This window comes from Mesorhizobium norvegicum (genome assembly GCF_004919685.1).
GTDB classification, from domain to species: domain Bacteria; phylum Pseudomonadota; class Alphaproteobacteria; order Rhizobiales; family Rhizobiaceae; genus Mesorhizobium; species Mesorhizobium norvegicum.
On record NZ_SMYZ01000012.1, the window covers coordinates 230,687 to 316,779 of the forward strand.

At 62.5% G+C, this 86,093-nt stretch carries 64 protein-coding genes, 1 tRNA gene and 1 pseudogene (1 of these 66 cut by a window edge); 37 read left to right on the forward strand and 29 right to left on the reverse strand.

What is annotated here, in order from left to right; translation table 11 throughout:
• Positions 1–42 carry the 3' end of a M20 family metallopeptidase gene (locus FCU66_RS05610; RefSeq protein ID WP_136617181.1) on the forward strand. 1,275 nt of this gene lie to the left of the window's left edge, so 42 of the gene's 1,317 nt are visible here — the last part of the coding sequence; its start codon lies off the left edge, out of view; the stop codon is at positions 40–42.
• A 342-nt stretch (positions 43–384) separates the two neighbouring features.
• Here the strand turns inward: FCU66_RS05610 and FCU66_RS05615 are convergent, their stop codons facing one another.
• From FCU66_RS05615 to FCU66_RS05635, 5 genes are read right to left on the reverse strand one after another with little or no spacing between them, the layout of a single operon-like run.
• Positions 385–1,419 (reverse strand): branched-chain amino acid ABC transporter permease, encoded by a 1,035-nt coding sequence (locus FCU66_RS05615; protein WP_136617182.1) that lies wholly within the window; start codon positions 1,417–1,419, stop codon positions 385–387.
• Positions 1,416–2,291, reverse strand: coding sequence for a branched-chain amino acid ABC transporter permease (locus tag FCU66_RS05620; protein WP_126067682.1), 876 nt, complete (start codon positions 2,289–2,291; stop codon positions 1,416–1,418). The genes FCU66_RS05615 and FCU66_RS05620 overlap by 4 nt, the downstream gene beginning before the upstream one ends.
• 10 nt (positions 2,292–2,301) lie before the next feature.
• On the reverse strand, positions 2,302–3,015 hold the full coding sequence (locus FCU66_RS05625) for an ABC transporter ATP-binding protein (RefSeq protein WP_136617183.1): 714 nt from the start codon (positions 3,013–3,015) through the stop codon (positions 2,302–2,304).
• On the reverse strand, positions 3,012–3,749 hold the full coding sequence (locus FCU66_RS05630) for an ABC transporter ATP-binding protein (RefSeq protein WP_136617184.1): 738 nt from the start codon (positions 3,747–3,749) through the stop codon (positions 3,012–3,014). Before FCU66_RS05630 ends, FCU66_RS05625 begins: the two co-directional genes overlap by 4 nt.
• Before the next feature lie 3 nt (positions 3,750–3,752).
• Positions 3,753–5,006, reverse strand: a complete 1,254-nt coding sequence (locus FCU66_RS05635) for an ABC transporter substrate-binding protein (RefSeq protein ID WP_136617185.1) — start codon at positions 5,004–5,006, stop codon at positions 3,753–3,755.
• Positions 5,007–5,197: 191 nt separating this feature from the next.
• Here FCU66_RS05635 and FCU66_RS05640 point away from each other — a divergent pair, with 191 nt between their 5' ends.
• The 3 genes from FCU66_RS05640 (at position 5,198) to metH (ending at position 13,981) form a co-directional block, all read left to right on the forward strand.
• Complete coding sequence (locus FCU66_RS05640) at positions 5,198–6,016, forward strand: alpha/beta fold hydrolase (protein WP_136617186.1); 819 nt, start codon at positions 5,198–5,200, stop codon at positions 6,014–6,016.
• Positions 6,017–6,205: 189 nt separating this feature from the next.
• Positions 6,206–10,048, forward strand: a complete 3,843-nt coding sequence (locus FCU66_RS05645; RefSeq protein ID WP_168991813.1) for a caspase family protein — start codon at positions 6,206–6,208, stop codon at positions 10,046–10,048.
• A 123-nt stretch (positions 10,049–10,171) separates the two neighbouring features.
• Positions 10,172–13,981: a methionine synthase gene (gene metH, locus FCU66_RS05650; protein ID WP_136617188.1), complete on the forward strand. Its 3,810-nt coding sequence runs from the start codon at positions 10,172–10,174 to the stop codon at positions 13,979–13,981.
• 90 nt (positions 13,982–14,071) lie between these two features.
• Here metH and FCU66_RS05655 read toward each other — a convergent pair whose 3' ends face one another.
• Positions 14,072–14,476, reverse strand: a complete 405-nt coding sequence (locus FCU66_RS05655) for a VOC family protein (protein ID WP_136617189.1) — start codon at positions 14,474–14,476, stop codon at positions 14,072–14,074.
• Between the two features lie 102 nt (positions 14,477–14,578).
• On the opposite strand from FCU66_RS05655, the gene FCU66_RS05660 reads away from it, so the two are divergent.
• Together FCU66_RS05660 and FCU66_RS05665 are read left to right on the forward strand one after the other, a co-directional pair.
• Positions 14,579–15,211 carry a TetR/AcrR family transcriptional regulator gene (locus tag FCU66_RS05660; RefSeq protein ID WP_136617190.1) on the forward strand — a complete coding sequence of 211 codons (633 nt, stop codon included), beginning with the start codon at positions 14,579–14,581 and terminating at the stop codon, positions 15,209–15,211.
• 221 nt (positions 15,212–15,432) lie between these two features.
• Entirely contained in the window at positions 15,433–16,827 is a 1,395-nt protein-coding gene (locus FCU66_RS05665) for a multicopper oxidase family protein (RefSeq protein WP_136617191.1), read from the forward strand.
• A 45-nt stretch (positions 16,828–16,872) separates the two neighbouring features.
• Here FCU66_RS05665 and FCU66_RS05670 read toward each other — a convergent pair whose 3' ends face one another.
• From FCU66_RS05670 to FCU66_RS05680, 3 genes are all read right to left on the reverse strand, one after another.
• On the reverse strand, positions 16,873–17,160 hold the full coding sequence (locus FCU66_RS05670; protein WP_056583361.1) for a PTS sugar transporter subunit IIB: 288 nt from the start codon (positions 17,158–17,160) through the stop codon (positions 16,873–16,875).
• 17 nt (positions 17,161–17,177) lie between these two features.
• The gene (locus FCU66_RS05675) at positions 17,178–17,639 is read right to left on the reverse strand and encodes a PTS sugar transporter subunit IIA (RefSeq protein ID WP_136617192.1); all 462 of its coding nucleotides are present in this window, start codon (positions 17,637–17,639) and stop codon (positions 17,178–17,180) included.
• Positions 17,640–17,713: 74 nt separating this feature from the next.
• The gene (locus tag FCU66_RS05680; protein ID WP_136617193.1) at positions 17,714–19,120 is read right to left on the reverse strand and encodes a PTS galactitol transporter subunit IIC; all 1,407 of its coding nucleotides are present in this window, start codon (positions 19,118–19,120) and stop codon (positions 17,714–17,716) included.
• Positions 19,121–19,464: 344 nt separating this feature from the next.
• Between FCU66_RS05680 and FCU66_RS05685 the strand changes: the two genes are divergently transcribed.
• Both FCU66_RS05685 and FCU66_RS05690 read left to right on the forward strand, forming a co-directional pair.
• Positions 19,465–20,778 carry an NAD(P)H-dependent oxidoreductase gene (locus tag FCU66_RS05685; protein WP_136617194.1) on the forward strand — a complete coding sequence of 438 codons (1,314 nt, stop codon included), beginning with the start codon at positions 19,465–19,467 and terminating at the stop codon, positions 20,776–20,778.
• A 70-nt stretch (positions 20,779–20,848) separates the two neighbouring features.
• Positions 20,849–21,103, forward strand: coding sequence for a type II toxin-antitoxin system VapB family antitoxin (locus FCU66_RS05690; protein WP_136617195.1), 255 nt, complete (start codon positions 20,849–20,851; stop codon positions 21,101–21,103).
• 389 nt (positions 21,104–21,492) lie between these two features.
• Here the strand turns inward: FCU66_RS05690 and proC are convergent, their stop codons facing one another.
• The 3 genes from proC to FCU66_RS05705 all read right to left on the reverse strand — a co-directional run bounded on the left by proC (position 21,493) and on the right by FCU66_RS05705 (position 24,704).
• A complete protein-coding gene (gene proC / locus FCU66_RS05695; RefSeq protein ID WP_136622195.1) occupies positions 21,493–22,308 on the reverse strand; it encodes a pyrroline-5-carboxylate reductase in 816 nt (271 codons plus the stop codon).
• Between the two features lie 61 nt (positions 22,309–22,369).
• The gene (locus tag FCU66_RS05700) at positions 22,370–23,737 is read right to left on the reverse strand and encodes an O-antigen ligase family protein (RefSeq protein WP_136622194.1); all 1,368 of its coding nucleotides are present in this window, start codon (positions 23,735–23,737) and stop codon (positions 22,370–22,372) included.
• Positions 23,706–24,704: a glycosyltransferase family 2 protein gene (locus tag FCU66_RS05705; RefSeq protein WP_136622193.1), complete on the reverse strand. Its 999-nt coding sequence runs from the start codon at positions 24,702–24,704 to the stop codon at positions 23,706–23,708. Before FCU66_RS05705 ends, FCU66_RS05700 begins: the two co-directional genes overlap by 32 nt.
• Before the next feature lie 171 nt (positions 24,705–24,875).
• Here FCU66_RS05705 and FCU66_RS05710 point away from each other — a divergent pair, with 171 nt between their 5' ends.
• From FCU66_RS05710 to FCU66_RS05720, 3 genes are read left to right on the forward strand one after another with little or no spacing between them, the layout of a single operon-like run.
• Positions 24,876–26,048 (forward strand): glycosyltransferase family 4 protein, encoded by a 1,173-nt coding sequence (locus FCU66_RS05710; protein ID WP_136622192.1) that lies wholly within the window; start codon positions 24,876–24,878, stop codon positions 26,046–26,048.
• Complete coding sequence (locus FCU66_RS05715) at positions 26,045–26,839, forward strand: WecB/TagA/CpsF family glycosyltransferase (RefSeq protein WP_136622191.1); 795 nt, start codon at positions 26,045–26,047, stop codon at positions 26,837–26,839. The genes FCU66_RS05710 and FCU66_RS05715 overlap by 4 nt, the downstream gene beginning before the upstream one ends.
• A complete protein-coding gene (locus tag FCU66_RS05720) occupies positions 26,836–27,759 on the forward strand; it encodes a DUF6492 family protein (RefSeq protein WP_136622190.1) in 924 nt (307 codons plus the stop codon). Before FCU66_RS05715 ends, FCU66_RS05720 begins: the two co-directional genes overlap by 4 nt.
• On the opposite strand, the gene FCU66_RS05725 is transcribed toward FCU66_RS05720, so the two are convergent.
• A complete protein-coding gene (locus FCU66_RS05725; protein WP_136622189.1) occupies positions 27,756–29,051 on the reverse strand; it encodes a lipopolysaccharide biosynthesis protein in 1,296 nt (431 codons plus the stop codon). The genes FCU66_RS05720 and FCU66_RS05725 overlap by 4 nt on opposite strands.
• A 198-nt stretch (positions 29,052–29,249) precedes the next feature.
• On the opposite strand from FCU66_RS05725, the gene FCU66_RS05730 reads away from it, so the two are divergent.
• The 4 genes from FCU66_RS05730 (at position 29,250) to FCU66_RS05745 (ending at position 35,680) form a co-directional block, all read left to right on the forward strand.
• Positions 29,250–31,796 carry a GumC family protein gene (locus FCU66_RS05730; protein ID WP_136622188.1) on the forward strand — a complete coding sequence of 849 codons (2,547 nt, stop codon included), beginning with the start codon at positions 29,250–29,252 and terminating at the stop codon, positions 31,794–31,796.
• Positions 31,797–31,976: 180 nt separating this feature from the next.
• Positions 31,977–32,876, forward strand: coding sequence for a bifunctional methylenetetrahydrofolate dehydrogenase/methenyltetrahydrofolate cyclohydrolase FolD (gene folD / locus FCU66_RS05735; RefSeq protein WP_136622187.1), 900 nt, complete (start codon positions 31,977–31,979; stop codon positions 32,874–32,876).
• Between the two features lie 56 nt (positions 32,877–32,932).
• On the forward strand, positions 32,933–33,895 hold the full coding sequence (locus FCU66_RS05740; protein ID WP_013530232.1) for a GlxA family transcriptional regulator: 963 nt from the start codon (positions 32,933–32,935) through the stop codon (positions 33,893–33,895).
• A gap of 126 nt (positions 33,896–34,021) precedes the next feature.
• Positions 34,022–35,680, forward strand: coding sequence for a vWA domain-containing protein (locus tag FCU66_RS05745; protein WP_136622186.1), 1,659 nt, complete (start codon positions 34,022–34,024; stop codon positions 35,678–35,680).
• Positions 35,681–35,747: 67 nt separating this feature from the next.
• Here the strand turns inward: FCU66_RS05745 and edd are convergent, their stop codons facing one another.
• The 3 genes from edd to zwf form a co-directional block, all read right to left on the reverse strand.
• Positions 35,748–37,571, reverse strand: coding sequence for a phosphogluconate dehydratase (edd, locus tag FCU66_RS05750; protein WP_136622185.1), 1,824 nt, complete (start codon positions 37,569–37,571; stop codon positions 35,748–35,750).
• Positions 37,572–37,642: 71 nt separating this feature from the next.
• Positions 37,643–38,359, reverse strand: coding sequence for a 6-phosphogluconolactonase (gene pgl, locus FCU66_RS05755; protein WP_136622184.1), 717 nt, complete (start codon positions 38,357–38,359; stop codon positions 37,643–37,645).
• Positions 38,341–39,810, reverse strand: a complete 1,470-nt coding sequence (zwf, locus tag FCU66_RS05760) for a glucose-6-phosphate dehydrogenase (protein WP_136622183.1) — start codon at positions 39,808–39,810, stop codon at positions 38,341–38,343. The genes pgl and zwf overlap by 19 nt, the downstream gene beginning before the upstream one ends.
• Positions 39,811–40,125: 315 nt before the next feature.
• On the opposite strand from zwf, the gene FCU66_RS05765 reads away from it, so the two are divergent.
• On the forward strand, positions 40,126–40,872 hold the full coding sequence (locus tag FCU66_RS05765; protein WP_136622182.1) for an SDR family oxidoreductase: 747 nt from the start codon (positions 40,126–40,128) through the stop codon (positions 40,870–40,872).
• A gap of 111 nt (positions 40,873–40,983) precedes the next feature.
• Here the strand turns inward: FCU66_RS05765 and FCU66_RS05770 are convergent, their stop codons facing one another.
• From FCU66_RS05770 to FCU66_RS05780, 3 genes are all read right to left on the reverse strand, one after another.
• Positions 40,984–41,847, reverse strand: a complete 864-nt coding sequence (locus tag FCU66_RS05770; protein WP_168992191.1) for an SH3 domain-containing protein — start codon at positions 41,845–41,847, stop codon at positions 40,984–40,986.
• Positions 41,848–42,189: 342 nt separating this feature from the next.
• Positions 42,190–43,476 (reverse strand): NAD(P)/FAD-dependent oxidoreductase, encoded by a 1,287-nt coding sequence (locus FCU66_RS05775; RefSeq protein ID WP_136622181.1) that lies wholly within the window; start codon positions 43,474–43,476, stop codon positions 42,190–42,192.
• A gap of 125 nt (positions 43,477–43,601) precedes the next feature.
• On the reverse strand, positions 43,602–45,038 hold the full coding sequence (locus tag FCU66_RS05780) for a glutamine synthetase family protein (RefSeq protein WP_168992190.1): 1,437 nt from the start codon (positions 45,036–45,038) through the stop codon (positions 43,602–43,604).
• 144 nt (positions 45,039–45,182) lie between these two features.
• On the opposite strand from FCU66_RS05780, the gene FCU66_RS05785 reads away from it, so the two are divergent.
• Positions 45,183–45,899, forward strand: a complete 717-nt coding sequence (locus FCU66_RS05785) for an HAD family hydrolase (RefSeq protein ID WP_136622179.1) — start codon at positions 45,183–45,185, stop codon at positions 45,897–45,899.
• Positions 45,900–45,967: 68 nt separating this feature from the next.
• Here FCU66_RS05785 and FCU66_RS05790 read toward each other — a convergent pair whose 3' ends face one another.
• From FCU66_RS05790 to aceA, 3 genes are all read right to left on the reverse strand, one after another.
• Entirely contained in the window at positions 45,968–46,372 is a 405-nt protein-coding gene (locus FCU66_RS05790) for a response regulator (RefSeq protein ID WP_425462838.1), read from the reverse strand.
• Positions 46,373–46,651: 279 nt separating this feature from the next.
• The gene (locus FCU66_RS05795; protein WP_006202762.1) at positions 46,652–46,894 is read right to left on the reverse strand and encodes an SMc00767 family acetate metabolism repressor; all 243 of its coding nucleotides are present in this window, start codon (positions 46,892–46,894) and stop codon (positions 46,652–46,654) included.
• A gap of 57 nt (positions 46,895–46,951) precedes the next feature.
• On the reverse strand, positions 46,952–48,241 hold the full coding sequence (aceA, locus tag FCU66_RS05800; RefSeq protein WP_136622177.1) for an isocitrate lyase: 1,290 nt from the start codon (positions 48,239–48,241) through the stop codon (positions 46,952–46,954).
• Between the two features lie 236 nt (positions 48,242–48,477).
• On the opposite strand from aceA, the gene FCU66_RS05805 reads away from it, so the two are divergent.
• The 6 genes from FCU66_RS05805 to FCU66_RS05830 all read left to right on the forward strand — a co-directional run bounded on the left by FCU66_RS05805 (position 48,478) and on the right by FCU66_RS05830 (position 55,493).
• Complete coding sequence (locus FCU66_RS05805; protein WP_136622176.1) at positions 48,478–49,926, forward strand: helix-turn-helix domain-containing protein; 1,449 nt, start codon at positions 48,478–48,480, stop codon at positions 49,924–49,926.
• Between the two features lie 135 nt (positions 49,927–50,061).
• Complete coding sequence (locus tag FCU66_RS05810) at positions 50,062–51,015, forward strand: DMT family transporter (RefSeq protein ID WP_136622175.1); 954 nt, start codon at positions 50,062–50,064, stop codon at positions 51,013–51,015.
• Positions 51,016–51,365: 350 nt separating this feature from the next.
• Entirely contained in the window at positions 51,366–52,463 is a 1,098-nt protein-coding gene (locus FCU66_RS05815; protein ID WP_136622174.1) for a polyamine ABC transporter substrate-binding protein, read from the forward strand.
• 83 nt (positions 52,464–52,546) lie between these two features.
• Complete coding sequence (locus tag FCU66_RS05820; RefSeq protein ID WP_136622173.1) at positions 52,547–53,686, forward strand: ABC transporter ATP-binding protein; 1,140 nt, start codon at positions 52,547–52,549, stop codon at positions 53,684–53,686.
• Between the two features lie 9 nt (positions 53,687–53,695).
• The gene (locus FCU66_RS05825) at positions 53,696–54,670 is read left to right on the forward strand and encodes an ABC transporter permease subunit (RefSeq protein WP_126067715.1); all 975 of its coding nucleotides are present in this window, start codon (positions 53,696–53,698) and stop codon (positions 54,668–54,670) included.
• A gap of 4 nt (positions 54,671–54,674) precedes the next feature.
• Entirely contained in the window at positions 54,675–55,493 is an 819-nt protein-coding gene (locus tag FCU66_RS05830) for an ABC transporter permease (protein ID WP_127254695.1), read from the forward strand.
• Positions 55,494–55,513: 20 nt separating this feature from the next.
• Here FCU66_RS05830 and FCU66_RS05835 read toward each other — a convergent pair whose 3' ends face one another.
• On the reverse strand, positions 55,514–57,367 hold the full coding sequence (locus FCU66_RS05835) for an AsmA family protein (RefSeq protein WP_136622172.1): 1,854 nt from the start codon (positions 57,365–57,367) through the stop codon (positions 55,514–55,516).
• A gap of 236 nt (positions 57,368–57,603) precedes the next feature.
• On the opposite strand from FCU66_RS05835, the gene FCU66_RS05840 reads away from it, so the two are divergent.
• Positions 57,604–59,574, forward strand: a complete 1,971-nt coding sequence (locus FCU66_RS05840; RefSeq protein ID WP_136622171.1) for an acetoacetate--CoA ligase — start codon at positions 57,604–57,606, stop codon at positions 59,572–59,574.
• Between the two features lie 259 nt (positions 59,575–59,833).
• Here FCU66_RS05840 and FCU66_RS05845 read toward each other — a convergent pair whose 3' ends face one another.
• On the reverse strand, positions 59,834–63,754 hold the full coding sequence (locus FCU66_RS05845; protein ID WP_136622170.1) for a PAS domain S-box protein: 3,921 nt from the start codon (positions 63,752–63,754) through the stop codon (positions 59,834–59,836).
• Positions 63,755–64,003: 249 nt separating this feature from the next.
• On the opposite strand from FCU66_RS05845, the gene FCU66_RS05850 reads away from it, so the two are divergent.
• The 5 genes from FCU66_RS05850 to FCU66_RS05870 all read left to right on the forward strand — a co-directional run bounded on the left by FCU66_RS05850 (position 64,004) and on the right by FCU66_RS05870 (position 68,966).
• Positions 64,004–64,462, forward strand: coding sequence for a phasin (locus FCU66_RS05850; RefSeq protein ID WP_136622169.1), 459 nt, complete (start codon positions 64,004–64,006; stop codon positions 64,460–64,462).
• Positions 64,463–64,839: 377 nt separating this feature from the next.
• Positions 64,840–64,916, forward strand: a tRNA-His gene (locus FCU66_RS05855).
• Between the two features lie 117 nt (positions 64,917–65,033).
• Positions 65,034–66,395 carry a site-specific integrase gene (locus FCU66_RS05860; protein WP_136622168.1) on the forward strand — a complete coding sequence of 454 codons (1,362 nt, stop codon included), beginning with the start codon at positions 65,034–65,036 and terminating at the stop codon, positions 66,393–66,395.
• A 377-nt stretch (positions 66,396–66,772) separates the two neighbouring features.
• The gene (locus FCU66_RS05865; protein WP_136622167.1) at positions 66,773–68,116 is read left to right on the forward strand and encodes a calcium-binding protein; all 1,344 of its coding nucleotides are present in this window, start codon (positions 66,773–66,775) and stop codon (positions 68,114–68,116) included.
• Positions 68,117–68,534: 418 nt separating this feature from the next.
• Positions 68,535–68,966: a hypothetical protein gene (locus FCU66_RS05870; protein WP_136622166.1), complete on the forward strand. Its 432-nt coding sequence runs from the start codon at positions 68,535–68,537 to the stop codon at positions 68,964–68,966.
• 62 nt (positions 68,967–69,028) lie between these two features.
• Here the strand turns inward: FCU66_RS05870 and FCU66_RS41820 are convergent.
• Positions 69,029–69,160 (reverse strand): annotated as a pseudogene (locus tag FCU66_RS41820) (3'(2'),5'-bisphosphate nucleotidase CysQ); the annotation flags it as partial.
• Positions 69,144–71,057, reverse strand: a complete 1,914-nt coding sequence (gene cysN, locus FCU66_RS05880; RefSeq protein WP_168992189.1) for a sulfate adenylyltransferase subunit CysN — start codon at positions 71,055–71,057, stop codon at positions 69,144–69,146. The pseudogene FCU66_RS41820 and the gene cysN, both read right to left, overlap by 17 nt.
• 1,453 nt (positions 71,058–72,510) lie before the next feature.
• On the opposite strand from cysN, the gene FCU66_RS05885 reads away from it, so the two are divergent.
• Positions 72,511–73,140, forward strand: a complete 630-nt coding sequence (locus FCU66_RS05885) for a LuxR C-terminal-related transcriptional regulator (RefSeq protein WP_246093801.1) — start codon at positions 72,511–72,513, stop codon at positions 73,138–73,140.
• A 152-nt stretch (positions 73,141–73,292) separates the two neighbouring features.
• On the opposite strand, the gene FCU66_RS05890 is transcribed toward FCU66_RS05885, so the two are convergent.
• Complete coding sequence (locus FCU66_RS05890) at positions 73,293–74,198, reverse strand: hypothetical protein (protein ID WP_136622163.1); 906 nt, start codon at positions 74,196–74,198, stop codon at positions 73,293–73,295.
• 657 nt (positions 74,199–74,855) lie between these two features.
• Here FCU66_RS05890 and FCU66_RS05895 point away from each other — a divergent pair.
• Positions 74,856–75,536, forward strand: a complete 681-nt coding sequence (locus FCU66_RS05895; protein ID WP_168992188.1) for a sugar transferase — start codon at positions 74,856–74,858, stop codon at positions 75,534–75,536.
• 119 nt (positions 75,537–75,655) lie between these two features.
• Here FCU66_RS05895 and FCU66_RS05900 read toward each other — a convergent pair whose 3' ends face one another.
• Positions 75,656–75,898 carry a hypothetical protein gene (locus FCU66_RS05900; RefSeq protein WP_136622162.1) on the reverse strand — a complete coding sequence of 81 codons (243 nt, stop codon included), beginning with the start codon at positions 75,896–75,898 and terminating at the stop codon, positions 75,656–75,658.
• A 410-nt stretch (positions 75,899–76,308) separates the two neighbouring features.
• Here FCU66_RS05900 and FCU66_RS05905 point away from each other — a divergent pair, with 410 nt between their 5' ends.
• The 6 genes from FCU66_RS05905 to FCU66_RS41825 all read left to right on the forward strand — a co-directional run bounded on the left by FCU66_RS05905 (position 76,309) and on the right by FCU66_RS41825 (position 82,058).
• Positions 76,309–77,586: an O-antigen ligase family protein gene (locus tag FCU66_RS05905; protein ID WP_136622161.1), complete on the forward strand. Its 1,278-nt coding sequence runs from the start codon at positions 76,309–76,311 to the stop codon at positions 77,584–77,586.
• Positions 77,583–78,467 (forward strand): hypothetical protein, encoded by an 885-nt coding sequence (locus FCU66_RS05910; protein WP_136622160.1) that lies wholly within the window; start codon positions 77,583–77,585, stop codon positions 78,465–78,467. The genes FCU66_RS05905 and FCU66_RS05910 overlap by 4 nt, the downstream gene beginning before the upstream one ends.
• Before the next feature lie 8 nt (positions 78,468–78,475).
• Positions 78,476–79,480 carry a hypothetical protein gene (locus FCU66_RS05915; protein WP_136622159.1) on the forward strand — a complete coding sequence of 335 codons (1,005 nt, stop codon included), beginning with the start codon at positions 78,476–78,478 and terminating at the stop codon, positions 79,478–79,480.
• A 108-nt stretch (positions 79,481–79,588) separates the two neighbouring features.
• Positions 79,589–80,749, forward strand: a complete 1,161-nt coding sequence (locus FCU66_RS05920; RefSeq protein ID WP_136622158.1) for a PqqD family peptide modification chaperone — start codon at positions 79,589–79,591, stop codon at positions 80,747–80,749.
• Positions 80,746–81,741, forward strand: a complete 996-nt coding sequence (locus FCU66_RS05925; protein WP_136622157.1) for a nucleotidyltransferase family protein — start codon at positions 80,746–80,748, stop codon at positions 81,739–81,741. The genes FCU66_RS05920 and FCU66_RS05925 overlap by 4 nt, the downstream gene beginning before the upstream one ends.
• 83 nt (positions 81,742–81,824) lie before the next feature.
• Entirely contained in the window at positions 81,825–82,058 is a 234-nt protein-coding gene (locus FCU66_RS41825; RefSeq protein ID WP_425462839.1) for a hypothetical protein, read from the forward strand.
• Positions 82,059–82,290: 232 nt separating this feature from the next.
• Here the strand turns inward: FCU66_RS41825 and FCU66_RS05935 are convergent.
• The coding region (locus tag FCU66_RS05935; protein ID WP_342778131.1) for a putative Ig domain-containing protein at positions 82,291–86,093 on the reverse strand (3,803 nt) is incomplete at its 5' end.

The window sequence follows — 86,093 nt, forward strand, 5'->3', positions numbered from 1 at the left end:
GTGATCGCCGCGTCGGTCATCGACTGGTGCGGCATCCGCTGAGGCGGCAGCGCGATCTGGGCAATCGCTTCACGTTTGCGCTGCCCAATCAGGCTGAAGCATTGCCTTGATGGAAGGTCGACCCCCACTCCGTCGAGCTTCGCTCGCCACCTCTCCCCCGATCGACGGGGGAGAGGAAAGGCGCGTGTTCGCCGACCTTGGCTCCATTCCTCTCCCTCCGGAGGGGGGAGAGGTGGCGCTGCGAAGCAGCGACGGAGTGGGGGAAGGCGTTCGCGAAAACGCGCAGCCGCCGCAAGGCAGGCACAACCCTGCGGAGAGGGAAATGCTCGGCAGGGCAATGAGGGGCCGCGCCGACTTCGGTAGATTGATCCTGCCCCGAGCCGATCAGCCCGGGCGTTTGATCCGTCCCGCGACAGCGCCCCATGAAGCCTTGATCATACCGACCAGCCCGCTCGGGTAGGCCAGCATCACGCCGATGATCAGCACCGCCGTGATCATCGGCCGCCATGCGCCGAAATCGGCCATCCATTCGGCGAAGATCGTCAGCACGAAGGAGGCGATGATGGCGCCGTAAATGGTGCTGGTGCCGCCAAGCAGCACCATCGACAGGATAATGGTCGCCAGACTCATGCCGAACACGTCGATCGAGGCATTGCGCTGGTAGGCGGCGTAGAAAGCGCCGGCGATGCCGGTGAAGAAGGCGCTCGCGGCAAGCGTCAGCATGCGCTGGCGCACGATCGAGACACCGCGGCTGATGGCGTATTCCTCATTGTCGCGCAAGGCGACGATGCTGGCCCCGGCGCGTGAGCGCACGAACACGCGCAGGAACAGGGTGCTCGCCACCAGCAATGCCAGCGCGATGTAGAAATAGGCTGACTTGCCGTCGCGGACCATGTTGTGGTCGAACACGTAAAGCCCGGGAATGCGGACCAACCCTTGCGTGCCGCCGGTGATGGCGGACTGGCTGATGATCACCTGCATGACCAGCTGCGCGAAGCCGAAAGTGACCAGGATGATGTAGATACCCTTCAGCCGCAGGATCGGGATGGTCACCAGGATCGCCGCCAGCGTGGCGATGACACCGCTGGCAAACAGCGCGACCCACGGGTCGAATGCGGCCAGCTTGGTCAGCAGGCTGTAGGCATAGACGCCGATGCCGAACAGCGCCAGATGGCCGAAATTGAAGACGCCGCCATAACCGAGGCTGAGATCCCAGTTCGAGGCGACGATCGCATAGATGAAGGCCATGATCAGGATGTGGCGGGCATAGGTGTCGCCGAAGATCAGCGGCAGCAGCGCCAGCAGCGCGAAGCCGAGCACGAAGCCGATGGCCTCGTGCTTCCACGGCGTGCGGCCGGGAGCGATCGGGGCTGCCGCCTCCGCGTGGCTAAGGGTGATCGGCGATGTCGTGTCGGTCATGCTAGGCCTCGGGAGCGGCTGGCGAAAATGCCCTCGGGGCGCACCATCAGGGTCAGGATGAGCACGCCGAACAGCAGCGCCGGCGTCCAGTACAAGCCGAAATAATAGCTGCAGGCGGCCTCGAAGAAGCCGATCAGATAGGCGGCGAAGATCGGTCCCGAAATGCTCGATATGCCGCCGAAGACGACAACGATCAGCGCCTTGAGCAGCGGGTCGCTGCCCATCACCGGCGACATGAAGCGATAGCCGCCCATGAAGATGCCGGCCAGCCCAGCCAGCGAAGCGGCGATGGCGAAGGCCAGCCCATAGAGGGCCGTGACGTTCAGACCGACCAGGTGGCTGGCATCTTCGTTCTGCGCCACGGCGCGCAGCGCCAGCCCGAGCCGCGTGCGGTTGAGAAACATCCACAGTGCGGCCAGGATCAGCGGCGTGATGACGATAATGGCGATCTGGTGCAGGGAGACGCCGACGCCGCCGATGGTGGTGTTGCCGGCGATCAAGGCGGGGATCTGTTTCGAGCGCGGCCCCCAGATGGTCAAGGCGCCATTCTCGATCAGCGATCCGGCCGCCAGCGTGGTGATGACGACGACCAGCACGATGTTGGGCCGACCAATCAGCGGCCGCACGACGCTCGCCTGCAGGATCCAGCCGACGCCGGCCATGACGACAACGGCGATCGGAAAGGCGACCGCCGCCGGCAGGCCGAGCTCGACCAGCTGCCAGGCGATGTAGGCGCCCAGCATCATGAACACGCCATGGCTGAAATTGAACACGCCGATCGTCGTCCAGACGAGCGCGAGTCCGACCGCCATCATGGCGTAGAGCGAGCCCTGGAACAGGCCGCCGAACAGGATTTCCGCCAATGCGCTCATTCCCAAGTTCCTAATGGCCAAAATACATCGACATGATCTCGCCGTGGTCGAGGCTTTCGCCCGGCTTGATCTCGGTCGCCACCGCGCCATGGTTGACGAGGTAGAGTTGCTGCGTCAGCTCCAGCAGGAATTCGATGTCCTGCTCGACGACGATGAGCGGTACGCCGCCGCGCGAAATGTCCATGACGGAGGCGCAGAGCTCGTCCTTGATCTTGGGCGCCAGCCCAAGGGTCGGTTCGTCGAGGATCAGCAGGCGCGGATGGCTCATCAGTGCCGTGCCGATCGACACCATCTGGCGCTCGCCGCCCGACAGCGTGCGCACGCGCTGGCGCCAGCGTTCCGCCAGTTTCGGGAACAGCTTGATCACCTTCTCGCGGTTCTCGGCCTCATGCGGCCGGGCTCGCGGCGAATAGGCGCCGAGCGCCATGCAGTCGGCGATGGAGAGATCGGGAAACAGCCGGTTGCCTTGCGGCACATGGATCAGGCCGGCGCCGACGATGGCGCGCGCGCTGTGGCCGACAATGTCCTGTCCGTCGAACAGGATGCGGCCGCTCTTCGGCTGCAGCAGCCCGGAGATCGCTCGCAGCAGCGTCGTCTTGCCATGGCCGTTGGGGCCGAACAGGCCGACATTGCCGAAGCGGCCGGCCTCCAGCGAGATATCGTGCAGCACGGTGACGCGGCCATAGCCGGCGGTGACGCCTTCGACACTGAGAATGGGGTTCACGCCGCCGACCTCCTCGTGCCGAGATAGGCTTCGATGACGCGCGGGTCGGCAATCACGCCGGCCGGATCGCCGGCGGCCAGCACGCGGCCATTGTTGAGCACCAGCAGGTGCTGCGAAAGGCTCATCAGGAAGGTCAGCACATGCTCGATCAACAGGATGGTGATGCCGCGTTCGGCGGTGCGGCGGATCAGGCCGATCGATGTCTCGATCTCGGGCTTGGTCAGGCTCGACGCCGGTTCGTCAAGCAAGAGCATGCGCGGCTGCATGGCGACCGCGGTGGCAAGCATCAGGCATTTGCGCTCGAAGACGGACAGTTCGCCGGCAAGCCTGCCGAACGACTGGGACCCCAGGCCGACAAACTCCAGTGCCTCGGCGGCCGCGTTGCGGGCCGTAGCCGCTGTCTTTTCCTGCTTGCCGTAGCTGGCGCCGATCAGCGCGTTCTCGAACACGGTCAGCCCGTCGAAGCTGGTCTCGCGCTGAAACGTACGGGCAAGGCCGAGGCGCGCGATGGCGTGTCCCGACTTGCCGTTTATGGCAATGCCGTCAAAGCGGATCTGGCCCCGGTCGGGGCCGAACGGGATGCCGGTGATGATGTTGAACAGCGTGCTCTTGCCGCTGCCGTTCGGGCCGGCGATGCCAAAGATCTCGCCGGCCTCGACCTTGAACGACACGCCATCGACGGCCTTCAGCGAACCGAAGGCCTTCGACACGTCGTCCAGTTCAAGCAGGGCCATTCCTCACTTCATCCAGGGCTGGAGCTTGAAGGCGCCGGTGGCGTATTTCTCCGGCGAGATCAGCGTGCGCTGGCCGTCCCAGATCTGGAAGAAGGTGATCGGGATATAGTCGTCGCCCTGCGTGGCAAGGTGGGTGGCGGGATCGAACTTCAGCCGCCCTTCCGCGACCTGCTTGTCGGTCTCCGACAGCGCCTTCATGATCGCCGCATGGTCGGATGCGCCGCCGACTTTCTTGACCGCGTCGAAATAGACATTGGTCATTTCGTAGAGGCCAACGCCATAGGTGCCGCTCTCGACGCCGTATTTTGCCTTGAACTTGGCCGCCACTTCATCGGCGCGCGGGTTCTTCGGGGTGGTCAGCGCGCCGCCGAGCAGATTGTAGATGACACCATCCGATTTCTTGCCGGTCAGCTCGACGAACTCCGGCACGCTCGGCGCATATTGCAGGAAGACGAGGCTCTTGGTCGGCTGTTCGAGGAACTGGTTCAGGAACGACGCCGAATTGCCCGGCAGGTAGTCGGTGTTGATGACCACATCCGGAACGTTCTCGCGCACCTTGGCGAGGATCGAACGCCAGTCGGTCACTTCGCCGAACGGCACGATCTCGTCGACGGTGATGGTCCAGCCCTTCTCCTTGAAGGTCTTCTTCATGCCTTCGGAGATGGTCTTCGAATAGGCGTTGTCGGACGAGATGATGGCGACCTTCTTGGTCGGCAAGGTGATCTTGCCGTCGGCCGCGAGCTTTTCGACGAACAGGGTGACGTCGGTGTTGTAGGCGTCGAAGGAAGGCGTCAGCGACCAGCAGCACATGTATTTGTCGGGGCTCGGCGCGATGATGTCCCTGGTCTGCTGCGAGGTGGCCGCGAGCATATAGGGCATGTCCGCCTCGGCCATGTTGTCGATCTCGAAATTCGTCAGGCTGGCGTAGCCGGTCAGCATGAAATGCACGCCCGGATCGCCAAGCAGGCGCTCGACCGCGCTGGTGACGTTGCCGGCGGACTGGTCCTTGACGTCGCCGACCACCAGCTCGAACGTGTCCCCGGCAACGCCGCCGGCCGCGTTCGCTTCGTCGATGGCCATCTGCACGCCGCGCTGGAATTCCTGGCCGTCCGCCGCGGCAGGGCCGGTCAGCGGCGCAAGCAGGCCGATCTTGACGACATCGGCGAAGGCGGGAGCGCCTGATGCGGCAAACATGCCGATCAGCGTCGTGCTCATCAGGATATGGCGGATTCGACTTGCGGCGGATTTCGGTTTCATTCGTGCTGTTCCCTGTTTTCCTCCCGTTCATCGGGAGTTGGATAATTGACAATCTACGCATAATTGTTCTTATTTGAAAAGGATTTTTCAGCGCAACCTGACCGGGAAATGTTTACGGCGGGACACGGGGGAACAGTGGCGCTTTGTTGCGCAGCTGCTTCAAAACAGGGCAATTCCAGACGGAGCCGACAATGACGATCTCGCAGAAGACCCTTGAAACCAGCCACGGTAAGATCGCGGTGCGCCAGACCGGTGGCCGGGGAGCCGCTGTTATGCTGATCCACGGCAATTCGTCTTCCAGCGCCGTTTTCCGCAATCAGCTCGAGAGCCCGCTGGGCGAGCGCTATCACATCATCGCTCCCGATCTGCCCGGCCACGGAGCTTCAGGCGATGCGGTCGATCCGGAGCGCTCCTACAGCATGGAAGGTTATGCCGATGCCATGACCGAAGTGCTCGGGCTGCTCGGGGTCGACAAGGCCATCGTCTTCGGCTGGTCGCTCGGCGGCCATATCGGATTGGAGATGATCGACCGCTTTCCCGGCCTGCTCGGCCTGATGATCACCGGCACCCCGCCGGTATCACCCGACGAAGTCGGCAACGGCTTCAAGCCGAGCCCGCATATGCACCTTGCCGGACAGGAAACCTTCAGCACCGCCGATGTTGAGGCCTATGCGCGCAGCACCTGCGGCGAGCCGTTCGAACCGTTTCTCCTCGACACGGTGGCGCGCACCGACGGGCGCGCCCGGCGCCTGATGTTCGAAAAATTCGCGGCCGGCACCGGCAGGAACCAGCGCGAGATCGTCGCCGGCAAGACGCCGCCGATCGCCGTTTTGAACGGCATCGACGAACCTTTCGTCAACACCGATTTCGTCTCGGCTGTGAAATTCTCCAATTTGTGGGAAGGCAAGGCGCACCTGTTCGACAAATCCGGCCACGCGCCGTTCTGGGATTCGCCGGACCGCTTCAATCCGATCTTCGCCCGCTTCCTGGCGAGTGTGGATCAGGCATAGGTCCGTCGAAAAGGCTACGCCACCGACCACCCGCCTCCTTGGCGGACTGCGCCCTTGACAAGGACATCGCTTGCGCTCGGGCTTGCCACGCGCCGGCCATCATGATGCCATCTCCCTGCGGAAGATTGCACCTTGCGGGTTCCGGGGTGGGCGATGCTGCTTGGGCGAATGACTGTTGAGGGTGCGCGCATGTGCGTGGCGTTTGTCGCCGCGCTGATCTTGTGCCTGTGTGCGCTGGCCGCGGCTCAAGCCGAGGAGCCGAAGGCGCTGAAAGGTATCGCGCTCATCATCGGCCAGTCCGACTATCAGCATGTCGGCAAATTGCCCAATCCCGAAAACGATGCCCGCGCCATCGAGGAAATGTTCGACAAGCTCGGCTTCGAGACCGATGTCGCCACCAACCGCGACGCACGCAAATTGCGGCGCGATCTCGAAGGCTTCGTTGACGATGCCGAGGGCGCCGATGTTGCCGTCATCTATTATTCGGGCCACGGCATAGAGGCTGGCGGCGAAAATTTTCTAGTGCCGGTCGATGCCGATGTCTCGGCGCTCGACGATGCCGGCGAAAAACTGGTGCCGTTGTCGTCGATCGTCGTCGAGCTGAAGGAGAAGGTGCCGGTCACCATCGTGCTGCTCGATGCCTGCCGCAACGATCCGTTCCCGCCGGGCACGTTGCTGAAGCTGACGCCGGGCGATGACGGCAAGCCGATCGGCGCCGGCGGTCTGGGCGAAACCCGCAGTGTCGTGGCACTGAACAACAGCGCGCCGGCCAAGGGCTCGGCCGACGACAGCCTTGGCCAGGTCATCGGCTTTGCCGCCGAGCCTGGCAAGGTCGCGCTCGACGGTCCGGCCGACGGCAACAGCCCCTATGCGGCGGCGATATTGCGCCACATCGACACGATGGGCGGCGAGGAATTCGGCACCGTGCTGCGCATGATCGGCGAGGAGGTCTATCTCAAGACCAACGGCCAGCAGCGGCCATGGGTCAATGAGAGCCTGCGCCGGCTGCTCTATTTCGGCACGCCCACCGAGCAGCCGAAGGGCGACGAGGGCGAAATCCTCAGCGAGCGCCGCCGGTTGCTGGTCACCATCTCGGCGCTGCCCGATCCGGAACGCCGCCAGATCGAAACCATTTCCCGCGATGGCGGCGTGCCGATGGACGCGCTCTACGCCATGCTGAAGACGCTCGGCACAGACGCGCCGAAAGACCCGGCCGAGCTCGACAAACTGCTGCGCGGCCAGACCGAGCGGCTGAAGCAGGTGCTGGCTGAGCAGTCGGCCTTGAAAAGCCAGGACCCGGAAATCGTCCGTCTGTCGAAACTGGCCGAACAGGCTGTGCAGGAGGGCGCGCTCGATGCCGCGCAGAAATTTCATGAGCAGGCCAAGGCCCGTGTCGGCGAGCTGTCGAAGACCGTCGACCAGGCCGAAGCCGATCTCAAGGCGCGCCGGCTGGAGTTTGCGGAAGTCTTCGCCAGCAGCGCCAAAACCTACGAGCTGTCTTTCAACTATCTCAAGGCGGCGCAGGACTACGCCAAGGCCTATGATGAAGTGGAAAAATGGAGCGATGTGGACGCCTGGTTCTACAAGGGAGCAGAGGCCGAGGCGCTTTCCAACCAGGGCGCGTTCTCCGGCGACAACGCGTTTCTGGTGCAGGCGGTGGCCGCTTACGAAAAGAGCCTGACCTATGTGTCGCGCGAAAAAACCCCGCGCAGCTGGGCGGCCACGCAGAACAACCTCGCCACCACTTTGTCGACGCTGGGCGAGCGCGAGGCCGGCCGCGACAATCTCGACAAGGCGGCCGCCGCCTTCGAGCAGGCGCTGAGTGTCTACACCCGCGAAGCCTATCCGGACGACTGGGCGTCCACATCAGGCAATCTCGGCACCGTCTACTGGCGACTCGGCCAGCGCGAAAACGGCACAGTGCTGCTCGACAAGGCGGTCGCGACCTTCCGCACAGCGCTTGAGGTGCAAGGCTCGAAAAAGGTGCCGCTGGAATGGGCGGCGAGCGAGAACAATCTTGGCATCGTGCTGTCGGAACTCGGCGAGCGCGAGACGAGCAGCGACAGTTTTCGCGCCGCGATCGAAGCGCATCGCGCCGCCTTGACGGAATACAGCCGCGCGCGCGTGCCGCTCGACTGGGCGTTGAGTCAGGTCAATCTCGGTGCGGCGCTGTTTCGCCTTGGCGCAAGAGAAAAGGATGTGGCCTTGCTGGAGCAGGCGGTTGCAGCCTACCAGTCGGCAACGGAGGAAATGACGAGGGAACGTGCCCCGGCGCAATGGGCGACGATCCGCAACAATATGAGCTCGGCGCTGGAGACGATCGGCGAAATCAATGGCGATGTCGCCACGCTGCAGCGTGCACGCGATGCTGCGGAGGCAGCACTCACCGTCTGGACGCGCGAGCATGCGCCGGCAAGCTGGGCGAACGGCCAGCTGACGCTCGGCAATGCGTTGCAGCGCCTCGGCGCCAAGCAGGACGACAGCGCCACGCTGCTCAAGGCGGTCGCCGCCTATGAGGCGGCGCTCTCTGAATATCCGCGCGAAAAACTGCCGCTCGACTGGGCTTCGCTGCAGCAGAATCTGGGCTCCGCCTATGCGTCGCTCGGCGATCGCGACACGGGGGTCGACTATCTGCAAAAGTCGGCGAGCGCCTATCGCAACGCATCGGAGGTCTATACCGCCACTGCCGCTCCGCTCGAATTCGCCGCGATCGAGCACAGTCTCGGCAGCACGCTGTCGAGCTGGGGCGACCGCGCCGGCGACAGCGCAGTGCTCGAACAAGCGGTCGCCGCTTACGATGCCGCGCTCACCGTGCGGACCAAGGAAAGCGCTGCGAAAGACTGGGCGAAGACGCAGTACCGGCTCGGCGCCGCCCTTTCCATGCTTGGCAAGGCCGATGGCGGCCCGGTCGAGGCGCTTGAGCGCTCGGTGACAGCCTATCGTGCGGCACTTGAAGTGCAGACCCGCGACAGCGACCCGGAGGCCTGGGCGGCAACGCAATGGGGGCTGGGCCATGTGCTTCTGGTGCTGGGCGACCGCACGAGCAACGGTGAGGATTTCGGCCAGTCGGTGACGGCGCTCGAAGCGGCCTTGCCTCTCTATGATATCGCCACGGTGCCGGAGGATCACGCCCAGCTGCAAAATGACCTCGGCAGCGCCTATTACTACCTTGCCGGCGCCAGCAATGATCCGTCGCTCTACCAGAAGGCGGCGACGGCGCATGAGGTGGCTCTGGCCGTCTACGCTAAATTGCCGGACCGGACTTTATGGGCTTCGGTCGAGGGCGATCTCGGCAATGCGCGGATGATGCAGGCCAGTGCTGCCTCCGACCCCGACACCATGGCGAAGTCGGTGCAGGCCTACGAGGCTGCTCTGTCGGTGACGACCCGCGACAAGGATGCCGACGGCTGGATCCGCAACCAGGCCAACCTCGCCAGCGCGCTGTCGACGCTGGGCTACTGGCGCAACGATGTCGCCTTGCTGAAGCATTCGGCCGGTATTTACCGCAGCATACAAAGCGTGCGCACCCGCGATCGCGCGCCGGAGCAATGGGCGCGCACGCAAGGCGATTTCGCCCGTGTGCTCGGCATGATCGGTGAGAAGGCGCCGGAGCCGGCGGTGTTCGACGAAGCCATCGCCGTCAACCGGGCGCTCGCCGACGAGGTCGGCCGTGATCGCGATCCCGACCGCTGGGCCAGCCTGCAGAACGAAGTCGGCTACTCCTTGACGCTCGCCGGCCGGGCCGAAAACAACGTTGCCCGCTTCGAGGAGGCCGTGCCGATCCTGCGCGAGGCGATCGCCGTGCAGAAGAAGATCAATTCGGTGCCGGGCATCGCCTTCACTGAAGATAGCCTGTGCGACGTGCTGACCGATCTGGGCACCGCCCGCAAGCAGAAGGCGCTTGCCGAAGAAGCGATCGCCGCTTGCCAGGATGCGCTTGTCATCTTCCGGAAGCGCAAGATGGACGATCTCACCGCCGGCTCGGAGAAAAACCTCGCCGAGGCACAGGCCCTGCTGGCCGAGTTGCACTGACGGAATTGCCGCTCTGGAGCCAGGTGCTTGCAACGACGCGTGACAATGATGATCGTCTGTCGTATATTGACATAAAGATATCCTTATGTGACATGAAAAGGCTTGTCGCCAAAGGGATAAAAAATGTCGCAGAATTCTGCATCGCTGGACGCTTTGTTCGGCCCCGTCGCGGCAAAACCCGACGGGTCGGACGTGCTTGCTGCGCTCACAGTGGCGGCGCGCGAACGCATCCTCATCCTTGACGGCGCCATGGGCACGCAGATCCAGGGGCTCGGCTTCGACGAGGACCAGTTTCGCGGCGAGGCCTTCGCCGGCTGCGCCTGCCACCAGCAAGGCAACAACGATCTTCTGATCCTGACCCAGCCCGGGGCGATCGAGGAGATCCACTATCAGTACGCCATCGCAGGCGCCGACATCCTCGAAACCAACACTTTCTCCTCGACTTCCATCGCGCAGGCCGATTACGGCATGGAGGATGCCGTCTACGCGCTGAATCGCGATGGCGCGCGACTGGTGCGGCGAGCCGCTGTTCGTGCCGAGCAGCAGGACGGCAAGCGCCGTTTCGTCGCCGGCGCGCTCGGGCCGACCAATCGCACTGCCTCGATGTCACCCGACGTCAACAACCCCGGCTACCGCGCCGTGACCTTCGACGATCTTCGCCTCGCCTATGGCGAACAGCTGCGCGGACTGATCGACGGTGGCGCCGACATCATCCTGATCGAGACCATCTTCGACACGCTGAACGCCAAGGCGGCGATCTTCGCAGCAGAAGAGATCTTCATCGAGAAGGGCGTGCGCCTGCCGGTGATGATCTCCGGTACCATCACGGATCTCTCCGGCCGCACGCTGTCCGGCCAGACGCCGACCGCCTTCTGGCATTCGGTGCGTCATGCCAGTCCCTTCACCATCGGCCTCAACTGCGCGCTCGGCGCCAATGCCATGCGTGACCATCTGGCCGAAATATCAGGCGTCGCCAACACCTTCACCTGCGCCTATCCGAATGCCGGCCTGCCCAATGAATTCGGTAGGTATGACGAGAGCCCGGAATTCATGGCCGCACAGATCGAGGATTTTGCCCGCGAGGGACTGGTCAATGTCGTCGGCGGCTGCTGCGGTTCGACGCCGGAGCACGTCCGCGCCATCGCTGAGGCGGTGCGGAAGTATCCACCGCGCGCCATTCCGGACATCGAGCCCAAGATGCGCCTGTCCGGGCTGGAGCCGTTCACGCTCACCGACGAGATTCCGTTCGTCAATGTCGGCGAGCGCACCAATGTCACCGGGTCGGCCAAGTTCAGGAAGCTGATCACGGCGGGCGACTATGTCGCCGCGCTCGACGTAGCGCGCGACCAGGTCGCCAATGGCGCCCAGATCATCGACATCAACATGGATGAGGGGCTGATCGATTCGAAGAAGGCGATGGTCGAATACCTGAACCTGATCGCCGCCGAGCCGGACATCGCCCGCGTTCCCGTCATGGTCGACAGTTCGAAATGGGAGATCATCGAGGCCGGCCTGAAATGCGTGCAGGGCAAGCCGCTGGTCAACTCCATCTCGATGAAGGAAGGCGAAGAGGCATTCCTGCATCATGCCAGGCTGGTGCGTGCCTATGGCGCGGCGGTGGTCGTCATGGCCTTCGATGAGAACGGCCAGGCCGACACCAAGGCGCGCAAGGTCGAGATCTGCAGCCGCGCCTACAAGCTGCTGACCGAGCAGGCCGGCTTCCCGCCCGAGGACATCGTCTTCGACCCCAATGTCTTCGCGGTCGCCACCGGCATCGAGGAGCACGACAATTACGGCGTCGACTTCATCGAAGCGACCAGCGAGATCACCGGCACGCTGCCCCATGTCCACATCTCCGGCGGCGTGTCGAACCTGTCCTTCTCGTTCAGGGGCAACGAGCCGGTGCGCGAGGCCATGCATGCGGTGTTCCTCTACCATGCCATCCAGCGCGGCATGGACATGGGCATCGTCAATGCCGGCCAGCTTGCCGTCTACGATACGATCGAGCCGGCGCTGCGCGAGGCCTGCGAGGATGTCGTGCTCAACCGCGTGCCGAGGGCCGGCGGCACAGCTACCGAACGCATTCTGGAGATCGCCGAACGCTTCAAGGGCACGGTGGGCCAGGAAGCCAAGGAGCGCGATCTCGCCTGGCGCGAATGGACTGTCGAACAGCGGATCAGCCATGCGCTGGTCAACGGCATCACCGAATTCATCGACGCCGACACCGAGGAAGCGCGGCTGGCCGCCGAGCGCCCGCTGCATGTCATCGAAGGTCCGCTGATGGCCGGCATGAACGTCGTCGGCGATCTGTTCGGCGCGGGCAAGATGTTCCTGCCGCAAGTGGTGAAGTCGGCGCGGGTGATGAAGCAGGCGGTGGCCGGATTGCTGCCGCATATGGAGGCCGAGAAGCTGGCCAATGCCGCCAATGGCATCGACAATGGCGAGCGCCAGACGGCTGGAAAAATCCTGATGGCGACGGTGAAGGGCGATGTCCACGACATCGGCAAGAACATCGTCGGCGTGGTGCTAGCCTGCAACAATTACGAGATCATCGATCTCGGCGTCATGGTGCCGGCGGCAAAGATCCTGCAGACGGCGCGCGAGAGACAAGTCGACATTATCGGCCTGTCCGGCCTGATCACGCCGTCGCTCGACGAGATGGTGCACATGGCCGCCGAGATGGAGCGCGAAGGTTTCGACATTCCGCTGCTGATCGGCGGCGCGACGACCAGCCGGGTGCACACGGCGGTGAAGATCCACCCGCGCTACACCAAGGGCCAGACGGTCTATGTCACCGACGCCAGCCGGGCGGTCGGCGTGGTCTCGTCCTTGCTGTCGAACGAAACCAAGGGCGGCTATGTCGACACGGTGCGCGCCGAATACAAGAAGGTCGCCGACGCGCATGCCCGCTCCGAAGCCGACAAGCAGCGGCTGCCGCTGGCCAAGGCGAGGGCCAATGCGCATCGGATCGACTGGTCTGAATATGAGCCGCCGAAGCCGTCCTTCACGGGCGTGAAGGTGTTCGAGAACTGGGACCTCACCGAACTCGCGCGCTACATCGACTGGACGCCGTTCTTCCAGACCTGGGAGCTGAAGGGCCGCTATCCGAAAATCCTTGAGGACGAGGCGCAAGGATCCGCCGCGCGCCAGCTGTTCGAGGATGCGCAGGCGATGCTGAAGAAGATCATTGCCGAAAAATGGTTCGCGCCGCGCGGCGTCATCGGTTTCTGGCCGGCCAATGCCGTCGGCGACGACATCAGGCTGTTCACGAACGAGGCACGCTCGCAGGAACTGGCGACGTTCTTCACCTTGCGCCAGCAGCTGACCAAGCGCGACGGCAAAGCCAATGTCGCGCTGTCGGATTTCGTCGCGCCTGTGGACAGCGGCAAGCCCGACTACATCGGCGGCTTCATCGTCACCGCCGGCATCGAGGAGGTGGCGATCGCCGAGCGCTTCGAGCGCGCCAATGACGACTATTCCTCGATCATGGTCAAGGCGCTGGCCGACCGCTTCGCCGAAGCCTTTGCCGAGCGCATGCATGAGAAGGTGCGCAAGGAGTTCTGGGGCTACGTGCCAGACGAAGCGCTGGCGCCCGACGAGCTGATCGGCGAACCCTATCGCGGCATCCGCCCGGCGCCCGGCTATCCCGCGCAGCCCGACCACACCGAGAAGGCGACGCTGTTCCGGTTGCTCGACGGCGAAGGCAATGCCGGTGTGAGCCTGACCGAAAGCTACGCGATGTGGCCGGGCTCGTCCGTGTCGGGGATCTATCTGTCGCATCCCGAAAGCTATTATTTCGGCGTCGCCAAGGTCGAACGCGACCAGGTGGAGGACTATGCTGTTCGTAAGGACATGCCCTTGGCCGAGGTCGAGCGCTGGCTGGGCCCCATCCTCAACTACGTGCCGGCGCACTATGCCGAGGCGGCGGAATAGCTGATGCCGGCGCGCGTCTGATGGAGAAGCGACAGGCGAATGCCAATCGCTTCTCCATTGTCATCCTGGCCCGCTTCGATTCCGGTGGGCTTATTGCATGGCGGACGGGTTCATCCACAGCAGCTCCCAGACGTTGCCGTCCGGATCTTCGATGTGGCGGTTGAACATGAAACCGAGATCCTGCACCGGGTTGGGATCGGCGCGACCGCCTGCCGCCACGCCCTTCTCGATTACGGCATTGACCTCGTCCTTGCTGTCGGTGGTGAGCGCGATCAGCATCTGGCTGTCCCGCTTGGCATCGCCGATCGGGCGCGCTGTGAACTGGCCGTAGTGCTGGTGCGTCAGCAACATGACCCCAATCGAGTCGGAGAACATGATCGAGCTGGCCTGGTCGTTCGAGAATTGCGGGTTCAGCGTGCCGCCGATCGCGAGATAGAACTTGGTCGCCGCCTGCAGATCGCGCACCGGCAGATTGAGGAAGATCATCTTGGTCATCGGTTCAAGCCTTGCTTTCGTTGACGGGTACTAGCCAGTCTAGTACTGTAGGCATAGTTACCATGCGGGAACGGTACCGTCTAGTACTGGTTGAGAGGCGCTATGGAAAATAATGGTGAGACCAGATCGGCTCGCAAGGATCGTGAAATCATCGAAGCGGCCACGGCCGCGTTCATCGCCAAGGGTTATGATGGAACCAGCATGGAAGAGATCGCCACCAAGGCAGGCGCTTCCAAGCAGACCGTCTACAAGCATTTCACGGACAAAGAGACGCTTTTCAGCGAAGTCGTCGAGTCCACCGCCAGCCAGACCAACGATGTTGTCGAGTCCGTGACGATGCTGCTTTCCGAGGCGCAATTCATGGAGGGCGGTCTGCAGCAGCTTGCCCGACGCATGACAACGACGCTGATGGACGACGATTTGCTGAAGCTGCGGCGTCTGATTATCGCCAACGCTGATCGAATGCCGCAGCTTGGCCGCAGCTGGTATGAAAAAGGTTTTGAGCGCATGCTTGCCTCGGTGGCGTCATGCTTTCAAAAGCTTACCAGTCGAGGCCTGTTGCAGACCAGCGATCCCCGTTTGGCGGCCAGCCATCTCTTCGGAATGCTTCTCTGGATCCCCATGAACGAAGCCATGTTCACCGGAAGCAACCCGCGCTCAAAGGCCGACCTTGAGCGGCATGCCGATGCCTCGGTTGAAGCGTTCCTTGCCGCCTATGGGGTGCGGTCGAAATAGTCACGCTCCTCTCCGCCGGCGATGCGTCTTGCGGTCGATTGTCCGTCCGCGCCTGTCGTCTTTTGCTTCAGGTTCCCGTCCGCATCGGCTGGTATCTCGAGGAGATCTGCCGCGCCAGAAACAGCTTCAACTGCCAGCAGGCCGGTTTTGCACAGGCTGCTCGCTTACGATCCAAGGCTGCGATAAACCCAAGGCAGCCGTCTTTGCAGTTGGAGCGCCGAATGACCGTACTCACACGCCGCAGGCTTTTGAAAACGGCTGCGGTTGCCGGCGCGGGCGGGGTCGGTCTCTCGGCCCTGGGTCGGCTTGGCGGCTGGGCCGCCGCCACACCTGAGCCTGTGGTTTTGCAGACGGCAAAAATCCAGGCGAAGCTGATGGATGTCGGCCAGACCAGGGATGTGCTGACCTATGGCAACGCCGGAATGCCGCCCGTGCTCAGAATGAAAAAAGGCGAGCCCTTTGCCGCGCGTCTTGTCAATGCCATCGATGATCCGACGACGATCCACTGGCACGGCATTCGCGTTCCAAACAAGATGGACGGCGTGCCGTTCCTGGTCCAGCCCTACGTCTACACCGGCGATCATTTCGACTACGCCTTCACGCCGCCCGACGCCGGCACCTTCTGGTACCACCCGCATTGCAACACGCTGGAACAGATGGGCCATGGCCTGACGGGGGTTATCGTGGTCGAAAACCCCGGCGATCCGGAATTCGATGCCGAAATGGTCATCAATCTGCGCGACTGGCGCCTCGGCGACGATGGCCAGTTTATCGACCAGTTCCGGCCGCGCGATGCCGCAAGAACCGGCACTTACGGCACGGTGCGCACCGCAAACTGGCTCGATCAGCCGCAATATGACGCGCCGGCCGGAGGGCTGGTGCGGCTCAGGGTCGCCATCACCGACGTCACCCGGATCTATGCCTTTCGCGTCGATGGCGCCGAAGCGTCAGTCATCGCGTTGGACGGCAATCCGGTGCCGCAGCGTTTTTCCCCCGATGCCTTGCTGCTTGGACCGGGACAGCGCATGGAGCTGGCCATCCGCATGCCCGACGACGAGGGCGCGATCGTCAGCCTGAGAGACGTCAGGGGCACCAAGCCAAAAATCCTGGCAACCCTGCGCGCGACAGGAAACTCCCTCAAACGGGACATTCGTGATCTTGCTCCGCTGGAGGTCAATCCGGTGGCGGAGGTGGATCTCACCAGCGCCCAACATATTTCCCTGGCGCTCAGCGCCACGGCGGAAAACGTCCCGAGCGATGGCATCTGCGGTTCGCTTGGCTACAGTTTCTGGGCAATCAACAAGGTGCCGTGGCCCGGCGATACGCCGGATCCGACCGCGCCGCTGGCCGAATTGAAGCTTGGCAGGAGCTATGTCATCGACATGGAGAACCTGACGCCGCAATCCCATCCGATGCATCTGCACGGCATGAGCTTCAAGGTGCTGTCATCCTCGACGCGCCAGGTTCAGCCTGTCATCTCCGACACCTATCTCATCCAGCCCAACGAGAAGGTTCAGCTCGGCTTCGCCGCCGACAATCCCGGCGACTGGCTGCTGCATTGCCACATCATCGAGCATCAGAAATCGGGAATGACGAGCTACGTCAGGGTGGTCTGAAGCCGCGCCCGGGATCGCGTCAGTCTCCGTGTCGCTCCCTGACCGTCACTTGCGCAGCTGCGCCTCGATCTCGTCGAGGATCTTGTCCTTGCCGATGCCGGTGAGGAAGGCGAGGCCCTTGATGACCGGCTTGGTCACCGAAGCGGAGATCGGAGTGGTTGCGACGATGAAGTCGACATTGTCGGCCAATCCCGGCACTTCGGTGGCCTTTGCCTGCTGGGCATTGAAGGTGAGGCCGCGTTTCTTCATTTCCTCGGTGACGGCGACGTTGACCGCGGTCGAGGTGGCGATGCCCGTGCCGCAGGCAAAGAGAATGGTTTTCTGTCTGGACATCTCTGCTTCTCCTTGTTTCAGCCGAGTACGGCTCGCACGTCTTCGAGGGTTCTGGCCGACCTCAAGCCGTCCAAGGCTTGCGGGTTCTGGATGATGGCCATGACGGCCTGCAGCGCCTCAATCTGCTTGTCCTTGTCATTGATGGCAAGCAGGAAGACGAAGCCGACCGGCAGCATCTCGTCGGGGTCTTCCATGTTGGCGAAGGTCACCGGCTGCTTCAGCGTGCCCATCGCGATGCCCGGCTTCAGCACATGCTCCGGATCGGTGTGCGGTACCGCGACATTGTCGGGGCGCTCCAGCGGCAGTCCTGTCGGGATGGTCAATTCGCGGCGCACGACCGCGTCGGCATAGGAGCTTTTGACATAGCCAAGCATCTCGAGCCGGCCCGCCAGGATGCGGATGATCTCCTCATTGGTCGATGCATCGGATCCGAGCACGATCGCTTCGGGATCCAGAAGCTGCATGAGGCCGTCAGGCATTTCTTTGCTCCGTCGATGAAATCGTGCGCCCGTGAAGGGCGCACGATCGGTTCAAATGCAAGGCGCTGTCAGGTTCAGACCGTCTCTTCGGCCGGCTCGTCCTCGGCGCCCGCGGCCCGCTCCCAGCCGAGCGGATTGCGGCGATAGAGGACAAACAATGCCGCGATGACCACCGCGATCACGATGATGCCGACAAGCCCCATTCCCTGGATCGCCTCGATGATCACATAAGGCACCCACAGGAAGCCGTCGACCACCGAGGTGATCTGCAGCGCATCCGCCGGCAGCTTGAAGCCCGATGCGACGGCAGCACTGGTGAACAGCGGCGCCAGCGCGTTGGCGACGTAGAAGCCGATGGCCAGCGTCACCGTGCCGATCACCACCATGCGGAACACGTTGCCTTTGACCAACGGCGCGGTCATGGCGACGATGAAGGGAATGACCGCAAGGTCGGCGAACAGGATGACGCGGTTGCCCGGCAGGATGATGGACAGGATGATCGCGATCGGCACCAGGATCAGCGACGACGAGATCGCGGCCGGATGGCCGATCAGGATCGCCGAATCGAGGCCGACAAGAAGCTCGCGGTCGCCGGTGCGCTTGCGCACGAACGCCTGGGCTGCGTCGGAAACCGGGAGCAGGCCCTCCATCAGGATCTTGACCATGCGCGGCAGCAGCAGCATGACCGCGGCCAACGTCATGCCGGTGCCCAGAACCTTTGCCAGCACCACGCTGAGATCACCCGCATTGTAGAAGGCGATCGCGCCGAGCACGAGGCCGATGATCAGGCCCATCACGACAGGTTCTCCGAACACGCCGAACCTGCGCTCGATAGTATCGGTGTTGATGTTGATGCGATTGATCCCGGGAATGCGGTCCATGATCCAGTTGAGCACAATGGCGATCGGCAGGATCTGCGCCGAGGCGAGGTGCGGCACGGAAATGCCGGGCACGCCGTAGAATTGCTGCACCGCGCGTGCCGACCAGTCGGCGAAGAGCAGCGACAGCGCGGCGACAAGTGCTGCGACCGCGATGCCATAGGCCAGATTGTCGGTTGCAGCGACGACCAGCGAGCCGACAAAGGCGAAATGCCAGAAATTCCAGACGTCGACATTGAGCGTGCGCGTCATGCGTGTCAGCAACAGCACGATATTGACGAGGATGCCGACCGGAATGACCCACAGGCCGACCGATGAGCCGAAGGCGATCGCCGCGGCCGAAGGCCAGCCGACATCGATGATGTCGCGATGGATGCCGGTGTTGGTGACGATGGCCTTGGCAACGTCGCCGATCGACGTGAACATGAGGCCAAGCACGAGATTGATGCCGATGAAGGCGACGCCGATGGTGACGGCGGCGCGAAAAGCCTTGCTGACCTTGGCGCCCAGAACCACGGCGATGATAAAAATGACGATCGGTAGCAGGATCGTCGGGCCGAGCGTGTCGATGGCCCCTTTGAGACCCGCGAGAATAGTATCCATTATTCCTCCCCTGGAGCCCCCGAGCCTTCGCTCGACGCCTCGCAATGATGCTCCATCCAGCCTTTGACGCCACCTTGGCGCAAAGACACTCCCCAGTCTGCCGCGCGGCGCATGTTCTCCGATATGTTGTGCCGATGAACATTTGCCTTTGCTGGTAAACGAATGTTTTATTGGGGCTGCTCACGACAATGTCAATTGGCAACCCTTTGTGCCAATCGCCCGGGACGAATGTCCCTTGTTCGGGCGATTTCGCCGGAAAATGCCGGTCGCCAATGGTTTCGTTGGCAAATGGAACCCGTTCCCTGCTATCCGACCACAAATCACGAAGCTGTGGACATTCCTGCATGACCAATGTCGCCCTGACCGGCCTTGCCCGCGATCTCGCCAGGCGTGCCGCCGAGGGCCGCCCTGTGCGCATCGGCGTCATCGGTTCGGGCGAAATGGGCACCGATCTGGTCACCCAAGGCATGCTGATGCCGGGCATTTCGGTATGCGCCGTCTCGACACGCCGCCCGCACACCGCGCGCGATGCCATCCGTATCGCCTATGGTGATGAAGCCATGGCGGTCGAAGCCGACACCGCGTCGAAAGTCACCAGCGCCATCGAGAACGGCAAGATCGCCATCACCTCGAATGAGATGCTGGTCACCAATCCGCTGATCGACGTCGTCATCGACGCCACCGGCAAGCCGGGTGTCGCCGCCGATTTCTGCCTGTCGGCGATGGAGCACGGCAAGCATCTGGTGATGATGAACGTCGAGGCCGACGTCACCATCGGCTGCTATCTCAAACAGCAGGCCGACCGGCTTGGCGTCGTCTATTCGGTGGGTGCGGGCGACGAGCCGTCGAGCTGCATGGAACTGATCGAGTTTGCCTCGGCGCTTGGCCTGACCATCGTCTCGGCCGGCAAGGGCAAGAACAACCCGCTCAACCACGATGCCGTGCCCGATGACTATCGCGAGGAAGCGATCCGCCGCAACATGAACCCGCGCATGCTGGTCGAGTTCGTCGACGGCTCCAAGACCATGGTCGAGATGTGCGCCATCGCCAACGCCACCGGGCTGGTGCCTGATGTGCCCGGCATGCACGGCCCGAAGGCCGACCGCGACGACCTCGCCAAGGTGCTGATCCCGCGCGAGGATGGCGGGCTGCTGCTGAAGAAGGGCGTCGTCGACTATACCGTCGGCAAGGGCGTCGCGCCCGGCGTCTTCGTCATCGTCGAGGCGACGCATCCGCGCATCATCGAGCGCATGGACGATCTGCATATCGGCCACGGCCCCTATTACAGCCTGTTCCGGCCCTATCATCTGACCTCGCTGGAAGTGCCGCTGACCGCCGCCCGCATCGTGCTTTTCGGCAAGCCCGACATGGTGCCGTTGCCAAGGCCGGTGGCCGAGGTGTGCGCCGTCGCCAAGCGCGACCTTGCCGCCGGCGAGGCCTTCGATGCGATCGGCGAGACCTGCTACCGATCCTGGACCATGACCGTCGGCGAAGCCCGCGCCCAGCGCGCCGTGCCGGTCGGCCTGCTCGAGGGCGGCAAGGTGCTGAAACCGGTCAGGAAAGGCGAATTGCTGACCGCCCACAATGCGGTGCCAGATCAGACGACGAGGCTGTTCGCCTTGCGCCGGCTGCAGGACGAGATGCTGTACGGAGCCTGAAGCGACCACGCTGGCACTGCGGTCAAAAATGATTAGATTTTGGGGATAAATATCGCCTGAGGCTAGTCACATGAACCTTCGGATCAGGAATCCGCGTGCGCGCGAACTGGCTCTTCAGCTTGCAGCCAAGCGAAAGATTTCCATGACCAAAGCGGTCATCGAAGCGCTTGAATCAGAACTGATGCGGGAAAAAGGTCGCGCGCCGCTGGCGGAGCGGCTGGCCGCCATTGCCGCCGATTTGAGGACCAAAGCAGGCGCGGGTGGTCCGGTTGTGAGCAAGGATGAGATCGACGGCATGTGGGGTGGCGACCAGAAAGACGCCTGACCAGGTGCACACAGGGTTGATAGGTTGGACGGCCTATTGGCAGCCCGGATTTCGTCGTTCGTTTGGATGGATCAGCATAAATATTCGGGATTGGTCGAAGCCTTCCCAACTTCGTCATCCACGGGCGGAGCAGGAGCGAAGCGACGTCGCGGAGACCCGAGGATCCATGCCATGACCTTGGTCGAGGAATGCAGCGGAGCAGAATTTTGCACCGCAGCAGCGCTCGGATGTCACGGCATGGATCCCGGGGTCTGCGCTGCGTCGCTTCGCTCCTTGCTTCGCCCCAGGATGACGAAGCGATGGGCGTTTCCGCCAAATCGCCAAGGCATGCCATCCGTCGACGCAAGCACAGCCGACCCGTCAAACGTCTGTGGCGAAGGGACGTTCGCCTATTTCCCCAGCTCGACAGACCGCAACCGCGCCGCCTCCACCGCTTGCGTCAGCAGATTGGCCAGCCGGTCCTCACCCATCAGCACCTCTAGCGCCGCGGCCGTCGTCCCCTTGGGGCTGGTGACCTGCTGGCGCAGCACGCCCGGTTCCTCGCCGCTTTCGGCGGCGAGCGAGGCAGCGCCGTAGACGGTCTGCATGGCGAGCAGCTTGGCGGTTGCCGTCGGCAGGCCGGCCTTCTCGGCCGCCACGGTCAGCGCCTCGATGAAATGGAAGATATAGGCCGGCCCCGATCCCGATACGGCGGTCACCGCATCCATCAGGCCCTCATCGTCGATGGTGGCCACTTCGCCGCTCGCCGACAGCAGGTCGGCGACGAAACGCTTGGTGTCGTCGGAAACCAGCCTGTTGGAAAACACCACCATCATGCCCTTGCCGATGGCTGCCGGCGTGTTGGGCATGCAGCGCACGATCGGCGCGCGGCTGCCCAGGATTTCCTCGAAGGTGGCGGCAGGCGTGCCGGCGGCGATGCTGACGAAGGTGGTGCGGCCATCGCCGAAGCGCTTGTAGGCGGCGGTGACGTCGCGGATCACCTGCGGCTTTACCGCGATGACGACGAGATCGGGCACGGCATCGGCTGGAATATCACCGGCATCGGCTGATGTGCCGCAGCCCAACGCTGCGGCGCGGTTGCGCAGATCGGCATTGGGCTCGACCACGAAAACCGCTGACGGCGCAAGCTTGCCGGATTTCAGCCATCCCGAGAGCATGGCGTAACCCATATTGCCGCAGCCGGCGAGAACAAGCCTGATCGTCATCGAAAGCCCTCCGAAGGAAGGCCTTCACATAGACGCTGGCGCTTCCCTGGGGAAGCCCCCGTCAGGAGGAACGGGAAGATCGCGCACCGCGATCTCGGGATCGTGCACCGCTATCGGGATCACGCACTGCCATCGGCCGCAGCGAGACTTGCCTCAGCCCAAGCACGCCGAGCACGAAGAACAGCCAGACCGGGTCGCCGCGATGGAAGAAGAAGCTTTCGAGGAAAGCGTTCAGCGCCGTGAACAGCACCACCATCATGAAGAAGTCGCCGAGAAAGATGTTTTCCCTGCGCAGCGGAATGCGCATGTAGTCGCGCAGCGGCGCGATGAGGAAAGTGTAGACCGCCACGCAAAGTGCCGGAATACCCATCAGCACGGCGATGTCGAGATAGCCGTCATGGCCGTGCACGATGGTTCTGATGTCCCACGGCCGGTCGAAGGGCTGGTCCTGGTTGAGCAAGAGCGGCGTGCCCCAGAAGCTTTCATAGCCGTAGCCGGTCCATGGCTTCTTCGCCAGCATACTGCCGGCGAACTCCCACAGCGTCGTGCGACCGGTATAGGTCATGTCGGGGAAATAGATCGCCGCCAGATGTTTTATCGGCGGCAGGAAGACGATGCCCAGCGTGCCGACCGCCGTGGCGATGATCGCCAGGGCAAACAGGATCGGCGTGCCGAGCCGCATGCCTATCAGGCTCGGGAACATCACGATCAGGATCGAGAACGGCACCAGGCCGGCGGTTGTCTTTGAGCCGGTGTGCAGCATGAAGATCATCGCTGCGAAGAAGATCCCGGCGCCCCAGTACCGCTGCCCGCGCCGGTAGAGATACAGACCTGCGAAGCTGAGGCAGGCCATGATCGGGCCGGCGATGTTCTTGTGGGTGAACACGCCGCGCCACAGGCCGGCATGTTCGGGCTCCTGCGAGTCGGCGGTGTGCATCGCTTCGTGCGGAAAGACGATGAGGCCGAGATAGGAAAGGCCCATGACCACGACGGCGGTGAAGATGATGACTTTTGAGAAGGCCTCGGCGTCGCGCGGCAGCACCAGGATCGTCGCCATAGTCAGGATGCCGATCAGGGTGAAGGAGGCGGCGCGCATTGCCGAAGGCGGATCGGTCGCCAGGATCACCGACAGGAAAAAGAAGCCCAGCATCAGCATCCAGGACGGGCTGAGCAGCGAGCGCACGACGCGCGGATCGGCAAAGGCCATCAGCGAGAAGATCGATATGGCTCCAAGCGAACTGAAGCCAAGCTGGTTGACGATGTCGCCGCCTTGACCGGTGAGCTCGGCGCCGCCCGGCTGGAACGGCCTGAAGGACACCATGATGACGGTGAACAGCAGCGCGGCAATGGCAGTCGCCACGCCTTCGCGCGTGAACGCGGCGCTGAGCGGGGCGCGCTCAGTTTTTCTCAGGCTGCCGGTATTGCTCATTGGCATATCCGAATTCGGCCAGCACGCGGCCCAGCGCCACATGGACGGGGTAGATGGCAACAGCTGGTGATCCGGTTCGCGCCAGCCGCATCAGGCCGCGAAACGGCGAGGCGGCAAGCAGCGCCAGGCTCTTCAGCAACACTTTGGCGCCGGCGAGTGGTGTGCCGGCGCGTTTCTTCTTTTCGACCAATGTCGAGATGACGCCGTTGCGCAGGCTGCGGGCGCGGATCCAGTCGGCTTCGACACGCCGGGCCGGAACGGTTTCTTGCACCTTGGCCTCGGCGCACCAGCCCAGCACAAAGCCGCGCTGCGCCGCTCGGCTGAGGAAATCGGAATCGCCGCCGCCCATGAAGTTGAATTTCAGATCGAGAAAGGGCGGACCCATGGCGATCAGGACGTTGCGCCTGACCAGAAGATTGCCGGACGAATAGAGCGCAGGCACGCGCCCTGTCTCTCGATAGGGAGGCGCGAACACCGGATGCTCGGCCCATTTTGCATGGGCGGGGTCGGCAAACACGGGCACTTGCGGGCCGCCGACGATATCGGCGCCGAGCGTCTCGGCTGCCGTGCACATCCGTTCCAGCCACTGCGGATCGGCGATCTCATCATCGTCGATGACCAGCAGGTGCCTGAAGTTCGGGAATTGCAGGATCGCTGTCTGCCAGCCGGCATTGTAGGCGCTGCAATTGCCGCGCTCCTGCGCAATGATGACCAGACCTGGTATCTCGCCGCGCTCGAACAACGGCAGCACCGTCTTGGCGCCGGCCCGCGCCTCGGCTTCGTTTTCCATGACGATGACGGCAAAGCGCCTGCCGGTTTGCTGCGCGCGCAGCGACGCCAGCGTTTCCAGCACCTGCTCGGGCCGCTTGAAGGTCGGCAAGGTGACGACCGCTTCGATGGCCTCGACGTCAAGCCGCGGCGAGCGTCCAGCGATCGATACCGAACCGTCCGATGGCAAAGGGATCATCCGTGTCCAGCCACATGGTGAGTTGGGCTCTGGTAGCACCACGGTGATAAGGTTTCGTTAATCACCTTGCACGGAGAAGCCCGCCAGGCAGCGGCTTTCGGTCGCCGAATGTGCTGGCTTAATCAAGGGTTCACCGCACTTTGCTACCGGCTACACCACAGGATAGGTGAGATGCATCTGCTGTTCGCCACATCGATCGTGCCCGACGGCGCTCTCGCCTCGGGCTACGAGATCGCCAACGCTGCGATCATCGCTGCCTTGCGGCGCGCTGGCGCGCGCGTCACGGTCATCGGTTTCACCTGGCCGGGGAAACCCGCGGCCGATCCCGAAAACACCGTGGTGCTGGGTGCGATCGACGTACGCACGGACAATGCCTCATCGCTGCAAAAGCTGGCCTGGGTCGGCAAGGCGCTGCTTTCGGGCCTCACCTTCGCATCGGTCAAGTTGCGCGCGGTGTCCGACGGCGATGTACTTGCCGCTGTCGAGCGCGCCGGTCCTTTTGACGGCTATGCGCTGAATTCCGTGCAGTTCGCAGGTGCCTTCGAAAAGCTGTTCGCCGACCGGCCCTCGATCTTCGTTGCCCACAATGTCGAGCATCTTTCGGCGCAGGAGAATGCCGCTGCCGCCGGCAGCCTCTTCCAGCGCCTGCTGTTCCGCCGCGAGGCGAGGTTGCTCAAGACCGTGGAAGAGCGTCTCTGTCGCCGGGCGCGCTTCGTCTTCACGCTGGCCGAGGAAGACCGCGCCGCACTCGGTGTCGCCTCGGGGGGCCGCTCAGTGGTGCTGCCACTGGTGACCGGTGCTCAGGCGCCAACTCCGAAAGGCCCGCGCCACATCGACTGCGACGCCGCTCTGATCGGCACCTGGACCTGGCAGCCGAACCGCATCGGCCTCGACTGGTTCCTGGGCAAGGTCGTACCGCATCTACGCTCCGGTTTCCGCATCCGCGTCGCCGGCAGCATGCCTGCCGGCGTCACGTCGAAGCATCCCGGTGTCGAGTTTGTCGGCCGCGTGCCCGACGCGCAGGCTTTCGTGCGCAGTGCCGCCGTCATCCCGTTGATCAGCACCGCCGGCAGCGGCGTCCAGTTGAAGACCATCGAAACCTTCGAACTCGGCCTGCCTTCCGTCGCCACCAGCCGCTCGCTGCGCGGCATCGACCATCGCCCGTCCAATTGCGTCGTCACCGACGATCCCGCCGCCTTCGCCAGGGCTCTCGAGGCCGCGGCGGCCGACATCCGCGACGTCGACGGCAGCGCATTCCGGCGTTCGCAGGTCAAGGCGCTCGACGCCGCCATCCGGCTCGGCCTCGAAAAGCTCGGGCCTGTCAGGCAGGAGGCGTTTGCATGAACATGCATTCCGCCCGCGCCGCATCCGGGCTCGACACGTTGAAGACGATCCTCAGCATCCCGGTGCTTGCGATCCGCTGGAACGATGCCATTGTCCTGCTGAACCGGCTGATCGCCGAACGGCGCTTCACCAAGGTCAGTTTCCTCAACGCCCACAACGCCAACATCGCCTATACCGACCCGGTCTTCGCCGAGGCGCTCGATGATTTTCTCATCCTGCCCGACGGCATCGGTGTGGATCTGGCGGCGAGACTTCTCTATGGGGCGCCGTTTCCGGACAATCTCAACGGCACCGATTTCGTCCCCGCCTTCCTGCAGGCCTCGACGACGCCGCTGACGGTCGGGCTGCTCGGCGCGACGCGCGTCAACGCCGAAGCGGCGTCGGTCAAGCTGGCGGCACTGGCCGTGCAGCACAGCTTCGTGGTGATCCACGACGGCTATTTCCCCGCTTCGCAGGAATCGGAAATCGTCGGCCGGATCGCCGCGCTGCGGCCGGACGTGCTTCTGGTCGCCATGGGCGTGCCGCGCCAGGAATTGTGGATCGCACGCCATATCGACGCGCGCCACTGCACGCTGCCGATCGCCGTCGGCGCGTTGCTCGACTTCCTGAGCGGCTCGGTGCCGCGGGCACCCTTGTGGATGCGTCGGTTGCGGCTCGAATGGCTGTTTCGGTTGGCTGTCGAACCGGGCCGGCTGTGGCGCCGCTATGTGGTCGGCAATCCCCTGTTCCTGCTGCGCGTCGTCAGGCAGAAATTCTCGCGTACACCCGAAGCAGCGAGGGACAGCCAGTGAACAGCAGGTTCGTTCCAGGCGCCGCTGTCGAACCAAGCCCGCTTCGGCAGACACCGACGGCGGCAATCGTGACGGCAAGCTACGCGCCCGATTTCGAGCGCTGCCGCCTGCTGTGCGAGACGCTTGATCGCCACGTTTCCGGCGCGGCGCACCACTACATCCTGGTCGACCATCGCGATGTCAGGCTGTTTCGCCAATTGAAGACCGGCCGCCGCACGGTCGTCGATGAGCGGGAATTGCTGCCGCGCTGGCTGCATGCCTTCGACGACCCGCTCAGCCTGTTTCGCCGGCGCGTCTGGCTCAGCCTGAAGACCCAGCCGCTGCGCGGCTGGCACGTGCAGCAGCTGCGCCGCATCGCGATATCAGCGCACGCATCCGAAGAGGTGCTGATCTTCTGCGATTCCGACGTCGCTTTCCTCAAACCTTTCGACTGCGGCGCCTTCTGGCGTGACGGCAAGGCGCGGCTGTTTCGCCGTGACGGCGTGCTGGCGGACGAAGGTCATGACGAGCATCGCATCTGGTCGCGCAACGCGGGTGCAGCACTCGGTATCGACCCCTCCCGGACATCGATCGACGACTATATTTCGACACTGATCGCCTGGCGGCGCGACACCGTGCTGGCCATGTGCGGCCAGATCGAGAAGGTCCATGGCCGAAACTGGGTCGAGGTCGTCGGCTCGGCGCGCAAATTCTCCGAATGCATGATCTATGGCCGCTACGTCGACGATCTGCTGGAGGGCGCCGGCCACTTCCACGGCTCGGAGGAGTTCTGCCGTGTCCACTGGACCGGCGAAGCGCTTTCGGATGACGAGTTCCGCCGCTTCGTTGCGGCCATGGCGCCGGAGCAGGTGGCGATCGGCATGCAATCCTTCATCGGCACCGATATCGGCCGCATCCGCCGTCTGATTGGGTTGGATTAGACGGGTTTGGCCGGCTTGCGCATCGCCGAATAGGTGAGCAGCGTCGAGGCGAGATACAAAAGCAGGAAGACGACATTGAGTGACAGCACCAGGTTCGGCGTGTCGAGGATGGTCGTCAGCACATAGGTCAAAAGCAGCGCCTTCAGCCCGGCGAGCAGGCCGAGATTGAGTGCCCTCACCAGCGTCTGGCCGCGCGCGAACAAAAGCTCGGCCTGGTATTCGACCAGATTGCGCAGTCCCGGCACGCAGATCGCTAGCACCACCAGCGGGGCGGCCTCGGCGACATTCTTGCCGAGCGCATTGGGGAAGAAATGCAGCACGATGCCGAGCGTCAGCAACGCCAGCGTCGACACCGCGAACACGCCGCCTTCGATGCCGCTCTTGACCGCCAGCCGCGACAGCATTTCCGGCGCGCGCATCATGCGCTGCACCAGCATCATCGAGAAAGTGCGGATCGGAATGGCCGTGAGGTCGACCAGCCGCATGATGATGGCATAGATACCGGCCAGATGCGGTCCGCCGATCGCCAGGACCAGCAGCTTGTCGAACTCCATCTGCAGGTAGAACAGCACTTCGGCGCCAGCCACATAGATGGAATCGGCCAATCGCCTGACATAGAGCTCGATGCGCAGCCGCAGCCGCTGGCGTGGGTAGAAGAAGCCGAATGCAATCAGCAGCGAGGCTGTGTTGGCGCCGATATAGAACCACGACCATATCCAGACGCTGTGTTGCGCGGAGATCATGAACAGCACCGCGCCAAGCGCCCGCAGCGCCGTCGCCAGGATGGCCAGCAGCGCGGCGCGGCCGAATTTGCCCAGACCGTTGTTGACGATCAGCGCCACCTCCACCGGCCGCCACAGCAGCGCTTCGGCAAAGACGATTGCCGCAAACACCGACAGCGGCACGGTGTCGGCGAAGAAAATCAGATAGACGCCGAACGAGGCCGCTGCCAGCAGCGGCAGCGACAGCACGCCGAGCAGCAGGAAGCCGGCGGTGAAAGTGCCGATCAGATTGGGGCGGATGGTGGCAGTGCGGTAGAGTGCCGAGATGAAACCGAAGGCGAGGATGCGCGACAGCATGACACCGGCCGCCGATGCCGTGGCGAACATGCCGAACTCGGAAATGGACAGCGTGTTGGCCAGTGCGATGAAATAGGCGAGTGAAAACACCAGTCGCCCGCCGGCGCCGCTGATCGCCGAGAAATAGTCGCGAAGCAGCCCCCGTCGTTCGGCCAAAAAAGTGCCGATCCGGGCGAGGGACCGCCTTTGCGGTATGTCACTGGCCTGCGTCATGTCTCATGGAGAGCCTAGGCCGGAAAACTTAACGTGCCGTTCTGAGGTCCAAGGTTGTGTCGAAAATAGATGCAACCCAAGAGAGAAACCGCAGCTTCGGCGCGGGAAAATTAACCTTTTGTTTTCCATGCCTGTTTAGCGTGGCTTAACGAATGGCCAATCGCCGTTCGCAGGTCGCCAAGGGTAAAGTTCCAGACGATGGTCGACAGGGAAAACCGCGAAGACTGGAAGCGCGAGCGCTCGTTGCTGGCGCTTGGCCAGGCTGTGCGCGGTGACGAACCCGACGCGTCCCTGGTGTCGATAGGGGACAGGGCAGACCCATCATGGCGCGAGGATGCCGCCACCCGCCATCGTCTCGCCCGCTCACAGCGCGAAGCGCGGACGAACCCGAAGCTGTCGGATCCGGTCGCAACAGACGGGTATCAGGCTGGCTATGAACCAGCTTCGTCGGTGAGCCGTGCGCAAACCACGCCACCGACACAGTCAGTTGCGGCCGAAACCGCAGGCGCCTATCGCTCCGATCGCACCTCCGAACCTTACCGTTCAGGCGCCGCGCCGGCGTCCCACAGTGACGGCGCCGACAGCCAGCAATGGAAGCCGCTGATCGATCCGATGCAGGTCGTCCGTGGTGTCGGCAAGTCGAAGCTGCTGATCGTGACGACGACGATACTGGGTGCCGCGCTCGGCATTGCCATCGCGCTGTCGACGCCGAAGAAATACGAGGCCACCACCGAGCTGATCGTCGATCCGCGCGACCTCAAGCTGACCGACCGCGACCTCACCCAGTCGGTCGTCGCTTCGGACGCCACGCTGGCCATCGTCGAAAACCAGGTCCGGGTGCTGACATCAGGTACTGTTCTCAACAAGGTCGTAGACAAGCTCAATCTCGTCAACGACCCGGAATTCAATGGGCAAGGCAGCGGCGGCCTCAGCGTCATGTCGCTCATCCGCTCCATCCTGTCTCGCAATGACGGGCCGGGGGGTGTCGACGACACCCGCCGCCGTGCGCTGGCTGTCGGCAATCTGGCTGAGAGCCTTTCGGTCGAGCGCGGCGGCAAGACCTTCGTCATCACCGTCAGCGCTACCACGCAAAATGGCGAGAAATCGGCTCTGATCGCCAACACGATGACGGATGTCTTCCTGCAGACCTTCGGCCAGATTCAGTCGGACACCGCCGGCCGCGCCACCGACGAACTGACGGCAAGGTTGGACGAGCTGCGCAAGGGCGTCGAGGCGGCCGAACGCAAGGTCGAGGATTTCAGGGCCACGCACGACCTTGTCGATGCGCAGGGCCACCTCATCAGCGACGATGAGATGCTGAAGCTCAACGAACAACTGTCGGTTGCCCGCGCCCGCACGCTGGAACTCAATGCCCGGGCGGCTTCGGCGCGTTCGGTAGACGTCAACTCGGTTCTCACCGGTACCCTGCCGGAGGAGATCAACTCCAACACGATGAGCGATCTGCGTTCGCAATATGCGTCGCTCAAGCAGGAGGCTGATCGCGCCGCCATCCGGTTCGGCCCGCGTCACCCCGAACTCCAGGCGCTCAATGCCCAGATTGCCGGCGCACGTGATCGCATCGCCGCGGAGTTGCGCCGCATTGGCTCGTCGCTGCAGGTCGACCTCAAGCGTGCCGTCCAGCTCGAACAGGATCTCGCTTCTCGTCTGGCTCAGCTCAAGGTCCGCAGCGGCGACGTCAACAGCGATCTGGTGTCGATGCGCGAACTGGAGCGCGAGGCCTCCGCCAAGCGGTCCGTCTACGAACAGTATCTGCTGCGTGCCAAGGAGACCGGCGAGCAGAAGGACATCAACACCGCCAACATCAATGTGATCTCGAAGGCCTTCGCGCCGCTCGAGCCGAACGGGCCGTCGCGGGTCGTGGTGGCGCTTGCCGGCCTGCTGCTGGGCTTTGCCTCCGGCATTGGCCTCGGCGCCATGCGTGGCGCCTATGAGAGCCTGCGTGACACCGCCAATTCGCGCTCGCGCCGCGACCGCAGCATGGACGAACGCCGGACGCCCTACGAGGATAAGGCAAATCGGGCAGCGCCTCCAGCTGCGCCGCAACCACCAGCGCCACAACCATCGGCGCCACCACCTGCGCCGCCACCGCCAGCAGCACCGCCGCCTGTCCAGCGGACTGAGATCGCGCCGGAAGAAGGTCCCGGCCGGATCAGTGCGCTGCTGTCGAGGCTGCACAAGGCCGTGTCCCGCAAGCCATCCCCGGATGAGCCCTTCGATACCGAGTGGGTCTCCGCTGAAAACGTGAAGCCAATGCAAGATCCGGCGTACCCCGCCTATCCCCAGTCGGCGCCGGCCTTTGCGCCTCGGCAGCAAGTTGCGGCAGCCTACCCGCCACCGCCTTTCCAGCCGGGCGCCCAGGCCCCCTATGCGCAGCAGATGGCGCAGCCGCCATTGCCGCCTCATACGGTGCCGCAGCGACCATATTCGGGCCCGCAGCTCTATCCCTACGCGCAGCCTTTGGGCTACACGCAGCAGCCCGGCCATACCTATCCGCAGTCCATTCTGGCCCCCAATGCCGGGCAGCAGCCCTATCCGCCTCAGGCTGCCTCTGAGTCTTATCCGCAGCCGCCCATCCCGCCGCAGCAGGCGCCTCAGCGATCGGTGGAGCCGCCGCAGGACGTCGAGCAGCAGGCGCCAATCGAGGAAATCCGCGCCAGCCTGCGCGAATTCCGCGAAGCGGTCCGCGAACTCACCGAGAGCCGCGCGCGCCGCAGGTATTTCTGAGCCACAAAATTCTTCGCGGTGCCGTACAAAAACATGCCGGTTTCGCGTAAACGGCATGGGACGGCGCTTTGGCGGGATTGCATGTTGGAATTTTCGTGAAAATGCCACGCTGTGACAGATCAAAAAGCGCGCCGCTTCCCGAAGCGACGCGCTTGGGCATTTTGGTGTTGAGGGTGGTCCATGGCTGAAGTGATTGATGGCAAGAGCGTTGCCGGAGACGTAGTGCAGACGGTTAAGACGCTGACCGCCGAACTGGTCTCAAAAGGCAAGGCCAAGCCCGGTCTTGCCGTGGTCATCGTCGGCGAGGATCCGGCCAGCCAGGTCTATGTCGCTTCCAAGTCGCGCACTGCCAAGGAATGCGGCTTTCATTCCGTCCAGCACACGCTGCCGGCCGAAACCTCCGAACCGGCATTGCTGAAGATCATCGGCGACCTCAACGCCGATCCGGCCATCAACGGCATCCTGGTGCAGCTTCCGCTGCCGGCCCATATCGACGCCGGCAAGATCATCCAGACCATCGCGCCGGAAAAGGATGTCGACGGCTTCCATTTCATCAATGTCGGCAAGCTCGGCACCGGTGAACTTGAGACCGCCTTCGTGCCTTGCACGCCGGCCGGCTCGATGCTCCTGATCGAACGGGTGCGCGGCAAGGACCTGTCCGGCCTCAATGCCGTCGTCGTTGGCCGCTCCAACATCGTCGGCAAGCCGATGGCCAACCTCCTGCTTGCCGCCAACTGTACCGTCACCATCGCCCACAGCCGCACCAGGGATCTGCCGGCACTGGCCCGCACCGCCGACATTCTTGTCGCGGCCGTCGGCCGGCCGGAGATGATCAGGGGTGATTGGGTGAAGCCAGGCGCCACCGTCATCGATGTCGGCATCAACCGCATTCCGGCGCCGGAAAAGGGCGAGGGCAAGTCGCGCCTCGTCGGCGATGTCGCCTATGCCGAAGCGGCCAAGGCCGCCGGCGCCATCACGCCGGTGCCCGGCGGTGTCGGCCCGATGACCATTGCCATGCTGATGGCCAATACGTTAGCCTCTGCCTACCTTGCGGCCGGATTGAAACGGCCGTCCTTCTGACCCGCCAGAAAGCCGCAGCTTTGCCGAACCCCACTATTCCCTTGGAACGGCCGGTCATGACTGATCCCGTTCAAGGCGGCCGGCAGTTCGCTTTCCTGCTGGTCGACAAGTTCTCCATGTTCTCGCTGGCCGCGGCGATCGACACGTTCCGGTCGGCAAACCGGTTGCTCGGCCGCGACTTCTATGGCTGGACCACGGTGTCGGCCGACGGCGATCCGGTGATGGCCTCCAATGGCCTGCCGCTCAAGATCGACTACGCCGTTGCCGACCTGCCGCCGGTCGACATCCTCTTCGTTTCGGTCGGACTGACGACGGAATTTCCCGGCAAGAGCAAGGTGCTGGCGGCTTTGCGCAGCTGGGGCCGGCGCGGCAATGCACTGGGTGCCTTGTCGGTCGGTTCCTACCTGCTGGCCGAGGCCGGGCAGCTCGAAGGCTATCGCTGCACCATCCATTGGGAAAACCGCGCCGGCTTCGTCGAACGGTTCCCCGACATCAACTGCACGGGCAATGTCTTCGAGATCGATCGCAAGCGTTATACCTGCGCCGGCGGCACCACCTCGATCGACCTGATGCTGGAGATCGTGCGCGGCGATTTCGGCTCGAACCTCGCCAATGGCGTCGCCAACCAGTTCCAGCACGAACGCATCCGCTCGGCCGGAGACCGCCAGCGGGTCGGGCCGGAACGCGACCTGACCGGCAAGTCGGAGAAGCTCAGGCGCATCGTCGAACTGATGGCCGACCACCTCGACGAGCCGCTGTCGGCCGTGCAGCTGGCCAAATCCGCCGGCCTGTCGGTGCGCCAGGTCGAGCGCCTGTTCCTGCGCCATCTCAGCGTCACGCCCGGCCGTTATTACATGCGGCTGCGGCTGGAACGGGCGCGCGAATTGCTGCGCCAGACCAACATGCCGATCCTCGATGTGGCGATCGCGACCGGCTTTACGTCGCATTCCTACTTTGCCCAGAGCTACCGGCTGCAATTCGGCAGGCCGCCCTCGGAAGAGCGCCGCACGACCTACTGAGCGGATTTTCGCTTTCGCCGAAAAGTTTGGCATTCGGCCCCCTCACAGCCGTGCCCGGACTTGTGTCCTGACGCCGCCTCAAATAGCTTTCCTGCCCGGATCAGGGGCGGATTTGAGGAGATATCGATGGCGGGACTTGCACGGAGCGTCGCTGCGGCGATCCTCCTTTTGTCGATGACGACATTCGGCTTTGCCGCAAACAAGGTCATCATCATCCTCGATGCCTCCGGCTCGATGTGGGCGCAGATCGACGGCAAGCCCAAGCTTGAAATCGCCCGCGAGTCGCTTCGAACCGTGCTTCAATCGGTCCCCGCCGACGATGAGATCGGCTTCATGGCCTATGGCCATCGCGAGAAGGGCAGCTGCGACGACATCCAGTTGATCGTGCCGCCACAGGCAGGTTCGGCGAGCGCCATTTCGGCCGCCGCCGACAGCCTGAAATTCCTTGGCAAGACGCCGCTGACGGCGGCCGTCAAGCAGGCGGCCGAAGCGTTGAAATACACTGAGGACAAGGCGACCGTCGTGCTCATCACCGACGGGCTCGAAACATGCGGCGGCGACCCTTGCGCGCTTGGCAAGGAGCTCGAGGCATCCGGCGTCGATTTCACCGCCGATGTCGTCGGCTTCGGCCTCACCGCCGACGAGGGCAAGCAGATCGCCTGCCTTGCCGACAACACCGGCGGCAAATACATCCAGGCCTCCGACGAGAAGGCGCTGCAGGAGGCGTTGGTCGAAACGGTCGCAGCACCGGCGCCTGCACCCGAACCAGCGCCAGCACCTGCACCGGCGCCCGAGCCTGCCAAGCCGGAATTCAATCTTCTGCCGACCGCGGTGCTTGCCGAAGGCGGCGATCCTGTCACCGACGGAAATGCCTGGGAAATCTACAAGGCGAAATCCGACGGCACGCGCGGCGACAACGTCACCACCGAATACGGCGCCTACAAAGGCAATCTGGAGCCGGGCGACTACGTCATCGTCGCGCGCGACGGTGAGGCTAAGACCGAACAAAAGCTCAAGATCGAGGCAGGCCAGGTCTACAAGCCGCTGTTCACCCTGAATGCCGGCACGCTCATTATTCATCCGCGACCAAGCGCGGGGGCGGATGTTGTCGACGGCGCGGCTGTCGTGATCGACTACCCCGGCGCCGATGCGCCCGCGACCTACTATGGGACCACCAAGATCGTGTTGCCGGCCGGCGACGAGAAAGTGACTGTTACGATCGGCCAGGGCGTGGCTACCGAAACGATTCCGCTCGCTGCCGGCCAAACGGTCGAAAAGGATATCATCGTCGGCGTCGGGCATATCGTTGCCAACGCCTACTATACCGCTGGCGGCGACAAGGCCGACGGTTCGGGCATCGGCTTTAAGGTGTTCAAGGCGAAAAAGAAGATCGATGGGACCAGGGAAGAGGTGACCTATGCCTATGGTCCCGACAGCAAGTTCGACCTGCCGCCGGACGATTATGTTTTGATCGCGACGGTCGAGTTGGCAGAGGTCGAGCAGCCGTTCACGGTGAAGGCCGGTGAGTCTCAGGATGTGAAAGTGGCCATGAATGCCGGCGTGCTGGCAATCACCGCGCCCGGCGCATCGAAGATCGAGATTTTCGAGACGAAGAAGGACATCAACGGCAACCGCAAGTCGATCGGCTATAGTTACGACGCGAAGTTCCAGACCACGCTGCCGGCCGGCGACTACGCGATTGTCGCCGACACCTCCGACAACGGCTCAAAGGAAGGCACGGCTACGGTCAAGGCCGGCGAACGCGTCGAGGTCACCGTCAAGTAACTGCCTTAACTCCATGAAAGAGGGCGGCCACGAGCCGCCCTTTTTCATGGACAGGACGGTGATCCCATCAAGCCGTGCCGAAGGCGCTGGCGCCATGGTCGGCGCGGCCGACCAATTGCCGGAAGCCGGCGAACAGCTCGCGGCCGAAACCGAATTCGTTGCCGATGAGATCGGCTTCCGCCGTACGGCGCAGTGCGAATTCCGGTGCCGGCACAAACACTTCCAGCGTGCCTGCATCGGCGTCCAGCCGAATGATATCGCCCTCATGGATCCTGGCGATCGGCCCGTCCTCGACCGCTTCCGGCGTCACGTGGATCGCTGCCGGCACTTTGCCGGAGGCGCCCGACATGCGACCGTCGGTGACTAGCGCCACGCGCTGGCCGCGATCCTGCAGGATGCCGAGCACGGTGGTCAGCTTGTGCAGTTCCGGCATGCCGTTGGCCTTCGGCCCCTGGAAGCGGATGACGGCGATGAAATCGCCGGTCAGCGTGCCGGCCTTGAACGCTTCATTCAGCCCTTGCTGGCTGTCAAAGACCTTGGCCGGCGCTTCGATGATGCGGCGCTCCGGCTTCACGGCGGAAGTCTTGATGACGGCGTGGCCGAGATTGCCCGACAGCACCTTCAGGCCGCCGGTCGCCTGGAACGCCTTGTTGAACGGCGCCAGCACCTTCTCGTCGCCGCTTGTCCGCGGCGAGGCTTCGCGCACGACGCCGCCGTCGGCGCCAAGCTTTGCCTCGACCGCGTAGGGCCGCAGGCCTTCGCCCCATACCGTCTGCACATCCTCGTGCAAAATGCCTTCGTCGAGCAGTTCTCGGATCAGGAAGCCGAGCCCGCCGGCGGCGTGGAAATGGTTCACGTCGGCGAGACCGTTCGGATAGACCCGCGCCAGCAGCGGCACCGCTTCCGAAAGATCGGAAATATCCTGCCAGGTGATGGCGATGCCGGCCGCCGCCGCCATGGCGATCAGGTGGATGGTGTGATTGGTCGAGCCGCCGGTGGCGTGCAGGCCGACGACGCCGTTGACGATCGAGCGCTCGTCGATCATCCGGCCGACAGGCGTATAGGCGTTGCCGAGCGCGGTGATCGCCAGCGCGCGCTTGGTCGCCTCGCGCGTCAAGGCCTCGCGCAGCGGCGTGCCTGGGTTGACGAAGGAAGCGCCCGGCGTGTGCAGGCCCATGATCTCCATCAGCATCTGGTTGGAATTCGCCGTGCCGTAGAAGGTGCAGGTGCCCGGCCCATGGTAGGATTTGGACTCGGCCTCCAGCAGTTCGGCGCGCCCCGCCTTGCCCTCGGCATAAAGCTGGCGGACCTTGGCCTTTTCATCGTTCGGCAGACCGGTCGTCATCGGCCCGGCCGGAATGAACACCGCCGGCAGATGGCCGAAGGTCAGCGCCGCGATCACCAGCCCGGGCACGATCTTGTCGCAGACGCCGAGATAGACGGCGGCGTCGAACATGTTGTGCGACAGGCCGATCGCTGCGGCCATGGCGATGACGTCGCGCGAAAACAGCGACAGCTCCATGCCGGGCTGGCCTTGCGTCACGCCATCGCACATTGCCGGCACGCCACCGGCTACCTGGGCGATGCCGCCGGCTTCGCGTGCCGCGTCCTTGATCAGCGCCGGAAAGGTCTCGAACGGCTGATGCGCCGACAGCATGTCGTTGTAGGAGGTGATGATGCCGAGGTTCGGCACCTTGTCCGCACCCAGCGCCAGCTTTTCCGAGGGGCTGCACACCGCAAAACCATGGGCGAGGTTGCCGCACGACAGCACGGCCCGGTTGGCGGTGCGGTTCGATGCCTCGGCGATGCGGCTGAGATAACGCTCGCGGCCTGGCTTTGAACGCTGGCGGATGCGCTCGGTGATGGCTTCGATGTCGCGTCTGGCGGTCATGGTGTCGGTCCTTTCAGGCGAGGTCCCGGAACACGATCCGGCTGTCCGCCGGGACCCTCAGCAAGTTCAAATCAGGGGGCCCAGAAAACCTCTACGGGCTTGTGTGCGGCGTCGAGCACGGCGCGGATTGGCTTTCGCGGTCCAGGTGCCACCGCGCCGTCGAAGGCGGTGCGCTTGTCCTCGCCTTCGATGTGCAGCGCGATGAAACCGGCATCCACGATGCGCGCCAGCGACAGGGTCAGCCGCGGCTCGCCAGCGCTTGCCGCATGAACCGGCAGCACGATCCTGTCGGAGGACGGGTCGAGCAATCTTGCCAGGTCATCGGCATCGGGAAAGAACGAAGCAGTGTGGCCGTCCGGCCCCATGCCGAGCACGACGACGTCGAGCGGCCAGGGCAGTGACTGGAGCGCCGCATTGTCGGACGAAGCGGCATCCTCGATGCTGGTGGCTTCGTGATAGAGCGGCACGAAGCGCGCCGCCTTGGCCGCGTTCTGCAGCAGATTGGCGGCCACCAGCCCGGCGTTGGAGCGCGGCGAGGAGGCTGGCACGAAACGCTCGTCGACCAGCGTCACGATCACCTTGTCCCAGGCGATGGGGATCGCCGAAAGGGCGGCGAAGAATTTCGCCGGCGTGGTGCCGCCGGAGACGGCGAGCAACCCTGTGCCGCGCTCGGCGATTGCCTTGGTCAGGCGGCCGGCGACATGACCGGCAAGCGCAGCCGCCAGCTCCTGGCGCCCGGCGAAGCCGTTCCAGCTATAGGCGGCGCTGTTCAATTGCTCTCGTGCCATGTCCGCCCGTCACGTTCGATCAGCGCTATCGAGGCCGAGGGACCCCAAGTGCCCGCCGTATAGCCCTGCGCTTCCTGTCTGGCGCTTTCCCAGGCGTTCTGGATCGGATCGATCCATTTCCAGGCTGCCTCGACTTCGTCACGGCGCATGAACAGGGTCTGGTTGCCACGGATGACATCCATGATCAGCCGCTCATAGGCGTCCGGCGCGCGGCCATCGAAGGACTGCGCGAAGCTCATGTCGAGCGAGATCTGGCGCAGCCGCATGCCGCCCGGACCCGGATCCTTGATCATGATGAACTGCTTGACGCCTTCGTCCGGCTGCAGCCGGATGACCAGCTGGTTGGCGAAGATCGGTCCGGCGCTGTCGCCGAAGATCGAATGCGGGATCGGCTTGAATTCGATGACGATTTCCGAAACCCTGGTCGCCAGCCGCTTGCCGGTCCTGAGGTAGAACGGAACGCCCGCCCAGCGCCAGGTGCCGATCTCGGCCTTGATGGCGACGAAGGTCTCGGTGTTGCTGTCGTGCGCAAGCTCCTCGACATAGCCTTTTACAGCTCCGCTGGCCGAGGCGCCTGCGCGGTACTGGCCACGCACGGTGTGCTTCGGCGCCTCGTTGCCGTTGATGCGCTTCAGCGCCCGCAGCACCTTCAGCTTCTCGTCGCGCACCGCGTCGGCGTCCATCGACGACGGCGCTTCCATGGCGACGAGGCACAAGAGCTGCAGCATATGGTTCTGCACCATGTCGCGCAGCGCGCCGGCCTTGTCGTAATAGGTGACGCGGTCTTCCAGACCCACGGTCTCGGCCACGGTGATCTGCACGTGGTCGATATGGGCGGAGTTCCACAACGGCTCATAGAGCGCGTTGGCAAAGCGCAGCGCCATCAGGTTCTGCACCGTCTCCTTGCCGAGATAGTGGTCGATGCGGAAGATCTGGCTTTCGTGGAAATCGTCCCCGACCAGATCGTTGAGTGCTCGCGCCGAGGCAAGGTCGCGGCCGATCGGCTTCTCCAGCACGATGCGGGAGTTCGGCGTGATCAGATTGTGCTCTTTCAGCTTGTGCGAGATATCGACGAACAGCGCCGGCGCCACCGCCAGGTAGAAGGCGCGGATGCTGTCGCTGTCGCCGATCGCCTTCTTCAATTTGTCGAATCCGGCCCCGCTTGTCGCATCGGCCGAGACATAAGAGAGGCGCGCCAGGAAGGTCTTCAGTTCCTTGGCGTCGATATCTGCCGGTTTGACGTGCTCGGAGATCGCTTGCTTGGCGAAGGCCTGGAATTCCTCATCGCTCATCTTCGAGCGTGACGTGCCGATGATGCGCGTCGGCTCGGAGAATTGATGGTCGCGCTGGCGATAGTAGAGCGACGGCAGAAGCTTGCGCTCCGACAGATCGCCGGTGCCGCCGAAAATGATGAAGTCGAAAGGGTCGACGGGGATGATCTGGCTGGTCATGGTCTGTCCGCTTTGACGCCGGTCGCTGTGACGCGGCTGATATAATCTAATCGATTTAAATTTTCCAGTGCCATGGTGTCACATCTGGGTGTATGCGCCTGCCCCTTGACAGTCCGATGACCCGGAGGCTTGTCGACAGGCGCGGCTCCGGAAGTCTTCGCAGTTGCAGCATAGAGCGGGATCGAGGCGAAAGCCAAAGGAGAAATCGGCGATGGCCGCACATCTTTCGACCAATCCGGTCCGAAGCCGCGGCTTTGCGCGGATGAGCGCCATTGGCGCGCCAGTTGACCGTCACCAATCATGAGCGGGAAAAACATGCGTCTGCAAAACAAGGTTGCCGTCATCACCGGTGCTGCGTCGGGCTTTGGCGAGGGCATCGCCAGGCGCTTTGCCGAGGAGGGCGCCAGGGTCGTTGTCGCCGATCTCAATGCCAAGGGCGCGGAGCGCGTCGCCGGCGATATCGGTGAAGCGGCGATCTGGACCCAGACGGATGTTTCGCTGCGCTCCGAATTCGACGAGATGGTCTATGCCGCCAAAAGCGCTTTCGGCCGCATCGACATCATGGTCAACAATGCCGGTTACACCCATCGCAACGGCGACATGCTCAATGTCGACGAGGAAACCTTCGACCTGATCACATCAGTCAACATGAAGGCGATCTATCACGCGGCACGCGCCGTGGTGCCGATCATGGAGCGGCAGGGCGGCGGCGTCATCCTGACCACGGCCTCCACCGCAGGTCTGCGGCCGCGGCCCGGCCTCACCTGGTACAATGCGTCGAAAGGCTGGGCGATCACCGCCACCAAATCGATGGCGGTGGAACTGGCGCCGAAGAACATCCGCGTCAATTGCCTCTGCCCGGTTGCCGGCGAGACCGGGATGCTGGAGAAATTCATGGGCGCCGACACGCCCGAAATCCGCGAGAAGTTCCGCGCATCGATCCCGCTCGGCCGGCTTTCGACGCCGCTCGACATCGCCAACGCAGCGCTCTGGCTGGCCTCGGACGAAGCCGCCTTCATCACCGGTGTGGCGCTGGAGGTCGACGGCGGCCGCTGTATCTGAAAGCCTGTCTATGTCGCCCAAAAGTGCGAAGCGGTTTTGGGGCAACGACATCCATCAAAACAGGAGGCACGCCCACGCAGGCAGCGGTTCGGCGACAGGTTGCGGTGGCTGTCAGGCGCCGGTCTTGATGTAGCTCTTGTAGATCCAGCCGGTCTTGCCGTTGTAGGTGATCTGGCACCATTGCTTGCAGCTCATCACCTGCACCGAGGTTCTGGCCGGCACCGTGGCGATGGCGGCGGCATTTTTCTTCGGGCCGCTCCGCATGGTCACGGTCCTCAGGATACGCCCCGTTCCGGCGGCCGCGACCTTCCTGGGCTTCGCCTTGGCCTGGCTGCCGTCACCTTCCGCGGCCGCGGGCTGCTGCTCCGGCACTTGCGGCTGCACCTCAGGGATGGCTGCGGTTTGTGCGCCATCGGGATGGCTGCCCCCCGCTGCGGTGGGCGCGGCAACCTTGGCAAGTTCAGTGCTGGCATCGGTATCGGCTGCCGGCTGCGCGAACGCCGCCACCGGCTTGTCCGGCGCCTGTTCAGCCTGGTTCGCCGCCTGGCTGGGAGCAGGCGCGTCGGAAGCGGATGCAGCCTTCGGCTGCGAAGCGGTCCAACGAGGATCATTGGCTGCGAGCGCTTGTACGTTGGCTTGCGCGGTCGCCACGCTCGGTGAAACCGCGTCGGACTTGCGCGCCTGCGGCACGGTCGCCGCAGCGACTGCGGCCCCCACGGGGGCGATTTTCGTCGTTTTCACCGGAATGGTCGGAATGGTCTGCTCTGGGCTCGCTGCCGCCTGCCTGTCATTGGCCGGCAATGCCAGCCACAACGCCACCGCGGCGACGCCAAGCAGTGCGGCGGTGCCGATCGCGGCGATCACTAGATGCGAATTCGAACGGACTTCCTGCCAGAAGGACGGCCGCATGTCGTATCCGAACTGCATGGCAAAGCGCCGACGTTCCGGCGTACCGAAACTGAAGGGCTCTCTCACTCTTGCCACCTCCATAAGCGGGCCGATGTTCTTTCGATCGAATGCCAAGAACCTGGCGCCAGATCTGCATCGGTCCCAAGAAACCAAAGCGGGCAAGCCCGCAGAATTCCCCGTCAGTCGCCCACAATCGGCATCTCTTGCCGGTGATTGTGGCATCACTACGCCTTCCCAGGCGATTCTGCACCTTTGCCGGGGATTCTGCAATGTGCCGTTACGGCAACAAATATTACAGCAATATTACAGGAATTCAGAACGATCCTGTCCAGCCCGGAGAAAGTGGCTTCAGGCCTTCGCCAACCAACAGATGGAACCGGTCCTGATTCCGTCGGGACGGAACAGGCGCTAGATCCTGTCCCGCAGCGCAAACCAGTTGAGCGCCAGGAACAGCAGCGGCGTGCGGAAGCGCCGGCCGCCAGGGAACGGCGGGATTTTCAGATCCTCGATCAGCTTCAGCCGGTCGCGGTTGCCGGCAACCGTTTCGGCATAGAGCTTGCCGAAGAAGTTGGACAGCATGACGCCGTGGCCGGAATAGCCGCCGACCGAGATCACATTGGGCATCACTTCGCGCACGAACGGTTTTCTCGGCACCGTGATGCCGACATAGCCGCCCCAGCCATGCGTGATCTCGACATCCTTGAGCGCCGGATAGAGTTCCGCGATCTGGCGGCGGATGTGGATGTGGATATCCTTCGGATCGTTGACGCCATATACCTCGCGTCCGCCAAACAGCAGCCGCCCGTCCTTCGATCTGCGGAAGTAGCGCACGACGAAGCGGGAATCGTCGACTGCCTCGCCGCCCGGCAGCACGTCTGAGTCCGCTCCCAGAGGAACGGTCGCGCCGATGAAGGAACCGATCGGCATGATGTGCGCCGCACTCACCGGCTCGAGCGTGCCGCCATAGGCATTGACCGCGATCAGGCATTTCTGCGCCGTCACCGTGCCTCTCGGTGTCGAAACCTTGACCTTGCCGCCACTGGAAATGATGCCGGTCGATGGCGTCGCTTCGAACAAATGCGCACCGGCAAGCGCTGCCACCCGCGCCGTACCGATCACCAGCTTCATCGGGTGGATGTGGCCCGTGCCGGTGTCGCGCGTCCCGCCGAAATAGGCGGTCGAGCCCAGCCGCTCCGCCGTCTCCCTGGCATCCATGAACGAGATATGCGGGTAGGAAAAACGGCTCGCCATGGTCTCGGCATGCGCCTTGTAGTCGTCGACGTAGCGCGGCTTGTGCGCCACCGAGAGCTGGCCCGGCATATAGTCGATATCGATCTGGTTGGCGGCAGTGAATTCGAGGAGATGCGTCTTCGCCTCTTCGGCGAGATCGAACAGCGCCTTCGCGCGGGAGAAGCCATATTCGGCTTCCAGGTCTTCGGCCCAGGCGCGCTGGCCGGTGCCAAGTTGGCCACCATTGCGCCCCGAGGCGCCATCACCAAAGCGGTGGGCTTCGATCAGCACGACATTGCTGCCCGCCTTGGCCAGATGCGCTGCCGCCGACAGACCGGTAAAGCCGCCGCCGATGATGACGACGTCGCATGCCCGGTCGCCATCCAGCGCCGGGTATTCAGGTCTCGGACCGGCCGTGTCCTCGTACCAGGAACGGCCAGGGGAAATCGGGGATTGGTAAGGCATGATGCGGTGAAGACTCGGAGATTTTGGGAGGGATGAGAAAGCGAATAGCGAGTAGGAAGTAGCGAATAGGGAAAGCGGCCGATATTGCTTCTATTCGCTATTCGCTATTCGCTATTCGCTATTCGCTAGACATTGAGCAGCAGATACTCCCGCTCCCAAGGGCTGATCACTTCCATGAACGTCTCGAATTCCGCCCGCTTGATCGCCGCATAGGTCGCGGCGAAGGACTTGCCCAGATGCGCGCAGAGTTCCTCGTCGCCCTCGAACAGGTCGACGGCTTCGAGCAGGCCACGCGGCAGGTCGATCTCGTCGGCGTTGGCTGTGGTCAGGACGGGAGGTTCGGCCTTGATCTTGTTGGTGATGCCGATCAGCCCGCAGGCAAGCGATGCCGCCAGCGCCAGATAGGGATTGGCATCGGAGGACGGGATGCGGTTTTCGACACGCCGTGCCGCCGGGTCCGAGCGTGGCACACGAAACGCCGTCGTGCGGTTGTCATAGCCCCATTTGTTGTTGACCGGCGCCGACGCCGCCTGTGTCAGCCGGCGGTAGGAATTGACATAGGGCGCGAACATCACCAGCGCGTTCGGCACATGCTTCTGCATGCCACCGATGAAGTGGAAAAAATCGTCGGTTTCCGAGCCGTCGGCGGCCGAAAAGATGTTCTGTCCAGTCTTCTTGTCGATGATCGACTGATGGATATGCATGGCGGAGCCTGGCTGCCCCTGGATGGGCTTGGCCATGAACGTGGCGTAGATCTCGTGCTTCAGCGCCGCCTCGCGAATGGTGCGCTTGAACATGAAGACCTGGTCGGCCAGTTCGATCGGGTCGCCGTGGCGCAGATTGATCTCCAGCTGGCCGGCACCTTCCTCGTGGATCAGCGTGTCGATCTCCAGGCCCTGGCTTTCGGAGAAATGGTAGATGTCGTCGATCAGTTCGTCGAATTCGTTGACGCCGGCGATCGAATAGCCGGCGCCGCCGCCGATCGCGCGTCCCGAACGGCCGACCGGCGGGGTCAGCGGATAGTCCGGATCGGGATTCTTGCGCACCAGATAGAATTCGATCTCGGGCGCCACCACCGGCTTCAGGCCGAGCTTGTCATAGGCAGCCAGCACACGCTTCAGCACATTGCGCGGCGTGAACTCGACCGAGCGGCCATCCTGGTGGACGAGGTCGCAGATGACCGCGGCCGTCGGGTCTTCTTCCCAGGGCACCACTGTCAGCGTCGACAGGTCCGGCATCAGCTTGAGGTCGCCGTCGTCTTCCGGGTAATGGAAGCCGTTGCCATCCTCGGGGTAGCCGCCGGAAATCGTCGTCATGAAGACAGCTGATGGCAGTGCCAGCGAGGTGTTGGAGGTGAATTTCTTCGATGGCATCATCTTGCCACGCGCAACGCCTGCCTGATCGGGCGTGATGCACTCGATGTCCTCGATGCCGCGCCATTCCAGCCAGGCGCTGACTTCCTTCCAGTTCTTGACGCCCCGTTGGTTTTTCACGAAGGCAGGCGTGCGGGCACGTCCTCCGCGGCTCGACGGACGGACTTCCTTTTTTGCAGGCGGCATCATTCACCAGATTGGGTTGCGGATTGTGGAGTATAGCCGTGCCCCCCTATGGAAGGGAAGGGGAGCCACGTCGGGCATTGGCTGACGCGGTTGAAAATCACGCCAATCGGCTTAGTTTCCCATTCCCAATGCCAATCGAGACGTTCAATGCGGCACAACGGTAAACTGACGACGATCGGCTTCGATGCCGACGACACGCTGTGGCAGAACGAGCAGTTCTTCCGCCTGACGGAAAAGCGCTTTGCCGCCATGCTCGCCGATCATGGCGAAGCGGAGCACATCTCGGCACGATTGCTGGAGGCCGAAAGGCGCAACCTCGCCGTCTATGGCTTCGGCATCAAGGGATTTACCCTGTCGATGATCGAAACGGCGATCGAGGTCACGCAAGGCCGCGTACCGGCCTCGGTCATATCAGAGATTCTTGATGCCGGCCGCGAGATGCTGAGTCATCCGATCGAGGCCCTTCCGCATGCGCGCGAGACTGTTGAAAAGCTTGCCGGCGCATTCCGCCTTGTGCTGATCACCAAGGGCGACCTCTTTGACCAGGAGCGCAAGCTGGCTGGGTCAGGCCTGGGCGATCTGTTCGATGCGGTCGAGATCGTCAGCGACAAGAATGCCGCCACCTATAGCAGGCTCTTCAACCGCCACGGCGATGGTCCTGCGAAAAGCATGATGGTCGGCAACTCGCTGAAGTCGGACGTGGTCCCGGCCATCGAGGCCGGCGGTTGGGGTGTCCATGTGCCGCATGAACTGACCTGGGTGCTGGAGCATGTCGAGGCGCCGGTGGCCGAATCGAGGTTTCGCCAGATATCCGATCTCGGACAACTGCCCGGACTGGTTGAAAGCATCATCAATCCGGGCTGATCGTCGGGCCTTACCTATTTTGCGCAATTCCGGACGGAAGACCGTTACAGCCTTTTCCTGCAATTGCTCTAGCGGCCGACCAGGCGATCGATCACCGGTTGCAACCGTTCGGGCGTGATCGGCTTGGCGACCACCACGTCGACGATATCAGACAGGCCCAGGCTTTCCGTCGTGCCATTCTTGGTTGAAAGCAGGATTACCGGTGGCTGCGATTTGCCCGAGACCCGCCGCAACGCGGCGATGCTGGACATCAGATTGTCGCAGTCCTTGTTGTCGGCGCCGCCGTCAAGGACAACCGCACCGGGAATGAGGGACCGCAAGATCTTTGCCGCCGTGTCGGGAGATTCCGAAATCGGCTTGAGCCCGGATCGCTCGACGATCTTTGAAATCACCACGCGATTGATTGGCGATCTGCCGACGACAAGCACCTGCGACGGATCACGGATCGTCTCGGTGCTTGAGTCGCGGGTCACCAGATTCGGATGTCTTGGAGTCTCGCCTTCGCGATTCACTGGGCACACAAGTCGGCCAAGAAGCTCGCCCCTATTTCAATGCAGAGTTGAATCTCAGGCGCAATTGGCGTGAGATCGCGACCCATGTCAAGTTGAAATAAAAGGAGCCGAAATCATCTCCGGGAGCAGTGAATTTCAAGCAACGCTACTGTACTGAACTGTCCACAAGTGCATTTCATAAAAAGAAAATTCACCTGCGCAGAGACTGCGCAGGTGAAGGGTCGGTTGCAAGGATTTCGATCAGCCGTGGCTCTGCTGTGTGACGATCACCGGGATCAGCAGATCGCCCCAGTTGCCGTCACCGCCGTGATGTCGTGCCGAGCGCACGAGCTCCACCGAGACGCCCGCCTCGACCGCCTTCATCACCGACTGGTTGAGGCGGTGCAGGTCGTTGGCGAGCATGCGGATCGTCGCTTGCTGGTCGACGCTCATCGTCGTGGACTGTTCCTCGGCGCGTTCCTTGACACGGCTTATCGATGCCATTGGTCTTCTCCTTGTTCCAAGCCCTGTTGGGCGTTTCCTCTGTATTTCTGTGGTCCGCTATTCAGCGGCCGGTTTGAACTGCGCGTGCTCGGTCGATTCATGCATGGCGGTGGTCGACGACTGGCCGCCGGTGATCGCCATCGACACGGCGTCGAAATAGCCGGTGCCGACCTCGCGCTGGTGCTTGGTCGCTGTGTAGCCATTGGCCTCGGCAGCGAACTCCGCCTCCTGCAACTCGGAATAGGCCGCCATCTGCCGCGCCTTGTAGCCGCGCGCCAGTTCGAACATGCCATAGTTGAGCTGGTGGAAGCCGGCGAGCGTGATGAACTGGAACTTGTAGCCCATCGCGCCGAGTTCCTTCTGGAACCTGGCGATCGTCGCGTCGTCGAGGTTCTTCTTCCAGTTGAACGATGGCGAGCAATTGTAGGCGAGCAGCTTGTCGGGGTGGTGCTTGCGCACGCCCTCGGCAAATTTCTTGGCCTGCGCCAGGTCGGGCTTTGAGGTCTCGCACCAGATCAGATCCGCATAAGGCGCATAGGCGATGGCGCGGGCGATGCAGGGCTCGATGCCATTCCTGACGTTGTAGAAACCTTCCACCGTGCGCCCGGCGCCGTAGTCGACGAAAGGCTGGTCGCGTTCGTCGATGTCGGAGGTGAGCAGCTTGGCGGCTTCCGCATCGGTGCGCGCGACGACCAGGGTCGGCGTGCCCATCACGTCCGCCGCCAGACGCGCGGCGTTGAGGTTGCGGATGTGCGCCGCGGTCGGGATCAGCACCTTGCCGCCGAGATGGCCGCACTTCTTCTCCGATGCCAGCTGATCCTCATAGTGGACGCCGGCGGCACCCGCCTCGATGAAGGCCTTCATGATTTCGAAGGCGTTGAGCGGTCCACCGAAGCCGGCTTCCGCGTCGGCGACGATCGGCGCGAACCAGGTCTCGACGGAAAGCCCGTTGCCTTCGGACGTTTCGATCTGGTCGGCGCGCTGCAGCGTGCGGTTGATGCGCTTGACCAGTTCCGGCGCCGCATTGGCCGGGTAGAGCGACTGGTCCGGATACATCGCGCCAGCGGTGTTGGCGTCAGCGGCAACCTGCCAGCCCGACAGGTAGATCGCCTTCAGCCCGGCGCGCACCTGCTGCATTGCCTGGTTACCGGACATGGCGCCGAGCGCGTTGACGAAATCCTCCTCGTGGATGAGCTTCCACAGCCGGTTGGCGCCCATTTCGGCAAGGCTCTGGCGGATCTGCACCGAACCGCGCAGCCGCTTCACATCCGCCGCGGAATAGGGCCGCTCGATGCCGTCGAAGCGACCTTCCGGCGCCGATGGGACGAGTTTGTAAAAATCAGTCATTGGTCACTCCGAAGGATTGCTGCACCGTGTCCGGGCATCAACCATCTGTGCGCCGGAATGTGACTGAATTTACATTGCGGCGCGAAATGAGCCAGAAGAATCAAGGAAATCGCCAAAATATAAAGGAAAACCTGTGTTGCGTTTGACAGGCCTGCGCTGTAAATTTGTCACGCTTGTAAAGCTTGGCGTGGCGAGATCGCCGCGAAATTTGTGTAAATTCCTGTCAAGGACAGTCGATGGCTGACCAGAAAATATTCGCCGGGCCGCGCATCCGCCGCATCCGCAACGCCAAGGGCCTGACTCAGACGGCGATGGCCGAGGGCCTCGGCATTTCGCCGTCCTATCTCAACCTGATCGAGCGCAACCAGCGGCCGCTGACGGTGCAGTTGATCCTGAAACTGGCGTCCGTCTACAAGGTCGATCCGCACGAGTTGCAGGGCGAGGCAAGGGGATCTGTCGCCGCCTTGAAGGAGGTGTTCACCGATCCTCTGCTGGTCGGCGAGCTGCCGGGAGATCAGGAGCTGATCGAGCTTGCCGAGGCAGCGCCCAACGCCTCCGCGGCGGTGATAAAACTGTTCCGCGCCTATCGCGAGCAGGCCGAGCGCCTGTCCGATCTCAACGAGCTTTTGGCGCGCGAAGGTCGCGCGACGGCGCTTTCCGGCGCCCGCCTGCCGATCGATGAGGTGCACGAGATTTTCGAGCGCCGGCCGAACCATTTCGCAGCCCTCGAGGAGGAGGCCGCGGCGTTCACCTCGGTGCTCGATCCCGGGGACGATCTGTTCGGCGCGCTGAAGGCCTGGCTGAAGCGCGAATATGGCATCGTGGTCAAAGTGCTGCCTGTCGCCACCATGCCGAACTGGCGCCGCCGTTATGATCGCCACTCGCAGCGCCTGTTCCTGTCCGAACGCCTGTCGCCGTTCGACCAGTTGCGCGAAGTCGCGATGGAGGCCTGTCTGATCCGCATGACGGTCGCGGTCGCCGGCGAGATCCAGGCGCTCAAACTCACCACCGACGAGGCACGCCGGCTAGCCCGCTTCGAACTTGGCCGCTATGCGGCGCATGCGCTGATGATGCCCTACCAGGCCTTTCACGCGGCTGCCGTGCGTGCCCGCTATGACATCGACGTCCTGCGCTCGCGCTTTGGAGTCTCCTTCGAACAGGCGGCGAACCGACTGACCATGCTGCAGCGGCAGGGTGCCTCGGGCGTGCCGTTCTTCATGCTGGAGGTCGACAATGCCGGCAACCGCTTCCGCAAGGCCGGCAGCCAGGGCTTTCCGCAAAGCCGCTTCAGCGGCGGCTGTCCCAAACTGCCCGTGCATGTTGCCTTCACCCAGCCCGGCCAGATCTTCGTCGAGGCGGTGGAAATGCCCGACGGCGCCGAGTTCCTGTGCATCGCCCGCACGCTGGAAGGGCCGCAAGGCGCGTTCTCGGAACGCCCGCGCCGCACCGCGCTGCTGCTCGGTTGCGACATCGGCTTTCGTGACGACATCATTTACGGCGCGGCACTGCCCGGCGTGGTTACCTCCGCAAGGGCCGGGGCCGGCAATGTCGCGGCGACGCCGGTCGGGCCTGCCTGCCGGCTTTGCGAACGCGTCGGCTGCCTGGCGCGCGCCGAACCGCCGGTGACGCGTCCGCTCGGCCTCGACGAGATGGTGACGGGCTTGAGCGCCTTCGATTTCCAGTGACGCCGAGGCAAGGTGCCACAATTGTCGCCGGTCGCTGGCTCACCCCGGACCTGCATCTTTGCGTTACGCGAACAGAGCATCTTTTCGTCGTCTCCTGCGCATCGTCCCGTCCACAAAAGCCCGACAGTCGCGCCCATGACCGACACCGCATCATCGCCGATCGTCGCATCGCCAGCCGTGTCGCCGCGCGAGGAACGCGTCGGCATGCTTTTGGTGTTCCTGTCGGCGCTGATGTGGAGTTTCGGCGGCACCATCGCCCGCTTCATCACCGTCGACGACAGCTGGACGGTTATTTTCTGGCGCTCCGTCTGGGCAGCCGCCTTCCTGGTCTGCTTCATGATCTGGCGCGACGGTTGGCGCGGCATGCTGAGATTGTTCCGTGACATGGGTCTGCCCGGCCTTGCCGTCGGGGTCTGCTTCGCCACCGCGTCGACCGCCTTCGTCGTGGCGCTTGCCTACACCACCGTCGCCAACATCCTGTTGATGCAGGCCGGCGTGCCCTTGCTGGCGGCGCTGTTTGCCTGGGCGTTGTTTCGCGAAAGGGTTGGTGTCGCGACCTGGGTGGCGATTGCCGCCGTCATCGCCGGCGTCGCCATCATGGTGTCGGAATCGCTTGATGGCGCCGTCTCGCCGATAGGTGACGGGCTGGCGCTGTTGATCGCGGTCATGTTCTCGATCGCCACCGTCATCACCCGGCGGTTTTCCAGCGTGCGCATGACGCCGGCAACCTGCCTCGGCACCATGCTTGCGGCCGGCTTTGCCGCCTCGCAGGCATCGACATTCACCGTATCGGTCAGTGATATGGGCTTTCTCTTTGCTTTCGGCGTGGTCAATCTCGGCATTGGTCTCGCGTTCTTCGCCACCGGCGCACGGCTGATTCCGGCGGCCATCGCGGCGCTGCTCGGCACGTTCGAGCCGATCCTCGGCCCGATATGGGTCTGGCTCATCCATTCCGAGGTGCCGTCGGCGCGCACCATCATCGGTGGCGCGGTGGTGGTCACGGCGCTGCTTGTCCATATCGGGCTCGAGTTCAAGCGCCAGACACGGCCCGAGCGTGCAGGCGTCACCGGGGTGCCGTCGCCTAATTGAAGCGGCGTGCAGCTTTGCCATTGACAACTTCGTAGCCGCGCGGGCAGGCTGAGACCACGGCAACAACAAGACAGGCGTATCTTGCCAAGTCTCCCCCCCGGTCAGATCGAGACCGGACCATATCGTCGTATCTCTGCCCGCGCCACGGCGAAAGCCTCTGACGGTATCGGCACGCCTCCCAGGCCGCCGCAGGGACACAGAGCCACCTCTTGCCGCTCATCGAACCGCCTGCATGGTGTCGGCAGTTCGCGCTTGTCGCCCCTTGGAAAGCTCAATAGTCTGAAACAAATGCCCGGTCGCGCGGGGTCCGCGACGAGCCGGCAATGGAACACTCACCAAAGGAGAATAGCATGATCCGCAAAGCGCTCTGGCTTTCGGCAACCTCGGCATTTCTGACGCTTTTCACCGTCGGCGGTCACGCCGAAGACCGCGTCGTCAACGTCTTCAACTGGTCGGACTACATCGACAGTTCGATCATCGACGATTTCACCAAGCAAACCGGCATCAAGGTCGTCTACGATACCTTCGATTCCAACGAAATCCTTGAAACCAAGCTGCTTGCCGGTGGCAGCGGCTATGACGTCGTCGTGCCCAGCGGCAATTTCCTTGCGCGCCAGATCCAGGCCGGGGTGTTCCAGAAGCTCGACAAGTCGAAACTGCCGAACATTTCCAACATGTGGGACACGGTTTCGGAGCGAACCGCCAAGTATGACCCCGGCAACGAATACTCGGTCAACTACATGTGGGGCACGGTTGGCATCGGCTACAACATCAAGAAGGTTCAGGCGGCACTCGGCACCGACAAAATCGACAGCTGGGATGTCTTCTTCAATCCCGACAGCCTGGCCAAGCTGAAGGACTGCGGCGTCTATGTGCTGGACTCGCCGGCCGACATCATTCCGGCGGCCTTGAAATATCTCAACCTAGACCCGAACAGCACGTCGCCAGACGATATCGCCAAGGCCGAGGAGGCTCTGCTCAAGGTCCGGCCTTATATCAGGAAGTTCCACTCCTCCGAATACATCAACGCGCTCGCCAACGGCGATATCTGCCTGGCGGTCGGCTGGTCGGGTGACGTGTTCCAGGCCCGCAACCGCGCGGTCGAGGCCAAGCAAGGCGTCGAGATCGGCTATTCCGTGCCGAAGGAGGGCGCTCAGATGTGGTTCGACCAGATGGCGATCCCTGCCGACGCGCCGCATGTCGCGGAGGCGCTCGAATTCATCAATTACATGATGAAGCCGGAAGTTATCGCCAAATCGTCGAACTACGTGCTCTACGCAAACGGCAACAAGGCTTCGCAGCAATTCGTCGACAAGGCACTGTTGGATGATCCTTCGGTTTATCCCGATGCCGAGACGATAAAGAAGCTCTACACCGTCTCGCCATACGATCCCAAGACCCAGCGCGTCATCACGCGCACCTGGACCAAGATCGTTACGGGCCAGTAGGCAAATCCGACATGGTCCCGGCAGCCACCTGCCGGGACCATTCTTTTCTGGGGCAAGAAGCAAGAATCAGGACGGAGTGGGACATGAAATCGCTTGGCAGCATCCGCAGGGATTTTGCGCCGTGGAACGACCCGAACGCCAAGCCATATATTCAGTTCGACAACGTCACCAAGAAGTTCGGTGACTTCACCGCCGTCAACAATCTGTCGCTGACCATCTTCGAGCGCGAGTTCTTCGCTCTGCTCGGCGCCTCCGGCTGCGGAAAATCGACCCTGCTCAGGATGCTCGCCGGCTTCGAGGAGCCGACGGCCGGGCGCATCCTACTCGATGGCCAGGATCTGCGCGGCATCCCGCCCTACCGGCGGCCGGTCAACATGATGTTCCAGTCCTATGCGCTGTTCCCGCACATGACGGTCGAGAACAACATCGCCTTCGGCCTCAAGCAGGACGGCATGCCGAAGCCCGAGATCGCGTCGCGCGTTGCCGAGATGCTGAAGCTGGTCAAGCTCGAGCAGTTCGCCAAGCGCAAGCCGCATCAGCTGTCCGGTGGCCAGCGCCAGCGCGTCGCACTCGCCCGCTCGGTCGCCAAGCGGCCGAAGGTGCTGTTGCTCGACGAGCCGCTCGGCGCATTGGACAAGAAACTGCGCGAGGAAACGCAGTTCGAACTGATGGACCTGCAGCAGAACCTCGGTCTGACCTTCGTCGTCGTCACCCACGACCAGGAAGAGGCGATGACGATGGCCGATCGCATCGCCATCATCGACAAGGGCGAGGTGATGCAGGTGGCAACGCCGGCCGAAGTCTATGAAGCCCCCAGCTCGCGCTTTGTCGCCCACTTCGTCGGCAACGTGAATATGTTCGAGGGCAAGGTCGCCGAGCGGACGGCCAAGACAACCCGCATCGCGGGTGCTACCGGAGCCCAGATCGTCGTCGACAACGCCGTCGACACGGCCGCAGGCGCCGATATCGTGTTCGCCATCAGGCCAGAGAAGATCAGGATCTCGTCGAAAAAGCCCGCCGATGCGGTCAATGCGCTCGAAGGCGAGGTCTACGACATCGCCTATCTCGGCGACATGACGGTCTATCACGTCAGGCTGGACGACGGGCAGATGGTGCGGGCAAGCACCATGAACGCGGCCCGCATCGCCGAGGATCCGCTGAGCTGGAACGACCGCGCCTGGGTTTCCTTCCGGCCCGACGCCGGCGTCGTGCTGACGCGGTAGGGGGCGAGCATGTCGAGCGCCGCCGTCACCACCGCATCAGCCTCTCCGGCAACCAATGCCGGCAAATCCGCCCTCGCCAGGCTGGGCGCGGCCTTCTTTGGCCGCCTGGTCATCATCATCCCCTATGTCTGGCTGCTGTTCTTCTTCCTCATTCCGTTCGTCATCGTCTTCAAGATTTCACTGTCGCAGACGGCGATCGCCATTCCGCCCTATACGCCGGCACTCGATTTCAGCGGCGGCATTTCGGGGTTCGTTGCCCAGCTGAAACAACTCAGTCTCGACAACTACACCTGGCTGACGCAGGACGCGCTCTACTTCAACGCCTACGTGACCAGCGTCATCATCGCCGCGATCTCGACGGTCCTGACATTGCTCGTCGGCTATCCGATCGCCTACGGCATGGCGCGTGCGCCGGCGACGATCCGCCCGACCTTGCTGATGCTGGTGATCCTGCCGTTCTGGACCTCGTTCCTGATCCGCGTTTATGCCTGGATCGGCATTCTCAAGCCCGAAGGGCTGCTCAATCAGCTGCTGCTCGCCACCGGCGTCATCCACCAGCCGCTGATCATCCTCAACACCTATACGGCGATCTTCATCGGGATCGTCTATTCCTACCTGCCGTTCATGGTGCTGCCGCTCTATTCCGCGCTTGAGAAGATGGATTATTCGCTGATCGAGGCAGCCAAGGATCTCGGCTGCCCGCCGACCAGCGCGTTTTGGAAGATCACCTTCCCGCTGTCGCTGCCCGGCGTCATCGCCGGTTGCCTGCTGGTGTTCATCCCCGCGGTCGGCGAATTCGTCATTCCCGACCTGCTCGGCGGATCGCAGACGCTGATGATCGGCAAGACGCTGTGGAACGAGTTCTTCGCCAATCGCGACTGGCCGGTATCGTCGGCCGTGGCCGTCATCCTGCTGTTGCTGCTGATCGTGCCGATCATGCTCTTCCAGCGGGCTCAGGCGCGCGCTCAAGAAATGGACAGGTGACCTCATGAACGCCACCTGGAGCCGCTTCAACATCACCTCGATCGTGCTTGGCTTTGCCTTTCTCTATTTGCCGATCGTGCTGCTCATCGTCTTCTCCTTCAACGAGTCGAAACTGGTCACGGTCTGGGGCGGTTTCTCGACCAAATGGTACGTCTCGCTGTTCCACAACCAGGGCCTCATGGACGCGACCTGGGTGACGGCGCGTGTTGGTCTGATCTCGGCCACAGTTGCGACGGTGCTGGGCACTCTGGCTGCACTCACCTTGACCCGCTACACGCGTTTCAAGGGCAGGGTGCTGTTTTCAGGCATGGTCTTTGCGCCGCTGGTCATGCCGGAAGTCATCACCGGCCTGTCGCTGTTGCTGCTCTTCGTCGCCGTCGGCCTCGACCGCGGCTTCCTCACCGTGACGCTCGCCCACATCACGCTGACCATGTGCTTCGTCGCCGTCGTCGTGCAGTCGCGCCTCATCACCTTCGACCGCTCGCTGGAAGAAGCGGCGATGGATCTGGGCGCAACGCCGGTGAAGACCTTTTTCCAGATCACGCTGCCGGTCATCATGCCGGCCATTGTCTCCGGCTGGATGCTGGCCTTCACCTTGTCGCTCGACGATCTGGTCATCGCCAGCTTCACCTCGGGGCCGGGCGCCACGACGCTGCCGATGAAGATCTACAGCCAGGTTCGCCTCGGCGTGACGCCGGAGATCAACGCCGCCTGCACCATTTTGATCGCCGTTGTGGCGATTGGCGTCGTCATCGCCTCGCTTGCCAACAAGCGGCGTGAGGTGCAGCGCCAGCTCGACGAGCAGGCCGCGCAGCGCGGCTGAAAGATGGAAGGCGCGGCTGCTTATTCCCCCGAAACGCCGCGGCTGATCGGGGAAATGAACGGCGTGCTCCACGTCCCGCCGACGAAGAACGATGACTGATTGGGGCCTTGCTGGCCATTGGTCTGTGTTGCCGCCTGGTCCGCCTGAATGACACCACCGGACAAGGCCAGTCCTCGTCCGGCGTAGGACGCGATGCCCGACAGCCAGATCTTGTACTTCGCCGAATTGGCTTCGGCCTTGTCGATCCGTGCGACGCCCTTCGAAATGCTGGCCTTGATCTCGGCGCCGTCGATCGGCAGCGTTCCGTCGGAGACGTCGTCGAGCGCGAAGAAACCGCCTTGTTCGGTATGCTTGAGGAAGGCCGGCAGGTTGAGTTTGCTCAACGCGCCCGGCCCGAAGGTCGCCGAAACCGAGCCGTCGGCATTGTCGAAGATGGAGTCCCAGGTCCTGCCCGGTCCCTTGAGGATCACCGAGACGGTACCCGTGCCAACCGGCACCAGCCGGGTCATCCCTGCCGCCGTACCGAAAGCACCGCCGTCGATGTCGGACGCCAGCAGCCGGATCTCGACCTGCGAGCCCTCCGGCTTGCGGTCGAAGCGAAGGCTGGTCTGGATGTTGCCGCCGAAGGCCGAGGCATCGGAGATGTCGAAGACGGAAAGACCGTCCTTGACCTGGGCGGTGGCTGCGACATCGGCGAGCTGGATAGGCCCTGCCGTGGCGTGCGCCGCGGACAATCTGAGATCGAGGTTGATCTTGTCGGCGAAACTTGTGTCGATTTCGCCGGGCCCCGCCCCTCCGGTCGGCGCCAGCGGCGTGAAGGCGGAGAGGAACGATCTGAGGTCGAGCGTGTCGAAGGCGAGCGTGCCGGAGATCACCGGTTGTGCTTCGCCAAGCGAGAGGTCCAGCGCACCCATTCCCGGATTGTTGTCCAGGGCAATCGCGGTGTTGTCGAACTTGACGCGCCCGCCCGTTGCCGTGATCTTGCTCGAAATGCTGACCGAGCCGATCGCAGCACCCGGAGCGATGCCGGCCTGCGACCATTCCAGGACACGCCGCAGCGAGGGTGCCGAGAATTTCGCCTGGCCGTCGAAATAGGTATTTTCGGACATGCTGGCGGTGCCATCGAACGAGAAGGTGGCGGGTGCCGCCTTGAAGGACAGCGTGAGCGGCGCCGTACCGCCGGCAAACAGCACAAGCGGTTTCGGCGAGGCGACGTCCAGCGCAACGCTTTCGCCGCGCCAGATTCCTGTTGCCGACAGCGTCGCATTGCTGTTCATCGCCGCCCAATTTGCCTGGCCTGTCAAACTGCTCAGGATCTCGACGTCCTTGCCGGCGATGGAGGCCACCATGCGGCCGTCGCGGAACTCGACAGTGCCGAAGGTGTCGGCCGGCAGCTTGTCGAGATCCGGCTTGGCGGGGTCGGCATTGACCACGCCGCGCGCCGTGTCGATGGAGCGCGTGATGCGCCCGCCGGTCGGGACGGCGGGCAGGAAGAGGCCGGTTGGCGTGCGCTGAACCCGGATCGTCGGCCGCACTAGCCGCGCCGTCGAAAACACCACGTCGCCGCGCAGTGCCGCCATGGCGGAAAGGTCGACCTCGACCCGTTCTGCCTCGACGACCGGCGGCGCCTCGGTGTCGGTCCATTGTGAAAGCGTCACATCGGTCAAGATCGCGCGGAATGTCGGCCAGACCTCGATGCGCGGCGAACCTTCGATGGCGACCCGGAAGCCGCTCCACGCGCTCATTTCCCAGGCGATGCGGTCCCGTACGATACGGGTGGAGGCGATCAGCGGCAGGGCGGCAACCACCAGCGCGATGACGATACCGGCAGCGCCGATCGTCCATATTCCGCGCCGGATCAAAGATGATGGCATATCGCCCCGTATGCTTCCATTCCGACAAAAATCGCCCGACGGGTGTAACCCGGGCCGTCACTACGGCCCCAGTCGTCACTACGACTGCAGTCGTCAGTACGACTTAGGGCTGAGGCATTTCAAGTCTTTATGGCCCGGCGATGGCATTTGCGCACATCTGGTCGCATTGACCGAACAAAATCTTGCTCTGCTGCGCTGCGATATGCATAAGCGATGGCGACCGTGGAGGAACGATCATGGCTGCCGAAGTACCGCTCTGGACCCCGACACAAGACCAGATTGACGCCGCGCCGTTGACCGCTTTCACCAAGGCAGCCGCCGTGAAAGCCGGCGTAGCGTTTTCTTCGTATTCGCAGCTTCACGGCTGGTCGGTCGAAGACCGTGAAGGGTTCTGGAGCCTGGTCTGGGATTTCTGCGGCATCGTCGGCGACAAGGGCATTGATGGGGGCGAGCCCGCGCTCGTCGACGGCGACAGGATGCCGGGTGCCTCCTTCTTTCCCAATGCCACGCTGAACTTCGCCGAGAATTTGCTGAAGAAGACCGGCGCCAGTGAGGTAATCGTGTTTCGCGGCGAGGACAAGGTCGAGCGCCGGCTGTCCTGGAACGAATTGCACGCACTGACCTCGCGGCTGCAGCAGCTTTTCCTATCGCTCAAGGTGAAGAAGGGCGACCGCATTGCCGCGATGATGCCCAACATGCCGGAGACCATCGCCGCCATGCTGGCAGCCGCCTCGATCGGCGCCGTCTGGTCGTCCTGCTCTCCCGATTTCGGCGAGCAGGGCGTGCTCGACAGGTTCGGCCAGATCGAGCCCGTCGTCTTCATCGCGCCGGATGGCTATTGGTACAACGGCAAGGCGATCGAGGTCGCCGACAAGATCGCCGCGGTCGCGGCCAAGCTCGGCACTGTCCGCAAGATCCTGGTCGTCGACTATCTCGGCACATCGAGCGATGTCGCTGGCACAATCGACAAGGCGGTGGCGCTGGAAGAAGCGCTGTCGCCCTTCGCCGGCAAGCCCGTTGCCTTTGAGCCGCTGCCGTTTTCGCATCCGCTCTACATCCTGTTCTCGTCGGGAACGACCGGCATTCCCAAATGCATCGTCCATTCGGCCGGCGGCACGCTGCTCCAGCATGTCAAGGAGCATCGGCTGCATGCCGGTCTCACCGACGGCGATCGCTTCTTCTACTTCACCACCTGCGGCTGGATGATGTGGAACTGGCTGGTGTCGGGGCTCGCTTCGGGTGCCACGCTGCTGCTCTATGACGGCTCGCCCTTCTACCCCGACGGCAATGTGCTCTTCGACTTCGCCGATGCCGAGAAGATGACCTTCTTCGGCACCTCGGCCAAGTTCATCGATTCCGTGCGCAAGGCTGGTCTCAAGCCGATCCGCACGCATGATCTGTCCACCGTGCGGGCGATTTCCTCTACCGGCTCGCCGCTGTCGCCGGAGGATTTCCGCTTCGTCTATGATGGCATCAAGAAGGACGTGCACCTGGCTTCGGTCTCTGGCGGCACCGACATCGTCTCCTGCTTCGTGCTCGGCGTGCCGACGCAGCCGGTCTGGACCGGCGAGATCCAGGGACCCGGCCTCGGCCTTGCCGTCGATGTCTGGGACGACGACGGCAGGCCGGTCCGACAGGAGAAGGGCGAACTGGTCTGCACCAAGGCCTTTCCGGCGATGCCGATCGGCTTCTGGAACGACCCCGAGGGCAAGAAGTACCGGGCGGCCTATTTCGAGCGTTTCGACAATGTCTGGTGTCATGGCGATTTCGCCGAATGGACCGTGCATGGAGGCCTGATCATCCATGGCCGCTCCGACGCCACGCTCAACCCGGGCGGCGTGCGCATCGGCACGGCGGAGATCTACAATCAAGTGGAACAGATGCCGGAGATTCTGGAAGCGCTGTGCATCGGCCAGGACTTCGACAATGACGTGCGCGTCGTGCTGTTCGTGCGGCTGGCCGCCGGCGTGCAACTCGACGAGGAACTCGAAAAACGCATTCGCGCCAAGATCCGCAGCGGCGCAAGCCCGCGTCACGTGCCGGCCAGGATCGTCGCCGTCACCGACATTCCGCGCACCAAGTCGGGCAAGATCACAGAACTCGCGGTGCGCGACGTCGTGCACGGCCGCGCCATCAAGAACAAGGAGGCGCTCGCTAATCCAGAGGCGCTGGAGCTGTTCAAGAACCTGCCGCAATTGGCCGAGTAATTGGGGCGGCCAGCATGGTTAACCAAATATGTCGGTAGAATTTACCTAGATTTCACGAGTGGTACACATTCGTAAATTTTTCGGCTGCCCGGTAAGGAGTTGTTAAGGTCCGGCGTCGATAGTCGCATGTAACTTGAGGGAGAAATCCCGTTCCTCAGCCCCCCGGAGGATCCGAATTCGCTCAAGCCCCCGTTGTGACAGCAATCCCATCTCTTAAGGCGTCCTTTGGGCGCCTTTTCTTTTATCGGAGAGGGCTGGCCTATTCCGCGAGCACACGGGTTGACGGGAACGCGACCTCGACCAGGGTACCTTCTCCCGGTGTCGAATTGATGGTGAACCGGGCGCGATTGGCTTCCACCATCGCCTTGGTCAACGGCAGTCCGAGGCCCGTGCCGTCGCCGCGCCCACGCTTCAGCGCGTTGATCTGCTTGAACGGCTTCAGCGCCTGCTCGATTTCGGCCTGGCTCATGCCGATGCCGGTGTCGCGCACCCGCATGACGACGTCGCCCGACGTCTCATAGGCGGTCGAGACAATCACCTGGCCACCGGCCTGGGTGTAACGGATGGCGTTCGACAGGATATTGAGCGCGATCTGGCGCACGCTGCGCAGGTCGGCCACCACTTCCGGCAGCCGCGAAGCGAAGCTGGAGCGGATGATGACGCGTTCGCGATTGGCCTGCGGCTGCATCATCGCCACCGTCTCGGCCAGCGTGTCGTTGAGCGACACCGCCTCGTAGGCCATCTCCTGCTGGCCGGCTTCGATCTTCGAGATGTCGAGCAGGTCGTTGACCAGGTCGAGCACATGATTGCCCGAGCGGTTGATGTCGCGCAGATAGTCGCGGTAGCGGTCATTGGCGACAGGTCCGAACTTCTCGTCGACCATCAGTTCGGAAAAGCCGATGATTGCATTGAGCGGCGTGCGGATCTCGTGGCTGATGCGGGCGAGGAAGTCGGTCTTCTGCGACGACGCGCGCTCGGCCACCGCACGTGCTTGGGTCAAATCCTCCTCGGCCCGCTTCCACTGCGTGATGTCGCGCACGACGGCACAGAAGCCGCTGTCATTGGGCAGCCGGCCAATGGTCATGAACAGCGGGATGAAGCGCCCCTGCGCCTCGCGCCCGATCACCTCGCGGCCGTCATTCATGACGCTCGCCACGCCGGGCTCGGACAGTCCGTTGAGATAGTCGCGCGCCGCGCGTTGGCTTTCGATCGCAAACAGCGAGGCGAATGGCTTGCCGGTCACGTCGTCGCTGTCGAAACCGAACAGCGCTTCGGCCGGGCGGCTGATCGAGCGGATGGTGCCGTCACGGCCGATCAGCACGACACCGTCGGTGGCGGTGTCGATGATGGTGCGCATCTCGGCGATGCGCGCCTTGAGCTCGGGAATGTCGGGCTGCGTCTGCTCGTCGCCAACCGCATGCACCGGCGCGTCATCCTCGCCGGAGCGGCGCACGACCAGCATCAGCGCCTTGCCGTCGCGCCACGGAACCGAGCGCAAGATGGCCTCGATCGGGAATTCCTGTCCGTCACGCGTCTTCAACCGCAGCGCGCGATCGGTGCCGTCGGAGGCGCCGTCGTCGGCATAGGGGTCGGCAAACAGCGCGCCGAGGCCGCCGGCATCCGCCAGGTCGTCGAGCGCCTCGTAGCCGGTCAGATTGAGGAATTCCTCGTTCGCATAGTGCAACTGGTCCCCGGAATGGATGAGCAGGGGCACAGGCAGCTTGCCGAGAAGCGAGGTGTCCGGAGCCTTGTGCTCATCTCCAGCCGAAAACGCCGATGGCACGAACCCTTCGGCCTTGAGCGGCGGCACCAGCAGGCGAGGGCGCTCGCCGCGTGCCGCGACGGCGTCGCTTGCGCTGGCGGTTTCCTCGGCGGATGCAACCGCCTCCTCGTCAGGCGCCGCGCCTTCCTCGTCGGGCTGCGCCCAATCTTCACTATCCTCGGCATCGCGAAAATCAGCTGATGTCATGCTGTCGTCATCGACGGCGTCATGTGCCGCATCAGCGCCAGCCGGCTCTGTGCCAGTCGCGACGGGCTTGGTGATTTCCGGTTCCGCCGCCACCGGTTCGGAAACAGGGGCCTCGTCATTGTTGTCCGCGACAGGACCGCCTTCGTCATCATGGCTGGCATAGTCGAGCAGCGAGCCCGTCACATTCGGTTCGGAGGGTCCCTCATGAACCGCTTCGTCCGGGTGGCCGCCGTCAAGCCGCGCCAGATCCTGCTCGTCTTCGGCATCGACATCGGTCTCGGATGGTTCGACCGGTTCGTTCTCTGGCTCTGCCGCAGGGATTTCGCCGGCATGCGTCGGGCCTTCCTGCTGGCTAGCATCGGGCGTCGACGCAACCTCGCCGACCGCCTTGACCTCCGCCGTCGGCACATCCAGCTTCTCGGTCTCTGCCGGCTCGACTGGGGCGCTGTCCTTCTTCAGTCGCTCGCCGATCTCGCGAAACGCGCTGCGTTCCAGGGTCGACAGGCCCTTGTCGTTGGCTGGCTGGCGATGTTCGGCCAGCCGGATCACCTTGTCGGCAAAGCGCCGCTCCGGTTTCGGCACGATGGTCAGCGCCGGCACTTCGCCCTTGAACGGGTCCGATGCCTGAGCGTCCTCGGCCTTCGGCTCTTCAGCCTTCGGCTGTTCGAGCGCGGGTTCGACGGGCTTCGATTCCGGCGCTGCCGGCGCCTTGCCATTGGGCACCAGCGCCATGCCGATCGCTTCCGGATCGACGACCGCATCGCTGGCGCGGGCGACGCCGAAGCCACGAAAACCCTCGAAGGCGCGGCTGCGGCCATAGACAGGCAGCGCCGCCAGGTCGACAGGTATCTTCAGATCGGTGCCGACGACCGGCCACAGCACGGAGCGCCCGGACCAGGTATCGCGCCGTTCCAGGAGGCCGGATATCTCGCCGGAGGGGTCGAGGCCGAAGGTGGCCGCGACATCCCTGAAGCGCCGGCCGATCACGTCGGCCGCCGGCTTGCCGACGATGTCGGCGAATTCCGGCGACAGCGCACTGAACTTGCCCTCGGCATCGGTGCGCCAGACGAAGCGTACCGGCGCCGCCGTGCGGTCGATCGACCGCGCCACCGGGCGTTCGAGAGGCGCGGCGGCCTTCGTATCGTCCTGCGTCGGATTTTCCGCTGCAACCTCCGCGACGGTGCCGGGAGGCTCGACGGGCTTGGTTGCGGCTGGCCGGTCGGTTGGTTGTGCATCATCCTCACCGGCATTGAAGTACCAGTGATCATGCTGCGCCGGCGTGCCGTCGGCGCTCCCCGGGTCGTTGTCCGCCGTCTCCGCGGGTTGCTCGGCTGGATAGACATTCCCAGGCTTGGCAGGCACCGATATGGTCTCGGCGGCTTCAGCAACGCTCGGTTCGTCCACCGGGGCAGCCGGGTGTTCGCTGTCGACTGCCGGTCTGTTGTCCTGATCCGGTTCCGGCTGGGCGATCGTGCTTTCCGGAGCTGCAGTCTCGGTTGGGGCTGGCTGCCGTGGTTCCACCGTGCTGTCGTCGGCAGCGGCTTTGTCGTCGAGTTGGTCCTCGTCGATCACCACCAGCAGATGCCGTTCCTCGGTCAATCTTGCCAGCCCTGCCGGATAGGAGACCGTGCAGCCGGGGACGAGGCGCTTGACGATGCGGTCGGTCTCGGCCGCGACGTCGGCGACGAGCGCAGCCAGCGTCTCCGGCAAGATGCCCAGTGCCGGAAATCCTTCCGAGGCCGCCTCGACATGGCCGCCGGCGTCGACAAAGGCGATGAAATGGCCATCCTCGGTGAAGCCGCTGATCGCGCGAGTGGCGATTTCGCCGGCACTGCGCGAACCTGTCTGAGCCGCCGGCACGGCCAGCATGATGGCCTTTTCGGCGTCCGGCATGGTCACTGCACTGGCCAGGAAGCCGACGGCGCGGCTGGTCATGCCGGTCGCCAGCCGCACCATGATGGCGCGGTCGCTGCCGATCTCGGGAAATCCGCTGGTCGCCATGATCTGGCGTCTGGCGATCAAGGGCAACTGTGCCGAGGCGCCGATGATCGCCTCGATGTCGGGATAGCCGAACACCGCGGCGCCCGGCCCATTAGCCCAGATCACCTGCTCCAGATCCGTCGACAGGATCGCGATCGCGTCGCCGGCGGCAAAGCGCTGGCGGACCGCGTCGAGCACGGCGACGTCGAGGAAGGAATATTCGGACGGCATGCGCTTGGCGAACCCTCACGGAGCGGCGAATTTGCAGTTAACGCTTTGTTAATAAAAGCCGGAGGCGCGAAGGTCCACAAGCCAGAACGTGCAAAGGCTGGAATCTGGGCTCTTGGTTAACGGCCCAAAAGAAATTTATGGTGCACTGCAACAAAGATATTGCAATGCACAAAATTTGCCTTTATATTGCCATCATACATGAACGAGACGGCTTTCTGTCAAAGCCGCTGCCGCTGAAAAGGATGGAATATGTCCAGGACCAAGACCGCCGAGACGATCGAGAACGTTGAATTCCCGAGCTTCGATGCTTCGAAGGCCACCGACCAGATGCGCGCGTTCGCCGAAAAGGGCGTCGAGCAGTCGAAGGAAGCCTATGCCAAGCTGAAGACCGGCGCCGAGGAGACCCAGAAGGCTCTGGAGTCGACCTTCGAGACCGCCAAGACCGTTTCCAGCGACCTGTCGCTCAAGACCATTTCCGCTTTGCGCGCCAATGCCGAGGCCGGCTTCTCCCATCTCGAAGCCCTGATCGGCGCCAAGTCGCTGTCGGAAGTCGTCGAACTGCAGACCGCCTTCCTGCGCAAGCGCGTCGAAACGACCGTCGAGCAGGCCAAGGACTTCCAGGCCGTCGCCTCCAAGGCAGCCGAGGACGTCTCCAAGCCGATCAAGACCGCCTTCGAGAAGGCGCTCAAGGAAATCAAGGTTGCCTAACATTTACGCATGATCTGAGGATGCAACAAAAGGTCGCATTTTCATAAAATCGATCAGGCGTATGATGGTAGCCATCAAGGAATACCCGGCGGGTGGAACCTCCTCCCTCTGCTCTCCGGGGTGACCAGCCAGCACCTCCTCCCGCTGGCTCGTAACAGGAAAAGGCCGGCACCTCCTCCCGCCGGCCTTTTTCTTTGTCTGGCGCCCTGCTGTTGCTTTGCGCCCTCTTTTTGCCAGGCAAAGGCAGCGCCGATGTGGGGAAGTGACCTTTGCTTTCCAAAAGCCTTGAATTAGAATCCATAAGCCCGTATGGACGCATCGCCGAACGACAGAGCGGTCGGGACGAGTTTCCGTTTCGATCCCGCTCAGGCAAACGTGCCGTTGTAGCTCAGATGGTTAGAGCGCCGGATTGTGGATCCGGAGGTCGCTGGTTCGATCCCAGCCAACGGTACCATCAGAATTTTCACTAAAGTATTGAATTCATTATAGAATTTTCGGCAGGTAGCAGCCAGCCTTGCGGCTATTTCCTATTTTGTGTTACCTAATGTGATACAAATGGTGTTTTAGAGACGTGGGAAGACGACGCGAAGAGCATGATCCTGACCGCTTCCTGCAACTGAGGGGCGATCATTTCCATTACTACCGCCGGGTGCCCAGAGAGGTTAGGGACCTCGACGAGCGTGGCGTGTTCGTGCGCCGTGCCCTCGACACCACTGACCGCATAAAGGCGCGCACCGCCCGAGATCTCCACGAGGCTGCTGACAATGCTTTGTGGGCTTCGTTGATGTTGGGTGAAAATCCACAGGCGGCGCGTGTCCGATACCGCCAAGCCATCAAGCGTGCCGAGTCACTGGGATTCATCTATCGACCACTCGCCGAGATCCTGGTCGCCGAGCCGCTCGATACGATCCTGCAGCGGGTCGAGAGCACAATAGGGGAGCCTGCCAAATCACTATCTGTCGACGCGGTCGGCGGCGCGGTCGCCCGTCCTGACGATAAGATATCGGAAGCGCTGAAGCTGGATTTCAACGAGATTGCTCGCGACGAAATCCGCACCAAAAGCCCTGACCAAAAGAAGCGCTGGAAGGCAAAGCGCGAAATGAGCGTCGATGTCTTCATTGGTCTGATCGCCGATAAGCCAATGAGCGAGATCACACGCGACGACGCGCGAGCGGTGCACAGATATTGGCTGGACCGAGTTGCACCCGAAAAAGGGAGAGCGGACCGTTCGGCATCGACAGGCAACCGAAACATTGGCAACCTTCGAACCCTCTACGCCGACTACTTTCGCCATCTCGGTTTCCCCGAACAGAAAAACCCGTTCGCCGATCTGTCATTCACCGACAGGTCGAAGCGCAGTCGGCCGCCGTTCCCGACCGACTGGATTCGCGACAAGATATTTGCGCCTGGCGCGCTTGCAGCACTCAATGAGGAGGCGCGGGGAATCGTGCTTGCCTTCGCTGAGACAGGAGCCCGACCGAGCGAACTCGCGAACCTGCATGTCGGTGTCATCCATGTTGATCATGAGGTGCCGCATATTTCGGTCGAGCCGCGCGATGATCCGGACGATCCACGAGAGATTAAGACCGCCTCGTCGGTGCGCAAGGTGCCGTTGGTCGGCGTGGCGCTCGAGGTGTTCAAGAAGCACCCTAAGGGCTTCCCACGGTACAAAGATCGTGAGGCGTCCCTTTCCGCCCTGCTCAACAAGCACTTCAAGAGCCATAAATTGTTCCCGACCGACAATCACACTGTCTATTCACTGCGCCATTCGTTCGAAGACCGCATGAAGAACGGTAGATTGGACGAGGAGCTCCGCCGCATGCTGATGGGCCACACGATCGACCGTCCGAAATATGATGAGGGCGGCGACATGAAGATGTGGCAAGAGGAACTTATGAAGATCGTGCTGCCGTTCGATCCTGCGATCGTCTGACACGCTGGCGCACTGCCGCGAGGCGTTCCTCCTTCGCCCGATGATCCTGGAGCGCGCGCTCGAGATGGTCATATAGCGGGAGCCATGTCTCCGCTCGGTCCTCCTGGCGCCGACCATAGCCAATCATCAGAAAGGAACACCCAAGGACCGCGACTTTGCGCGGGCGCTTGCGCTCGTCAACGAGATGGCTAGCCGACTGGTCGTGGTAGCCCTATAGCGGGATCAACGTACTTATCCTGCGGGGCGCTGTAATTGGACGTGGGTTTTGTCATATTTTGTGATTTGCGCGATATCGCCGATGGGGCTCTGATATCTATAGGCCTTTCTGGCTTCAGGCACGTGGCGAAAAGGGTGAGGGGTGTGAAAGGGGGCCAAGCATGGCCTATACAAACACCATTGTCTTGAGCGGCGACTATGGCTACCGCCAATATAAAGTATCCGGTCTGCCCGCCGACACCGCTATCGATGCCACCAACGCCTCGTGGATCGTCGCCAATCAGGGAAGCCCCACCAACCTCTATCCCTTCGCGGTCGTCAACCCCGGCGACAACCTCCTGGCTTTCGGCGGCACGATCAACGGCACGGTCTCCCAAACCGGCGCCTGGGAGAACATTTACGTCAACTCCGCCGCAGTCCGTGTAAATTCAGCCCACAGCTTTGTCATCGACGACTGGACGATCACCCAGCCCTGGGATGGCATCCGTGTCGGCGGCACTGGCACCTTCCTCATCGACGATAGCTATGTCGGCAACTCACGAGACGACGCGGTCGAGGACGACGACGTGATCGGCGGCACCATCCGGGATTCCCTGTTCGACCACGTGTTTTCCGGAGTGAGCCTTGGCGACGGTGAGGTGAATGGGTCTGGCAACACGGTCACCATGGATGGCATGCTTCTGGGCATGGGCGAGTACCTTCGCAAAGGCGTGGTGACCCACGGTTCGCCATTCAAACTCGCCGATGGCACAGGCGCTAACGATTTCTCGCCCAGCCTGCACTTTATCGACAGCGTGGTGGCGATCACCGACGTTCACCACAACGGCCAGGCGCGGCTGCAGCATGCCTGGGACAAGACGGTCGAGTCGCACGGCAATTACTATCTCAACCTCTCTGACACGCCGCTGCCGTCGGATTATCCAATGCCGCCCGCCGGCTGGACGGTCCTTCAAGGCCAGGCGGCCCGCGATTACTGGGACAACGCCAAGGCGGTCTGGCATGCAGCCCATGACGGGACCGACCCGACACCTCCGATCCCGCCGACCGACCCGACCCACGGAACGACCGGGAACGATACATTTGTCGGCACTGGCGCGGCCGATACCTTTGATGCCCTGGCTGGCAACGATACACTGCGGGGCCTGGGTGGCAACGACGTGCTGACCGGTGGCAGGGGCGAGGACACCTTCGTGTTTGACACGGCCTATGGCCCCGGCAATGTCGACACACTCACCGACTTCCACGCGGCGGATGACGCGCTCTATCTCGACAATGCCGTCTTCACCAAGCTCGGCCCCGGTTCCTTGTCCAGCCCGACGCAGGTGGACTCGTCGTATTTCGAATTACGAGAACACGCCGCCCACAGCAACGATTACCTGCTCTACGACCGGCCCACGGGCGTTCTGTACTATGATCCCGACGGCTCGAAATCGACCCCCCAGGTGGAAATCGCCCACCTAGAGCCCGGGGCGGCCCTGACCTATCACGACGTGTTCGTCGTTTGATCGCTCATGCGATCGCACTGGCACAACGAAGCGCGAGCGCGTCACCGGTGTTCCTGTTGCGACTGACAGCGATCAGAAATGGCGGCGGATAGCGCCCATCTAGTTGCCGGTGGCGGGTTTCGCTATGTGGGCTTGCTTGCGCTCAAACGGTTCCCAGGTCGCAACGGTGCATAAGTAGTTCGGACCGTGAGTATCGAGGGAGGCGCTGATGATGACGCCAGCGGCAGGAAAGAACCCGCTCTTTTTGCGGTGGGACGTGGGTCTGTTCGAGCGTCGGCAGCGGCGGAGCAATGCGCAGTATTAGTCAAAATTTGGCAATCGCGATTGTCCGTCGAGAAGCCGCCTACCCGGCCTTGTCAGCGCGTCATGGCGCGATAATTTTTGTTGAGAAGGGGACTTCGATCAAAAGGAGCCAACCATGAAACACCAAACCCTAAGCCAACTGCAGACAATCGCAGAAGTGGAACCCTTGTCGACATACCCGATCATGACCCGGCAACAACGCATCGAGCGCTGGGCAAAGTTGCTAGACGAACATCCCGAGCGACGCTTGGGAGCGCTGACTGGCACTGAGCATCTGAAGTGGCAAGCCCGCGACGCAGCACGCAGTGAGGGCTCGCCAATCACAGTGGCCTTCGAGGATCCTGTACTGCGTGCGGTCGGCCTGAAGGATGACACCTATGGGGAAGCAAAGCGCTTCTTCGAACTGTCTGACTGGGAATTGCACGACATCGTCTGCAGTTGCCATGTCGGGACCACGATAAGAGGGCAATGGGCTGGCGCTAGAGTCCGCCGGACAATCGCTGGGAACAGGTTTCTCAAATGGCTCAGGGAGAGAATGTGGCACTGAGGTTGCCTAGAACGGCGACAACGATTGCATCAGCAAGAGCCCATGACAACCCGGCTTTTCCCGCGGTCGACCCCACAGCCGGTGTGGAATACACGCATCACCTCGCGTCCGGCCGCGAGCGCCAGCCGCTCGAAGGTTTCGAGCATCAGCCTGTCGTCAGACGCCGCCGCCGCTGTCTTATTGGTCTTCGGCAACGCCGCGCTCGTTCAGCCAGTGTTCCAGGGCGTCTACCATCTCTTCGGCCGATTTGCCGAATGTCTTGAGATGGATTTCCGGGTTTTCCGGCGCTTCGTAGGGAGAATCGACGCCGGTGAAATTCTTGATCTCGCCATTCAATGCGCGCGCATAGAGGCCTTTCGGATCGCGCCTGGCGCATTCCTCGAAGGGCGTGTCGACGAACACCTCGATAAACTCGCCGTCGGCCATCAATTCGCGCGCCATGCGCCGCTCGGCGCTGAACGGCGAAATGAACGAAACAATGACGATCAACCCGGCATCGGCCATCAAACGCGCCACTTCGGCGACGCGGCGGATGTTCTCGACGCGATCGGCGTCGGTGAAGCCAAGATCGCGGTTGAGACCGTGACGGACGTTGTCGCCGTCCAGGATATAAGTATGGCGGCCGGTGGCGAACAGCTTCTTTTCGAACAGGTTGGCGATGGTCGACTTGCCGGAGCCCGACAGTCCGGTGAACCAGAACACCGCGGGCCGCTGGTTCTTCATGTCGGCGCGGACGCGCTTGCCGACATCGAGCGACTGCCAATGGATGTTTTCAGCCCGGCGCAGCGAGTGCAGGATCATGCCGGCGCCGACCGTGGCGTTGGAGATGCGGTCGATCAGGATGAAGGCGCCGGTGATGCGGTTCTTAGCGAAGGGATCGAAGGCGATCGGCGTCCGCGTCGAGATGTTGCAGATGCCGACTTCGTTCATCTCGAGCGACTTGGCCGCTTCATGGGCAAAGTTGTCGACGTTGATCCGATACTTCAGGTCGGTGACGGTGGCGCTGGTCTGGTCGGTCTCGGTGCGCAGGATGTAGGAGCGGCCGGGCAGCAGCGCATGTTCGTCGAACCAGACGATGTTGGCGGCGAACTGGTCTGCGACCTGCGGCCGTGCGGCCGGCGAAACCAGCATGTTGCCGCGTGAGATCTCGACCTCGTCGTCAAGAACGAGTGTGACAGCCTGACCGGCAGCCGCCTGGGTGAGGTCGCCGCCATAGGAGACGATCCGCTTGACGCGCGAGGATTTGCCGGACTTGGCGACAACGACCTCGTCGCCGGGTGCAACCGAGCCGGACGCGATCGTGCCGGCAAAACCGCGAAAATCGAGATTGGGTCGATTGACGTACTGGACCGGGAAACGGAACGGCAGTTCGACCATCGCTTCGTCGACCGACACGCTTTCGAGATGCTCGATCAGCGTCGGGCCGGAATACCATTCCATGCTTTCCGATCGGCGGCTGACATTGTCGCCATAGCGGGCCGACATCGGGATCGGCACAATGGTCTGGAAGCCGAGATCGCGCGAGAATTGCCCGTAGTCTTCGACGATACGGTCGAAAACCGTCTGATCGAAATCGACAAGATCGATCTTGTTGACGGCCAGCACGACATGGCGGATGCCGAGCAGCGAGGCGATGATCGAGTGGCGCCTGGTCTGGCGAAGCACACCCTGCCGCGCATCGATCAGCACGATCGCCAGGTCGGCGGTCGAGGCGCCGGTCGCCATGTTGCGGGTGTATTGCTCGTGGCCGGGCGTATCGGCAACGATGAATTTGCGCTTCGGCGTGGCGAAGAAGCGATAGGCGACGTCGATGGTGATGCCTTGCTCGCGCTCGGCCTCCAAACCGTCGACCAGCAGCGCGAAATCGATGTCGTCTCCCGTCGTGCCATGCTTGCGCGAATCGCCTTCGAGTGCGGCGAGCTGGTCCTCGAAAATCTGCTTGGTGTCGGACAGCAGGCGCCCGATCAGCGTCGACTTGCCGTCATCGACGGAACCGCAGGTCAGGAAGCGCAGCAGCGACTTCTTTTCCTGCGCCGCCAGGTACTCGCGGACGCCGTCGGTGGGTGCAAGGCTCTTTGCCATGTGGCGCACGGTTAAAAGTATCCCTCGCGCTTCTCGCCGAGGCGCAATTTCATGGGCTCGTCATCCCTGAGGTCGGTATGCCGTCGCGTTCCACTATCGGTCGTTCCTTGGCGAAATAATGCTTCTCGCGGCGAAACAAGGACAGGTTAAGGATCGGGGTCCGGCGGCCCTCATCCACGGCAGTCCGCCGCGATGCAATCCGAAAGGCGGCCCTGCAATATACCAGGCGATCCGATCTGGTCCCTGATGGACATGGTCATCTCCAAGCCTATCACTGGCTCTTCATAACCCTCCTGCTCGCCGCTGTCTTCTCACGATCTGCACTTCCGGGAGATCAGGCAAGAAGATTGGGAGCGCGTCCGTGAAATGGTCCAATCAATGGGTCAGGTCCGCCTAACTCGGATTGCAAGGCTTCTGATCACGAAGGCCCTGTGGTGGGGCGCCATGCCATGCCAATCACGCTGAGACTATCGTTGCTGCCAGCCCTGATGTGAAGCCCGTCCGCCGTGGGGCCAAATGCGACCCGTTATGGGACAGTACGCTTGGCACCGCAATTGCGTTGATAGGTGTGTGGGCTGGGGCGAGGGCCCGTCGCCTCGCAAATGGGGCGGCGGGCCTTTAGTCAACGAGGATTTGGATGGAGCGGCCCGGCACCCCTTGTTGGGATGGGGCTAGGACACCGGGCCTAACCGACGGGCAGTTTGTGAGAAACGGCGCCGGGGCTGGGGGACTATATGCGATCGCGCTAGATATGCGCAAAGCATACGAACGAAGTACGAGAGCAACAATTCGGGTGTCAACCGGAGACCGATACACCGGTGGCGCCGACGTCGTGAGCATATTCGAGAAGCCGCGCTAGGTTCGAGCAGCATGGGATGCGCCTAAGGGAGTGTGGACCGGCAGCGGTCAGTGCGGTTTTCTAAAATCGCGGCCCGATTCCTCGAATCGCAAGTTTGCACCTCTCAGGTCGAGACAATTCCGTATACACTTTTTGGTGTAACATCAGGCCTGTACAATTACAGGCTGTATAGGGTTTGGTATATTAGCCATCTAAGATATAATTACAAATTGTTAACCAGGATTAATGCGTCTTTTCCACAGCATCGTAGTATGCTTTCCAGGTTGGGTTACCTCTAAAGGGCAGGGAAGCCATAGAAGCCATACGTCCGTGCGTTGGGGCGGCGTATGCCCTACTCCTTAAATCCATTCCTAAGACCTAAGCAGCCTGACACACGATAAACGAGCGTATCAGTTCACGCTGACAAGTTTTTGCGAGGGAGCCAAACCAAAAGGAGTAAAGGCAAGTCAGCGGCGGAGAGGAGCAGGTGAGTCGATGGGACACCCCCAAACTTCCGATTTTTCGAATGACGCGACAAGACCGCTACACAACGGGCATATGCCGGACGCAAATGGCCTTAGCAAGTCCGATCTCGCAGAAGGATATCGAGGCGAAGGTCTTGTCATGATTGTCGACAAGCGAGCACTTGAGCGTGAATGCCTTGCCCGTGGCCTTATCGAACACAATCCGACTTTGCGCGTTAGCGCGGTAGGATCGCTCGACGAAATCCAGCACATTGCCGGGGAAGCGGAGCCGTCCGCGATCCTCGTCATCCTTGGTTCCAGAAAGGTCTCCGACCAGAGTGTTCGGGCGGAACTTGCGCACTTCATTGCCGAGATTGGCGCCGTACCCGTAATCGTCGTGGTGGATTCCGACGAGCCGGCGGAGGTTCTCGCCGCACTCGAATGCGGCGCCCATGGCTACATTCCCACAAGCGTCACGGTGAAGGTCGCTGCCGAGGCCATTGGTCTCGCTCGCGCCGGAGGAATCTTTGTACCCGCCAGCTGCGTGCTGGCGCTCCGAGAGATCATCCACTCGTCCACAAACGGTGCCCGTCCGCTCACCGGTATGTTCACCATTCGCGAGGCGGCGGTCGTGGAGGCGCTCAAGAAAGGCAAGGCGAACAAGATAATTGCCTACGAACTCAACCTCTGTGAGAGCACCGTCAAGGTCCACATCCGTAATATCATGAAAAAACTGAAGGCTACGAACCGCACGGAGGTAGCGTACAAACTTAGACAGATGTTGCTTTGAAGGCTGCCTCGATCGGTCCTTGCCTGGACGGCTCTAGCAATACAACTGCTGGATGCGTAAACGGCGGGACTACCGGTTCGCCGTTCTGATCTAACCGAAGGTCGATCGTCTCGTCCGAGCCTTTTCGCGAAACAGGCACGCTCGGCGGGTGTCTAGGCACGTTCCCGGCCAACCGTCGCGGACCCTGCCTTCACCAGAAATCCAACGCTGTCCCCTCCGAGCTCCGCGCCCCGATATGCGGCTTCGGCGGCCTTCAGCCCTCCCGTCAATCTGCGGATCAGTGGAGCCGATCCGACTACATCAAGTGGAAGGCCCAGCTGACCGCGGGTGGGCCGCTTCGGTGGCCAGACCCTGAGGCCGAAATAGGTGGCGGCCGAGCGATCGATCCCGCCGCTGAACTGCACCAGCAGCGCTTGGCGCGAGTTCCGGGCAATACGGCCTAGGCTGTTGATGTCCATTGGTGGTTTGTCGGAGGGCCTCATCGCGACCACGATCACATCCCATGCATCGCTGGTCAGGAACTCGGGGTGCGAAAAAACAGTTACTCTCGCCCCACCCTCGCGTAGCGCATGCTCAAGCGATGGTGCACAGGGTGTGTCGCAGACGATGGCGATCCTCGCGGCACGTTGATCGACACCGGCATCGCCGAGCAAGATGCTGCATAACCGCGCGAATTCCGGCAGCAGGTCTATAGCTGGGTGACTGAGATTGGGAGCCGCAACCTTGATGCCGGCCTCGTCGCAGGCGTCGAAGTCCACAGCGCCCGGCTGAAGCTCCCATGGTTCAGCCATCAGCGAAACAACCGCATGCGAGGGCAAGAGTTCGATGATCGATCTCGAAATCGGCCCGACCTGGAGACAGTAGGTAACGATGTCGACGTCCTGCCATTTGCGGCTGTCGATGCGGTTCGTCACTTCAACGCGTTCGGCGACCTTGGCGTGTTTGGCAAATGCCAACGTCGCGTCTGCAGTTGCCGCGAAGCTCGGATGTCTGGAGGAGATGCGGGTGAGCGCAACGACACGGCTGGCATTCGCGAGCGCCGCCACTGTGGCGGTCACCGCTTGGTATCCTGTCGTAGCGCCAACGACCACGGTGAGGCCAGAGAGATCTAGATCAAGCAAGGCTATTTGCTTGCGGACGATAGCAAGTACTCCGTCAAGGTCGATCTCTGGGACGCCACGAGCAAACGAGCTTGCGGGAAAATCACGTGATAGAGGTGTCAAGCTGGGTACCACGTTGCGCGCTCCCACTATCAGATAGGCCGGCAATGCCCTTTAAGCAGCTCAACTGCCTGCCGGGTCTCGTCTCACGGCGATGCATGTGCATTTCCTGCATTGCGTTGACGGACACCTTTGCGGCCCTGCGCATTTGGCAAATGTGGTCCCTGTATTTTCTACCCTCGCCAGGAGCGTGACGGCCCGAATTTGGTTGGCACTTTGACCTTATGGTCGCCGAACCAATTCCGCTGCAGGTTCCGGCAATACAGCCGAACCTGCCGATCTGCTACTGCAGCAAACGGATGCAGGTGATACGCCGTTTGATCAGAAGGCTTACCGACGCTATGCCGCCGACGCGCCTATCAGGCAAAGGGGTAACGAGCGCAGGGTATGGCGCTACCTCCTTTGCTTCTCTTGCCGAGAATGACAAGCCGCAGTGAAGTCGACCAGCAACACCAGCAGCGTTTCTTGGTGAAAACCGTTTCTTGGTGAAAACCCATGACAAGCAGCGTATTTGACATAAGGCGCCGCAGGCTCGGCATCCGCATCGGACAAAACATCCATCCGCTTGGAGGCCGGCCCAAGAGGATGATGGACATGACTGTCGCATTGATCGCGCTTGTTCTAGCTGCTCCGGTGATGCTGGCGGTTGCCCTTTTGATATTGGTGACCGACGGGGGACCGGCGATATTCTCACACACCCGGGTAGGGTTCAACGGCAAGCGCTTCGCCTGCTACAAGTTCAGGACCATGGTGGCCAACTCGGAGCGGGTTCTGGCCGACTATCTCGCGAGCAATCCCGAAGCCGCCAAGGAGTGGGAGCAGAATTGGAAGTTCAAGAAGGATCCGCGCATCACATTCCTGGGGCATATTCTCAGGAAGTCGAGCCTAGATGAGCTGCCGCAACTCATTAACGTGCTGCGCGGCGAGATGAGTTGCGTCGGCCCTCGTCCGGTCGTTCCGGACGAATTGAAACGTTACGGCTCCTGTGCGATCGATTATTTAAAAACCCGGCCGGGGCTAACCGGCCTGTGGCAGGTGACAGGTAGAGACGCAATGGATTATCCCAGCCGTGTCTCTATCGACAGCCGCTATGTGCGGGAATGGTCCCTATGGGCCGATGTCGTTATTCTCGTCCGGACTGTTTTCGCCGTGATGAAATTCGACCGTGCGTCTTGATGAGCGCATCGCAAATTCTTGCCTCATGCAGTCGTGGTCCCAAAACCGCAGCGTGCTTTCGCGACCGCAATGGCGAACAGGTGCGGCGCCGGGCGCGGCGAAATGGCAGCCGCAGACCGTCACTGCTCACGTGACATGCCTCGGCGCCAGATGACGCCAAGGAAGAGTCCGAGCAAATAGGTGCATTGCAGAACGACAACGAGAAGCAGGATTGAAAGCAGGCGGTGCCAATCACTGCCGATGCCACCTGCAACGGCACCGCCCACGACAGTCACCGCGGTCATGATGATGAGCGCAGCTGCTCGAAAACGAAATCCCAGCAAAATGCCGATCACACCGACGGCGACAAGACCCCAAAGCACGGCGATCTCCTATGGGTGGAAGACACAGTGTGCCATGCCTAAGTTTCCCACATCTGCAAATCCGTACCAACAGTCAATCCGGCTGCACTGTCTTGCCGGCGCTCGATCAAGTGGCGGGAAATCGCCGCACCTCCGCCGCATTGCACAAAAGGCGTAGAGCACCCTGTCCGAATGCCCCCTTTTCGCTCATTTCCTTGTCCACCCGGCGAGCCTACGCTGCTTGTGAAAGAGGTAAGCGGAGATTCACCCGCCATGCGGCAGCATGCAATGAATCATAATCCGGGAAGGGGCGCTGAGCCTGTGTTTATCAGTGTTGTTATTCAGGACAACAGGGCGCTGGACGTTGCGCATCGGGGCAGGGCTGTGTCGGCGCGAAGTCCCTGCATAACGATTTCAGTGTGACACCATCTATGCTGCAGGCATCCGTTCTTTTGCTGATCGTGTCCATCTGGTTCCCTGGCGCCGCGAAGATTGCCGGAACGGATGGCTCGCTTTCCTTCTTGCTGGCTCTGTTCTGCGCCCTGTTAAGCATCGTTGCCTATGCCGAAATAGCAAGACGCCTCCATCGGGCCGAAGCGGCCTTGGCGGCTACGGTGCTGACGATATCTGCTTTCATCATCGTTCTGTCCCTACTGTCGATGCTCCACGCAGACATTCCGATCAGGACGATGCGCGCGGTTTTCGCGCAGGTGTTTGGTTTCGCCATTATTCCAGCGGTCGCGGCGATCTCCATGAGACCCAAGGGTCTCGTGGCAATCGACAGGATTGTGATGGCAATGATCATCATGAGTGTTGCAACATCCTGCCTTGTCGCAATCGGGCTGGGCGATGCCAGATTCGCCGATCGGGCGGAGGGCTATTTCAAGCACTCGAACCAACTCGGGATTGCCTTGTCGGCTAGTGTGCCGCTTGTCGCCGCGAAGCTGGTCGCTTCTCGCAGGCACCGTGTTCTCCTCACGGGCTGCCTCGTTGCGGTGCTCCTGGGTTTGGTGAAATCGGGCTCAAAGACAAACTTCATTCTCGGCGTTGCGGGTCTCGGAACTTTCTTCGGTCTGTACAGCATCTATATGGTGAGAAGAAAGCAGCGTCCGGTAACAGTGATCGTGGGGATCGTTACAGCTCCGATATTGTTCGAGGCGATCTTGGTGACATTGCAGTCCCTCAACCCACGGGCCTACGGCCTGCTGTCACTTCAATTTTCTGGAGGTGAGGCGCATTCGGTCGTATCGCGGCAGCGACTGTGGTCTATATCAATCGATATGGGCCTGGCGCATCCGTTCACGGGAGTGGGGGCAGGGCAGTGGGTGGAAGACATCGCTCCCCACAGCCATAACCTGTTCATCGACGCCTTTAGAACGCTGGGGGTGCCAGGCGTCGGGTTAGTATCGGTGATGGTTCTGGTGGTCGTGGCATATCTGGTCAGCGCCGTTCTTCGCACATTGAGAGACAATGCCCAGGGCGACCACGCGACAGAAGTGAATGTGATGGTGCTCGGAACATCGGTTTGCGTGTGGAACTACCTCGTCGCAAACCAGATGAGCGATTCCTTCGGTCCATCAACCGCCGCTTTCTTCTGGCTGCCCCTGGCTTTGCTCATGTTCTACCGCGGTACGCAACGAACACTGCAGCCCGGTCTTGAGAGTCCAAAGGTGTACGCGGGGACCGGGTCCCAGCTATTTCAACATTGAGCCGTTTCTTTAATCTTCCGAAAAATCAACTTTACCACCTGAATCCAATGATTAGGCACACAGTTCGTGACCTGGCGGCAGGCTTGCCGCCAAGCGTCGAACCGCGCGCTCTTCAAACAGACATTCGATTTGTGGAATTCTTTGGTCTTCCCGGGATTGGAAAGACAACCGCCTCCGCCCTGTTAGCGAACGGCTTGCGGCGGCGCGGCCCGTTGGTGGGTGATGTGCGAATAGCGTGGGAGACGAGAAATTTCATCGGCCGCCAGATCTATAGGATCGGTATCGTAGCACCAAGATTTAGGGATCGTGAGTTTCGCTCGCTGCTCGCGCGAATTGCACGCTTTGTCATCGAAAGCGGGCAATCATCGATTGTCGATGTAGCCAGGGTCATCTGGAACCTTTCGTTTTTGGTTGCCTATGTCCAAAGCGAGAGACCAGGAAAAAATACTATTACCATCATGGATCAGGGTCTGTTGCAGGGGTTCTTGTCCATCTTGCTTAAGAGCAGGCATCGGGCAACCTCAGAGAAGTGGCTTGATATTCTGTTTGCCATTGGCGTGCACGACATGGCTTTTGTCCATCTGCGCGGCGAGATCGGCGTGGCACGGGATCGACTTCTGAAAAGGGGCGATCGGTCCTCGCGGATGCAAAGGGCATCTCCTGACCGGGACCTTGATCTCTGGTCGACGGCGGATCGTGCTTGCCGCCAGATTGCGGCCGATCTTGAGGGGGGGATGGGAACGGAAGATCACGCCGGCGTGCTGGCGGCGGTCGACGTGGAAAGGTTTGCATCGCCCGAAGATGTCGCCGAAAGGGTTCTCGATGCGGTGCTTTTGGCCTGCCTCGAACGGCATCGGCTGTGCGATTCGGTAGCTCAATGAGCACGAGAATGGACCGCCGTTCATTCATGGGCGTCGCCGGCTTGTATCCTGTAATCGCTCTGTTGCCGGGCTCGTGCCAAGCGCAAGGCGCACCGACGCCGGAAGGCAAGGAGTTCGTTCTGGCGGGTGAGTATGGCTTCGAACAGCAATCGATTCGGAATCTCCAGCCGGGAGCAACCATCAACGCTCGCAATGCTGCCTTCACGGTTGCCAACAGCAGAAACAGCGATCCCAGCGCGGCAATGGGTTGCGATGAGGGGACGCTGCCGGTCAATCGCTATCCGGTCGTCATCCGCAACTGCCCCGGCGTTCGCTTCATCGGGGGCCGCTTCGACGGCCAGGTGCCGCTAACGTCGGATTGGCGGGATACCTACTGCAACAGCGCGGCTCTGCTCATCAGGGACGGAACCACCAATGCGACAATAGAAGGTGTCCGCGTACGCCGCTGCTGGGATGCCATTCGCATCGGCGAGCAGGCGGACGGCTTTCGACTGAAAGGGTGCTGGCTCAGCGAAACCAGGGATGATGCGGTGGAGAACGACTATCTCCTCAGCGGTACCATAGAAGATTGCCTGTTCGATGAATGTTTTTCCGGGCTCAGTGTGGATCCCGCGAAAAATGAACGGGACGGAACACAGCAAACCGTGCGGATCGACGGATCCCTCATCCACATGCACGCCTTTCTCTCCAAGGGCGAAGTCACACATCAGGCGCCGATCAAGGCTGTCGATCAGTCACCCAGGTTGAGGATCACGGGATCGGTTTTTGCATTGGCCGCGGCAAACATGCGTGGATTCCGTCGCCTGGAAAGAACGTGGCGGCTGACGGTTGAAAGCCGGGACAACGTGTTGCTGTGGCTGCCCGACGAGCCAATCCCGTCCGCATTGCCGCTGCCGCCATCTGGTTTCAAATTGCTGACCGGCGCTAACGCCCGCGCATATTGGAACAAGGCGCGTCTCCAGTGGGTCGCGGCGCATCAGGACGTGGCCCGGTTCTCCGACGAAGCGCTGTGAGAAGTCGCGGTCCGCAGTCCTCGGCAACGATTATCCGAACCGCGAAGGCATGTGGTGCTTCCTATTCAACGCACCTGCTTTGCAACAACAGCTTGGACCGTCACCGCGATGAATCAGCACGAGGCGATTGACAGAACCGTGGCATCAGGCCCCGCTGATCACAGTCCTGCGACGTTTGTGATCCAGGGGCGGTTGGTACGCGTCAGGGGACAAAACATCCTGTTCAGCCCATCCCAGCAGGCCATTTTCGCCGTCAACGATACTGCCGCCGACATCTGGCGCTCTCTGGAAGAAGGCATGCCACCGCAAGCCATCTCGGTCGAGATGGCGCGCGGTGGCGTTGACAGGCTTGAGGCAAATAGGCATGTCGAGGCCGCGCTCGGGGATTGGCAGCGGCTGAACCTGATACGGCCCTGCGCACCTTTGTCCACTTCGTCAGCTCAAGAGCCCGTGAGCCAGATGGTCGCCGTTGCGGGCCTCAACATACGCATCGTCTATCCGGCAGCCTGCGCGTTTCCGGCGATCACCGTATTTCGGCACCTTGAGGTCCGAAGAGAGACTGCCGACGTTCTGCTCGAGGTGGTCGGGCACGGGGGGCGGGTCCATCTATTCCGGGATGGCGAGTGGATTTTGTCCTGCTCCCCCGACGAACTACCCGTCATGCTGAAGGGACAATTGCTGACAGAGGTTCTGGACTACGGCGCCTATGAACTTGCTGTCCATGCGGCAGCGCTTTTCAGAAATGAACGTATCGTCCTTCTTTGTGGCAATCCGGGCGCGGGCAAGACAACGCTGACCTTGGCGTTGGTTCATGCAGGATTCGGCTTTGCCGCCGATGATGTGACGCTGCTGGACTCTAGGGGGCATGGCGTTGGCCTTCCGTTTGCCCCGGCGGTCAAGGCGGGAGCATGGCCGCTGCTGGCCGAATACTGCCCCGACCTTCATGCCGCTCCAGTCTGGCGCCGCCCGGACCGCAGGCGTGTACGGTATGCCGTGCCCAAGGCGTTCGTGCCCTTGCCTCCTGCTCCCTTGCCCATCGGCTGTGTGGTTCTGCTCCGTCGAGATCGCGACGCGAAAGCTAGCCTGGAGCCGGTCGATCCAGCTCACGCATTGCGCGGTCTGCTCAACGGCGCGCTGGCACCCGGCGGAGAGCTGAGTGGCACCGCGTTCGACGTCCTGATCCAACTCATCGGATCGGCGCAAACCTATTGCCTGACCTATTCGAGGCTTGATGATGCGGTACAGCTTGTCACGAAAGCGTGCCGATGATGAGCAGGGGCAGCGCGCTTGAGGCGTTGGTCGCCGGACTTCGCGGTAGTCGGACTGACAGGGCCGACTGGCAGGCCGTGATTGCTCTGGCAAATCACACTCTGCTCACACCCGATTTGTTCTCGTCCCTCGCGCGCGCCGGACAGATCCACCATCTTCCGGAGGACGTGCGCGAGTACCTTCGGTTCGTTCACGACTGCAATCGGGAACGGAACCTGCGCTTGCGTACCCAACTGCGTGAAGCCGTTGCGGCCCTCAACCGCGGCAACATCGTTCCGTTCCTGCTCAAGGGGGCCGTTCCCCTGTTCCTTTCGCCGGCCGGCCGGGTTCCCAGCAGGATGACGAGCGATCTCGATCTAGCCGTGGAATCGCCCGAAGAGACGACCGCCCGAGCCTGTCTTGAAGAGCTTGGCTACGTCGATGTGGCGGGCGCTCGAGGCATGGCCCGCCAGCAGGACGCCGGAATGCTGGAGCTCCGGACGAGCCGGGCGAACGGGTTTGCCCCCCCCAAGCTCGTCCAGCGAGACGGCCTTCGGGTGAAAATTCCTCCCGCTCAGTCTCGCGCCCTGCACTGGATGGTGCACGACCTTCTCAAGGAGGGAGATTATTGGCGCGGAAGGATAGATCTTAGGCATCTTTACGATCTGGCAAGATTGGCGGAAAGCGACGACGTGGACTGGGCGGCACTGCGGGCTTCCATGTCGGATCGAAGCGCCCGCAATGCGCTCGACACCCAGCTGCTGGCCTTGCACCATTTCTTTGGGACCAGAATCCCGGCAAAATGTGCACAACGCCCAATGGTCCGTTTCCAGCACTGGAGGCGCATCTTCACGGCGACCCACCCGATCATCGGCGCCCCGCTGCGCCTGGCCGGCAATTTGATGTGGGGCACATGGCGGTTTTCACGTGCCTACGGTTTGGCGCGACGTGGACCGTCCGACCTCTTGCGTCGCATAGCTCGCACGCTCTTCAACCCTCGTACGAAAATCTAAGCCTTTTGGAGAACTAGTACCCCCGTATCAGCAAGCCTAAGGTGAAAGCTGTGAATTTGAGAAAGTTTGTGAAGAGGTCTGACATGTCAACTGAAAGCACAAAACGCTCGCCGGAAACCCTGGTCTCGGAGGCTCAAGCGCGCCGTGAATTTCTCAAGAAGGCGGGGCGTTTTGCGGCGGTTACGCCGCCGGCTGTGACGCTCTTGCTTGGCACAAGCTTGAACTCCAGGGCGATCGCCAAATCGGGTGGATCAAAACCGGGCAATGGCTGGGGGGACAAGAACCATATTCACGTCGGCCCTCCCGGCCAGGGGTAAGCCCTTCGACCATCATGGTCGCTGAAAACAGCGTTTTGAGGACATAGGGCTCCAGTCTGTCATTTGAAAGCCCGGACCGCTCGCGGCACGCAAAAGTGCCGCGAGCGGTTCGGGCTTTTCTTTGCCGGGGCGACCATCATCCGAACTGCAAATCAGCGCAAAATGAATCCGGTTTCGCCGCACTGATCTTCGGAACCGCGCGACGCGGACCTTTGAGCATGCAGAGGCGGCCCTAAGCCAGCAACAGAGTGCTCAGGAAGTTGTCGTCGTGGAACTGGGCCACTTGAACGCCGGTCAGCGTGATCTGATCCCCGCCGCCCAGCGACGCCACGACATTCGAGCCCTGGTTTGTCGCCACCTGCAGGAACTGGCTGTCGTTGTAGATGCCAAAGGCTCTGAGATCGAGGACGTCGCCGGTGCCGGCGCCGGGCAAGAAATTCATGACGGTGTCCTGACCGTCGCCGTGGGCGAACACGAACAGATTGTGCTGGTTGCCGGCAACCAGCAAGTCGTTTCCGCGTCCCCCGATCAGCGTGTCATTCCCGCCCAGACCCCATAGATAGTCCGCGCCGGTCGTGCCGTTCAGGACGTAGCCGCCGTTGACGATTGTCGGCGTGCGCCCTACAGGCGTCGGGACAAAGTAGGAATCCGTGAGCATGCTGGTTGCAGTCGTCCCGTTGAAGCTGCTCACCTTGTAGAACTCGATCAGCATGCCCGCGTCCGTGATCGTCACCAGATTGGCGCCGACATTGGGAACGGTCTTGCCAGCTCCGCCAAGGCCGGTGGTCGTGTACGGAAGAAAGACGCCGTCGCCGTTGTCGTCCCGGTTCTCCCGGTAGTAGTTGTGCTGATGGCCGGCAAAGACCGCGTTCACACCCCACTGCTCGAAGGGCCACCGCATGGTGGCAGTGGAGCCGCTCGGGTTGAATGGCGTGTGATGGAAGTAGGCGACGTCGAAACTCGCGTCGGAATTCGCGAGAAGGTCTTGCATCCAATGGCCCTGCACGGATGTGGAACTGCGGCCATCCGGCTCCTGCTTGTTGCTGCTGAGAGCGAAGAAATGCACCGGCCCGATCTGGTAGTCATAGTACCTCTCATTGTCGGGCAGCGTGAAGTAGTTCAGGTAGTTGGTAACGTTGCCTTCTTCGTATTCGTGATTGCCTAGCGTGGGGAAGAAGCGGTTGATGGCGCTGCCGCTGCCGTATGCGCCCTGATAGTTGCCTATGTAGTCATGATACTGCTGGCCGACGGCGGCATCCAAGGTCTGCGGAGCATACACGTTGTCGCCGATTGTGAGGATGAAATCGGGGTTCCAGGCATGGACCATCGCCGACACCGCCTTCTCGCCGGAGAGATCGGTGTCGCCGTAGTCACCAAAGACCGCGTACCGGTACAAGACCTGCGGCGGCGTCGTCGGGACGACGCTGACCGTATAGTCCTGCGCGGCGGTGCTCCCGTCGGACGAGGTTGCGGTGACGTGGAGGTTGATCGACTGCTCGGTCTGGGCATTGAGCGTTCCCGTGCCAGAGCGCGTGATGACGCCGGTGCTGGAATTGATGGCGAAGCGCGAGTCGTTGAGGCTGTAGGTGACCGTATCGGTGACGTCCGGATCCTTGGCCGAGGCTGTGATGTGGACCAAAGTGCCCGCGGGGGCACGGTCGGGGATCTGGTTGGCCGCAGGGTCGGCATCCTGTGGATGCTTGAAGGCGACCGGGCCGGTCGTCGGCACATAGTACTCGACGTGCAGGAGCGGTGCGCCGGTGGCGCTGCCATCGAAGGAATTGGCCCGGCGCGCGCCGCTGCTGCCGCTGACGACGAATGCCATGTCATTGAGTTGCAAATAGCCTGGCTGGTTGATGATCTCCTGCACGATTGCCGAGAGGTTCGGGGTGCGTTCGGCAAGGGCGGCTTCATTGTTCACGGTCCAGTCGGGTGGCGTCCACGTCACCGAAGTAGTCGTCATCAGGCGCGAGGTGACATCGCTTTTCTCACTCTCGAAGGGGACGGCTTCGTCGCTTTCGCCTCGGATCAGGAGCGACACGGCGCCAGTGCTCGTATTCTGGGCCTGGAACTGGATGTAGGCACTGGTGATGACGGCGTCGTAGGGAATGTCGACGCCGGTGAAGCGCATTCCGACCGTCTGGACTTTGGTGCCGTCAACCACCATGTCGAGATCGGTGCTGGTGAGGTCCATCCCGCCGCTGGGACCTTGCTCGACGTCGTCGGTGCTGGTTGCGATCCTTTTCTCGAAAATCGGCGCTGTGGTCACGCTGACGGCATAGTCTTGGCCCGCGGCGCTCCCATCGGACGAGGTTGCGGTGACGTGGAGGTTGACCGACGGCTCGGTTGCCGCATTGAGCGTGCCGGTGCCTGAGCGCGTGACAACGCCGGTGCTGGAATTGATGGCGAAGCGCGAGTCGTTGACGCTGTAGGTGACCGTCGAGCCGGCATCGGGATCCCTGGCCGAGGCCGTGATGCCGATGGCCGTGCCGGCGGCGGCGTTCTGGGCAATCTGGTTGGCGGCAGTGTTGGCATCCGGCGGGTTGTTGAAGGTGACCGGCTCCGGGCTGTTGAGCACGGCGAGGGTGAAGGCCTGGTTGGCGGTGCTGCCGTCGGAGGAGGTTGCCGTCACCGTCAGGTTGATCGATGTCTGGGTCTCGAAGTCGAGCGTGCCGGTGGCCGAGCGCGTGATGACGCCGCTGCTGACGTCGATGGCGAAGCGCGTGTCGTTGAGGCTGTAGGCGACGGTCGAGCCGGCGTCGGGATCCGTGGCCGAAGCGGTGATGCCGATGGCCGTGCCCGCCGGGGCAAGTTCGGCGATCTGGTTGGCAGCGGGGTTGGCGTCGGGCGGCGTGTTGAAAGCCACCGGACTGCCGGCCGGACCGGGCAGGGTATACTCGATGTGCAGCAGCGGCGCGCTGGCCGGGTTGGACTCGTACGAGTCGGCCGTGCGCGTGCCGGTGCCGGTGACCAGGAACGCCATATCGTTGAGCGCCGCCCAGCCCGAGCGGTTGACGATCTCCTGCACGACCGCGGAGAGGTCCGGCGTGCGCTCGGCGAGGCCGTGCTCGCCCACCGTGGTCCACGGGGCCGGCGTCCAGGCCGTGGAGGCTGTCGTCCTCGGAAGCGAGGACACGTTGAAGCTGGCGGTGGTGAAGGGACTGGCGTCGTCGACCTTATCGCCCTGAATGAGCAGCGACGTCGCGCCGGTCTTCACCTCATTGGCCTGGAACTGGATGTAGGCGTTGGTGATGATGGCGCCCTGCGGGATGTTGATGCCGGTGAAGCGCATGCCGACCGTCTGGCGGGTGGAGCCGTCATAGCCCAGCTCCAGGTCGGTGACGTTGGTCGAAATCGCCCCGGAGCCCTTCTCCTCGACATCGTCGCCGGCGGTCGCCACCCTTGTCTCGATGGTTACAGGCGTGGTGTTGCCCGTCCCGGAGACAGCAACGCTAAAGGCGTGGGTATCGATGCTGCTGTCGGACGAGGTTGCGGTCACGTTGAAGTTGACTGAAGGCTCCGACGTCGCATTGAGCGTGCCGGTGCCCGAGCGTGTGATGACGCCGGTGCTGGCGTTGATGGCGAAGCGCGAGTCGTTGATGGTGTAGGTGATCGTCGATCCGGCATCGGGATCCGTGGCCGAGGCGGTGATCCCGATCGCCGTGCCGGCGGCGGCGTTCTGTGTAATCTGGTTGACCGCGGTGTCGGCATCCGGCGGGGTGTTGAACGCGACGGGCTCCGGGCTGTTGAGCACGGCGAGGGTGAAGGCCTGGTTGGCGGTGCTGCCGTCGGAGGAGGTTGCCGTCACCGTCAGATTGATCGACGGCTGGGTCTCGAAGTCGAGCGTGCCGGTGGCCGAGCGCGTGATGACGCCGGTGCTGGCGTCGATGGCGAAGCGCGTGTCGTTGAGGCTGTAGCTGACGGTCGAGCCGGCGTCGGGATCGGTGGCCGATGCTGTGATCCCGGTGGCTGCCCCCGCCGCCGCAAGCTCGGCGATCTGGTTGACGGCAGTGTTGGCATCCGGCGGGGTGTTGA

What these genes read in the sequence shown, in the direction of transcription:
- FCU66_RS05700 (WP_136622194.1), bottom strand. Translation starts at nt 23,737, where the DNA reads ATGAGCAATACCGGCAGCCTGAGAAAAACTGAGCGCGCCCCGCTCAGC.
- FCU66_RS05765 (WP_136622182.1), top strand. Translation starts at nt 40,126, where the DNA reads ATGCGTCTGCAAAACAAGGTTGCCGTCATCACCGGTGCTGCGTCGGGC.
- FCU66_RS05690 (WP_136617195.1), top strand. Translation starts at nt 20,849, where the DNA reads ATGAACCTTCGGATCAGGAATCCGCGTGCGCGCGAACTGGCTCTTCAG.
- FCU66_RS05780 (WP_168992190.1), bottom strand. Translation starts at nt 45,038, where the DNA reads ATGATGCCGCCTGCAAAAAAGGAAGTCCGTCCGTCGAGCCGCGGAGGA.
- FCU66_RS05850 (WP_136622169.1), top strand. Translation starts at nt 64,004, where the DNA reads ATGTCCAGGACCAAGACCGCCGAGACGATCGAGAACGTTGAATTCCCG.
- FCU66_RS05805 (WP_136622176.1), top strand. Translation starts at nt 48,478, where the DNA reads ATGGCTGACCAGAAAATATTCGCCGGGCCGCGCATCCGCCGCATCCGC.
- FCU66_RS05685 (WP_136617194.1), top strand. Translation starts at nt 19,465, where the DNA reads ATGACCAATGTCGCCCTGACCGGCCTTGCCCGCGATCTCGCCAGGCGT.
- FCU66_RS05620 (WP_126067682.1), bottom strand. Translation starts at nt 2,291, where the DNA reads ATGAGCGCATTGGCGGAAATCCTGTTCGGCGGCCTGTTCCAGGGCTCG.
- FCU66_RS05745 (WP_136622186.1), top strand. Translation starts at nt 34,022, where the DNA reads ATGGCGGGACTTGCACGGAGCGTCGCTGCGGCGATCCTCCTTTTGTCG.
- aceA (WP_136622177.1), bottom strand. Translation starts at nt 48,241, where the DNA reads ATGACTGATTTTTACAAACTCGTCCCATCGGCGCCGGAAGGTCGCTTC.
- FCU66_RS05670 (WP_056583361.1), bottom strand. Translation starts at nt 17,160, where the DNA reads ATGTCCAGACAGAAAACCATTCTCTTTGCCTGCGGCACGGGCATCGCC.
- FCU66_RS05775 (WP_136622181.1), bottom strand. Translation starts at nt 43,476, where the DNA reads ATGCCTTACCAATCCCCGATTTCCCCTGGCCGTTCCTGGTACGAGGAC.
- FCU66_RS05835 (WP_136622172.1), bottom strand. Translation starts at nt 57,367, where the DNA reads ATGCCATCATCTTTGATCCGGCGCGGAATATGGACGATCGGCGCTGCC.
- FCU66_RS05725 (WP_136622189.1), bottom strand. Translation starts at nt 29,051, where the DNA reads ATGACGCAGGCCAGTGACATACCGCAAAGGCGGTCCCTCGCCCGGATC.
- zwf (WP_136622183.1), bottom strand. Translation starts at nt 39,810, where the DNA reads ATGACCAGCCAGATCATCCCCGTCGACCCTTTCGACTTCATCATTTTC.
- FCU66_RS05740 (WP_013530232.1), top strand. Translation starts at nt 32,933, where the DNA reads ATGACTGATCCCGTTCAAGGCGGCCGGCAGTTCGCTTTCCTGCTGGTC.
- metH (WP_136617188.1), top strand. Translation starts at nt 10,172, where the DNA reads ATGTCGCAGAATTCTGCATCGCTGGACGCTTTGTTCGGCCCCGTCGCG.
- proC (WP_136622195.1), bottom strand. Translation starts at nt 22,308, where the DNA reads ATGACGATCAGGCTTGTTCTCGCCGGCTGCGGCAATATGGGTTACGCC.
- FCU66_RS05895 (WP_168992188.1), top strand. Translation starts at nt 74,856, where the DNA reads ATGACAAGCAGCGTATTTGACATAAGGCGCCGCAGGCTCGGCATCCGC.
- FCU66_RS05615 (WP_136617182.1), bottom strand. Translation starts at nt 1,419, where the DNA reads ATGACCGACACGACATCGCCGATCACCCTTAGCCACGCGGAGGCGGCA.
- FCU66_RS05815 (WP_136622174.1), top strand. Translation starts at nt 51,366, where the DNA reads ATGATCCGCAAAGCGCTCTGGCTTTCGGCAACCTCGGCATTTCTGACG.
- FCU66_RS05665 (WP_136617191.1), top strand. Translation starts at nt 15,433, where the DNA reads ATGACCGTACTCACACGCCGCAGGCTTTTGAAAACGGCTGCGGTTGCC.
- FCU66_RS05810 (WP_136622175.1), top strand. Translation starts at nt 50,062, where the DNA reads ATGACCGACACCGCATCATCGCCGATCGTCGCATCGCCAGCCGTGTCG.
- pgl (WP_136622184.1), bottom strand. Translation starts at nt 38,359, where the DNA reads ATGGCACGAGAGCAATTGAACAGCGCCGCCTATAGCTGGAACGGCTTC.
- FCU66_RS05660 (WP_136617190.1), top strand. Translation starts at nt 14,579, where the DNA reads ATGGAAAATAATGGTGAGACCAGATCGGCTCGCAAGGATCGTGAAATC.
- FCU66_RS05845 (WP_136622170.1), bottom strand. Translation starts at nt 63,754, where the DNA reads ATGCCGTCCGAATATTCCTTCCTCGACGTCGCCGTGCTCGACGCGGTC.
- FCU66_RS05680 (WP_136617193.1), bottom strand. Translation starts at nt 19,120, where the DNA reads ATGGATACTATTCTCGCGGGTCTCAAAGGGGCCATCGACACGCTCGGC.
- FCU66_RS05820 (WP_136622173.1), top strand. Translation starts at nt 52,547, where the DNA reads ATGAAATCGCTTGGCAGCATCCGCAGGGATTTTGCGCCGTGGAACGAC.
- FCU66_RS05710 (WP_136622192.1), top strand. Translation starts at nt 24,876, where the DNA reads ATGCATCTGCTGTTCGCCACATCGATCGTGCCCGACGGCGCTCTCGCC.
- FCU66_RS05640 (WP_136617186.1), top strand. Translation starts at nt 5,198, where the DNA reads ATGACGATCTCGCAGAAGACCCTTGAAACCAGCCACGGTAAGATCGCG.
- FCU66_RS05825 (WP_126067715.1), top strand. Translation starts at nt 53,696, where the DNA reads ATGTCGAGCGCCGCCGTCACCACCGCATCAGCCTCTCCGGCAACCAAT.
- FCU66_RS05865 (WP_136622167.1), top strand. Translation starts at nt 66,773, where the DNA reads ATGGCCTATACAAACACCATTGTCTTGAGCGGCGACTATGGCTACCGC.
- FCU66_RS05870 (WP_136622166.1), top strand. Translation starts at nt 68,535, where the DNA reads ATGAAACACCAAACCCTAAGCCAACTGCAGACAATCGCAGAAGTGGAA.
- FCU66_RS41825 (WP_425462839.1), top strand. Translation starts at nt 81,825, where the DNA reads ATGTCAACTGAAAGCACAAAACGCTCGCCGGAAACCCTGGTCTCGGAG.
- FCU66_RS05645 (WP_168991813.1), top strand. Translation starts at nt 6,206, where the DNA reads ATGTGCGTGGCGTTTGTCGCCGCGCTGATCTTGTGCCTGTGTGCGCTG.
- FCU66_RS05925 (WP_136622157.1), top strand. Translation starts at nt 80,746, where the DNA reads ATGATGAGCAGGGGCAGCGCGCTTGAGGCGTTGGTCGCCGGACTTCGC.
- FCU66_RS05920 (WP_136622158.1), top strand. Translation starts at nt 79,589, where the DNA reads ATGAATCAGCACGAGGCGATTGACAGAACCGTGGCATCAGGCCCCGCT.
- edd (WP_136622185.1), bottom strand. Translation starts at nt 37,571, where the DNA reads ATGACCGCCAGACGCGACATCGAAGCCATCACCGAGCGCATCCGCCAG.
- FCU66_RS05795 (WP_006202762.1), bottom strand. Translation starts at nt 46,894, where the DNA reads ATGGCATCGATAAGCCGTGTCAAGGAACGCGCCGAGGAACAGTCCACG.
- FCU66_RS05840 (WP_136622171.1), top strand. Translation starts at nt 57,604, where the DNA reads ATGGCTGCCGAAGTACCGCTCTGGACCCCGACACAAGACCAGATTGAC.
- FCU66_RS05730 (WP_136622188.1), top strand. Translation starts at nt 29,250, where the DNA reads ATGGTCGACAGGGAAAACCGCGAAGACTGGAAGCGCGAGCGCTCGTTG.
- FCU66_RS05630 (WP_136617184.1), bottom strand. Translation starts at nt 3,749, where the DNA reads ATGGCCCTGCTTGAACTGGACGACGTGTCGAAGGCCTTCGGTTCGCTG.
- FCU66_RS05715 (WP_136622191.1), top strand. Translation starts at nt 26,045, where the DNA reads ATGAACATGCATTCCGCCCGCGCCGCATCCGGGCTCGACACGTTGAAG.
- FCU66_RS05830 (WP_127254695.1), top strand. Translation starts at nt 54,675, where the DNA reads ATGAACGCCACCTGGAGCCGCTTCAACATCACCTCGATCGTGCTTGGC.
- FCU66_RS05785 (WP_136622179.1), top strand. Translation starts at nt 45,183, where the DNA reads ATGCGGCACAACGGTAAACTGACGACGATCGGCTTCGATGCCGACGAC.
- FCU66_RS05915 (WP_136622159.1), top strand. Translation starts at nt 78,476, where the DNA reads ATGGACCGCCGTTCATTCATGGGCGTCGCCGGCTTGTATCCTGTAATC.
- folD (WP_136622187.1), top strand. Translation starts at nt 31,977, where the DNA reads ATGGCTGAAGTGATTGATGGCAAGAGCGTTGCCGGAGACGTAGTGCAG.
- FCU66_RS05635 (WP_136617185.1), bottom strand. Translation starts at nt 5,006, where the DNA reads ATGAAACCGAAATCCGCCGCAAGTCGAATCCGCCATATCCTGATGAGC.
- FCU66_RS05885 (WP_246093801.1), top strand. Translation starts at nt 72,511, where the DNA reads ATGATTGTCGACAAGCGAGCACTTGAGCGTGAATGCCTTGCCCGTGGC.
- FCU66_RS05905 (WP_136622161.1), top strand. Translation starts at nt 76,309, where the DNA reads ATGCTGCAGGCATCCGTTCTTTTGCTGATCGTGTCCATCTGGTTCCCT.
- FCU66_RS05675 (WP_136617192.1), bottom strand. Translation starts at nt 17,639, where the DNA reads ATGCCTGACGGCCTCATGCAGCTTCTGGATCCCGAAGCGATCGTGCTC.
- FCU66_RS05705 (WP_136622193.1), bottom strand. Translation starts at nt 24,704, where the DNA reads ATGATCCCTTTGCCATCGGACGGTTCGGTATCGATCGCTGGACGCTCG.
- FCU66_RS05655 (WP_136617189.1), bottom strand. Translation starts at nt 14,476, where the DNA reads ATGACCAAGATGATCTTCCTCAATCTGCCGGTGCGCGATCTGCAGGCG.